Here is a 114,549-nt window from a genome sequence, read left to right as displayed (position 1 = left end):
GTGTGCCTCGTCACAGATGATCATGTCGAAGTCCGGCAGCCCGGCTTCCTTCTGTGCCTTCGCGACGACGTCGATGGATTGGTACGTGGAGAACACCACTGTGATCCGGTTTTGCGCCACGTCCGGATTGGTGACCTGACCGGCAAGCTTCACCGGATCCGTTGTGGCGGGGATGGCGAGGTCTACGACCGAGATCTCGGGGGAGTCATCGTTGCGGCCCACCTTGATGTCTGAACAGACCGCGAAGGTTCGCAGCGATGCTTCTGCCTCCAGCGACCACTCGCGCAGCGTCTGGCTGAGGAGCGCAATGGAGGGGACGAGGAACAGGACGGATCCGCCCAGTGGCACCTGGTCCTCGACGATCTTCAGCGAGGTGAATGTCTTGCCTGTGCCGCAGGCCATGATCAGCTTGCCGCGATTGTGGGCCTCGAATCCCGCGCGCACCTTGCTCAGAGCCTCGCTCTGATGCGGGCGCAGCCGCTTGCGTTCCTTGAGTTCCAGGATTTCTGGGGTGGCGAAGTCGAACTGCTCCCAGTCAATGGAGCTCTCCACCAGGTCGTGCAGTCCGATGCGGTGCACGGGCTTTGACTGGCCCCGGATAGCAGCTTCTGCGTTGGGCCCCCACCGCAACGCCGTCGAGACCACCAGACGTTCCTTGAATGGGTCCTTGCCGGAGTCCGAGAGGAACGAGTCAATGTGCTGCTTCGACAGCACCGTCTCCGGGTCATAGAACTTGCACTGCACCGCTACCAGGTCGCCAGACTCCCGGTAGCGCGCCACGAGGTCGATGCCGGTGTCACGAGTGCCTTCGCGGTCGGGCCACTCCATCCACTCCCACACCGCATCGAACCGCTGATTCCACTCAACGTCATTGAGGAGGAATGCCTTGATGAGCCGTTCAAACTTGGAACCCTGTTCAGCAGTCGACTGTGACTCGAACAGAAACTTGTCTAGAAGCTCTTCAACTGTGGAAGCCATGGCATGTAGTTTGCCTCATAGATGAGCCAACAAAGCCCGGAAGTGACTCATCTGGCACGGTCACAACTGTGACCGTTCGGCGTCGCTAACCCAACGCATCGGCCCCCACCACTGGAATCCCCATGGTGCGTGCTTTGGTTGCTTTCCCTGACGACGAGCCAGGGTCTTGGGCCACTACTGCTGCGACGCCCTTCTTCACACCAGACCACACCACAAGCCCGCGGACCTCGGCGAGTTGTGTCAAGCGTGCCTTCTCTGCGGCGGGAAAGCCGGTGAGCACAATCAGAGACCCTGGTGGTAGTTCCAGGGTGGTGGAGGACGCATCGGCTTGAGTGTGGGCGTGAGCGACGAGTGCTTCCGTTTCAACATCGTCCAACTGAAGCAGGCCCGCCAGGTTGACGATGTGGGCCTTCTCATAGGGCGTCAGCACCTTGTCTTCGCATGCGATGTTGACAATCCCAAGCATGTAGGTGCGGTGAAGCCGGTCGCGATCTGCGGGGGAGATCGACAGCCGGGCTGCCGCATCGTCCAGTTCGCGGCGTTCTTGCGCGGAGATCTTCCGGTCCAACAGCACTCGGTCCAGAAGTTCAAGGTATGTCCGCTCTTCCCCATTCTGAACGGTGGGGTGGAAGGAGGCCACGATGGACTCCAGCAGACCGCTACCGGGCTGAGCCGCTCCGCGGGGGACAGCAGGTGTCTTCAGCGCAGGCATGACGGGCCAGGCGAGTCGCTCGCCGGCAGTCGCCAGTTCCTGCCATGCACGAGCGACCGCTTCGTACTCGCGGTACCGGGTCAACAGTTGGGCGGTCGCTTCCGCATCGTTGAGAGCAGCGTGTGCACCCACAAGCGGAATGCCAAAATAGCCGCACACGTCGCCGAGTTTGGGCGGGAGGCCCAACTGGCGTGCCAACTGCATGGTGCACACCGCGTGACCAGGCTCCAGCGCGACTGGGACGCCTGCCCGGTGATACTCGGCGGCAAGGAAGCGCACATCGAACGCGGCGTTGTGGGCCACCACCGTTCTGCCGGCCAGCAACTCCGTGAGGTCGCCCACCACCCGGTCAAAAGTGGGAGCCACCCGTGAGTCCGTAGCGTCGATGCCGTGGATATGTTGCGCACCCAAGTCACGTTGAGGGTTCACAAGAGTTGAGTAGGAGTGCTCTCGCTGACCGTCGGCGTCGACAAGCACCACGGCAATCTCGCAGATGCGATCAGTGGTCTTGTACGCGAAACCTGTTGTCTCCAGGTCAATAACGGCGTATCCGGACATTCTGTGGCCCCCTTTGGCGCGGTGACTGGTGACTTGAGCCTAGAGTGTCATGCCGTGAATGCTCGGCTTTCCGGGTGCATCGGCTTCCTTCCGCGATGGGAACACCCATGATCAAAGCAGACCCGCTACTGATGCCCAGCCAGGGGCCAGCCTTCATGCCCCCGTGGCGCCGAGCATCGTGCCAACCAAGCAGGCATCCACGTGCCGCACATCGTCGCGTATGGCCGGGTGCGGCGGCCGTTGTCGGGGAGCTGTGTGAGTGCCTGGTGTGCGGCGCGCGCTGACTGCTGCACGCGCGTCAGCACTGGTGTGGAGCGCGCCCAGTTGCGGAACTCTTGGGGTGCCGTGGTGTCGTTCAAGGCATCGCTGAGTGCGTCGGTGACGCGTTCTGCCATCGCGATGAGTTCTTCGATGAGCGTGCTGTCTCCCGTGAGACCAAGCATCGCCAGAAACTGTGCCCAGTCGTCACCCGTGGCGGCACCAAAGTGCCATCGGTTGCCTAGTTGCATAGACGCCTTGGGGAACCGGCGGGTGCCGTTGGCCGTGGAGGCGATCGCGCCGGTCGCGGCATCGAACATGGGAGCCAGCGCTGCCTCACCCGCTGTGGGGTGTAGCAACGCGTAGTTCTTCGCATGTGCGTCCGAGCCTTCGACCATGTAGTTGAACGCGACCATCCTGGCGAACCGCCGCACATCAGTTTCGGCGTCGGTGCGGTCAGCCACAGCATCACGGACAAGATCGGCAACAGCACGAACACCTGGCCCGCCATCGACTTCGTACTTGATGGACGAGTCCACGGCTAAGGCCTGGCACATGTCCTCTTGGTGGATTCTCACCGTCCCGCTGGCGGTCATAAGACGGTCAAAGCGCTCCACAACGATCGCTGGCGTTGCGTCAAACATCGCGAACTCTGTGCGTGCGACGTCAACGCCTACGGCGGCCGCGGCGCGCATCGTGACGTGTTCGGTGAATGCCTGCTGGCCGGGGGAGACCCCTGGGATCGCGCCTACGCCAGGTTTGATGATGTGCGTGGTGGCGGCCGCTCCTGTGGGGAGGAACCATTGGCCTCCGTCGCGGGCGACCGCGATCTTGCGCTGTGCGCCAGAGAGCGACCAGTGCTCCATGTCGTCGCGCAACATCTCCTCGTCTCCGGCCAGGGCTTGAAGCCGGGAACTGATGTCAGCGTCGGTGATGGGTGCTAGTTGTGAGGGGCGTTCAGGCAGCGTGTCTTGGGTGTAGACCTGTAGGGCGCCGGCGCAGTCCAGTCCACCGTGACGCAGCAGCGACACCGTGGAGGTGTCCAAGGAGTCGAACGATTTTGCCATCGTGAGGCGGGCATCGGAGCCGTCCGGGAGCAGGCCGTTAAAGAATGCCGAGGTGGCGTCAGCGGGAGCGCGCTTTCCTGGAACGGTGGGCATGGACATCGACACCACTGCGTTGAGGTCGGCATCCCGGTCGAACCGCAGTTGCACGAGTCGCGGATTTAGTGCGTCGAGAACGCCGATGTGTTGGCCACGCAGGAATACATGTAGCGGCTTCTTCTTTGGCATTGGCTACTCGTCCTCAATGGTCGCGGTGAGGTCCACGTTCAGAGCCACGAGCACTCCCAACACCCGTGACAGTTCCGCACCCCGAGTCTTGCCGGACTCGAACAGCGATAGCCACTGCCTCGACACATTCGCCCGGTCGGCTACCTCTTGCTGCGTCAGGCCTGCCTTGGCGCGTGCCGCCATCACCACCTGTGCCACATCGGCAGTCTTGCGCAGTCGCTTCGTCAGTGCCATGTCAGGAATCCTTTACAAACCTAGATGTAAGAAATACCGTACATCACGGCGCAATGTCAGGGAATGCTGACATTGCGGAATGTAAGGGATTCGTGACATTGGCCGTGTGGGCTCCTGCCAGGCGTGACCCTGAGAAGATATCTCCGTGCCTTCTCAACGCATCTTCGCCACACTCATCAAGGATGACGACGCCGATCTCGACAGCCTGAGCGAGCAGGCCCGGCCGTACGTCGCGGGCAATGCAGTACGGCAGATGGCTGCGCAGGCCCTGCAGTCCACAGGCGACCAAATCGTCAACGCCAAGACGGTGCTGCCGTGGCTGCTCAACGCATTGGGTGCACCTGGAGCGTTTGTCGCGTTCGTGGTGCCCATTCGTGAGTCCGGGTCGATGCTGCCGCAGGCCGCATGGGCTCCGTGGGTGCGCCGCCAGCGTGTGCGCAAGTGGGTGTGGGTGGCTGGCTCTGTGGGGCAGGCGATCGCCGCCGCGGGTTTGGCTCTCGTGGCCGCCACGGCGGAGGGCGTCGTCGCAGGCATCGGTGTTCTGGCGGCGCTGGCCGTCTTCGCCCTGGCCCGCTCGCTGACGTCCATCGCGAGCAAGGACGTCTTAGGCCGCACCGTGCCCAAGGGCGTGCGCGGGCAAATCAAAGGCGTCACCACCGTTGCTTCCGCCGTGGTGGCGCTCACACTCGGGTTGGCGCTGCGCATCTGGGGCGGCGAAAGCGTGGGCGTCGGTGTCCTGGCGGCGCTGCTGGGCGGTGCGGCACTCGCATGGGGAGTGGCCGCCGCGGTCTACGCGACCATCCGTGAACCTGCCGAGGACGTGGAGCCGGAGGCCGCGGACGGCCCCAACTGGGCGGTGCAAGCCTGGGGGCTGTGGCGGGCCGATGCCGTCTTCCGTAAGTTCGTCATCGCACGTGCGCTGCTGCTCGTCAGCGCGCTCAGCCCACCATTCGTGGTGGGCATGGGGATTGCGCAGGGAGCCTCGGGACTGGGCTCCCTGGGCTTGTTCATCCTGGCGCAGGGCGTCGCCGGGATCATTGGTGGTCCGCTGTTCGGGCGGCTGGCGGACCAGTCCTCGCGGCGGCTGATGATCAGCACGTCCCTCGCCAGCTCCGCCGTCATCGTCCTGTTCTTGGGATTGGTGTCGATGCCCGCCATCGGCGAAGCCGCATGGTTGGCCCCTGTTACATACCTGCTGCTGGCACTCGTCCACGTGGGTGCCCGGCTGGCGCGCAAAACCTATGTGGTCGACATTGCCGAGGGCGACCAGCGCACCCAGTACGTCGCCGTCGCCAACACACTGATGGGGGTGCTGCTCCTTATCGCTGGCGCCATCACCGCGGCGCTCGCGGCCCTGGGAAGCGCCTACGCGTTGGGGCTCCTAGCCGTGTTGGGCGTGGCGGGAGCGATCGTGGGACGCAGCCTCCCGGAGGCGCGCGACGCGTAGGACAACGCTCGCCGCGTCCAGCACTGAGCGGGGCGCTTAGCGCGACGCGGCGGTTTGCGCTTTGCGGGGTGGAGGAACCAGGGCGTCGAAGGGGTCTTCTGGCTGAGATTCGATGCGCGCCTTCTCTTCGGCTTCAACGATCTCAACCAGCGCTTTGAGGTCGTGGCGCATTCGCGCAACGTTCACCGCCATCGAGAAGTACGCGATGACTGCCAGGACAGCAACTACTGCCAGGACGGCGATCGCGATCAACGGAATCAGCGTGCTCGCTTGCGTCCAGGTGCCATCTGTCAGCGATGCGGGGTCGGGTACGGCCATCAGTGCTCCCTTGCTTCGATGATGACCAGCACACTACTCGCCGAATCTGAGCGTTTAGCCAGATAACTCCTGCTGCCGAATGCGACTGGTTGCTGGTCCCGCAGTCATGACCCGGCTGGACCCATCGGCAGCCTTCACCACGTCCAGCTTGGCGGGGATCTGCTCCTTCATGGCTTCCACGTGGGAGATCAGCCCGATGGTGCGTCCGCCTGCACGCAGCTCGTCCAGCGTGGACATTGCGATCTCCAACGTGTCGCCGTCGAGCGAACCGAAGCCTTCATCAATGAACAGCGTGTCCAGCCTGACGCCCCCAGCCTCCGCGGAGACCGTCTCTGCGAGCCCCAGTGCCAGTGCCAGGGACGCAAGGAACGTCTCTCCGCCTGACAACGACCGTGTGGAGCGTGAGCTTCCCGTGTGGGCGTCCGCAATGCGCAGTCCTAGACCGGTTTGGGTGTTGCGGTACTGACGGTCGTCGTCATGCTCCAGCGAGTACTGCCCGCCGGACATCGTGCGCAGCCGCTGGTTGGCTGCGCTGACAATGCGCTCCAGCTTCGAGGCCAACACGAACGACTCCAAACGCATGCGCCGCTCATTGGGCGGGTCGCCCGCCACGGAGTCCGCCAACGTCAGCGCCACATCCCGGGCGGCGCGTGCCTCTTTTGTGGCCGCGGCCCGTAGGTCGTAGTCCGCGCGCATCGCCGCGACCTGCGTGACCACGGACTCCGCCGAGGCCTCCGCGGCCACCGCCTGGTCCCGTTCCTGTGAAGCCGCCGCGGAACCGGCAGCCAACGCGTCCAGGTCCGCCACCTCACCGGGCAAGTCCTCGTTCGCCAGTTCGGCGACAACAGCCTGCGCCCCACTCAGTCGAGTGCGGTGCTGGTCGACAGTTTCCGCCAACTCCGCGACAACCGCGGGAGCCAGCGCAGCCTCCAGGGCCTGATCCGCGATCTCGAACCGGCTTTCAGCCAGCGCCTGAGACTCTTGAGCTTCGCGCTCCCGCGCCCCTCGCTCAGCCACGTCCACCGCTCCCGCGGCGCTGCTGACGCGCTGCACCAACGTGCGTGCGTGCGCCAAGGCGTCGGCATACTCGCGCACAGAGCCGTAGCCCTCAGGAACTGAGTCCGTCAGCGACTCCGCATCGGTCACGTCCTTGGTGGCGGCAGCCAGCGCCACCTGCGCGGCGCTCACGCCCTCGGCAGCGGCCGCAACCTCGGCCTCGAGTGCCTCCGCCCGCCCACCGAGCACAGCGAGTTCCTGGTCCAACTGCGCACGTTCCGCCACCGCGTCACTCGCACGGTCGTGGGCTTCGCGCGCCTCCATGAGCGCGGCATGCGCGGCTTCCTCGTCGCCGTCTCCGGCCTGTGCCCGGGCAGCAGACAAGTCGCGGTCCACCGCCTGAGCGGCATCCGTTGCGGCGGCAAGAACGTCACGCGCGGCCTCCATGGACTCGCGGGCGGCCTCGACTTCATCGTCCGTGACGTGGTCCTGCGACGGGCGCGCGGGAGCGGGATGCTCCGTGGCCCCGCATACCTGGCACGGCTCGCCCGGCACCAACGCCTGGGCCAGATGCGCCGCTTGCGACCGGAGCCGCCGTTGCAGGAGCGCGTTGTGGTCGGCAACCGCCCGCGCATGCACGGCGGACGCCTCGCCTTCCGCCGCGCGCGCCTTCGCCAACGCCGCCTCAAGTTCGGCGGCCTTCGCATGTGCGTCGAGTGCGTCGCCGGCTCGCTTCAGTGCGGCGGCAGCGCCATCGAGCCGGGCCGATGCCGCGGTCGCCTTCTCGCGCCGCTCCCGCAAGGCTTCGATCTGGGCGGGCAGTTGCTTGCCTTCAGCAATCAGGTCGCCGTGGCGTGCTTGCGCGTCCGCGAGTGCCGTGGTTGCGGACTCAACCTGCCGCCTTAGCGCGGGGAGCGCGTCTTCCGCTTCCAATGCAACCGTCAGTGCGCCAATGCGTGACGCTACATCCTCCACCGCCACCCGTAAGGAGTCCTCAGAGGCTGCGGCGATCTCGCCGTCCGGCCACGCGAGCGCCAGGGCCGGGTCCGCCTGGGCCGTCTCGCACGCGAGTTGGTGCGTTGACCGTGCCGTCTCGAGTGACTGCCCCGCGTCCCTGGCTGCACGGACTGCGCCCACCAGGGGAGCAGCGGCACGGGCCAGGGCAAGCCGCTCCACATCCGCGGCATGTTCATCGGCAACGGTTTCGAGCTCCGCAAGCGTGCCACGGGCCCTCTCAAGCCTGCTGCGCTTGTCCTCGACCGTCTTCGCCTGGGACAGCGCCTCAGCCGTCGCATCGGCCCGCGTTACCGCGGCCGCGCGCGCTTCCTGGGCATCAGTGAAGGTTCGTTCCACCTGTGCCGTTGCCTCGGCCCACCATGCTGTCGCCTGTGCTGGCTCGGGGGTCTCGCTGCCCACGAGCGCCGCGGCGCGGGCCACGAGGTCACTCAAGCCAGCATCGGCCAGCTCCACGTCGCGGCCGCGCTCGCGTGCCACTTCACGCAGGTGCTGCTCGATCGCTTGGAAACGGTCCGTGCCAAAGAGGCTCCGCAACACGGCCAGGCGTTCTTTGGTGTCTGCCTGCAAGAACTCCTGGAAACGTCCCTGAGCCAGCAACACCACCTGCAGGAACTGATCGGCGCTTAGCCGCATGATTGCGGCAATCTCGGCGCCTACCTCGACGGGACGGACCGCTACCGCTTCCCAGTCCCCGTCACGCTCCACCCACAAATGAGCAGCGGCCGCCTGCTTGGTGAGCCCATCACCGCGTTGCTTGGGGCGCATAAAGTCAGGCGAGCGGGTCACTTTGTAACGCTGCCCGCCGGCCTCAAACACCGACGTCACTTCTGTGGGGTCGGAGGGAGCACAAAAGTGGCTGCGTACCGACTTGTCGGTGCCGTCGTAGCGGGGCACTTTGTCGTACAGCGCGAACACAATCGCGTCCAAGATCGTGGATTTTCCGGCGCCCGTCTTACCTGTCAGCAAGAAGATGTCGTCATCAAACTGTGTGAAGTCGATTGTCTGGCGCGCCAGGTAAGGCCCAAAGCCCTCTACTTCAAGAGTCAGCACCTTCATCGCGAGGCCTCCTTGGACTCCATCGCGTCCAGCGCCGCGTTGAACAAGGCTGTTTCCGCCGCAGTGGGACCGGCGCCGTTGCGTACGTAGGCAAGGAACTCCTCGAACACTTGGGCATCAGTCTTGCCCTCAACGAGCGCCGCGTAGTCGTGCTCGCCGTGATCGTGCACATTTGCAGGACGGTGAGTGAGCGTCACGGCGTGCGGGTAACGCTCCTGGAGAGTGCGCATGGCCTCCCGGGGCAGTTGGTCGTCGGTGAGGACCACCTCCACCCAGGCTTCTCGCGCAGATTCGTGCGCACCGTCCGCCATCAACTCAGCAAGGGTTCCTTCAATCCGCACAGCCTCACGTGGCGTGGGCAAATCCAGCCACCGGCTGGTCGCGGTCCCGTTCGCGTCGATGTCCACCAGCCACACGCCTTTGGTGCTGGAACGTTCCCCAAAACTGAACCTCAATGGAGCGCCGCTGTAGCGAACCGTCTCGCTCAGTTGCTGGCGCGAGTGAATGTGCCCCAACGCCACATACGCAGCACCGTCAAACGTGCTGATATCCACCAAGTTAAGGCCGCCGCGGGTGATGTCACGTTCCTCGGCTCGGCCTGAGTCCTCGGTGGTCTCAGGCGGCCGCTCGCCGCCCAAACCCGCCGCGAAACAGTGCGCCGCGACCACGTACCGGGGTGAGGGGGATGCGGACCGCTCCGCAGCATCGGCCTTCGCTGCGACATCGGCACGCACGTTGTCCATCGCGAAAGTCAGCGCATCCTGGTGCGTGGAGCCGGTGAAGTCCTCGTATGCGCTGCGCATGAACTCGGGGTGCAGATAGGGGATGCCGTAGATCAACACGTCGCCGTGCTCGTCGGTGAGCGTGACGGGGGAGAGGTCCGTGTGGTCTGCCTTGATGTGGACGCCGCCCGCGCTCGCAAAGGCCGCGTTGTGGGCAAGGCGTGCAGGCCCATCGTGATTGCCCGATGTCACCACCACCCGTGCGCCCGCGTCACGCACGCCCTTGACGGCCCGGGCAAACAAGGTAAACGCCTCCGCCTTGGGAGTCGAGGAATCGAACACATCCCCCGCGACCACCACTACGTCAACGCCGTGTTCGCGAACAGCAGCGGCCAGCGCGTCCAACACCAACGCCAGGTGCTCATCCGTGCTGTGACCGTGGAACGTGCGGCCGATGTGCCAGTCGGAGGTGTGAAGGATCCTCATGCCCGAAAGGCTAGTGGCGCCCTCCGACACGACCAACGCCGCCGGTGCGTTCCCCGGGCCTTAAGTCACGGTTCCGCAACGACCCGGCAAACCTGGCCAAACGGTGGGAAAATGGACACCGATGGCGCGCAATCCCCAGACCTTGGAGGAAACGTGACGACCCCGGATCTTCCGGCGTTCGGTTTGAGACCGAACCGACCGCGACGTACCAGGGCACACGCGTACCTTGCGCCCCTGTTGGGACGTGCCTCTCGTGAGGTGGTGCCTGGCTCGGCTCGTGGACACGTGAGTGCGCCCGCTCTCCGGCCCGCGCTCGACCCTGCCGTCGAGCCGCATGTGGCCCATCACGTCCTTGCCCACAGTGAAAGTCCGTCAGCGCATCACGCGAGCGCTGGCGTGGTCGTTTTTGAGTGGGCTGTTCGTGTGATCATGCTGGTGGTGCTCGCGACCGTCCTGTACTTCGCGGTCACGGCGAACTGGCTGGGGTCTGCTGCAACGTCATTTGGCAACTGGTACGGAGAGTCAGTGGCGCCGGCAACAGGTCTGGATCTCGACAACGCTCGCACGGATCCAGCGTCGATCACGACTCCTGACGGCACGGCGGTTCGCACCGGCCAGTGACCCGGCCTGGGCCCTGACTCGCACTCGGGAATCTCCACGGCCGCCCGCCCGTTCTCTCAGCATGACTGAGGTGCTGGACACTCCCGCGTTGCGCGCGATCGCTGACGCGGGCATCGACTATTTTGTGACACGGCACGGACCGGTGCGGTCTTTGGAGGAGGCAGCTCAGGCGCGCGGTCTTGACCCGCGCCAGATCCTCAAGACGTTGGTGGTGCGCCGCGGCGAGGACGACTACCTGTTTGTGCTGGTACCCGGCGACCGGCAGATCAGTTGGCCCAAGTTGCGTGAGCACCTGGGGTTGAGCCGGTTGTCCATGCCGGACAAGGATGTGGCCCGCGACGTCACCGGATATGAACGCGGAACCATCACACCTTTCGGTTCACTTCCAAGCCCCGCTGGGATGCCGTGGCCCGTCATTGCAGATGCGCTGATTGTGTCCCGTGAAGGTCCTGTCTCGATTGGTGGTGGGGACCACGGTGTCGCGTTGACCGTCCATCCCGAACAGTTGGTGGAAGTCCTTGACGCGGCGATTGCCGATGTGACCGAGCCTCTCCTCCCATAATCCCCTGGCCGTAGAAACATGGCGGGGTTTGGGGCCGATGTTGGTGCTGGCTCTAGGTTGATGTCGCTATTTGGAGCGCTCTTGCAGGTAGTCCTCGATTTGGTTGTCGGGGATGGTGTGGTTGTCGGTGCCGTCTGCGTCGGGGTCGGTGATGGTGGGCACTGGTGTGGTGGGGGCGGGTTGTCCTGAGTTGCAGTGGCCGTTGAGGTCGCAGTCCACCAGGCGTGGTTTGGGGTTGTAGATGTGCAGGCTTTGTGGCGCGTTGGTGGTGGTGGCAGTGCCTGGGGCTTGAATCCAGGTGGTGGCGTTGTTAAGGCTGTAGTGCCCCTCCCACGTGGTGGTGAGAGTCAGTTGGGTGCGTCGTTCTGGGCCGCGTGCGAACGCTACCGGTGGGGTGTCTGCGTTGGTGGAGTCGGCACTAGTCATGGGGTGGGTGGTGCCGTCTGTTTGGGTCCATACCCAGCGTGTGGGGGTGGCACGAAGCATCACATCGGTTCCCGCGAGGTTCACGGTCACTGTTTGGGGTGTGTCGTCCACGGTGGGGAACAAACCCCAACTGGTGGTGGTCCATCCGTCCCCGGGCCACCACGTGTAACCCGGTGGGGTGATGGTCATGGACTGCCACGCATTGATCGCTGCCGCATGCAACGGATCCGTCGCACAGGTGTACGTAGTGACGATGGCCCACGGGCCGTACGAGGTGTCCGAGACAGGATCCGATCTCCACAATGGCTCCTGAACAGCCTCACCTTCAGCACACAAGGTTGTGGGGGCAGGAACCTCCGAGCCAGGACACGACGGGACCGAACCATAGAAGCTTGGCGGCGAGTTCAACAACGGATCCTCCGTCTCTGCAAACCAGCCCAAACACATCGGAGCACGCACAAATCGTGGCTGGAGTCCGTTGGTTTCGAACGAAACCGGATCGATGGCACCCACGTCGCCTGAGATCTCGACTGTGACTTCACTGCCGCCCGTTGCTGCGAAGAAGTCGGCTCTTGAATCGGGTTCGTTGTCGTTGCGGCTCAGGTGCATGCCACCGAAAGGTCCGAGGTCCACGACCAGAAGTGCAAAAGGTACCGCCGCTACCCACGTCTTCATGAGTCATCGCGGGTCGAGCCCACCTCGAGCACCCGCCATCGCTCATCGAAGGCGAGGATCACCGCAGCGGACCCTTCGCCTCCGTCTGATGATGCGGTCACCTCGCCGGTGCTCGATGTTTCGGTGATAGGTAGAGTCCTGATGTCGAACTCGATGCCGTAAGTGCCATCAGTCTGCAATCCGCCGCCCCCGTAAGGGCTCATCAGCTCGACATCGCCGCCAGTGATGGTGGTGCCGCTTCGGCGGGCTTCGTCATGTGCGGCGAGGATGTTGGCGCAGAACTTGCAGGACTTGTCGACAAGAGCTACGAAAAGTTCGGGGTCCTCCCGGGCGAGGTCTTGAAAGTTCTCAAGAAAGTAGCCCGCGAACGCGTTTGCGCCGGGATAGTCCTCGGTGAGTGCCTGTTCAGGCAACGCTGCGAGCACGTCTTCCTCGGTGAGCGCGGTGGGCGTGGGTGAGGCACTGGGCGTTTCCGTGACAGCAGCGACTGGCGACTCATCAGGCGTAGGTGTGACAGTCGCGCCACCGCCCCCGGTACACGCGGTCAACGCCAGTAGCGAAAAGACAGCAACGGCACTCGCGCTAGTACGAGCGGCACGGTGCACAGAAGCAACAAGAGTTCGTGGCATGTGAGGTTCCCCCATGCCTTGGCACGCTACCCATGCACGAGCTCAAGCGAAAGCGGAACCGCGCATCTGTGGACAAACAAGACGCCCCAACACGGCTCCCGTGCCCAGCATCGGCTCCCTACACGCTTGCGCGTTGCGGCGCAGCGCGCCCCGCGTCGAGTTGTGCCAGCCAGCCCAGGAGGCGTTCTTCGAAGATGTCTGCGGAGTCTGCGTCGTAGTCGGGCAGCGAGGGGTCCACGAACATGTGGGAACGCCCGGGATAGCGGTAGACCTCTGCGCCGGGGGCGGAGCGATGGAGGGCGTCGACCTCTTCGGTGGTGCACCAGTCGTCGGGGTCTGCCACATGGACTTGCAATGGGACATGAGGGCGCCACTCGGAGCCGAGCCGCTCCGGTGGGGTTGCTCCACCCATGAGCACGCACCCGCGCACGCGGCGCACATGTTGTGCGACCAGTTGGGCTTGCATGGAGCCCATGGAGAACCCAATGGTGACGTCCGCGTCGTGGAACTTGCGCGCAGACCTCATCGCGACGTGGGCGACGGCATCGCGGCCGATGGTTTCGGCAAAGCCGATGCCTTCGTCAAGGTTGGTGAACACGCGCCCTGAATAGGTGTCCGGTGTGTGCACGGTGTGACCGTCTCCGCGCAGGCGATCAGCCATGCTGCAGAGCCCGTCAGTGAGGCCGTGCGCATGATGGAACAGAAGTATCTCCGCCATGCCTTCAGTTTCACCCTGAAAGGAGCGCCCCGCAATGGCGGGCCGACTCTCTCGCCTCAAGTGGCAGTTTTGCCAGGCATTTCTGTGACGCACACCGGTTCGGAGGTGGGGGCGTCAGAGCCGCTGGGGGGTTCCACAGTGACAGCGACGGCTGCGACGTCGGTCATGACACCTTCGGCTACTGCCATGTACTCGCCGTCGTCGTGTGGCACAAAGGTGGGTCCGGCAACCTTGGTTCCGTCTGCCATCACGAGCCACACTTGGTAGGCCATTCCGTCTTCCGGCATGGGCGCATTGGCACCCATCACGGCCAGGGACTCCATGCGTGCGCTCGTGACCACATGCCCGGCCCCGAGCTCAAGGTCCATGGATGTGGCGTCGGGTGCGGAGGTCACCATCATGACGTCCTTCTCGAGCGCCAGATCGGCCGCATGCTGCGCGCGTGCGTCGGCCCACGTCACGCCCACCACGGCAACGACCACAGCGGCCGCGGCTGCACCGGCTGCGGCAAACCACGTACGTCGGGCCCGGTGCGCACGGCCGTGACGTCGGCTAGCGAGTTCGTCGGGGGTGTCACCGCTGGCGGCGGCCCAATCACGAGTAGGGGCCGATGCTGGGGTGGGGCCAGCGTGGGTACTCGCCGTGGCGGGAACAACGGGCGGGAGTTGGGCTGTGCGTGCCACCTCAGCCATGACATCGGCTTTCAAACCCTTGGGGATGGCCGCTGTTTGCGCTGCGCCGAGCTCTTCCACAGCGCTGGCGAGGGACAGCAACTCGGAGCGGCAGTCGCCGCAGTCGTCGAGGTGGAGCTCGAAGTTGCGCCGTTCCGTCTCGTCGACGGCGTCGATAGCGTATGCGGCAACGAGCGAATGCAGGTTTGCGTCCTGCGTGCCGTGGCGTTCGGTGGTCACTGGTCCACCCCCAATGCGTCTCTGAGTTTGATGAGCCCGTCGCGGATGCGAGCTTTTGCAGTTCCCAGCGGAATGTCGAGCGCGGCGGCCGCTTCACGGTGCGTGAAACCTTTGAAGTACGTCAGTTCGAGTGCTTCGCGCTGACGCTCGGTCAAGGCGGTGAGCCCGGATCTCACACGTGCGGCTTGCCATTCACCGTGCATGCGGTCAATGACCTCGTCTTGATCGCCGTGGTCTACAGGCGTTGCCACGCCGTGAGCGTAGAGACGGTCCGTATGGGCTTGCTCGGAACGCACTCGGTCAACTGCACGCCGGTGGGTGATAGTGAGGATCCAGGACCGCGCCGTGCCGCTCTTGGTGTCAAAGCGTGCGGCTTGCCTCCACACTTCGACGAGCGCTTCTTGGGCCACGTCGCGGGCCAGATCACGGTCACGAACAATGCGCAATGCGAGTCCGAACACGGCCCCGGCGACGAGGTCGTGCAAGGCACTAAAGGCTTCCTCGTCGCCGCGGGCAGTGCGTTCCACAAGTGCGGCGAGTGCCGCAGCGGAGTCGGTGTGATCGTGGGAGGCCGGCACCATCGACGACGACACGGCCCGCAGATGCGGTGCCGTGCCCGTCCCGTCCTCGCTACTCATCACACTCATGCCAACGCGCGAACTACGCGTCGTCTTCCTTCTCCATCGAATCGTCTTCCATGGAGTCATCTTCCATGCTGTCGTCCTCCATAGAGTCATCCTCCATCGAGTCGTCGTGGCCCATGGTCGCGTCTTCGCTGGGCTCCATGCTTTCTTCCATCATGGTGTCGTCGCTCATGGAGTCCTCTGGTTCCGTGGAGTCACCACAGGCCGCCAGCAACGTTCCGGACAGCAAGATGACAGCCGGAATGGCGACCACGCGTGTCGCGATAGTGCGGGACGTGTTCATGCTTCCTCCTCAAATGTCACCGGGCCCGGGGCGGTCCGGCACCACGTATTCGGTGCCCGAGCCCGGGTGGATGGGTCCGTAGACAGGCGTCAGGGGCGAACCCGGATGGGCCCGCCCCTGACCTGGAGGGGAAAAACGTGGGGCGGCTAGCCCTCGGAATCCATCGTGGATTCCATGGTGGACTCCATGTCAGTGTCCATCGTCGATCCGTCATCGGAGTCGGACGTAGAGTCGCCGCACGCGGCGAGAAGTGCGCCCGCGAACAGCAGCGTGGCGGGTACTGCAATGGCCTTGCGAAGTTCCATGACGGAGACCTCCCGGGGACTGAAGTACTGGCGTGCCACGGTGACGCGCCTCTACCATTCACGCCCTTTTTGTCCGGTTTCGCATCCGCTAGCAAGCAAAATCTTGGCCAAGCCCTTTACCCGAACGTAAACGCATACACCTCGATACCCGGCGTGAAATCGAGGCTCAGTACATCGTCAGCGGGATCCCCGAGCACCAGGTCATAAAGGTCCGCGATGCCGTCTACCTGGACTGTCGTGGGACTGTCCGGCTGTGAACGCCGGGTCACTGTGACCTCACCCATGCCCGCCATCACCAGGTGGACGTCCGCCGCGTAGTAATGCAAAGTCAACGCCGCATCGTCTCCAGCAAGCGCGTACTCATCGGTGAGGGTCCACTCGCCGGTGTAGGCAAACATGTCCGTCGCCGGCAGGCCATCGAAGCTGTAAAAAGCAGGGCTGTCCTCAACGACTTGGTCGGCGTTCTCGGCGTACTGAAGCCTGCCGTATCCCACGTAGGTTTCCGGTGTGCGGCCTGCCGTGTGGTTCCCAGCATCGGCCTGAACCACGTCACTAGCGTCATCCCCCAGCAACTCCTGGATGAGCCTCTCAGTCTGCTCGTACGCGCCTTCTCCATAGTGAACCTGCACCACCGTGCCATCGGAATCGATCAAATAGTGCGCGGGCCAGAACCGCTGATCCCATTCCCTCCACGTCTCGAAGTCGTTGTCGATCGCGATCGGATACTCGATTCCGTAGCGCTGTGCGGCATCGGCAACATTGTCCACGTCCCTTTCGAACGCAAACTCGGGGGAGTGCACACCAATGATGGTGAGTCCTTCATCCCGGTAGCGCTCGTCCCAAGCGGTCAGGTAGGGGAAGGTGCGTTGGCAGTTGATGCACGAGTACGTCCAGAAGTCGATCAACACAGGGCCATCCAGGGTCTCCAGATCTAGTGCCTCGCCGTCCGGCGTGTTCAACCATTCCTGGATGCCCACCAGATCGCGGGCCGGGCCACAGTTGAGGAGGGAGCCGGGGTCTTGCACCTCGCACTCATCGAACGTCATGGCGCCCTCGGCGGCGGACTGCTCCTCACGGCCAGTCAAGTCATCGAGTTCATCCCGGACGGAGTCGTTGTCCTCGATGGACTTCTGGGCATCGGCGAGCACGCCAGGAACCCAGCGCTGGAGTGGCTCAGCGACATTCGTAGCGATCACGAGCGCCGTCAGCATGAGGACCACACCAGAGCCGATCCGAATCGCACGCAGCCGTTCTCGCACAAAACCAATCCGTGAGCCCATGGCCTGACCGGCAAGCCCGAACGCTAGCAACGGCACAGCGATCCCCACAGAGAACGCCAACGTGAGGGCCACAAGTCCCCAACTGAACCCGTTGGTCGCCGCCAACACGGTGATCGACGCCAGGATGGGGCCAGCGCACGGCACAAACACCAGCCCCAGCGCCAACCCCATGACAAACCCATTGCCGCTGCGATCCATCTTCACAGGACGGATGCGCTCAAACGGCCGCTGCAGCAACTCGCCCAACGGCGGTACAGCCAAACCCAAGCCCACGACCGCCAGCACCACAATGCCTGTCCAGCGCAAGAAGTCGTCAGGTAGCCCCAGAGCGCTCAACAACAACCCGCCCAACAACGTGAAGAACGCAAAACTCGTGACCAGGCCTGCCACCACCACGAGGGGACGGCGCCTCGACCGTGCGCCGTCCTGGATTGAGCTGGTGAGGATGGCAGGCAACACAGGCAGCACGCATGGACTGATGGCTGTGATGACGCCGGAGACAAAACCGACGATGGCGAGGGTGATCATGCCCAGTGTTCGTCGTCAGTGGCAGTGCGGTTGGGTTCGGCATGGAGTCCTGAGGTCCGTCACCCCGGCCCGCTAGCCTGGAAGTATGACTGTGGGATACGTCCTAGGCGGCGGTGGTGTGCGTGGGGCCGTCGAAGTGGGCATGCTGCGAGCCCTGTTCGACGCACACGTGACGCCAGACCTCATTGTGGGGACCAGCATCGGCGCTCTCAACGGTGCCGCGGTCGCGATGAACCCGTCGCCGAGCGTCATCGCCACCTTGGAGCGGGCCTGGAACTCTCCGATTGCAGGGGAGATCTACGGAGAATGGTGGCCACGCCAGTTGCGCCGGCTCGCAAAGTCACGCACCCACCTCAACAACCCCGCGCCGCTACGCACAATGATCGTCGATCTTGTAGGCGAGGGCCGAACCTTCGCTGACACCGCAGTGCCGTTTGCCGTATGTGCCGCGAGCATTGAACGTGCCGCGGAGACGTGGTTTGACGAAGGTCCCATGGCGGACGCAATCCTGGCCTCGGCATCGGTCCCCGCGGCGCTGCCTCCCACCTTGATCGACGGTGAGCATTACATCGATGGCGGCGTGGTCAACTCGATCCCGCTCGGTGAAGCCATCCGGCGTGGCGCCACCGAAATCTACGTCCTGCAAGTGGGGCGCATTGAGGAGCCGCTGAGCGCGCCGGAGAAGCCTTCCGACGTCGCCAAAGTGGCTTTCGAGATCTCCCGCCGGCATCGCTTCGCACGCGATATGGCCGATGTCCCTGCCGGAGTCACCGTGCACGTGTTGCCCTCCGGGGGATCACAGGAAGGCGACGAGAAGCTCACCGCGTTCAAGAACCTCGATACCGTCACCAAGCGTATGGAAACAGCCTACGAAGCCACCGCGGCATACCTGGCTGACCATCTCCCTGGGCACGCCGACGCAGCCTCGCAAGCTCAGGCGGATGACCACGGGCTCCACGATCCAGTAGGCAACTCCTCGCTTGAGGGAGACGCTCGGTGAGCGGGGCTGCAATGACGGCAACGAGGAAGCGCCGTGTTGCCTGGCGTTTGCCGCCGGTATGGGTGCGCCGGTGCCTCATCGCGCCTTTCGTGGTGCTGCTCGCCCTCGTCTGGCTGCCGTCGAGCGTGTGGTGGGGAATCCTCGTCGCGGGCGTCGTGGCGTGGGCATTCCCCGGGCGTTTACGGTTGTTCCGCGTCATCTTCATGGTGGGCCTGTACCTGTTGTGGGACGCCATGGCGCTGGTGTGGATGTTCGGCCTGTGGGTCGCCTCGGGCTTTGGGTGGAAGGTGAGGTCCCCGCGGTTCCAGCGGGAACACTACAAACTCGCTGGGGTGATGCTGAGGTCGCTGTTCCGTGCTGCCAAGTGGATCCTCCGCCTGGAGATCGACATCTCTGACTTCAACGTCGATGAGGTCGCGGTGGGCCGCCCGCTGATTGTGGTGTCACGTCACGCAGGTCCGGGTGACTCGTTCATCATCGTGGAGTCGCTGATCACGCGTTTCAAACGCGAACCCGCCATCGTGTTGAAAGACACCTTGCAGTGGGACCCCGCTGTCGATGTGCTGCTGAACCGAGTCCCCACCCGGTTTGTCGCACCACGCTCGGCACGCAAGAAGGGTGCGCCCAGCGGTGCACTGTCGGTCGGCAAACTCGCCGAGGGCATGGATCCCGAGGATGCCCTGCTGATCTTTCCCGAAGGCGCCAATGCAACACCCAAGCGTCGCTCCAAGCGGATCGCGGCCCTCCGGTCCAGTGGCCACAACGCACTCGCGGACCGCGCCGAGGCCATGCCGCACGTGATGCCCCCGCACGCCGGGGGAGTGTTGGCTGCGATGAACGCCAGACCAGATGCAGCCGTGATGATGGTGGCGCATACCGGTTTGGAGAAGCTCTCGACCGTGCGAGATGTGTGGCGCGAACTACCCGTGGACAAGAAAATCACCCTGCGCGGCTGGACCACACTGCCCGAGGACATTCCCCACGGCCGTGCCGCGCGTGAAGAGTGGCTGTACGACTGGTGGGAGCGCATTGACGACTGGATTGAGACGCAGCAGCCTCCCGTTTCAGAGGCTGCAGCGAAAGCCGCGACGAAGGCCAGCCCGGGTGGCGCTCCATGAGTGACTCTCCTCGCCACCTGAGGGAGTGGCTGATGGTAGGGCTGCAAGGGCTGCTGTTCCTCGCTGTTGCGGTCACCGCAATCGCACCCGTCCCTGGAGGTTCCTGGCCGTCGTCCCTGTGGGGCGGACTCGCGCTGATCGTGGCGGGTTCCCTGGGGGTGTTGTGGACCGGGCGCCTCTTGGGGCGATCCCTGACGCCGCTGCCCGCCCCCAATGGCGAAGGCCTGGTCGTCGACGGCGCCTACCGGTGGGCGCGCCACCCCATGTACTCGGCGCTCGTCGTGATCTGCTTGGGCGTTGCGGTGTCCTCCGGAGCGTGGACGTCGTACACCGCCGTTGCGGCGCTCACGGTGTTCTTCATGGTGAAGTCACGGATGGAAGAGCGGTTCCTTCTGCAGGCGTATGAGGGTTATCGCGACTATGCCTCGCGCACGGGCCGGTTTCTCCCTGGAGTGGGTCGCCTTTAGCAGCATCGGTTTGTGCGGCCGGTGTCACGAGTGGCGCGTGTGACTCCTCGACGTCGGCGTACCCTGGCGCCATGAGCGAGTTGCATGCAGTGGTGACAGGCGCATCCTCCGGCATCGGAGCGGCGGCCGTGCGGCGGTTGACCGCTGAAGGGTGGCGAGTGACGGCGGTTGCTCGGCGCCAGGAGCGGCTCGCTGCCCTGCAGGCCGAGACCGGTTGCGCAGTGATCGTGGCGGACATTACCTCTGCCGCCGATGTGGCCCGGCTTGCTCAGGCCGTCACCGGACCGGTGCACGCACTCGTCAACAATGCGGGTGGAGCTGTGGGGTGGGTCACGATCGCGCAGTCCAGTCCGGACGACTGGCTGTCGCAGTATGCGCTCAACGTGGTCGGTACCGTACGGGTGACCCAGGCGTTGTTGCCACACCTCATTGACTCGGGCCGTGGCGATGTCATCAACCTGACGTCTACCGCTGGACACGAGCCCTACGAGTACGGAGCAGGGTATGTCGCGGCTAAGCATGCGGAAGCGGCGATGACCCGCACGTTGCGGCTCGAACTTACCGGGACGGGAGTGCGAGTCATGGAGATCGCGCCGGGGATGGTGCATACCGAGGAGTTCTCCTTGCACCGCTTCGATGGCGATCAGAGTAAAGCCGACGCCGTGTACCAAGGCATCGAGCCGCTGACCGCGCAGGACATTGCCGATGCAGCGTTCTACGCACTGTCAAGGCCCCATCATGTGTCGATGGACCTCATGGTGATTCGTCCCCGTGAACAAGGCGGCGCCACTAAGACTGTCCGCCGGTAGGGAATGATCGCGTTAACGCGGCGTGGCGCTGGGCGATTTGGCCGGATACTTGGGTGTTCGCACCCTAGACTGGCCGCATGAGTCAGGCCCGTGCCCACCTGCTGATGCATCCCGTGCGCATGCGCATCGTGCTCGCGCTGTTCTCTGAGGCCTTGACGACCAAGGAACTCAGCGAGGTGCTGCCCGATGTCCCGCAGGCGTCGTTGTACCGCGCGGTGGGGGAGCTGAAGAACGCGGGAATCCTTGAAATCGTGAGCGAGGAACGCCGCGGCGGTGCGATTGAACGCACCTACCGAGCGATTCAAGGCAGTGCGCTGATGTCGCACGAAGAGTTCACTTCCGGGCAGCCCGAGGAGTTCATGGCCGCCATCCAGGCGTTCGCGGACCAGATAGTCGCCACTACGTCTCGTTATGTGGGCACAAGTGAGAACAACTCGTGGCGTCAGGGGAAGTTCACCTTCAGGCATGCGTCGATGTGGCTCACTGACCAAGAACGCGAGGATATGCGCGCAGAGTTGTCGCAGGTCCTCGCCAAGTACGAGTCACGGGAGCGAGGCCCCGAAAGCACCTCGTACTCAGTGAACGTTGCCGTGTCGCCCACTGCGGCACGCCGCTCGACGGACTCGCATTCCGCCACCTGATCCATCCGCGTCGGGTTCGCTAGCGGTTCGAACTTGATGGCCCGTAGCCGATGCTGTGCATGGATTGCAGGCCGTCGCCGGGACCTCGCTTATCTTTGCTGGTGCGTGACACTGCCGCACGCTGTTTGGCCTTCAGGCCACGCTTACGACGGCGGATCCCGAGTTCCTTTTCCCGTTGCTCCCATGCTGAACGGCGTTGCTGGAGACGGGCCAAGCGAGTCTGGGCTTCGCGCACCTGACGTGGCACGTTGAGCAAGGCGCGTGTGCGGCGATCCACGGTCACGGTGACCAGGATGGCGAGCGAGAAGATCACGAATGACACGAGCGGCAGTGCCTGTGTGCCCCAGCCGCTCACGATCACGGCACCCACAATGGGGCCGGTTGCTGCGCCCGCGTTGGCGGTGGTGGTGTACATCCCGCCGGCGAGTTCAGTGCGGAATGGTGTGTGGCGCATGGCCCAGTTCAGGAGGGCCGCGATGAGGACCGCCCAGCCGGCGGCCTGCAAGCCCTGGGCCACGATCGCTGACCATGGCTGGCCGATCCACAAGATGAGCCAGGCGACGGCAACCATGGCGGTACCCACCGCGACCGTACGTACGGCATGGCGGATCAGGAAGGTCCCGACTGCCATGGTTGCTGCGACAGCCAGCAGGCCCCCGAAGGCGAAGATGAGCGGCAGGATCTGATCGCGTAGGCCGGCTACCTCAGTGAAGAACGGAACGATGTACGTCCACGTCGCGGCCATACCCATCGAGACTAGGAACGTCACGGCCAGGACGCGGAAGAAGTCTTGCCGGGAGGGAAGGTCTCCCACGGTGTGGGAGGTTGCCCCGCCGGGTGTGGTGGTCGAGGGCAGGACGAGCCCCAAAGCTATCGCGAGCGAGAAGCCCAGGATGGCGAGCGCCGCGAACGGTATCTGCCATCCCAGCGCCGTTCCGGAGGCGGTGACCAGCGGTGTGCCGATGACACCCGCGGCGGCTGCGCCCAGCATTACCCCGGTCACGGTTTTGGGGCGGAGGTGCGGTGCAAAGAGGCTTGCTGCCGTAGGCGCGACCAGTGCCCAGAACAGGGCGTGCGCGAGTCCTGAGGTGACGCGGCCTGCAGCGAGTTGTCCCATCGATGAGGAAGTCGCGGCAATGAGGAGGCCGATGCTCCATACCGTCATTGCTGCGGTGAGGGAGAGTCGCCTGCTCCATCGTTTGGTGAGGAAGGTGAGGGGGATAGCGGTGAGGACCACGGTGAGGGAGAACGCCGTCGCGAGCAGACCCACTTGAGCGACAGGTATGCCCAGGCCGGACGAGATATCGGTGCTGAGAGCGACGATGGTGGCCTCGTTCACGCCCATGGCGAACGCGCCCGCTGCGAGTGTGAAGAGCCCCCACTTTGCACGGCCTGAACTGATGACCAGGGAAGCTTCGGACCATTGGCCGGGTTCGGGGTCGTCGAGCACCACGGCCGAGGAAGCCCCCACGACTGGGATCGACATGGTGGTGGCGTGGGGTTCGGCGTACGCGCCATGGTCACCGTGATCGTGCTCGTCGAGCGCGGCATCGTCGCGCGCGATGATCTCCATCGTGCGCGTGGCGTCGCTTTCTAGGTAGGGCCGCATGTCGAGTTCCAGCGTGTGCGGCACGTCGTTCAAGCGTGGCTCCTTCCCGGGCGTCGGTCCTCGTTACTCCATGGTTAACACCCGAGCGCGCCTTGCGCGATTCGTGCATCGCGGCCGGGTCTGCCTTCTGCCGGGACAACGGGGGACAGGTCCTTCTTGTTCCTGACGGAGGTCCCAGTGGGCTCCCGCTACACTGGTGCCAACAGCTTTGACCCGGATATCACCGGTGAGCTTGCGGAAGAACGGCATGGCGCTCAGTAGAACCGCACGGGCAGCCCGTCACAGCGGCGTCCTCGTGACAGCGAGGGCATGAGTGGTCATCCAACGCCTGCACGGCAGGGGAGGGTGGCAAGCGAGGTGGTACCGCGCTCTTCCAGGCACGTGCTTGTGGTGAGCGTCCTCGCTTAAGGATTGCGACGCCAACACCCAAGGACTGCCACCGTCATGAGTGCCTACCCTCAGCATCGACCTGACTCCTCTGTGCCTGCTTCCCCTAGTTTTCCCTCGATTGAAGAGGATGTGCTGGAGTACTGGAAGCAGGATGGGACGTTCCAGGCGTCGATTGACAACCGCGACGATGCAGAAGAGTTCGTCTTCTACGACGGCCCGCCGTTCGCGAACGGGCTTCCGCACTACGGCCACTTGCTGACGGGATATGTCAAGGACGCGGTGCCGCGTTTCGAGACGATGCGCGGCAAAAAGGTGGAGCGTCGCTTCGGTTGGGACACTCACGGGCTGCCGGCTGAGCTTGAAGCCGAGCGCATCCTGGGCATTACCGACAAGTCTCAGATCGACGAGATGGGCATTGCCGCGTTCAACAAGACGTGCCGCGATGCCGTGCTGAAGTACACCGACGACTGGCAGGAGTACGTCACCCGCCAGGCACGTTGGGTGGACTTCGACAACGACTACAAGACCTTGGACCCCACCTTCATGGAGTCCGTGATCTGGGCGTTCAAGACCCTGTACGACAAGGGCCTGGCTTACGAGGGTCACCGCGTGCTGCCGTACTGCTGGCGCGATGAGACGCCTTTGTCGAACCACGAACTACGCATGGACGACGACGTGTACGCGAACCGTCAGGACCCTGCGTTGACAGTGGCGATGCCGTTGAAGGCCGATGCCGTGGCGGCGTCCGCGCTCGACGCTGACCTGAAGGAGGCGCTCACCGGCGCTGAGGTGCTGATCTGGACCACGACACCCTGGACGCTGCCGAGTAACCTGGCGGTGGCCGTGGGGCCAGAGATCGAGTATGCGGTGGTGGCTGCTGGTGCGGAGTCCGCGTTTGCCGGCCGCAAGGTGCTGATGGCGGCAGCCCGGCAGGGTGCCTATGAGCGCGAGTTGGGCGAGGACGCTGCGGTGGTGGCGACCGTCCACGGTTCCGCATTGGCGGGCCTGCGCTATGAGGCTCCGTTCGCTTATTTCGCGGACATGGACAACGTGCACCAGGTGTTGGTGGCCGACTTTGTCTCCACCGAGGACGGTACGGGAATCGTTCACCTTGCGCCGGGCTTTGGTGAGGACGACGCCCTGGTGTGTGGCGAGGCTGGCATCGAGACGGTGGTGCCGGTTGACTCCAAGGGACGCTTCACTAGTCAGGTCACTGACTATGAGAGTCAGCAGGTCTTTGACGCTAACCCCCACGTGATCCGCGATCTCAAGGAACGTGGCATTGTGCTGCGCCACGAGACCTACGACCACAGCTACCCGCACTGCTGGCGCTGCCGCAACCCTTTGATCTACCGCGCCATCTCCTCGTGGTTCATCAAGGTCACCGACTTCCGCGACCGCATGGTCGAGCTTAACGACCAGATCACCTGGGTTCCCGAGCACATCAAGGAAGGCCAGTTCGGCAAGTGGTTGGAAGGGGCGCGCGACTGGTCCATCAGCCGCAACCGTTACTTCGGCACACCCATCCCTGTGTGGGTTTCCGATGACCCGTCGTACCCGCGCGTCGACGTCTACGGCTCGTTCGCTGAGCTGGAAGCGGACTTTGGAGTCCTGCCGCTTAATGAGGATGGCGAGCCCGACCTGCACCGGCCCTACATCGACGACCTCACCCGTCCCAACCCCGACGACCCCACGGGCCAGTCCACGATGCGCCGCATTCCGGACGTCTTCGATGTGTGGTTCGACTCGGGCTCCATGCCGTTCGCGCAGGTGCACTATCCCTTCGAGAACGAAGAGTGGTTCGACACCCACAACCCGGCGGACTTCATCGTGGAGTACATCGGGCAAACACGCGGCTGGTTCTACGTGATGCACGCGCTCGCCACGGCGCTCTTTGACCGTCCGGCGTTCTCGACGGCCATCAGCCACGGCATTGTCCTGGGCTCGGATGGCCGCAAGATGTCCAAGTCGTTGCGCAACTACCCAGACGTCAACGAGGTGTTCCACCGTGACGGTTCGGACGCGATGCGCTGGTTCCTGCTCGCGTCCCCCATTCTGCGTGGCGGCAACCTTGTCGTGACGGAAGAGGGCATCCGCGAAGGCGTGCGTGAAGTCATGCTGCCGCTGTGGAGCTCGTACTACTTCTTCACGCTGTACGCCGGTGCCGCCAATGGCGGTGACGGTTACCTCGCCAAGCCGGTAGCGGCCGATGCCGTGGCAGACCTGCCGGTCATGGACCGCTACGTTCTGGCTAAGACCGCCGAGCTGGCGGACGCGATGACCGCTCAGCTTGACGTGTACGACGTGCCTGGCGCATCGGACACCTTGCAGTCCTTCATGGACCTGCTCACCAACTGGTACGTGCGTACTCAGCGCGACCGTTTCTGGTCCGAGGACTCCCAGGCGTTTGACACCCTCTACACGGTGTTGACGACTGTCACAGGCTTGGCCGCACCGCTGTTGCCGTTGTTGACCGAGGAGATCTACCGCGGTCTCACGGGTGAGCGTTCGGTACACCTCACGGACTACCCGGCCGTGCCTGGCGCATGGCGTGACGACTCGCTCGGTTCCGTCATGGACCAGGTACGGGAAGTGGTGTCCGCAGCCCACGCCTTGCGTAAGGCTGAGAAGATCCGCGTGCGTCAGCCGCTTCAGCTGCTCAAGGTCGCTGTGGCTGACCCCGCGGCTTTGTCGGACTACGCGGACCTGATTGCCTCCGAGCTCAATGTCAAAGCTGTCGAGGTTGTCACCGAGGACGCATTCACCGTTGACCACCCGGTCGAGCAGCGTCTCAGCGTCAATGCGCGCGCCGCAGGCCCTCGCATCGGCAAGGATGTGCAGGCTGCCATCAAGGGCGCCAAGACCGGTGACTGGTCTGTCTCGAGCGCTGGCGTCGTCTCCGGCGGCATCGCGTTGGTCGAAGGCGAGTACGAGCTCGCTACGGTCATCGGCGACGGCGGAAGTGACGCCGAAGCTGCGTCCGTTTTGGGCTCGGGCGGGTTCGTCCTGCTGAACACGGAACTGACGCCCGAACTCGAAGCAGAGGGATTTGCCCGCGATCTGATCCGTTCCGTCCAGGACACTCGCAAGGCGGAAGGCCTCCAGGTCAGCGACCGCATTGTGCTGTCACTGACGGTGCCCGCCGACAAGGTGGACGCCGTGCAGACCTGGGTTGACCTCATCGCTCGCGAGACTCTGGCGCAGGATCCTGCAACAGGTCACTCCCGCGTGTCGGTCGCGGTAGGTGCGGAGATTGCCATCGCGGTGGAGGTTGCGCCCTAGCGCGCGAGTTTGACCCCTGGTTGACTGGGTGGATGCGAGTCCAACGTCTCCACGATGACACCCGCCGGTCATGGGTCGACCCTGACCAGGCGCGACCTGTGCGTGTCACGGTGTGGGGTGACACGGTGTGGGACGACACGGCGGGCGGTAGCGCTCCTGGCAGCCGTCCGCTGACTGTGCTGTCCCATGGAACTGGGGGACAGGCGCTCGATTTGGCGTGGGTTGCTGAGGCGCTCGCGGCGCGGGGTCATGTCGTGGTGGGCATCGATCATCACGGCAACACCTCGACCGGTCCCTATCTGCCGGAGGGCTTCGCCTTCGTGTGGGAGCGACCGCGCGATGTGTCCTTTGTGCTGGATTGGGCTGTCGAAGCGCTACATGTCGACCCCGCACGCATCTCGGCGGTGGGTTTCTCTCTGGGCGGGTACACGTGTGCGGCGCTGGCGGGTGCGCGGATTGACGCAACGGTGTTGCAGGCGGTGATGGACCGCCATGTCCCCATGCCTCCGCTGCCAGAAATGCCGGACCTGCTGGATCAGTTGTCGCATCGCTATCCAGGTCCGGCCCTCGCCGGTGTCCTGGCGGGTGCGGGGGAGAGCGTGGCGGATGCCCGGGTGAGCCGCATCGTGATGCTGGCGCCCAGCCTGGGTGCGCTCATGACGGATCAGTCGCTGGAGGCAGTGAGCGTTCCTGCTTTGGTGATGTGGGGAGACGCCGATGCTGAGGCTGAACCGGTCTCCAACGCCCAACGCTATGCGTCCCTCATCCCCGGTGCTCAAGGCGCGTCAAGGGGAGCGGACGTGGAGCACTATTGGTGGCTTGCGGACCATCCCTCCGGCGAGTCGCTGCGACACGCCGTTGCGCCAGAAATTGTGGACTTCTTGAACCGCTCTTGACCGTGCATCGTCCCTGGTAAATACGGCGAGTGGGGGCGTTGGAAAATTGGTCTCGAAAACGGTCATCAGCACCCCCTGGCGTGCCGCAAAATATCTTCGTGAACCACCCCCTTTTTGCAGGGTTTGACCCTGCCTCTGCGGAGCGTGCCATCGACTCCGAGATCTTCTCCCGTACCCCCGATGGCGACCACGGCGCCAAGATGCGCCGCGTCGGTGATGCACTTGCCCGCTTGGGAAATCCCCAGCGCCACTTGCGCATCGTGCATGTGACCGGAACCAATGGCAAGACCTCGACGTCGCGCATGATCGAGTCGTTGTTGCGTGCCCATGGCCTGCGCACAGGCCTGTTCACCTCGCCTCACCTGACCACCTTCCGTGAGCGCATCCAGATCGATGGGCAGCCGCTTCCGCAGGAGTCGTTGGCGGCGCTCTGGGAGCGGGTGGCGCCCGTCGTGGCGGCTGTCGATGCGTCGTCGCTGCACCAGGGTGGCTCGCGGATGAGCTTCTTCGAGATCCTGACGGTCCTGGGCTTCGCTGCCTATGCGGATGCTGGCGTTGACGTGGCAGTGATTGAGGTGGGCATTGGCGGTGCGCGCGATGCCACCAACCACGGTAGCGGTGAGGTCGCGGTTCTGACCCCCATGGCGGAGGACCACTCTGACTACTTTGTGGGCGGAGTCGCAGGTGTGGCCGCAGAGAAGTCCGGCATCATCAAGCCTGGCGCCACTGTGGTGTCAGCGCTGCAGCCGGCATTGGCGGAAGACATTATTCGCGCAGCGGTCGCGAAGGCCGATGCCGCGGTGCGGTGGGAGGGCATCCACCATGAGCTGGTGAGTCGCCGTGCGGATGCTGCAGGCCAGTGCGTGACGTTGCGGACCATGGGCGGCTCGCACGCAGAAGTGTTGGTGCCGCTGCACGGTGACTTCCAAGCCCAGAACGCGTTGGTGGCCTTGGCTGCGGTGGAGGCGTTCCTTGAGCGCCTCGCCGGCTCTGATACGCCCGTCGGGGTCCTGGACCCTGCCGCAGTGGCCCGCGGCTTCGCGGGTGCGACGTCGCCGGGCAGGCTTGAAGTCATCTCCGCGGCGCCGACGGTGGTGGTCGATGCTGCGCACAACCCGCACGGCGTGCAGGCGCTTGCCGGGTCCCTCCATGAGAGCTTTGGCTTCGACTCGGTCGTGGGCGTCGTGGCCGTTCTTGCTGACAAGGACTGGGCTGGCATCTTGGATGGCCTTGAGCCGGTCGTGGACCGCGTGGTCGTCACACAGACTGATTCGCCACGTGCCACGCCGGTTGAGGAACTCGCATCGGCAGCGCGTGAAGTCTGGGGTCCGGATCGCGTGACCGTCGCCTCTACAGTCGCGGAGGCGCTGGGCGTCGCGACTGCCATGGCCCGCGCGGCTGGGCCGGAATCCGGAGTGTTGGTCGCGGGATCGATCACCTTGGTGGCGGCGGCACGCAAGGTTGTGGCACGTGAACACGAGGCGCAGGTGCGCGTTGTGCCGCCGCGATTGGCCGATGCCGGCGAAGCGTCGACTGAGGTGGTGCCTGCCTAGTAGTCGGCACCCGAGCCGGGAGTGCTCGTGGGACACTGGTGTCTATGCCTGAGTCTTCTGACCTGGTGCTCGGCGGCTTGACGCCCGATGAGGCTGAGCACGAGATCTACCAGCACATCATTTCCCGCAACCCCGAACACGACTTCGAGCCCACGCTCGATCGTGTGCGTGACGTGTGCGCGCTCCTCGGCGACCCGCAACACGCCTACAAGGTCATTCACCTGACAGGCACCAACGGGAAGACGTCGACAGCGCGCATGGCGGAGTCGCTCGTGCGTGAACACGGCCTGCGCACGGGCCTGTTCACGTCGCCTCACCTGACCTCGGTACGTGAGCGCATCCAGATTGATGGCGAGCCCATTGCGCAAGAGGATTTCATCCGCTTGTGGGGCGAAGTCGCCCCCATCATTCACTTGGTCGACGCCAAGTCCGCTGAGAACGGTGGCCCGCGCCTGAGTTTCTTCGAGGTGCTGGTGGTGCTCGCGTATGCAGCGTTCGCGGACGCTCCCGTGGACGTCGCTGTCATCGAGGTGGGGATGGGTGGCGTGTGGGACGCCACGAATGTCGCCGACGGCGATGTCTCTGTGGTGACTCCTATCTCCATGGATCATGCGCAATGGTTGGGTGACTCGCTGGTGGAGATCGCCACGGAGAAGGCCGGCATCATCAAATCCGGTGCTGCCACAGTTATCTCCGAACAGCCTGAGGTAGTGCTTCCGGTCCTGTACGAGGCACTGGCACAGGCCGATGCTCGCGCACGGTGGGAAGGCCAAGACCTTGAGGTCGTGGAACGCCAGCCCGGGGTGGGCGGCCAGTTGGTGACATTGCGCACGTCGGCCGCGACGTACACCGAGATCTTCGTGCCGCTCTACGGCGAGTATCAAGCGTCGAACGCCTTGCTGGCGCTCGCGGCGGTGGAAGCGTTGCTCGCCGACGGGGGAGAGCCCGCGGCGTTGAGCGCGGAGACTGTGGAAGCGGGCTTTGGCTCGGTGACGTCTCCCGGTCGCCTTGAAGCAGTACGGACGTCGCCCATGGTGCTGGTAGACGCCGCCCACAACCCTGCTGGCATCGACGCCATGGTGGCGGCGCTGGACGAGTCCTTCACGTTTGAGACGCTCGTGGGCATTGTGGGAATCCTGGCGGACAAGGATGCCGAAGGGATCCTGGCGGGACTCGAGCCCGCTTTGGACCACATCGTCCTCACTGCCTCGACCAGTCCCCGTGCGATCCCGGTCGAGGACCTGGAAGCCATCGCATTGCCGCTGTTTGGGGAGGACCGAGTTTCGGTGGCAAGCAACCTTCCCGACGCCATTGACCGCGCGGTGCAGCGCGCCGAACGCGACCACGACATGGGCGCTGGCGTCCTTGCGGTGGGGTCGGTGACACTGATTTCCGAGGTTCGCATTCTGATGCGTGCCGACGAGCGCAAGGGCACGGGCCAAGCGCGATGACCGAACCCGTGTCGACTCCGGACGACGGCGACGCCGAGTACGTCGTCAAAGCCAAGCGCTCGGCCACGCTGGTCTTTACACAAGCTGTACTGATGCTGGAGGCGTTCTGTGCGCTCTTCGCGATGCTGCTGGTGTGGGGGCTGACACGCGGCGGGATGCTTGATGTTCCCGTCGGGTGGACCATTGGTGGTGGGCTGACCCTGGTGGCGCTGATGGCCTGGGCTGCAGGCAAGCAGGAGAAGTCGTGGGGGCGCCCGTTGGGTTGGGCGCTTCAGATTCCGCTCTTGGTGGCCGGCTTTCTCGATACCGCCATCACCATCATCGGAGTCATTTTCCTGGGCATCTGGATCCTGGCGTTGCGCTTGGGCACCAAGATTGACCGCGAGCGCGCTCAGTACGACGACGATCACCCCGGAGAGGTGCCGCCCGTCGACCAAGGCAGGCGAGCGTGAGTGCGGTGAATCCCGTCCGCCCCATGTTGTGGCGTATGGCCGCGGCTTTCGTGGTCGCAACTATCGGGTTGTCGATGGTGTTCTGGGCTCTCGATGAGGTCGTGGCGAAGCGTGCCGCGGGCGATGCCTCGGGCACACCGCTCAGCACCTATGCGCTGATCTTCTCTGGGCTGTTGCTGAGCTTCGCATGCTGGCGCTATGCCCGTTCACGGTGGGCGACTCACCTGGCAGAAAACCCTGACTCGCGTCCCGCGCCCCGCTGGCTGTGGTTTCCCGTGGCCGGTGTGGGAGCCGTGGGGTTTGTGTGGGGAACGGTCCTGCACAGCAGTTGGCTTGCACAGCAAGATCCTGCCCCGTTGGAGCCGAACCTGGGGTTTGTCCTGTTTCAGGTGCTGTGCGTGACGCTCGTCCTGAGCGCCAGCGTGGCCCTCATGAAGCGGCCTTTGCGCTAAGTCGCGCGGCTAGACGCTAACGCAGGCGTGGACGTCGTACCCTGCGAGCCGTTCACGTCCCGGGAGAGCCTCGATCTCCATGAGAAAACTGAACTGAACGCTCGCGGCCCCCGCGCGGTGCAGCATGTCGGCCACGGCGCGAGCGGTTCCGCCGGTGGCGAGCACGTCGTCAATGACAAGGACGCGCTTGCCGGCGACGCCGTTGGGGTTGAGGACGAGTTCCGAGGCACCGTATTCGATGGTGGCGTCAGCTTCCAGCAAGTCGCCGGGCATCTTGCCCTTCTTCCGCACCATCGACATGCCCACATTGAGTGCCTGCGCCACCACTGGCGCGAAGATGAAACCGCGCGCGTCCACGCCCACGACCAGATCCACTGCGGCATCGGCCGGCATGAGGTCGTCGCATGCGGCACGGAAGCGTTCCGGATCCGCAAGGATCGGGGCAATGTCGTAGAACAGGATGCCCTCGACGGGGAAGTCGGGGTAGGTGTCGAAGTCCGCGAGCGTGATCACGTGTTCCATCGTCCCACGGCGAAGTCCTAGGTGACGGTCGTGGTGGTTGCGCCCGGTAGTCTCATCGCCATGACTGTCCCCTCACAGACACCGACCGAACGCACGCTGATCCTGGTGAAGCCCGATGGTGTGGCTCGTGGCCTTGCAGGTGAAGTCCTGCGCCGCATCGAAGGCAAGGGCTACACGCTCGCTGCCGTCGAGTTGCGCACCCCCACGGCCGAACTGCTGGAGCAGCACTACGCCGAACACGTGGGCAAGCCGTTCTATGCGCCGTTGGTGGAGTTCATGCTGTCGGGTCCGTCGCTCGCGATCGTCGCTGAAGGCGACCGCGTGATCGAAGGATTCCGTTCGCTCGCGGGCACCACTGACCCCACCACCGCTGCGCCTGGCACCATCCGTGGAGACCTGGGTCGTCAATGGCCCACTGCGGTGTTGCAGAACTTGGTGCACGGCTCGGATTCACCGGAGTCCGCTGCACGTGAGATTTCGATCTGGTTCCCGGGTCTTGCATGAGTAAGTTCGAGGATGGGCTCGAGCGGGGAATCTTCGCGAGCCGCTGGTTGCTGGCCCCCATGTATGTGGGGCTGTTGGCGGGATTGCTGCTCGTCACCGTGAAGTTCTTTGCGGCACTGTGGAAGATGGTGTCGACGTACACGTTCGCCAAGAGCGCGGAAGACGTGACCGTTGAGATCCTGACCCTGATCGACATTGCGCTCCTGGGCAACCTGATTCTCATCGTGATCTTCGCGGGGTACGAGAACTTCGTCTCGAAGATCAAGGTGGCCGAGGACTCGGAGGACCGCCCGTCGTGGATGGGCACCGTCGACTTCTCAGGTCTCAAGATGAAGCTCATCGGCTCGCTTGTCGCTATCTCTGTGATCTTGCTGCTCAAGGACTTCGTGGATGCGGACGGCAAGGAGATGGACTACGAGGCTGTGGCGTGGCGCATCGGCCTGCACTTCACGTTCGTCATCTCTGGCGTCTTGTTCGCGGTGATGGACTACTGGGGCGCCAAGCGGTCCGCGTTGCTGACGCAGACCAAGGTCGCCGCCATGCAACTGAAGTCGGGCGCCGTTGTCACGGACGACTCTGAGGTCGCGTCCACCGAGTCCCGCTAACTCACCCCACGCCAAAGCTTGAGGGCCGATGCCAGGGTCACCCTGGCATCGGCGCTCGATTTTTGATGAGTGACCACGCTGGAATGGCTCGCATGATCGCGCGCCATCGTGCCCTAGGCTGACATCCGTGCACCTCAAGACGTTGACGCTGCGTGGGTTTAAGTCCTTCGCCTCCGCAACGACCCTCGAGTTCGAGCCTGGTGTGACGTGTGTGGTCGGTCCCAACGGCTCGGGCAAGTCCAACGTGGTCGACGCGCTGTCATGGGTCATGGGTGAACAGGGCGCAAAGACGCTGCGCGGCGGAAAGATGGAGGACGTCATCTTTGCCGGCACCTCGGGGCGTGCCCCCTTGGGCCGTGCCGAGGTTTCCCTCACGATCGACAACACCGACGGTGCGCTCCCGATCGAGTACACGGAAGTGACGATCTCCCGCACGTTGTTCAGGTCCGGCGGCTCCGAGTACGCCATCAATGGTTCGAACTGCCGGTTGATGGATATCCAAGACCTGCTGAGCGACTCCGGCCTGGGCCGCGAAATGCATGTGATCGTGGGTCAGGGGCAACTCGACGCGGTTTTGCGTGCCACGCCAGAAGAGCGCCGTCACTTCATTGAAGAAGCCGCCGGCATCCTCAAGCACCGTCGCCGCAAAGATAAAGCGCTACGCAAGCTTGATTCGATGCAAGCGAACCTGACGCGAGTCCAGGACCTGACCGCAGAGATCCGCCGTCAACTGGGGCCGCTGGGCAAGCAAGCCGAAGTGGCGCGCCGTGCCCAGCACATTCAGATCGATGTCCGTGACGCCCGTGCGCGCCTCCTCGCCGATGACTTGGCGCAGATGCAAGCGCAGATGGATGCTGGCAAGGCTGACGAATCTGCGCTCCAGGAACGGCGCACGCAGGTGGAAAAGGAACTTGCACAGGCACGCGATCAGCTCGCCACGCTGGAACGGGCTGCCGCTGAGGCCACGCCAGCCCTAACCGCTGCCAACGACATCTACTACCGGCTCAGCGCCATTCGAGAGCGCCTGCGCAACCTCGAATCGCTCGCGCAGGAGCGGCTACGGATGCTGGGATCAGCCACCGACAGCGCGCCGCCCACCGACTTGGTGGACCTCGATGAGCAACTGGAACGCGCCCTGGTCGCGGTGTCGGAACTGGACGCTGAGGTCGCGGCTGCCGCAACCGCGCTCGACCAAGCCGAGCAAGCCCGCCGGCAAGCAGAAGAGGTGGCGCAGGGGTCAGAAAAGCACCTGGGGAATCTGATGCGGTCGGTCGCGGACCGCCGTGAAGGGGTCGCCCGGCTCGCCGGCGATGTCGCCGCACGCCGTAGCCGAGTGGAAGCGGCCGAAGCCGAGATTGGCCGCCTGCGCGAAGCCAAGGACGACGCCGACAAGCGTGCCCAAGACGCCACCACCGAGTTCAAGGCCCTGGAGAACACCGTCGCAAGCGTCGAAGGTGACGACGAGGACTTCGAGGCCTTGCATGAGGCCGCGACGGAAGCGTGGGAAGCCGCCAAACTCAAGCGCGACGAGCTCAAGGATGCCCTGCACGTGTCCATGCGTGAACGCGATACCTGTGCCGCCAAAGCGGAGGCGCTCGAACTCTCCCTCGCCCGCAAAGACGGTGCAGGAGAGCTGCTCGCGGCCGGATCCACGGCAGTGCGCGGCACGGTTGCCGCCCTCATCGAGGTGGGCGCAGACGCCGAGGACGCCATCGCAGCAGCCCTGGGGCCGCTGGCCGATGCGTTGGCCGTGGACTCCGTCGAGGACGCCGTCGACGCGATTCGCTGGCTGCGCGACGAAGACGCAGGTCGCGCACGTTTTCTGGTCGCTGACCCCACCGCCACCGTGACCCAGCCCCCCGTGACGCTGCCGTCGGGCGCTGCCTGGGCATCGGACCTTGTCACAGGTGCCGGAGGCATTGCGGAAACCGTGCGCTCGCTCGTGGCGGGGATTGCCGTCGTGGATGACTTGGCGTCGGCTCGCGCGCTGGTCGCTGACCTTCCCGCTGTCACTGCGGTGACGAGGAGAGGGGACGTCCTCGGAGTCAGGTCTGCATCGGGAGGTGCAGGGGATGCCCCCAGCGTGCTGCATATGCAGGCCGCGCTTGATGAAGCGCGCACCAAGCGTGACGAGGCCGCGCGCACGGTGGACACGACTGAGGCTGCGTTGAGTGATGCCCAAGAAGCGGAGTCGGACGCGCGCGCTCACCACGGCTTGACGCTCGAGCGGCTCAACGAGTCCGATGCGCGTATGGCGTCGGTTGCTGAGCAGCTGGGACACTTGGGCGCTTCTGCGCGCGCAGCCCGAGCGGACTCGGAACGACTCGTGGGTCAGATCGAGGCGGCCCAGGCTCGTATGGCAGAACAGTCTGAGGAGCTGGTGGGGCTCACGCAACGACTCGCCGCCGCGCAAGCAGAGCCCGAGCAGACGGAGTCCGACACCCACGATGCGCAGGTCAAGCGCGATGAGGACGAAGCAGCCGCCCGTGCGGCCCGCGCACGGGAAACGGAAGCACGATTGGCGCTGCGCACTGCGGAAGAGCGTGCCCGTGCACTCGCTTCCCGTGCCGAGTCCCTGGAGAAGGCGGTCGTTGCCGAACGCGATGCCCGCGCCCGCGCCGAGGCCGCCGCCAAGCGACGCGAACGACAAGCCGCCGCTGCCCGCGAAGTGATCGCCGGATGCGCCGATGCTCTCGCCGCCATCGACGTCTCCGTGGCACAAGCGGATGACGAGCGCGCTGCCGCTGAGCAGGCCCGAGCCGAGCGGTCAGGACAGTTGGGCGACCTCCGCGCCCTGGTGGAGCAGTTCGCTGATGAACACCGGCGCCTCACCGATGACGCTCACCGTGATGAAGTCATGCGCGCCCAGATGAAGGTGCGGTGGGAGCAACTCGAACAGCGTTCAGTTGACGACCTCAGCATGGACCCCGCGCAGTTGGTGGAGGAGTTCGGACCGCACCTGCCGGTTCCCATCATTGACGGAGAACCCAACGACGACGGGGAGCTCCCCACGGAGCCGTACGTGCGTGAACGCCAGGAGAAGCGACTGCGGGCCGCGGAGCGTGCCATGAACCAGTTGGGTCGCGTCAACCCGCTGGCACTCGAAGAGTTCGCTGCCCTTGAGGAACGCCACACGTTCCTGCAGGACCAACTGACGGACATCAAGAAGTCGCGCGAAGACCTCCTGGAGATTGTGCGGGAGATCGATGAGCGCGTGGAGCGCATCTTTGTTGAGGCGTTCGAGGACACCGCGAAGCAGTTCGACCGCATCTTCCCACGACTGTTCCCGGGAGGCGAGGGCAAGCTCGTTCTGACTGACCCCAAGAACATGCTGACGACCGGTATTGAGGTGGAGGCGCGTCCTGCGGGCAAGAAGGTCAAGCGCCTGTCATTGCTGTCTGGAGGCGAACGTTCGCTCACCGCTGTCGCGATGCTGGTGTCAATCTTCAAGGCCCGCCCGAGCCCGTTCTATGTCATGGACGAGGTCGAGGCCGCGCTCGATGACGTGAACTTGGGGCGACTCTTGGAGATCTTCACCGAGTTGCAGGAAGACAGTCAGTTGATTGTCATCACGCACCAGAAGCGCACCATGGAGATCGCGGACGCGCTGTATGGCGTGACGATGCGCGGTGACGGCGTGACGACGGTGATTTCGCAGCGGCTCAAGGAGGACGCCGCGTAGCGCGGCCGTTTCGCGCGGGTGCCCCCGGCGCAGCTACTGCTGGCTGTCGATCACTCGCAGGTCGTAGTGGTGTCCGGGAATCCCCGCGACGTCGGCCACGGCAATCACCCAGGTTCCCTCAGGGACTATCTGATCGAGTAGTGGGTCAAAATCGGCGAGGCCTGTCGCGTAGGGGTTGGAATCGGTCCAGGCGATCCGGTACGGGCTCCCGCTGTCGTCAAACCCCAGCACTTCCAGCGTGAGATCTTGTCCGTCCAGGCTTGCGGCTTCAATCGTCAGCCGCGCCGCTGAGCCGACGGTCACGCAGATGTAGGGCTCGTCCTCGTCCGCTGTCATCGTCGCTCCGACCTCGATGGTGGACACGGCCTCGCAGATGGAGGGGGAGAGGTCAGCGTGGCTCGTTGCCGGTTCTCCCTGCCTGATGAAGGTGCCGGAGTTGTCGTAGTAGACCTGTACTGCGGTGAACGCTGCGGAGTCCCAGGCGGCGAGTTCCACCACATACGTGCCGGCCTCCAGTGCGGTGTTGACTTCCGGGTCGGTGCCAAAGGTGTCGTCGGTAGTGGCGAGGACCGTGCCGGTGCCGTCAGTGGTGAGGACAGCAAGGCGAAGGTCGGCAGATGCTTGTGGATCCGCGCTGGAGTCCGCGCCGACCTTGACGAAGGACTGTTGTGGCAGTTCCAGGCACGCGTAGGGCTGCGTGGAGTCCACCATCACGGAGACGCCGTTGGCGAGTAGCGGGATGGTGTCACCACAGTCGGCGGGCGCGGGGAGGGCCGATGCGTCGGGCGCGGGGGAGGCTGCTGGGGTGCTCGCGGGTGCGGACTCCGTGACAAGGATGAACGGCGGCGCTGGAACCGCCGAGTCCGCGACGGCCGTGACAGCGATGAGGTAGTCGCCGGCGGGGAGCGTGGCTGTGATCTCTGGATCTGCTGTCGCTGTGGTCGCGGCACTGTCGATGACGGTGGCGTCACCGGTGCTGACGGTGAGGGTAATGGGCGTGTCTGGGTCTAGCGACGCGGCGCCGATCGTGACGCGAGATTCGGTGTCGATGGTGAAGCAAACGCGGGCGGGTGGCTCAGAGATCTGAGAGTTCAGATCGATATAATCGACATCGACGGCGTTGCAGCCGTCGCCCGCCGTGAGATCGGGACTGGGATCCGGAGAATCTGGATCTGAGTCGCCTCGTGTGGCGAGCACCGCGGTCACTGCAGTCACGATGACGATGATTGCCACTGCTGTGATCCACACCCAACGAGAGCGCGCGCTTGGTGCGTTCTTCATGGGGGGAGGCTATCGCTTCCCGTAGGCGGTGCTGTCACGACCACGCCGCGGTTGTGATCTGGAGCGACTCCCGATCCTTCCCCGGCCACCCATGTCCGTTATGTACACATCTGTCGCTTCGGGACCTAGAGTCCTGAGCGACCAGGCTTCGTTGAATGAGGTTCGCCCCATGTTTGAGAACGTAGGTTCCACACTCACCGTTCTGATCGTGCTCGCGCTCGTGGTGTTCGCGGTGGCGGGACTGTCGGAGGGGCGTCTGCAACACCTCATTGGGCTCATTTCGGGGGCGGAGCGCCGCCGGTTGGGTGATCACGTGTATGACGAGATCGAGCGCAGAGACAATGACTGGGACTTGTTGGGTGGTGTCGACTCGATTCCTGACGACGTCAGCGGCGCGGAGCGCGCCAAGGACTGGGCGTTGAACGCATACGGTCAGGCCAAGGAGCAGACGCTGCACGCCGTAGACGTGGGACGCCAGAAGATTGCCGATCACACGGCGCCCGAGGCCGCGACGACGGACTCACCCACGACGGGTGAACTCGCGGTCGGTCGTCGCTGACCCCACCACGGGAGAAGTTGCGTGCACGATGTGATCGCTCGTGGCGAAGGACACGTGCCGAAAGCGGAACCGGCCGCCTGACCTGAGACACTAGGCACATGGACGTGACGTGGATTCCTGGTGACGCTGATCTAGTCGTCATCATCGCAACTGTCGCTGTTGTCGGCATCGGTGGTGCCGCCGCCTTCTTCATGAGGGGCGGAGCCTCCAAGGGCCACGACGCCTCTGCTTCACCTTCTGACGCTCCTGAAGACTCCGCGGCGGTCGCCACCGTCGAGACACCGGAGGCACCTGAGCGTCGGCTCCAGCGCTTGCGAGGGCGCTTGGGCGGTGGTCTTGGTGCGAACTTGTTGGCGATCTTCTCGCGCGGCGCACTGACCCAAGACGACTGGGATGAACTCGAGGAGACTCTGCTCCTGGCCGATGTCGGGGCATCGGCCACTGACGAGATCCTCGCGGGGCTCAAGGCTGCGCTCAAGGACACTCCGGACGCCGATCCACGAGAGACTCTGCGCGCTGTACTTCTCGACATCGTCGACCCCTCACTCGACCGTTCGCTGAAGCTTGCTCCTGCTGGCAGCGGTGCCCACGAAGCCATCCTGATGGTGGGCGTCAATGGCGTGGGCAAGACCACCTCGGCCGGCAAGATCGCTCGGGTCCTCGTCGCAGAAGGCCGCTCTGTCGTGATGGGTGCCGCGGACACCTTCCGCGCGGCAGCGGCAGACCAACTCGAAACCTGGGGAGCCCACGTGGGTGTCCCGGTCGTGCGTTCGGATCGCGACGGTGCAGACCCGGCATCGGTCGCCTTCGAAGCGGCGACGCGGGCCAAGGACGAAGGTCTTGACGTGGTGGTCATCGACACTGCCGGCCGCCTGCAAAACAAATCCGGCCTCATGGACCAGCTGGGCAAGATCATTCGCGTGTCATCGAAGGCCGCCACGCCCGTCGAAGTGCTCCTGGTACTCGACGCGACCACTGGGCAAAACGGAATGACCCAAGCAAAGGTCTTCGCGGAAGCGGCACCCGTCACGGGCATCGTCCTGACAAAGATGGACGGTTCCGCCAAGGGCGGCATCGTGGTCGCGGTTCAGCGCGAACTGGGCGTGCCGGTGAAACTCATCGGACTGGGCGAAGGCGCGGACGACTTGGCGCCGTTCGACGCTGCGCAGTTCGTCGACGGAATCCTGAGCGACTAACACCTCGAGGTAGGGGCGCAGGCCGTCACGCCTGTTCATGCCGCTATGCTGGGCGCGCACGGACGCATCCGCGCGTTCACCGCGCGGACGTCACTTCAGTTATCGAGGGGGGATCGATGTCCACCACGCCTGCAGGTTGGTACGACGACGGGACGGGCTCGAACCGTCTGCGCTACTGGGACGGAAGTGCGTGGACTCACCATTTCCACCCGCCGCTCAACGAGCCGGCAGGTCACGTAGCGCCTGCGGCACAGGACGATGCTGCTCAGGCTCAGGCTCAGGCTCAGGCCCAGGCTCAGGCCCAGGCTCAGGCCCAGGCCCAGCCGGCAGAGCAGTCCAGCTACGCGCAGTCCGTGACCGCCGCACCCGAGCAGACTGCTGCCGCGGCTCAGCCGCACTCACTGCAGCAAGCACAGCCCACATGGGGGCAGCCCGGGGCTGCTCAGCAGGTGCCCGCGCATCAGGGCTACGCCACGGTGGATCAGGATCCTCAGGCGTACGTCAATCAGGGGTACGCGGCCCAGGGGTACGGCGTGGTGTCGTCTCAGAACGAACCTGGGAACGCGCCCGCGAAGCCTGGCTTCCCGGTATGGGCATGGGGCGTGATCGCTGGTGCTGTCGTGCTGATCATCGGCCTAGTGGTGGTGGCGATCGTGCTGCTGGGGGGCGGTGACTCGGATTCCACGGAGTCTGCCGCCACCAACGAGGTCGTGAGCGATCCCGCTGAGACAGAGGTTGTCGAGGCCTCGGGAGACGACGCTGAGGAGGTCGAAGCGACCTACCGCACGTGGCTCGATGCATCGAACGCCCTGGACTGCGAGGGCATGGCCCCGCACATGACCGCCAACTTTGAGGAAGTCATCTTTGGTGTGATCGACTGCGAAACGAGTGCGGAGATCGGCCAGGAGATGATCGACTCCGGTGAGTACGAGGTCACGTCGGACGTAGCGGTCATCAACATTGAGGTGGCGGGCGACACCGCCACGTTTACGGTGGGCGCTCCTGACGGCAACGGTGGAGTCGATGACTTCGGAGCCGCAGACGTGACTGCTGTGCGGGTCGATGGCGTGTGGAAGTTGGACTCGCTGAGCCTGGGTTACTAGTTCGACGCCCGGATCGTTGGCGGGCGGCGATGCGGTCACGAGTGACGGTGTCGCCGCCCGTTTTTTCGTCTGTGTCCTGGAACGCACCGCCCGAGTTTGTTGACGCAACAGAGTTTTTACGTTGAGGGGTTCGTTGTAACCGTCGCGAAACATTGCGGTCGCTCAGGGGCAACAGCGGTGCGGAAGTGTGACTTCTGACTCGCCGAGGGGCGGGAACAAAGGAGAAGCAGAATGGATAGCGGCAACATTGCCTGGCTCCTGACTTCTGCATCGCTCGTGTTGCTGATGACGCCGGGTTTGGCGTTCTTCTACGGTGGCATGTCGCGGGGCAAGTCGGTGCTCAACATGATGATGATGAGCTTCGGCGCAATCGCAGTAGGTGCGGTCGCGTGGGCGCTTGTCGGCAACTCGATCTCGGTGGGCGACTCCATCGGTGGTCTCTTCGGAGACCCGAGCACGGACTTCTTGCTCAGCTCGTCGTTTGTTTCGGGTGACGGTGAGTCCCTGATCGCGACCGGCTTTGGCGCCACCTTCGCCATCATCACGGTGGCCCTGATCTCCGGTTCGGTGGCGGACCGCATGAAGTTCAGCGCGTGGATGGTCTTCGCATTCCTGTGGGTCATCCTGGTGTACTCGCCCGTATCCCACTGGGTATGGGGTGGCGGCATCCTCGCTGAGGGTGGCGGCATCTTCACCGCTGACTGGTTCCCGCAGGACTTCGCTGGTGGAACCGTGGTTCACATCAACGCCGGTGTTGCCGGTCTGGTGATGGCGCTCCTGCTGGGTGTGCGTAAGGGCTTCGGCAAGGAGCCGATGCGTCCGCACAACCTGCCGTTCGTGATGCTCGGTGCCGCACTGCTGTGGTTCGGCTGGTTCGGCTTCAACGCCGGTTCCGCCTTCGCTGCCGATGACGCCGCTGCAGCCGCATGGGTCAACACGACCACTGCAACCGCAGCCGCCATCCTGGGCTGGCTGCTGGTGGAGAAGCTGCGCGATGGCAAGGCGACTTCGCTGGGTGCCGCTTCTGGTGTGGTTGCTGGTTTGGTTGCCATCACGCCGGCCGCTGTGGCTGTCGACCCCTGGGGCGCGCTGCTCATCGGTGTCTTCGCCGGTGTGCTGTCCTCGCTCGCAGTGGGCCTGAAGTACAAGTTCGGCTACGACGACTCGCTTGACGTCGTGGGTGTTCACCTGGTCGCCGGTCTGTGGGGAACGGTCGCCATCGGCCTGTTCGGAACCACCACCTTCGGTGCTTGGGACGGTGTCTTCACCGGGGGCGACCTTGGTGGACTGTGGGCACAGATTGTGGCCGCTGGCGTCACGATCGCTTACTCCGCGGTTGCTACGCTGATTATTGGACTGGTTCTCAAGTTCACCATCGGACTGCGCGTGAGCGAAGAGGTCGAGGTTTCCGGCATCGACCTTGCCGAACACGGTGAGACTGCCTACGAGGAGGCGAAGTAGTCATGAAGCTGGTCACTGCAATCATTCAGCCACACCGCACGGACGAGGTCCGCGCCGCTTTGGAAGCTGCTGGCGTCAAGGGCGTCACGATTTCTGAGGCTGCAGGGTATGGACGTCAGAAGGGCCACACCGAGGTTTACCGCGGTGCCGAGTACACCGTTGACTTGGTGCCTAAGGCTCGTATCGAGGTCCTCGTGGACGACGCTGACGCTGTCACCGTGACTGAGGCCATCGTTGCCGCAGCACAGACAGGCAAGATCGGCGACGGCAAGGTCTGGACGGTTCCCGTGGAAGACGTAGCCCGCGTTCGCACCGGCGAACACGGTACCGACGCTCTCTAAGGGGACAGAAGTACTCCATGGAGAACTCCTTCAGCACTGCTGAGGGCTCCGACGCTGAGGTCCCGCACCCATCAGGGGTGCGGGACCTCAAGCGCGTCCGAGCCGAACGAGCGGCAGCACTCATGGAGCGTGCGGTGCCCGGTCCGCAGCGACGCCGCGAGCTCGCCGCGCTCGTGCAAGAGCGGTTGCAGCAGCTGTGGGCTGAGGCAGGCGGTCCCACACAGGGAGCTGCGCTTGCCGCGGTCGGTTCGCTGGGGCGCGGCGAAATGGGGCCGGCCTCTGATCTTGATCTGGTGCTCCTTCACGATGGACGGTCGCTGACGAAGGACGCGTTGGGGGAGCTGGCGCAGGCCCTGTGGTACCCCATTTGGGATGCCGGGTTGGAACTTGACCATTCGACTCGGTCGATCACCGAGTGCAGGCAAGTGGCCTCGAAGGATCTTGCGGCGGCCGCGGGTCTGCTGGACGTGCAGGCGGTCGCAGGCGATGAAGCGCTGGTGACGCAGGCGCGTGCGGCGATCTATCAAGACTGGCGGGCGGCTGCGCGCAAGCGGCTTCCCGAGCTCCTGGGCGCGTCACGTGCTCGCGCCGAGCGTCACGGCGAGTTGGCGTATCTCATTGAGCCTCATCTCAAGGAGGCACGTGGCGGATTGCGTGACTACGCCAGTTTGTCTGCGTTGAGCGCCACATGGCTCACGGACCGGCCTCACGGTGCGGTGGACGATGCCGCAGAACACCTTCGGGATGTCCGGGATGCCGTTCATGTGGTGAGCGGACGACCGGTGAACATTGTGGGCAGGCACCTAGCCGACGACGTGGCGGCTCTGTTGGGCTTTACCCATGCGGACGACATGCTGGCGTCCATCTCTGAAGCGGGCCGCACGATCGCGTTCGCCCTGGATGCTACTGAGCGCGGGGCACGTCGCTCGCTGGAAAGGGCGGGGATCGGGTCCAGGGCGTGGCGTGCGCGCCGGATGGGGGCGGCGCCCCGGCACACCACCGTCGCGGAAGGATTGATCGACGTCGATGGCGAGCTTGCGATAGCTCCGTCCCATGACGTGACGTCCGATGCGTTGCTTCCGCTGCGCGCCGCCGCCACGGCTGCGACCACCGGGCTTGCCTTCACTCCTGGGTTGCTCGAATCGCTCACGCTCGCGCCAAGCCTTCCCCAGCCATGGCCAGCCCAGGCGCGGGCCTCCTTGGCTGAGCTGTTGCGCGGGAGTGCCCACCTGGTCAGTGTGTGGGAAGCGATCGACCTTCATGGACTTGCCGTGCAGTGGGTCCCTGAATGGGCTGCGGTGAGGAACCGCCCGCAACGCAGTCACGTTCATCGCTTCACCGTTGATCGTCACATGATTGAGGCGACGGTGATCGCCGGAAAACTGCGTCGTCACGTCCCGCAGCCGGACCTCTTGCTGTTCACGTGCTGGCTTCACGACATCGGCAAGCGCGCCGATGCCACCGACCACTCGCGTGACGGCGCTCGCCTGATCCCAGGTATCGCGGAACGGATTGGACTCCCCGCAGATATGGGGGCAGACATCGAACTGTTGGTGAGAGAACACCTCACCTTGGCCGAGTTCGCCACGAAACGCGACCCCGACGACCCGGCCACCGCATCGGCCCTCCTGGAACGTGTGGACGGTAGGGAAGACCTCCTCCTGACCTTGCGTGCCTTGACGGAGGCCGATGCTCGTGCGGCGGGTCCGCAAGCATGGACCACGTGGCGAGCGGCGCTTGTCGACACGCTCACCGCGACTGCGCGCGCCCAGCTCGACACCGCCCGTTGAGGTCGCCGGTACGCTAGTGCCCTACGTGTTTTCGAAGGGACAGGTACGTGTTCGCCAATCTTTCTGATCGTTTGACATCGACCTTCCGCAACCTGCGGGGCAAGGGCCGGTTGTCCGAGGCGGACATTGATGCCACCATCCGCGAGATCCGCCGTGCCCTGCTCGATGCTGACGTCGCCGTACCCGTGGTGCGCACCTTTACGGGCAACATTCGTGAGCGTGCCCTCGGCTCCGAGGTATCGGAGGCGCTGAACCCGGGCCAACAGGTCGTCAAGATTGTGAACGAGGAACTCGTCGCAATATTGGGCGGGGAAGCACGTCCACTGACGTTTGCCAAGACCGGACCTACGGTCATCATGCTCGCGGGTCTGCAGGGTGCCGGTAAGACAACCCTCGCAGGAAAGCTGGCGCACTACCTCAAGGGGCAGGGCCACACGCCGTTGCTGGTGGCGGCTGACCTGCAGCGTCCCAACGCCGTCAACCAGCTTCAGGTGGTGGGTGAGCGAGCCGGTGTGCCGGTGTTCGCTCCCGAACCAGGCGTGACGCGCGAAGGTGAGCGCGTGAAGGGCAACCCCGTCAAGGTTGCCAAAAAGGGACTCAAGGAAGCCGAATCCAAGCAGCACTCGGTCGTCATTGTTGACACCGCAGGTCGCCTGGGTGTCGATGCCGAACTGATGAAGCAGGCTGCGGACATCCGCAAGGCGATCGACCCCGACGAAGTGCTGTTCGTCATCGACGCCATGATCGGTCAGGATGCCGTGGCGACCGCTACTGCATTCGACCAGGGCGTCAGCCTGACCGGTGTGGTCCTCACCAAGTTGGACGGTGACACCCGCGGTGGTGCGGCGCTGTCGGTCCGTGAAGTCACTGGTAAGCCCATTCTGTTTGCGTCCACCGGTGAGAAGCTCGACGAGTTCGAAGTCTTCCACCCGGACCGCATGGCCAGCCGCATTCTCGACATGGGTGACATCCTCACGCTGATTGAGCAGGCGGAGAAGGCGTTCGACCAGGCCGAGGCCGAGCGGATGGCCGAGAAGGTCACGAAGGGCGAGGACTTCACCTTCACGGACTTCCTGTCGCAGATGCAGCAGCTCAAAAACATGGGCTCCATGAAGAAGATGCTGACCATGCTTCCGGGTATGGGTCAGGTGCGCGATCAGATCGAGAACTTCGATGAGCGTGAACTGGTGCGGACAGAAGCGATCGTGCAGTCCATGACGCCGCTGGAACGCGACAACCCCAAGGTCCTCAACGGGTCGCGCCGCTCCCGTATCGCTGCCGGTGCTGGCACCACGGTCGCCGAGGTCAACTCGCTCGTGAAGCGGTTTGAGCAGGCGCAGCAGATGATGCGCGCCATGGCCAAGGGTGGCGGGATGCCGCAACTGCCCGGTCAGGGCGGCGGTGCTCCAGGTGCCTGGGGCGGAATGCCGGGCGGCAAAAAGTCCAAGGGCAAGCAGGCCCCGCAGAAGAAGGTCAAGGGCAAGTCTGGTAACCCGGCAAAGCGTGCCCAGCAGGAGGCCGCGGCCCGCAACAAGGCCGCTGGACAGTCTCCCTCCGGAAGTGCGTTTGGCTTGGGCCAACAGCAGCCGCAGTTTGACCCCAAGGACCTTGACACGGACCTCGGCAAGTACCTGGGCCGCTAGGTAGCCGCATGGAGGCTCTCCACCTGACTGGGCCCGTGATCGTCGACGACACCACGGTCCACGATCAAGCCTGGGTGGTGGGTGGACGGATCACCTTTGAGCGGCCGCGTCAGCGGGTCGCCGTGACCACGGTGTCCGGTGTGGTGATCCCGGGTCTCGTGGACGTTCACTGTCACGTGGGCCTGGATGCGGGCGGTGGCACCGATGAGGCTCTCGCTGCGAAGCAAGCGACAGTGGACCGGGACGCGGGAACGCTGCTGATCCGCGATGCCGGGAGCCCCCTCGACACCTCATTTGTTCACGACCGCGATGACCTGCCGCGCCTCATTCGGTCTGCGCGCTTCATCGCCCGCCCCAAGCGCTACCTGCGCTACTACGCTCGCGAGATCGAGCCGCACCAGCTGCCCCAGGTGGCTGAGGAGGAAGCTCACAAGGGTGACGGCTGGATCAAACTGATCGCCGACTGGATCGACCGTGACGCGGGGGACCTCACCCCGTTGTGGACCACCGCAGAGTTAACCGAAGCGCTCGGACGCGTGCACGCCGCGGGCGCACGAGCCACCGCGCACACGTTCTCTACTGAGGCCATCGATGGCCTCCTCGACGCGGGGATCGACTGCATCGAACACGGCACAGGGATGACGGATGCGCAGATCGCGGTCGCCGCCCAGAAGCGCATCCCGGTTGTCCCAACCTTGCTGCAGGTCGCGAACTTCGAGGGATTCGCTGATCAGGGGCAGGAAAAGTTCCCCGCGTACTCCACCCGTATGCGGCGCATGTACGAACGTCGCTACGACCACGTCCGCGACCTCTATGACGCGGGCGTCCCGCTCTTGGTGGGGACCGATGCTGGCGGCACGCTCGGGCATGGGCTCCTTCCGCAGGAGGCTCGCGAGATGGCCACGGCGATCCCAGCATCGGCCGTCGTGGCTGCCGCAAGTTGGCAGGCCCGCGCGTTCCTGGGCGTCGATACCCTGACCGAGGGCGCTTCAGCGGACCTCGTGATCTACGACCGTGATCCGCGCCAGGACATCTCCGTGCTCGCCACACCCCACGCGGTGGTCCTGCGCGGGCGGCGCGTCCGTTGACGCGAGCGCGCCTGTTGAGACAATGGGGTCCATGACCCCGGTAGAAGCGCAGCGTCAGCGTTCCTTCGCGCGTCGAGGCCTCTGGGTCGACGGGCTCGAAGCACTGGTCTGGTTGTCCGCTGTCACGGGCATCGCACTGATGGTGGCTTCCGGCGGCCTGGCATACGTGTCCAGCCCCGCGGACTGGTTCTATGCGCTCGGACGTGCACTCGGCATCGTGGCCGCCGTCTTGATGATGACGCAGGTGCTGCTCGCGTCGCGCGCGCCGTGGGTGGAACGCGCGATCGGCCACGACCGAGCGATCGCTCTTCACGCCAAGTGGGGCAAGATCGCCGTTGTACTGATGCTGACCCACGCGCTGCTGATCACCAGCATCACCGCCAGCTATGACGACCGCAACGCCGTCAGCCAGTTCCTTGCCTGGTCCGACTATGGGTGGTTCATGTTGGCCGCGCAGGTGGCGCTTGGCGCGTTTGTGGTGGTGCTACTCACGTCCGTGGCGCTCGTACGGGTGCGGTGGCCATATGAGCGATGGCACGCCGTTCACATGCTCGTGTACGTGGGCGTGGCGTTCGCGGTGCCACACCAGTTCCTCGAAGGATCCACGTTCCGCACAGGAGGAATCGCATGGTGGTTCTGGGCGGTGTGGTGGACGGTGACGCTCGGATCGTTCGTGGTGTTCCGGCTGATCCGACCTTTGGTGTTGATGCGGCGCCACGGCCTGACCGTCTCATCGGTCGTGGGTCACACCGACGGCAGTGCCACCGTGACCATGACTGGTCGCAATCTTGAACGTTTGAAGGCTCAGCCTGGCCAGTTCTTCCTCTGGCGCTTTCTCAGTCCCGAACTGCGCATGCAACAGCACCCCTATTCGTTGTCGGCCGCGCCGGGGGAGAGCTTGCGTATTACCGTCAAGAACTCCGGTGACGGTTCCGGGGCGGTTGCGCGCCTGCAACCAGGGACACGGGTCCTCATGGAGGGGCCGCTTGGAGTGTTCACGCCTGCGACCCGCTCCGGGTCAAGCCTGATCCTGATCGCTGCGGGCATCGGTGTCACGCCGATCCGCGCCATGGTGGAGGCCTGTGCGCCAGGTGACGACGTCACAGTCGTGCTGCGGGCGCGTTCGCGCGCCGAAGCACCGCTGATCGAGGAAGTGGAGGCACTTGCGGCTGCCCGCGGCGTTCACGTCCACGTGGTGCTCGGCCCGCGCGGTAGCGGTTGGGGCAGTGTGGACCAACCAGTGTCGATCGCGCGGCTCGTGCAAGACCCCAGCCGGGCGGATGTCTATGTCTGTGGGCCCCGTCCGTGGGCGTTGGCCGTGGAAGCCGATGCTCTCGCAAGCGGCGTTCCTCAGGCTGGGATCCATCGGGAGGAGTTCGGATGGTGACGCGTCGGAGGGAGAAGGAACGATGAAAGCAACGAATGCTGTGGTGGTGACAGGAGCATCGGCTGTCATCTTGACCGCTGGCTTCATCGCGGCACCCAACCCAGGTGGCAACGACACCGACGAGTCGGCGATGCCGTCGCCGACCCCCGAGGGCAATCTCACTTCCGCTACGAGTGCAGACGATGGTGCTGCCTCGGAGTCGCCGGCAGACTCCGGCGCTGACGAGACATCAGACCTGGTGTCGGGCACCTTCGATGGTCCGGTCGTCAACAACATTCGTGGTGACTACCAGGTGCGCCTGACGTTTGACCAGGGTGTGCTGGTAGAAGTCGAGTTCCCGGTTGCGGGCACCGAGGCACCCGAGTCACGCTTCATCAATGAAGATGCCCTGCCTCAACTAGCAGAGCGCTTTGTGGAGGCGCAAGACTGGGATGTCGACTACGTCTCGGGCGCGAGTTTCACGTCCCCTGCCATGGTGGAGTCCGCCCAGGGCGCCTTCGAAGACGCAGGCGTGTGACGAGCTCGGACCGCTCCACCATCGGGGTCACGGTGACTGCGATGGCGATGGACTTCACTGTCACCGTCGCCACGGACGCGCATCATCGTGACGCAACGCAGGGTGCCCTCGACACGCTGGCGGGCTACCTTGCTAGCGATCTTGAATGGGTTGACGCCGTCTTCAGTACCTATCGCGAGGACTCGTGGATCAGTCGGCTGAACCGTGGCGAAGTCCGCGTCAGTGACGCGCCAGCGGCTGTCGCGGAAGTGCTGGACCTGTGCGAGCGGTTTCGTGACGAGACTGACGGCTGGTTCGACGCACGGACTCCGGACGGCGGTGTTGACCCCACCGGAATCGTGAAGACATGGGCCATGGATCGAGTGCGGTGGCGCTTGGCGTTGCTCGGGGTCGAGTGCGGCATGTTCGCGTGTGCTGGGGATATCGAGGTCTTCGGCGCTGTACCCGCAGGCAGTCCTTGGCGCATCGGAATTGCTGATCCTCGGGTTCCGTCCACCGGGAAGGGCGCTTCGGTCGACTCGGTCAGCATGGGAGGTCGTGGGCGCCCGCGCGCCCTGGCGACGTCCGGGCTTGCCCATGACGCTAACCACATCTGGGCTCCCGTAGCGAAGGGCAACTCACGCACCCCGTCGACCGTGATGCAGGCGAGTGTGGTTGGTCCCGACCTGGTTCAATGCGATGCGTGGGCTACCGCCATCGTTGCCGGTGGTGATCAGGTGGCCCGGCTGGCACCCCGGTTCGGCATGCAGGCGCTGGCGCTCCGTCGCAGTGGTGGCCGCGTGAAGTCCCTTTCCACGCCCCATTGGCCGAGCGATCATGGGTGATGCGCGGGGGTTCACCCCTACGCTACATTTGTCGAAATGATCCGACCAAGGAGCGCAATGGCGACTCGACCACTCACGGCAGTGGTGCTAGCAGTGGCGGCGAGCCTCTCGCTTGCGAACTGCTCGCCCGCGTTCCTTGGAGGAGTGTCCTCGTCGAACTCACGCGATGCCAGTGTGGCTTCCGCCCAGGCCTCGCACGCGAACTTGGCTCCCGCGACGGTGTCGCCTGAGGATTCGGTGTTGCTGCGCAAGCAGTCACTGATCGAACTCTCTGGTCCTGCTAACAATGACGGCACGTTGGGCTCCGGCTGTGACGTGCAAGAGGAGTCCGAACTGCCGGACGGGGTCTGGTTCTCGTTCGTTCAGGGAGTGGACCTGGATGCGGAACTCGCAAGCATCGACGTGGCATGTCTGTTTGGCACTGATTCTGATCAGTGGGAGATCTACCGGGATGGCCTGGAGCCAGAACTGACGCCTGCACGGTTCGTCATCACCAACGACGTCTCCCTCACCATCGATGTGCCGATCGCTGCAGACATGGAAGTGTTTCTTGCTGCACACGACTGGGCACCGGTCACGCCTGCCGAAGCACTCGCAGACGGCGAGGTCTCCCTGGAGCGCAGGGCTGCAGGTTTGTGGGTGATCATCGGCGAGGGCGAGATCGTCGCTGTCGTCGAACCCCAACTCGACGGTGCCTCCTAGCGTTACGCACAGCGCTCAAGATCTGGCACAATAGTGCGTTGGTTGGTGTGGCCCTCTACCCATGCCAGCTATTCGTCTTGCCAGCAAGGCTCGTTCGTGATTCCCCGAACGGCGCGTTGCAGGCTCACACCGAATGAAAAAGGAGTACAGCCATGGCTGTGAAGATTCGCCTCAAGCGCTTCGGCAAGAAGAAGGCACCGTTCTACCGCGTCATCGTCATCGATGGCCGCGCCAAGCGTGATGGTCGCGCGATCGAAGAGATCGGCAAGTACCACCCGCTGTCCAACCCCTCGTTCATCGAGATCGACTCGGACCGTGCCCAGTACTGGCTGTCCGTGGGCGCTCAGCCTTCCGACCAGGTCCGCAAGCTGCTGGAACTGACCGGCGACTGGGGCACCTACAAGGGTGACAAGAACGCCAAGTCGACCGTCGAGGTCCCCGCTGGCAAGGTCAGCGCTGAAGAGCAGATCAAGGCAACTGCCGATGCTGCCGAGAAGTTGAAGGCCGAGAAGGCTGCCGAGGCTGAGAAGGCCAAGAAGGAAGCCGAAGAAGCCGCTAAGGCTGAGGCTCCTGCCGAGGAGGCCGCTGACGAGGCCGCCGAGGCCGAGGAGAAGTAATCGTGGTCGTCGACGTTCTGGAGTTTCTGGTGCGTAGCATCGTCCGTCACCCGGACGACGTCACCGTCTCTGAGCGCTCTGGCCGTCGCGGCACCACCCTGAACGTGGTGGTGCACCCCGAGGACCTCCCGCGTGTGATCGGCCGTCGTGGCCGCACCGCAACCTCGCTGCGTACCGTCATCGACGCAGTTTCGCGCGATGACGTCCGCGTCAACATCGTGGACGTGGCTTAACGCCGACGTCACCCACGAAGCCCCCGGCACCACACGGTGCCGGGGGCTTCGTCGTTGTGTCGCGCTGGGGGATGGCGGCGGCTACGTGCGAAGGAACCACAACGAGGCACGGCGATTGTGCAGCAGCGCCACAATGACGACGGCCCAGGCGATAGAGATTCCCGCCTGCCACCCGGGGTATCCCGAAATGCTGAGCAATCCGAACACGTCGACCGCGATCCGAAGCGTCATGACGGCGGTGATGATGAAACGGGCGAGCCGCGAGCCGCGCCCGAGCGCCGCCGCCGTGAGCATGGTCACGACACCAAAAACTATGAACGTCCAGCCGTAGATCGTGACCGTGCTCGCGTTGACGTCGAGTTCGGCTACAGCTGAGTCGTTCCCCGCAGCAAAGAGCCACAATGCCCCACCCAGGAGCATGCCGATGGCGTATAGCCAGGTCAGCACCACCACGACGGTGACGGATCCTGGGCGACTAGGACTTTCGGTCACGGTTCACTCCTGAATAGTTGATAGCTGGCTGCACGGTCAGATTAGTGGAGCGTGACTGCGTATGCGCGTCCCCTACGCTTGTACGCATGAAGGTGACTGTTGCGCGCATCGGCCGTGCTCACGGGTTGAAGGGTGAGGTGAGCGTTGAGCTGCGCACCGATATCCCTGACGAGCGTCTCGTTCCAGGGACGGAGTTTGAGACGGAACCTGCATCGGCAGGGCCGCTGACCCTCACCGCCGCGCGCACCCAATCGGGCCGCTGGTATGTGAAGTTCGCAGAGATCACGGATCGCAACCAGGCGGAGTCTGCCAGGGGCGTCGAACTGGTCATCGATGGTGACGAGTCTGACGAGGACGACGCCTGGTACGTTCACGAACTCGTCGGCCTTACCGTGCAGCGCCCCAACGGCGACGTCGTCGGGTCCGTCGTGGACCTGCTGAGCATGCCAGCTCAGGACCTCTTGGTGGTGAAGCAGCCGTCGGGGGAGCGGGCCATGATTCCATTCGTTGCGGAGTTCGTGCCTGATGTCGACCTCGACGCAGGAACTGTGACCGTGACTCCGCCATACGGGCTTTTGGCCGGGGAGACTCCGGAGGAGACGGGGGAGACGCACTAATGCGCATCGACGTACTGACGATCTTCCCTGAGTTCTTTTCCGTGCTCGATGTATCGCTGCTGGGCAAAGCCCGAGCGAAGGAACTGGTCTCGGCAGAAGTGCACAACCTGCGAGACTGGACGAGCGACGTCCATGGCACAGTCGACGACGCTCCGTTTGGTGGGGGCGCCGGCATGGTGATGAAGGCCGATGTCTGGGGTGCGGCGCTGGACGACGTCATGCAGCCCGGTGCGCACCTGATCCTGCCCACGCCCGCAGGGATCCCCTTCACCCAAGCGAAAGCTGCGGAGCTGGCAACGGAAGACCAACTGGTGTTCGCCTGTGGGAGGTACGAGGGCATTGACGCGCGGGTGCCGCAACACTACGCGGATGCCGGTTTCCGTGTCAGCGAGGTCTCCTTGGGGGACTACGTGCTGAACGGCGGCGAAGTGGCGGTGGTCGCGATGGTGGAGGCCATCACCCGACTCATCCCCGGGTTCATGGGCAACGCCCAGTCGATCGTGGAGGAGTCCCATTCGGACGGCCTCTTGGAGTATCCCAGCTATACCCGGCCTGCCACCTGGCGAGGACTCGATGTCCCCGAGGTGCTTCTGAGCGGACACCACGGCAAAGTCGCGCGATGGCGGCACGAGCAGCAAGTGCAACGCACCAGGGAACGGCGGCCCGACCTGCTGCCAGACCTGCCCGACCATATGGCACAATAGATCTTCGGTGCGAGCAGGGCTCCATGCCTGCCACAGGGGGTTCGAGCACATCCTGCCTCGCACAGATCACAAACGAAGCCGTAAGGCAGAGCACGTGCAGGACCTGTGGCGTGTGCGTGGGAGTGAAAGTCATGCAGAAGCTTGACCACGTCACCGCGGGTAGCCTCCGCGACGACGTCCCCGACTTCCGTCCGGGTGACAACGTTAAGGTCCACGTGAAGGTTATTGAAGGTAACCGCTCGCGTATCCAGGTGTTCCAGGGCTTCGTCCTGCGTCGCCAGGGCCAGGGCATCGGTGAAACCTTCACCGTCCGCAAGATCTCGTTCGGCGTGGGCGTCGAGCGCACCTTCCCGGTGCACGCCCCCACGATCGACCACATCGAGCTGGTCAGCCGCGGAGATGTCCGCCGCGCCAAGCTGTACTACATGCGCAACCTGCGCGGTAAGGCAGCTCGCATTCGCGAGAAGCGCGAGAACTGATCATCAGCGACACGTCGCAAGCGCCGGCGGAGGGCCAATCGCCCTCCGCCGGTCGCCGTATGTGGGGGTATGTCCGGGAGTTCCTGGTCATCGTGCTGTGTGCTTTGGCGCTGTCGCTCCTGATCAAGACTTTCTTTTTTCAGTCGTTCTGGATCCCGTCCGCCTCGATGGATCCCACGTTGCAAGAGAACGACCGCATCCTGGTCACCAAATGGCGCCCGGACCCCCTGGACCTGCGACGCGGCGACATTGTCGTGTTCAAGGATCCGGGCGGATGGTTGCCCGCGCCTGACAACGGTGCGGATGACACCGCCCTTGAGGCATTCGGCAAGGATGTCTTGACGTTCACTGGACTCCTTCCAGAAGATGCCGGAACACACCTCGTGAAACGCGTCGTGGGACTGCCCGGCGAGACAGTGGTGTGCTGCGATGCAGACGGTGCCATCACGATCGACGGTGAACCCCTTGACGAGACGTACTTGCAGGACGGTGTGGAGCCGTCCCTGACGACCTTCGAGGTAACGGTGCCCGAGGGATACCTGTGGGTCATGGGGGACAACCGACCCCACAGCGCCGACTCTCGTTCGCACATGGGCCAGCCTGGCGGCGGAGCCGTTCCCATCGACTCCGTCGTAGGAACCGCTTTCGCGACGGTATGGCCGCTGTCTAACTTCCACGGCATCGGCAACCCCTACGACGATCCCGACGTCGTCACCGAGTAACTCGTGGCCGTCTCACTCGAGCGGGAGCTCAGCCTGTGGGATGCCGGCGCACGCGTGATCGTCGGTATCGACGAGGTTGGCCGTGGTGCGCTTGCCGGTCCCGTGACCGTGGGTCTGTGTGCAGTGGCCCGTTGCTCGACCTGGCCCGCTGGACTCGCCGACTCGAAAAAGCTGTCACACTCACGCCGTCTGTCCATGGTTGACGCTCTAGCTGAGCATGACGGGGTCGGATTTGGACTGGCACGTGTCGTCGCCCACGCCACCGCAGCGGAGATCGACACCTACGGAATCGTTGCCGCGCTCAGGCTCGCTGGCATGCGGGGCCTCCACGACCTTGAGTTGCTCGGCATCCACGCGGATGCAGTGCTCCTTGACGGCAAACACGACTGGCTCACCCCTCCGCAACTCGATCTCTTCGCCGGGGTCGAGGACCCAGGCTCTCCAGCATCGGCCCCTTACCCGGACGTCACCACGCCTCCGGTGACGATGGTGATCAAGGGAGACGACCTCTGCGCGTCGATCGCGGCGGCCTCGATCGGGGCGAAGGTCGAGCGTGACGCCATCATGGCCGAGGCCCATCTCGCACACCCTCAGTACGGGTGGGAGGGCAACAAGGGGTACGGCGCAGCGGTGCACCTTGACGCGCTTCGCACCCACGGCCCCACGGCGTTGCACCGACAGTCGTGGTCACTACCCGGGCGGGCGTAGCAGTACGGCGGCGCGCCGCCGCCTGGTGCGCCAGGCGTGCGCGAAGATGGTCACTGTGAGTAGTGACGACCTTGAGAACTATGAGACCGCGGCCGAGTTGGCGTTGTACCGCGAGTACCGCGATGTAGTGGGGCTCTTCCAGTACGTCGTGGAGACCGAGCGTCGGTTCTACCTGTGTAACAAGGTCGATCTTGAGGTGCGCTCGTCGGGGAGTGACGTGTACTTCGACGTCCACATGACCGATGCCTGGGTGTGGGACGTGTACCGCTCGGCCCGGCTGGTGAAGAACGTGCGGGTAGTGACGTTTAAGGACGTCAACATCGAAGAGCTGGCACAGGACGACGCCATGCCCGACATCCGGCAGTTGCGAGGCCGTTGACGGCTCCGCGCTAGCGCGCCGAACTGAACCGTGCAGTGCTTTCTTGGCCTGCTGCGGCACGAATGCAAAGAAACTGTTGCAAAGAAACCTTTGTAGTCGTACCGTGGTGGTGTGATCAACCCTCAACGCAAGATTGACGCCGCTTCATTGAAGGCTCTCGCACATCCGCTCCGCGTCGACCTCTTCGACGCACTCGTGGTGGGCGGGTCAGCCACGGCAAGTCAGTTGGCAGAACAACTCGGCGAGTCCTCCGGTGCCACGAGTTATCACCTAAGGCAACTGGCTCGTCACGGGTACATCGAGGACGACCCGGAACAGTCCGGCGGTCGAGAGCGCTGGTGGCGGGTTGTGCCCGGCGGGCTCACGCTTGACTCACCCGAGCTCCACGAGGGGAGCGCGACGCGTGAGGCAGCGCTCTTGGTCTCTCGCCAGTTCCTCGATCAGCGTGCGCGGCGCGTCGATGCCTTCGTCCGCCAAGGTGAGGCAGAACTAGGCACGGACTGGATGGGCGCCGCGATGCTGATGGCGACCACGGCATCCCTGACTCCGGAAGAGACACGGACTCTTGGCGACACACTTGCCACAGTGGTACAGGAGTTCCTCGAGCCCCTGCAGGGCCGTCAAGACCCGCCGGAGGCGCGCAGGGTGGCGACCCATGTGAACGTGTTCCCGGTGACGGGGCTTGAAGGGGGTCAATGATGGCGCGCGAGTCTCTGGGCGGCGGGTTTGGTCGTCTGTTCACTGCTGCGGTGAGTTCCAACCTTGCAGACGGAGTGGGTCGGCTGGCAATCCCGCTGACCGCGGTTTCACTGACGACGGATCCTCTCGCGATTGGTCTGCTGTCCGCGCTCGTGTACGTGCCGTGGCTGTTTTTTGGTGTGCCAGCGGGCATGCTCGTGGATCGCATCGACCGCCGGGTGGCGATGGCGGTCGCCAATGTGGTGCGCATGGTGACCGCCGCTGCGGTCGCAGTCTCCATCGCAACGGGGACGGTGTCCATCGCCGTGTTGGCAGTCGCCACCGTGCTGTTTGGCATTGGCGAGACGCTGTTCGACAACGCGACCAACGCGGTGGTGCCGTCGTTGGTGAAGCGGAGGCAGCTGGGGTCCGCCAACGGCAGAATCCAGGGCGCTCAAGTGGGCGTCGACATGTTTGTCGCGACGCCGGTCTCGGGTGTGCTGTACGCCATTGCGGTGGCGTTGCCCATGGTCGTGTCCGGAGCGGGCTATGTGATCGCGGCGCTGCTCGTGCTCGCACTGCCCACGGCGGCGGCGCGTCCAGCGCCGGTGCCTGGCGACGACAACGCCCCGGTTCCGCTCAAGGAGGCGTTGATGTTCTTGTGGCGTCACCGCTACCTCCGCGCGATGGTGCTGTTCACGTCCGTCGTCGGCTCTGCTTTTGCTCTCGCACAGTCCGTCACGGTGTTGCTGTTCGTCGATCGCTTTGGCGTGACGGAAGCTGCGCTGGGCTTTGTGACGGCGGGCATCGGCGTAGGTGGTCTCGCGGGGTCGCTGACGGCGGGAGCGCTGATGAGGCGCTTTGGTACCGGCAGGGTCTTGGTTCTGGGGTCCTTGTTGGGAGGAGTGGGGCTCGTCATCACGGGACTCGCGCCGAACCTGTGGATTGCGATGGCCGGGTATGCCGTGGGTGCGTATGGCGTGTCGGCGTGGAACGTGCCCTGGGCTACGTTGCGGCAGATGCTGACTCCCGGGCGCATCCTGGGGCGGGTTATTGGTGCCGCGCGGACCGTGTCGTGGTCAATGATGCCGGTCGCGACGTTGCTGGGTGCGTGGCTGGCGCGGAGTGGACTTCAGTTGCCGTTCATTGTGGGTGGCGCGATTGCGGCGATCGCGACGGTGGTGGGGATTCCGTTGCTGTTGAAGGCCGATGCGCAGGTGCCCGTGGACGTCGAGGACGATCGCGATGAAGAGGCGCCGATGCCGGTACAGGCAGTCCCGCTTCCTGGGGCGGTCACCACCACACAGGAGTGATGTCCCCAGGCTCATCGAGCGTGAGGGGCCGTCCACGGCTTTGATCGTGCCGCTCGTTTCTGAGCGCCCATTCCGTGACTCTTGGTCGCGGAGGTGAGTCGTGACAACAGCACAACTCGTGGGACGTTACGGAGAAGACGTCGCATGCCGGTGGATGGAGAAGCAGGGCTGGACGGTCCTGGAGCGCAACTGGCGATGTGCGCGTGGGGAGATCGACGCCATCGCGCTGGATCGTGACACTGTCGTCATCGCGGAGGTGAAGACGCGGCGTTCCACCACGGCTGGAACGCCGCAGGAGGCCGTGACAGTCCGCAAGGTGCAACGACTCCGTGCGCTTGCCGGAATGTGGTTGCAGCACTCCGGCCGGACCTGGCGTGAAGTCCGTATCGACGTGATTGCGGTCACCGTGGCTAGGGCGGGTGCCGCCCGCATCGAGCACTTCAAGGGCGTCGAATGATCGGCCGCACTACCTGCGTTGTCCTGACCGGCCTTGCGGGGCATGTGATTGAGGTGGAGGCTCACGTCGCCTCGGGCTTGCCTGCGTTCACGATGGTGGGGTTGCCCGATGCTGGCGTCAGCGAGGCACGCGACCGTGTCAAGGCTGCCTGCGCATCGTCCGGGATCACGTGGCCCTCCCGCAGGGTGACCGTCAACCTCACCCCGGCGTCGCTGCCTAAGTCCGGAACCGGTACCGATCTCGCGATTGCGGTCGCCATTCTCGCTGCAGCGGGGGAGATTGACTCGAGTGCCGCGGCTCGCCGCGCCCACCTGGGGGAGTTGGGGCTGGACGGGCGCGTGCGTGCGGTGCGAGGGATTCTGCCGGCAGTCGCTGCCGCGGCGGAAGCGGGGGTCAAGGCGATGGTGGTGCCGCGGGAGAACGTTGCCGAGGCTTCCCTGGTCCCTGGCATCGAGGTCGTGGGTGCTGATCATCTTGCGGATCTTGCTCGGGCCTATGGCAACACCACGGAAGCGGAGCCCATGGCGCCAGCAGGCGTAGTAGCGCCAGCGCCCGTTCCGCCCCCGCTCGGAGCAGTCCCTGACCTCTCCGATGTTCGCGGCCAACCTGAGGCGCGAGCAGCACTCGAGGTGGCGGCGGCAGGAGGACACCATCTGCTGATGGTGGGGCCACCTGGCGCAGGCAAGACCATGCTGGCAACGCGACTCCCTGGCCTGCTGCCCCAACTCCGAGACCGCGACGCGATCGCGGTGACATCGGTGCACTCGTTGTCCGGAACCTTTGACCCTCGTGGCGGATTGATTCGGAGCGCGCCGTTCGAGGCGCCCCACCACTCTGCGACGGCGGCATCGATCGTGGGTGGGGGCAGTGCGTGGGCACGGCCCGGCGCGATCTCACGCGCGCACGGAGGGGTGCTGTTCCTGGACGAGGCACCCGAGTTCGCGACGCGAGTCCTGCAAACGTTGCGCCAGCCCTTGGAGCACGGCGAGGTAGTGCTCCACCGTGCCCTGGGGGCCACGCGATACCCCGCACGCTTCCAGCTTGTACTCGCAGCCAATCCCTGTCCGTGCGGCAAGTTCAGCGGGACTGGGGACAAGTGCGAGTGCGCGCCTATCGCACGACGACGCTATTTCTCCCGTCTGTCGGGTCCGTTGCTTGACCGCATCGACCTGCAAGTCGAGGTGCGGCCCGTGCGACGGGGGTTCGATGACGCCGGTGAGGACACCGCCACCGTCGCGAAGCGGGTCCACGCGGCACGTGAGGCGGCTACTCAGCGACTCTCCGAGTGGGGGTGGTCCACCAATGCGGAAGTGTCGGGGCGGTGGTTGCGCGACCATACTCCCCGGCATGCCACGCACGACCTGTTGGCCGCGATGGACAAAGGCCTGATTACCGCGAGGGGAGCCGACCGCACCCTACGAGTGGCGTGGACCCTTGCGGACCTTGCACACGCGGACCAGCCCACTGCCGACCATGTGGCTGCCGCATTGGTCCTCAGGACAAGGAGCGCAGCATGACGGACAAAGAAGAGCGCGCGGCCCTCATCGCATGGTCGGCGATCGCTGAACCAGGCGATGCTACGGCCGGCCCCTTGGTCGACATGCTGGGGCCCGCGGCTGCCTTGAGGTGGTGGACTCGCGACCACGCGGCATTGGATGCGTTGCCCGCGCCCGTGCGCGACTCGCTGACCGCTCGTGACGTGCAGGAGCTGGTGCAAGGCGTGGAGAGATGGCAACGACGCCTGCCCCATGCCGATGCCGGGGTTCTTGAAGCCAGGGCGGCCGCATGCGGAGCGAGGGTTGTGGTCCGGGGAAGTGCGGAATGGCCCGATGCGCTTGACGCCTTGGGCCCGCGTACGCCGTTCGCGCTGTGGGTGCGAGGTGACGGTGACATTCACGCGGCACTCGCAGCAGGAGTCGCCGTAGTGGGGTCCCGATCCGCCACCGCGTATGGAGAGCACATGGCGGCAGACCTCGCGAGCGGGATAGCCGATGCGCGGCGCGCCGTGATCTCCGGCGGCGCCTACGGCATCGATGCTCGTGCACATCGTGCCGCGCTCGCGGCCGGGGGAGTGACCGTTGCCGTGCTCGCTGGGGGAGTCGATCGGCTTTACCCGGCGGGAAACGCCGACCTCTTGACTCAGATCGTGCGAGACGGAGCAGTCATGTCGGAGGTGCCGCCTGGCTTTGCGCCGCATCGTTCACGGTTCCTGCAACGCAATCGAATCATCGCCGCGGCGAGTGCCACGGTGGTGGTGGAGGCTGCACTGAGGTCGGGTGCGCTCTCGACTGCGCGGCATGCGCTCGATCTGGCCCGCCCGGTCGCCGCGGTGCCGGGCCCCGTGACGTCGCCGGCCTCTGGAGGCTGCCACCGGATGATTCGCAACCAGGAAGCGGTGCTGGTCACGTCCGCATCGGATGTCCTGGAACTGGTGGAACCGGTCCGTGATCCATGCGAGCAAGGCGAGTTGAGCCTGGACAATGTCTGCGGGGTCCCGGATTTTGCGCATCCGAATGACCGTGCAGCCTACGACGCTTGTGGTGGCCGAGGATCGGACACTGATCGCGTTGCGAAGGACGCAGGCCTGACGGCCGTGGACGTGCTCGTGAGCATGGGCAGGCTTGAGATGAGTGGGCTGGTAGAGCGGGTGAGTGGCCAGTGGAGACACGTCCGTAGGTGACTCCCGGAGAGACGGTCCGCGACCCCTAGAGCGCCTCCAAAGACGATTAAAAGCCATCTAACGCCATCAAAAGCCAGTGAAGAAATGAGTCCGATGTGACAAATGTGACTGAAGGGGTTGATTTGACACGTGTGACAGTGCCACGATGTCGACATGTCCCGCACCGACGTATCCGACGCGAGTGAGTTGCTCGCGCGTTTCGACAGATACCTGCGCCATCAGCGCGGTCTGTCGGACAACACGGTGCGCGCCTACAGGGGAGACCTTGTTCACTTGACGCAGTTCATCGCGGGCGAACCCGGTGATCCCGACACGGTCCTACCGCGCCTGGGTCTCGCCGACTTGCGAGCGTGGCTCGCTTCCATGTCGAGCCACGGGCTTTCGCGAACGACGATGGCCCGGCGCGGTGCCGCTGCACGGACCTTCTACACCTGGGCCAGCGATGCGGAACTGGTCCCCAGCAATCCGGCGGCTCGGCTGGCCTCCGCTCGAGCGTCGAGCACCCTTCCTGAAGTCGTGAGTCCCAGTGACATCGTGTCAATGCTCGAACTCGCGCGCACCCGTTGCGACGACGGTGACCTTCTCCACCTGCGCGACTGGGCCGTTGCTGAACTTCTCTACGCCACAGGTATGCGCGTGGGGGAACTCGCCGCCGCCAACACCTCAGACCTTGACTTTGACGAGCGCCTGATCCGCGTCAGGGGCAAGGGCAACAAAGAGCGCATCGTGCCCTTTGGCCTACCTGCCGCTCGGGCGCTCCAACACTGGCTCGCTGACGGACGCCCCGCCCTGGTGTGTCCAGCGACTGATGACGCACTCATGCTGGGCCGTCGCGGCCAGCGTGCGGACCAACGCCAACTCCGCGACGCCATCCACCGACTGTGCCGCGCCGCTGGCATCCCTGACGTCGCTCCGCACGCGCTTCGTCACAGCGTCGCGACCCACCTCCTGACGGAGGGGTCTGATCTGCGTTCAGTGCAAGAAGTGTTGGGGCATGCGAGCCTCAACACCACTCAGCGCTATACGCATGTGTCCGCCGACCGGCTTCGCGCCGCCTACCAACTCGCGCATCCGCGCGCCTGAGGGGAATACATGTCCGAGCTGAGGGAAGACACGATGAACACGGCTGCAGTGGCCCGTGTGACGCCGGAAGTGGCCCACCTATCGCAGTGGTGGCTCGACCTTCGCGGGAGCGACGGCGCCGCCGCCAAGGTTGCGCGTGACGGGCTCATCACCCACTTTTCGCCGCTTGTTTCTCAGGTTGCGTCGCGCATGATTGGGCGGCTGCCCGACACCGTGGAGCTTGCGGACCTCGTGTCCTACGGCTTCTTCGGCTTGATCGATGCCGTCGAGAAGTTTGAGCCCGAGCGCGGCTACAAGTTCGAGACCTATGCGTCGCAACGCATTCGCGGCGCCATCATCGACGAGTTGCGGGCGGCCGACTGGGTGCCACGGTCGGTGCGTTCGAAGGCCCGCACGGTTGAGCAGGCCACGCGTGCGCTAGAGCAGACGTTGATGCGTCCCGTCACTGACGAGGATGTGGCTGCACAGCTTGGCTGGGCGACGGGCGAGGTCCGCACCGTCAGGGCTCAGGTGGCACTCTCTCACGTGGCAGCGCTGGACGGCATGATCGCTGGGGGCGACAACAGCACGCTCGACGCCTCGATGGATGTCGCGCTGCCGGAAGCCAGCATTCCGGTCGAAGACAGGGAGACGCGTAGCCTTCTTGCCCACGCGATTCAAGGGGTGCGCGACCGTGAACAGGAAGTGTTGCGCCTGTACTACTTCGACAACCTGACGCTGGCCCAGATTGGCCAAATCCTGGGGGTCACAGAGTCACGTGTCTCCCAGATCCATTCAGGTGCAGTGAAGAAGTTGCGCGAGTCACTGCTCAAGACGGGCGCGTTCTAGCCTCGGATTGTCCGGACGGCCGTCGGTCACTAGCACCGGCCAAGAGTCGAATGGGGCCGAAGCCGTCAAGGTAGTCAAGCGGGTCCAGGTAGCGATCTCCATCCCTGAGCCCCCAATGGACACACGTGTCGGGACGGCAATGGCTAGGCGCATCGGCCACGGTGCCGATCGCGTCTCCCCGTGCGACACGAGTGCCTACCTCCAGGTCGCCTGACACGGGTTCTACGCTGCTGCGCAACCCGTTGTCGAGTGTCACGGTGAGGACTGGCCGGTCCACGACGAACCCAGAGAAGGTGATCGTCCCCGGACCAGGCGAGTACACGGTGTCGCCTTGTGCCGCGGCGAGGTCGATTCCCCGGTGTCCAGGGAGCCACGGCTGCACAGGCAGGTGTGCCAAAGTGGCGACGGAGATCGGTACCACAGGCGAGTGCAAGGGGAGTGTTGGAGCCGTGCTGTCGGCGCTCGATGATGGCGCGTGGCTGAGGGAAGCAACCGTGAGTGCTGCAAGGCTGATAGCGACTGCGACGATGGTGCGAGTGCGGGGGAACGGCATGATTGACGTTCTCGCGACCGCATATGGCGGCGAAAGGTCGCGTGTGGGCATTGTGGAGGGTAGGCGCGGTGGGCGTGGCTTGTGGAAGCCGCCACCGGTGCTGACTGGAGCGGGCCTGCCGCGTAGCACCAGGCCCACCGCGTCAGGTATCATCGTTCCTGCGTTCGGCATGCCCGAATGACATCGCGCATCATTCGCAATCCTCTCGGTTCGCCGGGGAGTTTGCGCCGGGAAAGGCGAGGTCCGAGTCCGCTCGGTGCCCAACCCGCGTTGATGCCAGGGATGTGGACTCAGCAGTCCTCATCGACAACCGCAATGCGGGTCAGCCACCCGCCCTAAGCAAGGCACACAGAAATGTGTGCGGATAAGGACCAGCCATGGCCGTTGTGACCATGCGCCAGCTGCTCGACTCGGGTGTCCACTTCGGACACCAGACCAGCCGCTGGAACCCCAAGATGAAGCGCTTCATTTTCACCGAGCGCAATGGCATCTACATCATTGACCTCCAGCAGTCGCTCGCCAAGATTGACGCTGCTTACTCCTTCGTGCGCGACACCGTCGCTCACGGCGGCACCGTGCTCTTCGTGGGTACCAAGCGCCAGGCACAGGAGCCCATCGCTGAGCAGGCCGCTCGCGTAGGTATGCCCTACGTGAACGAGCGCTGGCTGGGTGGAATGCTCACCAACTTCCAGACCGTCTCCAAGCGCATCGCGCGTTTGAAGGAACTCGAAGAGATCGACTTCGACGACGTTGCTGGTTCCGGCCGCACCAAGAAGGAGCTGCTGGGCCTGCGCCGCGAGAAGGAGAAGCTCGACAAGGTCCTCGGTGGAATCCGTGACATGGGCAAGGTTCCGTCCGTGGTGTGGGTTGTTGACACCAACAAGGAACACCTTGCTGTTGACGAGGCTCGCAAGCTTGGTGTGCCCGTCGTCGGCATCCTCGACTCCAACTGTGACCCCGACCAGGTCCAGTACGGCATCCCCGGCAACGACGACGCGATCCGCGCCGTGTCGCTGCTGACCCGCGTGATCGCTGACGCGTGTGCTGAGGGTCTGAAGATCCGCCACACCCCCAAGGGTGACGAGGCTAACGCTGAGGGCGAGTCCGAGCCGCTGGCCGAGTGGGAGAACGAGCTGCTCGAGGGCAAGTCGGAAGAAGCCGCAGAGGCTCCTGCTGACGAGAAGCCCGCAAAGAAGGCTCCCGCCAAGAAGGCCGCCAAGGCCGACGAGACCGAGGCTGCTGAAGCCCCGGCCGCTTCCGACGACAAGTAAGGAACGCTTCCATGGCGAACTACACCGTTGCTGACATTCAGGCGCTCCGTGAGCGCACCGGCGCTGGCATGCTCGACGTTAAGAAGGCTCTCGACGAGGCAGAAGGCGACCTGGACAAGGCCGTTGACATCCTGCGCGTCAAGGGACTGAAGGGCGTTGCCAAGCGTGAAGGCCGCTCCGCTTCCGAAGGCCTTGTCGTGGCGTCCATTGCTGACGTCGATGGCGGCCAGGTGGGCACCCTGATCGAGCTCAACTCGGAGACCGACTTCGTCGCAAAGAACGACAAGTTCATCTCTCTTGCCAACGACGTGCTTGCCGCTGTCGTTGCCTCCGGTGCCGCTGACGCTGAGGCCGCGCTGGAGGCCTCGATCGAGGACACCACCGTGGGTGCGTACATCGACGCTGCAGCAGGCACGCTGGGCGAGAAGGTCGTCCTGCGCCGCGTTGCTCGCATCGAGGCTCCCGTGGTCACCGAGTACCTGCACCGCACCAACAAGGACCTGCCCGCACAGGTGGGCGTTCTCGTGGGTTCGGACGCGAAGGGTGGCGAGGTCGCACGCGACATCGCCATGCACATCGCTGCATACTCGCCCGTCTACCTGGTTCGTGACGACGTCCCCGCTGACGTCGTTGAGAACGAGCGCCGCGTGGCAGAGGAGACCGCCAAGGGTGAAGGCAAGCCTGAGGCTGCCCTTCCCAAGATCGTTGAAGGCCGCCTCAATGGCTTCTTCAAGGAGAACACCCTGGTAGACCAGGCTTTCGCTAAGGACCCCAAGACTACGGTTGGTAAGGTCATTGAGAACGTGGGCGGCGAGGTAACAGCCTTCGCCCGCTTCCGTGTGGGAGCCTAACTCCACAAGTTTTTCTACTCAACGCGCCGCTACGCCTAGGAGGTACTCCATGCCCGACGACAGTGACATGACGACGGGCACGGAGGAGCCCCAGGTGCAGCGGCGCGTTTTGTTGAAGCTCTCTGGAGAAATGTTCGGTGGTGGCCGACTCGGCCTTGATCCGGACGTGGTTTCTCGTGTCGCTCGCGAGATCGGCGCAGCCGTCGACCAGGGCGTACAGGTCGCCATCGTCGTCGGTGGGGGCAACTTCTTCCGTGGCGCAGAGCTGTCGGAGCGCGGCATGGAACGTGCCCGCGCTGACTACATGGGCATGCTTGGCACCGTCATGAACGCCTTGGCACTGCAAGACTTCCTTGAACAGGCCGGGGTCGACACCCGAGTCCAGACGGCCATCACGATGGGGCAGGTCGCGGAGGCATACATCCCGCGCCGCGCCATGCGTCACATGGAGAAGGGCCGCGTTGTCATCTTCGGCGCAGGCGCAGGAATGCCGTACTTCTCTACTGACACGGTCTCCGTTCAGCGTGCGCTCGAAGTGCGGTGCGACGAGGTCATCATGGGCAAGAACGGCGTGGATGCCGTCTACAGCGCTGACCCTCGCACAGACCCGAACGCTCAACGCTTGGAGCACGTGACCTATCGGGACGCTCTTCAGCAGGGTCTGAAAGTCATGGACGCTGCAGCGTTCTCCTTGTGCATGGAGAACAGCATGCCCATGGTTGTCTTTGGTCTTGAAGCACCTGGAAATGTGACCCGAGCGCTGCTCGGTGAGAGAATTGGCACCCTGGTCACGGCGTAATGCCTGACCTTTAAGGAGACTGAAGTGACTGACGAGATCCTCCTCGAAGCAGAGGAAAGCATGGACAAGGCCGTCGACGTGGCGAAGGACAACTTCGCGTCGATTCGCTCCGGCCAGGCTTCGGCCGCAATGTTCGCCAACATCACGGTCGACTACTACGGTGCGCCCACCCCTCTTCAGCAGTTGGCTTCGATCAGCGTGCCAGAGGCCCGCATGGTGATGATCGCTCCCTACGACACGAGTGCCAAGAAGGATATCGAGACCGCGTTGCGCAACTCGGACCTGGGCGTGAACCCATCGGACGACGGCAACGTCCTGCGCATTGTCATGCCGCAGCTCACCGAAGAACGTCGCCGTGACTACGTGAAGTTGGCGAAGACCCGCGCCGAAGAAGCCCGCGTCACGATCCGCAACATGCGCCGCAAGGCAAAGGACCAGATCGACAGCGCTGTGAAGGACGGCGAGGTTGGCGAGGACGATGGTGCACGCGCCGAGAAGGAACTCGACGGCCTTACCAAGAAGCACGTCGAGGCGGTTGACGCGCTGCTTGCTGCGAAGGAAGGCGAACTGCTCGAGGTCTGACCTCGTGTGGAATCCGGCGTAGCGCCAGATGAGTATTTTTCGACGGCGTGACAAGCATGTGGAGCCTGCTCCGGCATCGGCTCCTCAACAGTTCACCCCGCAGCGTGTGACGGGTACTGGGATGCCTGCTCTCCACGGAGAGCCAGTATTCGCGCCCGTGTATGACCCCGCAGGCCAGATGAGCGTTGCCGAGGCGCGCGAGCGCGCCCGAGCTGAGGCCGATGTCCCTGATGAGGGCGTCGACGGCGATGCAATCGACCCCGTCGTCACCGCAGTCGAGACGCCTGTGGAGCAGGACGCACCGGTCCAGCGCGGCGGGCGCAATATGCCCATCGCGACGCTGGTGGGTCTCACCATTCTGATCGGCGCGCTCGCTATCGCGTGGTGGAACCCCCTGGTCTTCGCCATCGCACTGGTGTTCGTGTGCATGGGTGCGACCTACGAGTGGAAGGTGGCGCTGGCCAAGAGCTCGCGTCACATTTCGATCATCCCCATCATGCTGGCGACAGCCGGGATGGGCGTCGCGACCTGGACCGGAGGCCCCGAGGGGCTCGTGGTGGCGCTGCTCGTTGGTTGCGCCGGTGTGGTGGCATGGCGCGTCGCGGACGAGCGAGTAGAGAACACCATGGCGGATGCCATGGCGTCGATCGTCACCCTGATGTGGATTCCCTTCCTCGCCAGCTTCCTCATCCTCCTCGAGATCGCCGACCACGGGTGGATCCGCGTCCTCATTGTGGTGATCGCGGTGGTCGGAAACGACACCGGCGGTCTGTTTGCCGGAATGATTGCCGGCAAACACCCGATGGCGCCCCGCGTGAGCCCCAAGAAGACGTGGGAGGGATTTGCAGGCGGTGTCGTGCTGGGAACCGTGGCAGCATCAGTCGCCGCACACTACTTCTATGACGGACGCTGGTGGATTGGGGCAGCCGTCGGTGCCGTCTGCACCATCGCTGCTGTGATGGGTGACTTGGCCGAGTCCGCGATTAAGCGCGACATCCAAATCAAAGACATGAGCGGACTGATCCCGGGGCACGGTGGGATCATGGACCGTCTGGACTCAATCGTCGTGGCCGCCCCCGCGGGCTACGTCGTCTTCGCACTGTTCCTGGGAGCGTGATGACACAACGACCTTTGCTGCAGATGGCAGCTCCACGGCGCGGCAAGCCGCCGCGTCACTTCGCCGACTTGACTCGCGAGGAGCGGCAGGAAGCCGTGCGTGAGCTCGGGCAACCGGCGTTCAGGGCCAAGCAAATGGCTCACCACTACTACTCGCACCTCACGGCTACCGCTGAGGACATGACGGACCTTCCTGCTGGTGCGCGGGACGGCCTCGTCGAGGCGTTGTTCCCGCCGTTGTTGTCCAAGGTCACGTCCCTTGAAGCAGATGGCGGCGCGACCAAGAAGACGCTGTGGAGCTTGCACGACAACGTCAAGGTCGAGTCCGTGCTGATGAAGTACCCCGGTCGCGCAACGCTGTGCGTCACCAGTCAGGCGGGCTGCGGAATGGCGTGCCCCTTCTGTGCCACGGGACAGATGGGCCTGACACGCAACCTGTCGGCGGCAGAGATCATCGAACAGGTGCGGATGGCGGCCCTTGCTGCGCGCGATGGCGACTTGGGCGGAGACCCCGTGCGTTTGTCGAACGTGGTGTTCATGGGCATGGGTGAACCGCTTGCGAACTACAAGGCCGTCATGGCGACGGTGCGTGCGCTGACGACGCCGGAGCCCGAAGGCTTCGGTTTGTCGGCGCGTCACGTCACTGTGTCGACCGTGGGCCTGGTCCCGGCGATCGACAAGCTGGCGAAGGAGGGCATCCCTGTCACTCTCGCGCTTAGCCTCCATGCGCCCGACGATGAGTTGCGCAACGAACTGGTGCCGATCAACACGCGTTGGTCTGTGGACGAAGCACTTGATGCTGCGCGCCGCTACTTCGACGCCACCGGCCGTCGAGTCTCGATCGAATACGCCCTGATTCGCGACATGAACGACCACGCCCATCGCGCTGACTTGCTCGGCGAGAAGCTCAACGCCAGGGGAGAAGGCTGGGTACATGTCAACCCGATTCCCCTGAACCCCACGCCGGGCTCCATTTGGACTGCATCGGACCCAGCAGTCGAGCGTGAGTTCGTGAACCGCCTCCGTTCTCATGGAATTCCCACAACTATCCGCGATACTCGTGGTAGCGACATCGATGGAGCCTGCGGACAGCTGGCGATCAAGGAGGCGTGAGTGGCGAAGAACGGGTTGTTCCCCCGAGTAAGCGTGTTCAAACTGGGCTACGAGCGAGAAGACGTCGAGGAGTTCTTCGACTATGCGCGCGCGGCATACGAGGACCCGTCCGGCTCGAGAGAACTTGATCCGTTCGACGTCAGACGCGCAAGCTTTGACCTCTCCCATGGCGGCTACGCTCCCGCAGCGGTCGACGCCGCACTGGACCGTCTCGAAGTGGCGTTTGCCATGCGTGGGCGTGAGCGGTATGTCAAGAGTTACGGCCAAGACGCGTGGATGCGTGATCTGGCCGACAAGGCTCAGAGCCTGTATCCACGGCTGCGCCGTCCCGTTGGCGAGCGCTTTGCACACCCAGGTGCGCTGAGCGCGGGGTATGACGCAGCAGATGTGGACGCTTTGCTCGATCGGTTGATCACGTTCTTTGATCGCGGTGAGCCTGTCACTCCGGACGAGATCCGCAACATGACTTTCGGGCGCCGCCACGGCAAGAAGGCGTACGAGGAGCGTGTTGTTGACGCATACCTCGCTCGTGCCGTGGACATTCTGCTCGGTGCTTCGTGAGTGCTGCCGCCTCGTTGGCCCACGATAGTTCGACCACCATGCGCAGCGTTGCCCTCCTCGGCTCGACTGGGTCGATTGGTACCCAGGCTCTTGACGTCATCGCTCGCAACCCCGAGCAGTTTCACGTCACAGCCCTCGCTGCGGGAGGCTCCGATGTCGAGGCCGTCGTCACGCAAGCGCTCACGTTCCGGCCTCAGTTCGTCGCGGTCGCACGAGCGGAGGCGGCTCGCGAGGTGGCTGCCCGTCTTCCAGGCGTAGAGGTCGCTGGCGGCGCGGACGCAGTGGTGGAAGCAGCATCGAGGGGCGCGGACGTCGTGTTGAACGGCATCACTGGCTCCGTGGGGTTGCGCCCCACACTCGCTGCTTTGAACGCAGGCAGCACCTTGGCGCTTGCCAACAAAGAGTCGCTCGTTGCGGGTGGTGCACTGGTGAAGGCCGCGGTACAAAGGCCCGACCAGATTGTGCCGGTGGACTCCGAACATTCTGCGCTGGCCCAGGCACTGCGGGGCGGGCGTGCAGAGGAAGTCCGTCGCCTCGTCGTCACGGCCTCGGGCGGAGCCTTCCGTGGCCGCTCCCGGGCAGAGCTTGCGGATGTCACTGCTGCTGACGCTCTACGACACCCCACGTGGGACATGGGGGCAGTCGTCACGATCAACTCGGCATCGATGGTGAACAAGGCGCTTGAAGTGATCGAGGCACACCTGCTCTTCGATATCCCGATGGGCCGGATCGACGTCGTGGTCCATGCGCAGTCGATCGTCCACTCCATGGTGGAGTTCATCGATGGATCAACACTTGCGCAGGTCTCACCACCGGACATGCGCTTGCCCATCGCGCTCGGCCTGAGCTGGCCCGAGCGCGTGGCGGATGCGGCTCCGGGCATGGACTGGACCCAGGCGAGCACATGGACCTTCGCTCCGCTCGATGAAGACGCCTTCCCTGCGGTGAGTTTGGCTCGCCAGGCCGTCGAAGCATCGGCTCTCCACCCCGCTGTTTTCAACGCCGCCAACGAAGAGTGCGTCCAAGCTTTTATCGACGGAGAACTTCCATTCCTGGGGATCGTTGACACGGTTCGGCGCGTTGTGGAGGAGTACCAAGCGCCGACGGAACTCACGCTCGAGGCGGTCGATGAGGCCGAGGCGTGGGCCCGTGTCCGTGCCGCAGAAGTGATGACGTCGTAGCGGATGCGCGGGCCAGATCACGCTGGCGTTCGGTGTCTGGAGGACGTGCCCAACGGCTGGGTAGAGAAACGTAAGGTAGGGACATGGCAACCGTCATAGGCGTCGTGGTGCTCATTGTGGGCCTTCTGGTGTCGATCGCTTTGCACGAGGTGGGGCATATGGTCCCCGCCAAGAAGTTTGGTGTGCGAGTGAGCGAGTACTTCGTGGGCTTTGGGCCAACCTTGTGGTCGCGCCAGGGCAAAGAGACCGAATACGGCCTGAAGGCGATTCCACTTGGTGGTTACGTCAAGCTGGTGGGAATGATCCCGCCCGAGGACCGCGTCAAGCCCGTGAAGGTCAAAGGCTGGCCCGGTCGGTTGATCGCCGATGCTCGTGACGTTGCGGTGGAAGATATCCAACCTGGGGAGGACCACCGGGCTTTTTATCACCTGGCCTGGTGGAAAAAAGTCATCGTCATGGCAGGGGGACCGTTCGTCAATCTCGCGTTGGCGATCGTGATGTTCACCTTGACGTTGTCGCTCATTGGAGCGCCGACCACAACGTTGACGGTGGACGAAGTGGTGCCATGTGTGCCGGCGCAGGGATCCGTGGAGTGTAGTTCCGGTGATCCTGCATCCCCCGCTGTCGAGGCAGGTCTCCAGCCGGGCGACACCATTGTTGCGGTGGACGGTGAGGACGTCACCGAATGGGATCAGGCCACCGCCATCATCGCCGATGCCGCGGGTGAGACGATCCCGGTAGTCGTGGACCGCAACGGAGAAACCGTCACGCTCGATGTGTCTCCTGCGGAACGCGAACGCACGGCCACTGACAGCAACGGTCAACCCCTGACGGACAGCGACGGGAATCCACAGACCGAGGTCGTGGGTTACATGGGCATGTACTCCGACGTCCAGGTACTCCAGCAGCCCCTCACCGCTGGCACCGTGCTGGCGTGGGACTACCTGGGTCAGACGATGAAGGTCATTGCCACGTTGCCTGAGCAGCTGTATCACACCACCCGTGCCGCCTTCGGACTCGAAGAACGTGACGCGAGCTCCGTCATCGGCGTGGTGGGCGTGGGGCAGGTCGCCGGTGAGATCGCTTCCGCGGACGTCGAAGGTTACGGAATCGTGCAGAAGATCGGCGACATGCTGATGCTGCTCGGTGGCCTGAACCTTGCCTTGTTTGCCTTCAACATGATTCCGCTCGTGCCACTTGACGGCGGCCATATTGCTTCCGCGTTGTGGCAAGCCATCAAGAATGGGTGGGCGCGCGTTCGGGGCCTGGCCAAGCCGGCCCCCGTGGATGTTGCCCGCATGATGCCCTTTGCCTACGGCATGTTCGGGTTCCTCATGCTGATGGGCGTGATTTTGATCTATGCGGATATCGTGGCGCCCGTTTCTGTGACCTAGCGGCGGCAGCCGCGGCCCTATTGCCACGCCTGCACACGTAACCTGAAGCTCGACGTACAAGGAGATAATGAGACCGTGACTATTGGACTCGGAATGCCTGCCATGCCCGCCCCGACGATTGCGCCACGCCGCAAGACGCGCAAGATCAAGGTGGGCGACGTGTACGTCGGTGGGGATGCACCTGTGAGCGTGCAGTCCATGACGACGACCAAGACCCATGACGTCAACGCCACGCTTCAGCAGATCGCCGAGCTCACGGCGGCTGGGTGCGACATCGTGCGTGTGGCGTGCCCCACGCAGGACGATGCCGACGCTCTTCCTGCGATTGCGCGCAAGTCTCAGATTCCGGTCATCGCTGACATTCACTTCCAACCCAAGTATGTGTATGCGGCGATCGAGGCCGGCTGTGCGGCGGTGCGAGTGAACCCTGGCAACATCAAGAAGTTTGACGATCAGGTCAAGGAGATCGCGCAGGCCGCGAAGGATCACGGCACGTCGATCCGTATTGGTGTCAACGCCGGCAGCCTCGACAAGCGCCTACTGGAGAAGTACGGCAAGCCCACGCCTGAGGCGCTGGTGGAATCCGCCGTGTGGGAGGCCAGCCTGTTCGAGGAGCATGACTTCCACGACTTCAAGATCTCGGTCAAGCACAACGATCCCGTGGTCATGGTCGAGGCCTACAAGCAGCTCTCCGAGCGCGGCGACTGGCCCCTGCACCTGGGTGTGACCGAGGCCGGGCCCGCGTTCCAGGGCACCATCAAGTCCGCCACCGCATTCGGTGCGCTGCTGAGCCAGGGCATCGGTGACACCATCCGCGTGTCCCTGTCCGCGCCTCCCGTCGAGGAGGTCAAGGTCGGCATCCAGATTCTCCAGGCCCTGAACCTGCGCGAGCGCAAGCTCGAGATTGTGTCCTGCCCTTCATGCGGACGCGCACAGGTTGACGTGTATGAGCTCGCAGAGAAGGTCACAGCCGGGCTTGAAGGTATGGAAGTGCCGTTGCGCGTCGCGGTGATGGGCTGTGTCGTCAACGGCCCCGGTGAGGCGCGTGAAGCTGATCTGGGCGTGGCGTCGGGTAACGGCAAGGGGCAGATCTTCGTTAAGGGTGAGGTCATTAAGACTGTGCCGGAGTCCCAGATCGTGGAGACTCTCATCGAAGAGGCCATGCGTATCGCGGAGACGATGGAGCCCGTCGAGGGTGCGTCGCCTGAGGTCGTCGCTTCGTCATGACCGATTCGCTGCTCCGGAGGGCCCAGCATGTGCTGGCCCCGGCGCAGCGGCGCGACTTGGAGGACATGACGGCGATGTGTGCCGTTGATCCGGTGGCGTATGTGGTGCCTGCCATGTACCTAGAGGCAGCCCAAGGCTCAGGCGTGGTGCCTGCTGGATTGTGGGGCGTGCGGCGTCGTACTGGCTGGTCCAAGGAGTTGGTAGGCCTGGTGTGGGCTGGCGCGAACTTGAGTGCAGTCCTCCCTTCTACTGGCGATGTTGACGACGACGATGCCGTACGGGCCGATGTTGCTGCGGCCATAGTCGGCAGGCTCAACCGACCAGCGGCTTTGGTGGGGGATGCTGCGGTGACTTTGGATTTGTGGGGGAGAGTCGAGCCGTGGTGGGGCCCCGCGCGGGAGGTGCGTTCCCGCCAGGAGTCGCTTGCTATTGCGAGCGACCCTGAGCCTGGTGTCGTGACTGCGGCAGATGCGCTTCAACTGGAACCCCTCAGGCAGGCAACCGAGGACGACTACGAGAAGTTGCTTCCGGCGTGCGTTCATATGTTCATCGGGGAGGTGGGGTACGACCCGATGCGTCATGGACGCGCCGCCTATGAGGACCGGCTTCACTACCTGATTCGAGCGGGTCGCGCGTATGTCCAGTTCGGTGTCGTGGGTGGACGCCGTGAAGTGGTGTTTAAGGCGGAGGTTGGTGCGTTGGGCGGGGGAGTCGCACAACTGCAGGGAGTGTGGGTTCATCCCTCGGCGCGCGGTCGTGGGCTTGCGCGGGTGGGGATCGCTCAGGTCATTGCGGCTGTGCGTGCCGATCATGCTCCCACCGTGTCGCTGTACGTGAATGACTTCAACGCCGCGGCTCTTGCGGCGTATGACGCGGTGGGGTTCCGGCGGGTGGGCACGTTCGCGACCATCATGTTCTAGCCCTGGCCGTAGAACCACGGCGGGGCTTCAGGTCTTTCTTCATCGTGGCCGTGGCTTCCAGGCGGTGAACTAGGCTTAGCCCATGCTTCGCATGTCCACACTTTTTCTGCGTACCCTTCGTGAAGATCCGGCCGATGCCGAGGTCGCCTCGCACAAGCTTCTGATCCGGGCGGGCTACATTCGTCGTGCCGCGCCAGGCATCTACTCGTGGTTGCCTCTGGGCCTGAAGGTGCTGGCAAAGGTTGAGGCAGTGGTGCGCGAGGAGATGGAGCGCGCAGGATCCCAGGAAGTGCACTTCCCGGCCTTGTTGCCGCGAGAGCCGTACGAGGCCACCGGTCGGTGGACGGAGTATGGACCCAACCTCTTCCGTCTGCAGGACCGCAAGGGCACCGACATGCTCCTGGCGCCCACACATGAAGAGATGTTTGCCTTGCTGGTGAAGGACTTGTACTCCTCCTACAAGGACTTGCCGCTCTCGATCTACCAGATTCAGACCAAGTACCGCGATGAGGCGCGTCCCCGTGCCGGACTGTTGCGCGGCCGCGAGTTCATCATGAAGGACGCCTATTCCTTCGATATTGACGACGAGGCCCTTGAGGCGTCGTACCAAGCCCAACGTGCCGCTTACATCCGCATCTTTGACCGTTTGGGACTGGACTACGTGATCGTGTCCGCGATGTCGGGTGCCATGGGTGGGTCCAAGTCCGAAGAGTTCCTTGCCTCCACCGAGGTCGGCGAAGACACTTACGTGCGCTCGCCCGGAGGCTACGCCGCCAACGTCGAGGCCGTGACGACGCCGGTACCTGCCGACATCGACTTCACCGATGCCCCCGCCGCTCACGTGGAAGATACGCCGGACACGCCCACCATTGACACGCTCGTGGCGATGGCCAACGCGGATCACCCGCGTCCCGATCGCGAGTGGACCGCTGCTGACACTCTGAAGAACGTTGTCCTCGCCGTGACCTCTCCGGCAGGGGAGCGCTCCCTGCTGGTCGTGGGAGTTCCCGGTGACCGCGATGTCGATATGGCTCGTGTGGAGGCAGTGCTTGCTCCGAACGAGGTTGAGGCTGCAACCGAGGCCGACTTCGCCAAGCACCCTGAGCTGGTGAAGGGCTACATCGGGCCGGGCGTCTTGGGACCGCAGGCACGGCCAGAAGGTGTCTCGGCGGGGGACGAGGACGACACTGCTGTTCGGTACTTGCTGGACCCGCGCATCGTCTCCGGAACCCGATGGATCACCGGGGCCAACGAAGCCGGCCGCCACGTGTTCGAACTCACCGCTGGCCGTGATTTCACGGCCGACGGCACGATTGAAGCAGCGGAAGTACGGGCGGGCGACCCTGCCCCGGACGGCTCCGGTCCACTCGAACTCGCGCGCGGCGTCGAGATCGGGCACATCTTCCAGCTGGGACGCAAGTACGCCGAGGCTCTTGAACTCAAGGTGCTTGACGTCAACGGCAAGCAGCAGGTCGTGACGATGGGCTCGTATGGCATCGGCGTCACTCGTGTGCTCGCTCTGCTCGCGGAACTCAACCACGACGAGCTGGGCCTGACCTGGCCCATCAACGTGGCACCGTTCCACGTCCACGTGGTCGCCACGGGCAAGGACGATGCGGTGTTTGAGGCCGCTGCCGAACTCGCAGCCAGCCTTGAGAACGCTGGCGTTGAGGTCCTGTACGACGACCGTCCCAAGGTGTCGCCCGGCGTCAAGTTCAAGGACGCCGAGCTGCTAGGTGCGCCGTTCATTGTGGTCGTGGGCCGTGGGCTCGCAGCCGGCGAGGTGGAACTGAAGACGCGCGCTACTGGCGCATCGGAGAGCCTCGTGGTAGCCGATGCCGCCGCTGAGGTGACGCGGCGGTTGAAGGACGCCCTGGCTTAAGCTTCCGAGTCGCTGCTGGGGCTGGGCAAGGGTTCGAGCCCCGGCAGCGCCGGAATCACGGCAGAGTCTGCAGTGGCATCACCGTAGGCCGCGGCCTGGGCGTAGGCATCGAACGCTGCAGACAGAAGCCACGCCACATCGCCGGTCGCGGCATCGGACACCAACGTGGCGTAGGTGTCTCCGATCATGGACTCGTGCGCCTGTGCCACCGACACCCGCGCTGCAGCATCGGCGATGTCCCGAGTGGGCGTGACGTACACAGACTCCCGTAGGTCTTCCGTGCCGGGAAGGGTGAGGAGAGCGGCGGCGCGTGCGCGTTGCAACGCGCTGCGTGTGAGCCACTGTTCACGTTCGGTGTCGGTGGACCTGGCCCCGAGTACCTCATACAGGTATCCCGCGCGGTCGTGCGTCAACGCGAGTTGGCTCACCACTGCAGGATCCAACTGGGTGGCGGCAGGGACCAGGGTCTCGCCATCGAGCGCGGGTGTGTCGAGCACACGCTCGGCGGAGACCACGGCTTCTGTCCCTGTCACGACTTGGTCGACCCATGCGGCGTACCAGAGCGTCAACGCATGCGACAGGCCTGCCGACAGCAGTACACCTGCCAGGTTGCGGTCGGACGTCGACATCGCCACGGTGAAGTGGCTGTCACGCGCTTCAATGATGGATGCCACCAGGCCAGGGGCCGGGGCGGCCGTGCCGTCTGGGGTTGGCGTGACGTCTGGGTAGGCCTCGTAGACGCCCCCAAGAGCATCGAGACGGACCGGAGCGGAGGCCTCTTCTTGTGCGCGCAGCACCGTTCCTGAGGTCGAATCGTCCGCATCCGACGTTGTGGCATCGAGGATGGCCTGTTCCAGGTCGGCTGCCGCGTCCCTTTCTAGGGTGGTGGCGTCCGGCGACGGATACGTGGGAGTGTCAGATTCGAGCCGCCATGAGCACCCTGACACGAGAGCCACAGCGGTCAGGACGGCGGTGACACGCACAAAGCCAGAAGACAATCCCATGGCGGACATGATTCCACGGCTCACCGTTAGAATGGTGCCTGACCAACTACAGCAACGGACAGCGTGCTCTCGGCACGCGAGGAGGCGAATGGCCCATGGAACTTGACAGCCGGATTGCCGACCTCGCAGGACCGGCCGCTGAGCAGGCCGGATTGGTGCTCGACAGCGTGAAGGTGTCGCCCGCAGGGAAACGCACCAAGGTGCTGGTCACCGTGGACCTACCGGAGACGGAAACAGGATCTGCCGACCTCGATGCTGTGGCTGAAGCCTCTCGCGCCATCGGCGCGGCGCTCGACGAAGCGAACGTCCCCTCGACCCCGTACCTTCTCGAGGTCTCGACCCCGGGAACGGACCGCCCGCTCACCACACGCTCACACTTCATGCGCGCACGCACGCGCCTTGTTGAGGTCGTGGCAGGTGACCGTCGCTTCGTCGGCAGGCTGACCGACGTGGATGGCGACACCGTCGTGTTCGACGTGGACGGCCAGCAACAGACCGTGCAGTTGGCGGAGATCACTCGCGCCACCATTCAGGTGGAGCTCAAGCGGCTCGACTAGATCGTCCACGTCCCGTGCTTGGCGCGAGACGTGAGGACTGGCCAAGGTGGACATCAAGGTCCACAGTATTGACGTGGAAGTCGGCGCAATCGCCGCACAGCAGGAGGACGCAATGGACATCGATATGGCAGCCCTGAAGGGCTTGGAGCGAGAACGAGAGATCTCTCTCAACGTCTTGTTGGACGCGATTGAGCAGGCACTGGTCTCCGCGTATCACAAGACTCCGGGGTCATACGCGAATGCCCGCGCGCACGTGGACCGTGACACGGGCCGTGTGACGATTTACGCCCGCGAAGACATCGACCCGGAGACCGGGATCGACATCAACGAAATGCCAGAGTTCGATGACACCCCGGACAACTTTGGTCGGATTGCGACGGCGACGGCACGCCAGGTGATCGTGCAGCGCATGCGTCAGGCTGGCGACGAGCAGGTCTTGGGTGCCTACTCCGATAAGGCCGGACACCTGGTGTCTGGTGTGATCCAGCAGGCAGCGGACCCACGTAACGTCCACGTCGACATCGGCGATGTGGAAGCAGTGCTACCGCAGCATGAGCAGGTCCCCACTGAGACGTATGTCCACGGTGAGCGTTTGCGCGGCTACGTGTTGGATGTGACCCGCGGAAACAAAGGTCCCTCGATCACACTGTCCCGAACACACCCCAACTTGGTTCGCCGACTATTCGAACTTGAAGTCCCCGAGATCGCGGACGGCACCGTCGAGATCATGTCGCTCGCGCGTGAAGCCGGGCACCGTACCAAGATGGCGGTGCGCGCCACCGTCTCCGGAGTAAACGCCAAGGGCGCCTGCATTGGTCCGATGGGGTCACGAGTGCGGGCCGTCATGAGTGAGCTGCGGGGCGAAAAGATCGACATCGTGGACTGGGACGAAGACCCCGCGGTGTTTGTCGGGAATGCGCTTTCGCCGTCACGAGTGGTGTCCGTGACAGTGGTCGATGAGGAAGAGCGCGCCGCGCGTGTCGTGGTGCCGGACTTCCACCTGTCGTTGGCGATCGGTAAGGAAGGGCAGAACGCCCGGCTCGCGGCGCGACTTACAGGCTGGCGCATCGATATTCGCTCTGACGAGGACCCTGACGCCCCGGTCGCACGACGGTAAGACACGCTGCGGTCGGGCCTATGGTCGTGACCCGCTAGACTAGGAAGGCCGAGAAACCATGTCCGGTCACTCCCGCGCGCCTGACGCAAGCTCTCACGAGCCCCAGCGCACGTGTGTGGGGTGCCGAAACACGGCTCCTCGGTCAGTCCTGATGCGACTGGTCCTTGACGGTCACCACGTGGTGGTTGACGAGGCCGGTACCAGGCCGGGAAGGGGAGCGTGGCTGCACCCCGAACCGGACTGTTGGGAGAAGGCGCTCAAGCGTCGCAGCATCGGTCGCGCACTGCGCGTTCCGGCTGCGGATGTCTCACAGTTGCCGCTTCCATGACGCACCAGTGCTGTTCCATGAACCGCTTACAAGATGGGATGAAAGCCCATGGTCGTTCGATGAGTACCTCACGATGAGTACCCACCTTTAACGACGGTTCGACCCCTGCCTCGGTCGGACCGAGACAGGAGTATTGTGGCAAAGCCCCGCGTTCACGAGATCGCGAAAGAACTAGGAGTTCCCAGCAAGGAACTCATCGCCAAGCTCAATGAGATGGGCGAGTACGTCAAGGGCGCTTCCTCGACATTGGAAGCTCCCGTGGTGCGCAAGGCTCGCGAAGCCTTCCCCGTTGGCGGCAAGGCTGACAAGAAGGCCGATGCGCCTGCTAAGTCTGCACCCGCTAAGAAGGCTGCAGCACCCAAGCCTGGCCCCAAGCCGGCACCCAAGCCCGCGCCCAAGACAGAAGAGCCCGCCGCCGCTGCCCCCGAAGCCCCGAAGCCTGGCCCCAAGCCCGCGCCCAAGGCCGAGAAGAAGGCAGCTCCCAAGCCTGCCGCCGCCAAGCCTGGTGCTGCGGCGAAGCCCGGTGCCCCCACGCCCGCGGACATGCCAAAGCCGCGCCCGCGCCCGGGTGGAAACAACCCGTTCTCTGACCGTTCGGCAGGGCCGCGCCCGCGTCCCCGTCCGGGCGGCAACAACCCCTTCCAGACCAACCGTCCCGGACCTCGTCCTGGTGGCGGTCAGGGTGGCCCCGGTGGTCGTCCTGGTGGCGGTCAGGGTGGACCCGGCGGTGCAGGCCGTGGGCCTCGCCCCACTCCCGGACAGATGCCTCAGCGCGCGCCCGGCGGCTTTGGTGGTCGTCCTGGTGGCGGTCAGGGTGGCCCCGGTGGCCGTCCTGGCGGCGGTCAGGGTGGACCCGGTGGTCGTCCCGGTTTCGGTGGTCCCGGTGGCCGTCCGGCTCCTGGTGGCCGCGGCCGCGGTGGCGGCACGGCAGGAGCCTTCGGACGCCAGGGCGGTAAGCCTGCGCGCTCGCGTAAGAGCAAGCGCGCCAAGCGGGCCGAGTACGAGCAGCAGCAAGCACCGGCCATCGGTGGCGTCCAGATCCCTCGGGGTGACGGCAACACGCTGATCCGCTTGCGTCGTGGTGCAACGCTGACTGACTTCGCCGAGAAGATTGAGGTCAACCCCGCGTCGCTCGTGACGGTGCTGTTCCACCTGGGTGAGATGGCAACTGCCACTCAGTCACTGGACCAGGACACCTTCGAGACCCTGGGTGCCGAGCTGGGTTACAAGATCCAGATCGTGTCGCCCGAGGACGAGGACAAGGAACTCCTCGAGGACTTCGGTCTTGACCTTGAAGCGGAACTTGAGGCTGAGACCGACGAGGACCTCGAGGCTCGTCCTCCGGTCGTCACCGTCATGGGTCACGTCGACCACGGTAAGACTCGCTTGCTCGACGCCATCCGTAACGCGGACGTCATCTCGGGCGAAGCCGGTGGTATCACCCAGCACATCGGTGCTTACCAGGTGCACCACCAGCACGAGGGCGTCACCCGCGCCATCACCTTCATTGACACCCCGGGTCACGAGGCGTTTACGGCCATGCGTGCCCGTGGTGCTCAGGTCACCGACATCGCCATCCTGGTGGTCGCCGCTGACGACGGTGTGATGCCGCAGACCATTGAAGCGTTGAACCACGCTCAGGCTGCGAACGTCCCCATCGTGGTCGCGATCAACAAGATCGATAAGGAAGGCGCGAACGCGGACAAGATTCGCCAGCAGCTGACCGAGTACAACTTGGTTTCTGAAGAGTGGGGCGGCGACACAATGTTCGTCGAGGTCTCTGCTCGCGAGAACCTGAACATCGACAAGCTGCTCGAGGCCGTACTGCTGACCGCGGACGCTGGCCTGGACCTGCGTGCTAACCCCAACAAGGATGCTCGCGGTGTTGCCGTCGAAGCACACCTTGACAAGGGTCGTGGTGCAGTCGCGACGGTGCTGGTGAACTCCGGAACTCTGCGTGTCGGCGACTCGATCGTGGCAGGTACGGCTCATGGCCGTGTGCGTGCCATGTTTGACGAGCACGACAACCAGGTCGAGGAAGCCACCCCCGCACGTCCGGTGCTGGTGATCGGTTTGACCTCGGTGCCTGGCGCCGGTGACACGTTCCTGGTGGCAGACGACGACCGTACGGCACGTCAGATCGCTGAGAAGCGTGAAGCAGCCGCACGTGCCGCTCAGCTCGCCAAGCGTCGCAAGCGCATCAGCCTGGAGGACCTCAACAAGGCACTCGAGGAAGGCAAGATCGACACTCTTAACCTCATCATCAAGGGTGACGTCTCCGGTGCTGTGGAAGCACTCGAGGACGCCTTGCTCCAGATCGATGTGGGCGACGAGGTCGACCTGCGCATCATCCACCGTGGCGTGGGTGCTGTGACGCAGAACGACGTGAACCTCGCGACGGTCGACAACGCGATCATCCTGGGCTTCAACGTGCGTCCCGCAGAGCGTGTGCAGGAACTCGCAGACCGCGAGGGTGTCGACATGCGCTTCTACTCGGTGATCTACCGCGCCATCGAAGACGTCGAGGCATCGCTGAAGGGCATGCTGAAGCCGGAGTTCGAGGAGCGCCAGGTGGGTGCTGCCGAGATCCAGGAGATCTTCCGCTCGTCCAAGTTCGGCAACATTGCCGGTTGCTTGGTGCGCTCGGGCAAGATCGTTCGTAACGCCAAGGCCAAGGTGGTGCGTGAGGGCGTCGTCATCGGCGAACCTACGATCGACACCCTGCGTCGTTTCAAGGACGACGCAACTGAGGTCAAGGATGGCTACGAGTGCGGTATCGGTCTCGGTAAGTTCAACGACATTCAGGTCGGCGACATCATCGAGACGTTCGAGATGGTCGAGATCCCGAGGAACTAATGGCTGACAACGCACGGGCACTGCGGCTCGCGGGCACCATCAAGAAGTTGGTGGCCCGCGCGCTGGAGACCGAGATCAAGGATCCACGTCTGGGGTTCGTGACCGTCACCGATGTGCGAGTGACGGGCGACCTCCAGCAGGCATCCGTGTTCTACACCGTGTTTGGCGGGGAAGAGGAGCGTGCGGCTACGGCCGCCGCCCTCTCCTCCGCCAAGGGGCGGTTGCGATCACTAGTGGGCAAGGAGCTGGGTATCCGGCTCACGCCCACGCTGGAGTTCCACCTCGATGCGGTGCCGGAGACAGCGGCCACGTTGGATAAGGCCCTCCACGAGGCGCACGTGCGTGACGAGGAACTGCGCAAGTTGCGTGAGAACGCCACCTACGCTGGCGATGAAGACCCGTACCGTCACCGTGATGAGGCCGGCGAGGATGGCGAAGAACGCTAAGGACGAGCCCACCCCGGGCATCGTCCTCGTTGACAAGCCTGCCGGTTGGACGTCTCATGACGTGGTCGGGCGCATGCGGCGTCTTGCCGGCACGCGCAAGGTTGGCCACGCCGGCACTCTGGACCCCATGGCAACTGGCTTGCTGGTCATTGGCGTGGGCAAGGCCACGAAGCTCCTGACGTACGTGGTGGGCCACGACAAGGTGTACGAGGCCACGATTCGCTTAGGTCAGGCGACCGTCACCGACGACGCCGAAGGTGACATCACCTCCGAGGCGGACGCTACCGGTGTGACGGCGGACCAGATCGGTGCCGCGATCGCCGACCTCACTGGGGACATCATGCAGGTGCCCAGCGCGGTGAGCGCCATCAAGATCAACGGCGAGCGTGCGTACAAGCGCGTGCGCGACGGCGAAGACGTCGAGATTCCTGCCCGGCCGGTCACTGTCACGGAGTTCAAAGTCCTGGGGGCCCGCAGGGTCGGCGCGGTCATCGACCTCGACGTGCGTGTGGACGTATCGTCGGGGACTTATGTACGCGCCCTGGCGCGTGATCTTGGGGCGGCTCTGGGCGTGGGCGGCCACCTCACTGCACTGCGGCGCTTGAGCGTTGGAGACTTTGAAGTGGCCGATGCGATGACGCTGGACACTCTGGGCGCCATGGTGGAGGCCGGGGGAGAGGTGCCGCGGCTATCGCTGGGTGATGCGGCTGCAGACATTCTCCCGGTGCGCGCACTCACCCCGCGTGAAGCGACCACCTTAGGGTTTGGGCAGTCACTTGAGGGGGAAGAAGCCCTTGTTGAAGGCGGGCTGTTGGCGGGCCTGACTGCGGACAGTGAACTCGTGGCGATCGTGAAGCAGGTTGACGGGCGACTCAAGCCGGAGATCGTGTTCAAACCGTCACAGGCGTAGCGGCGTTGCCGGGTCCGGGCCATTCGTCCCTCACGGCCCGCCATCGACGTCCGTAGTCTGCTAGGTACCGTCACTGACTGGAGGCCTAGATGTCCGCGGATGTCCCCACGAATCGTCCCTCAATGCTGGGTGCGTCGACATCCACGGACGGCGCGATGACCACAGTCGCTGATCTGGCTGACTTGGTAACAGTGCAACCTGAGTCGACGGTGTCTCGCACCGTGCTGAAAGCGGAAGGATCCCGCATAGTCCTGTTCGCGTTCGATCAAGGTCAAGTGCTGACCGAACACACCGCCGCCATGCCGGTCTTGTTGGTGGTCCTCGAAGGCCGCTTGGCCATTACTGCCGACGGACGTACGGATGAACTCCTCCCGGGCGGCGTCATCCACCTGACGACGAGGCTCCCGCACGCCGTCGAGGCGCGTGAGCCCAGCAAACTCGCACTGATCATGCTCGACCCCCGCTAGGTCAGACTTCTGCTTTCGGGCACAATGGGCGCCATGCACATTTGGCGCTCGCTTGAGGAGATTCCTGCTGACCTGGGGCCCACCGCGGTCACGGTCGGGAACTTTGACGGCGTGCATCGGGGACACCAGGCGGTCTTGGAACGGATGGTGGCGGATGCATCCGAGCGTGGCCAGTCCGCCGTCGCGATCACCTTCGATCCGCACCCCAAGGTCGTTCACGATCCTGCGCACCCGCCGGAACTCATCACTGGTATCGAAGACAAACTTGATCGACTTGCGCAGACCGGTCTTGCGGGAGTGTTGGTGATCGATTACACGATGGAGTTTGCTCAGCAGACGCCTCAGGAGTTTGTTCGCACCTGGCTGGTGAATGGTCTGGGCGCGCAAACCGTGGTGTTGGGACAGGACACCAAGTTTGGTCGGGGCAACGCCGGGGATGTCGAGACGATGCGCGCGTTGGGCGCCACGATGGGTTTTGAGACCGACGTGATCGCCGATGCGTGCGCGGTTTCGGAGTCAGGGCGGCGCTGGTCGTCAACATGGGTACGGGAGTTGTTGGACAACGGCCGCATGGCTGAGGCGGCGGAAGTGTTGGGCCGTCCGCACCGTTTGCGCGGTGTGGTCGAGCACGGCGACAAGCTGGGGCGTGAGATCGGTTTTCCCACGGCGAACCTTGGCGTTACCGGGGGCATGATTCCACGCCATGGCGTGTATGCCGGATGGCTGACCGTGCTCGATGCCCGTGACAACCCGGCGGCAGCACAGTGGCGCGGGCAACCCATGGAGACGGCTATCAGCATCGGTATCAACTACACGGTTGGCGGGGCTGCGTTGCGGGTCGAGGGGTTTGCGATCGATCGTTCCGGACTTGACCTGTATGGCGCCGAGGTGGCCTTTGACTTGGTGCAGTGGCACCGTCCGATGCTTGATTTCGGGTCAGTTGAAGCGCTGACCGACGCGCTTGCCGCGGATGTGGCCTGGTGTCGCACCGTGTTACATCTTGGTTAAGTCCGTTCGCTACGTCGGGACATTTGTTTGACCTTCCCGCTATGGTCAGAAAATGGGAGATGCCTTTGAAGGGTCGGACACCGGAGCACAGCCGCTCGTCCGCCTAGAGCACGTCAACAAGCATTTTGGGGATTTGCACGTCCTCAACGACATCAATCTGGACGTCGCTCGCGGCGAGGTTGTGGTGGTGATTGGGCCGTCGGGCTCCGGAAAGTCCACCTTGTGTCGCGCCATCAACCGACTCGAAACCATCGACGACGGCCTGATCGCCATCGATGGCGAACCGATCCCGGCGGAGGGACGTTCCCTGGCGCGTTTGCGTGCGGATGTCGGCATGGTGTTTCAGTCGTTCAATCTGTTCGCGCACAAGACCATTCTCGAGAACGTCACGCTTGGCCCGGTGAAGGTGCGCAAGACGTCCAAGAAGGAAGCGGAACGTCACGCGATGGAGTTGCTTGACCGCGTCGGAGTGGGAAATCAGGCCCAGAAGTACCCGGCGCAACTGTCCGGTGGGCAGCAGCAGCGTGTCGCCATCGCTCGTTCCTTGGCGATGCAGCCCAAGGTCATGCTGTTTGACGAGCCTACGTCGGCACTTGACCCGGAGATGATTAACGAAGTCCTCGACGTCATGACGGACCTTGCCAAAGAAGGCATGACCATGATCGTCGTCACCCACGAGATGGGGTTTGCCCGCAAGGCAGCCAACCGCGTGGTGTTTATGGCCGATGGCCTGATCCAGGAGCAGGCCACGCCAGAGGAGTTCTTTACGAACCCGCAGACGGACCGGGCCAAGGACTTCCTATCCAAGATCTTGACGCACTAGTGGCGTCCAAGTGCCGGGGGAGGGGTTCTCACCGGCAGATGAGAGGAGAACAACGCATGTTCACTAAGACCAAGGTGGCGGCCCTCGGGGCCGTCGCGGCGATTGCCCTCACCGCATGTTCCTCAGACGATGGAGGTGACACCGCTGACGTTGCGGCCTCCGACTTCCCTGAGGGTTCGACCATGGCGGCGTTGGCGGAAGCCGGCAGCATCACCATCGGTACCAAGTTTGACCAGCCGCTGTTCGGGCTCGTGGGACCTGACGGCGTACCCGTCGGATTTGACGTGAACATCGGCACGATCATCGCCGGAGAGCTGGGAATCGCTCCGGAGGACATCACGTGGACGGAGACGGTTTCCGCCAACCGCGAACCCTTCATTGAGGGTGGGCAAGTGGACATTGTGGTGGCTACCTACACCATCAATGACGACCGTAAGGAGAAGGTTTCCTTCGCGGGGCCGTACTACAACGCCGGCCAATCTCTGATGGTGCTGGCGGACAACACAGACATCACGGGACCTGACGATCTCGCTGGAATGAATGTGTGCTCCGTCGAGGGCTCTACTCCTGCTGCCAACATCATGGAGAACTATCCGGACGCCAACCTGGAGCTCTTCGGTGCCTACACGGACTGCCTTGAGCCGTTGCGTAACGGTCAGGTCGATGTGGTGACCACGGACAACGTCATTCTGGCTGGCTATGTCGATGACTCTGACGGTGAGTTCGCCATTGCTGGCGAGCCATTTACCGAGGAGCCCTACGGCATCGGCCTGGCGCGTGAGGATGACGAGTTCCGCGACTGGATTAACGATGTCCTCGAGGAGATCTTCGAGGACGGACGCTGGCTTGAAGCGTGGAACGCGGACGGATCCGCTGGCACAGTCCTCCCGGAGCCTGAGGTTCCCAGCGTGGACCGCTACGAGAACTAAGCGATAGCGACGGCGTGGGCCTTGCCGGAGACGGCGGGGCCCACGCCTGACATCAGGGGAGTGGGGCAATGGGAGCGCTGATCGAGAACTCCGATCTGCTGTGGCGGGCATTCACGACGACGTTGTGGATCGCGGTTGCCGCGGGCGTGTTGGCATTCGTGTGGGGCGTGACGCTTGCGGCGTTTCGGGCATCGCCTGTGGCCCCGCTGCGAACTTTCGCCACCGCCTATGTCACGGTGGTGCGTAACACCCCGCTGACTCTGATCTTCCTCTTCATGCTGAACGCGGCACCTCAGTTGTTCGGGCTGGTGGTGCCGCTCGGTGTTCCTATGGCGATCCTGTCAATGACGCTGTACACGGCCACCTTCGTGTGTGAAGCGATCCGGTCCGGAATCAACTCTGTAGGAGTGGGACAGGCGGAGGCCGCTCGCAGTGTGGGCCTCACTTTCGTTCAGACGTTGTCGCTGGTGGTGTTGCCACAAGCCTTCCGCTCAGTGATCCCGCCCTTGATCAACGTCTACATCGCCCACATCAAGAACACCTCCGTTGCGGCTGGCTTCGCGACCACCGAGTTGGTGGCGGTGGCCAACCGGCTTGCCAACGGCAATCCGGGGGATGTGGTGGGGATCTTCGCGGGCGTGGGGTTGGCGTTCCTGGTGATGACGCTGCCGTTGTCGATCACGGCTGAGAGCTTTGAGTCGAAGGTGGCGGTGGCGCGATGAGCGAGAAGCAGCAGGTCCTGTACGACGTCCCTGGTCCCAAGGCCATCGTGAGGGACAAGATCTACACGGTCGTGTTCTCAGTAGTCATCCTGGGCGGTCTGGCCTGGTTTGCCATCGATGCCTATCAGCGTGGGCTCTTTGATGACCGTTGGCAAGTCCTGTGGGACGGGGCCAAAGGGTTCTCTGGACTAGAGGTATGGAACCGTCTGCTCTGGGATGGGCTTGTGCTTGGCACGCTCAAGGCGGTCGCGATAGCGGTTCCGATCGTCGCAGTGTTGGCGCTGGTCTTGACGATTGCGCGACAGGCACCGTCACGGTGGGTGAAGTGGCCCGCGTACGGGTTCACCCACGTGTTTCGTGGCATTCCCGTGCTGTTGATCATTTACTTTGGCGTGATCGCGTTGAACCTGAAGCCCCTGTGGGCCGTGGTCTTGGGCCTCGTGGTCTACAACACCGCGGTGGTGGCCGAGATCCTACGAGCGGGCATCGCCGCACTGCCGCGAGGACAGAAGGAAGCCGGTCTGAGTGTAGGACTGTCGCCGCTGGCGACCATGATGCGCATTCAACTTCCGCAAGCGATTCGGATCATGCTGCCGGCACTGATTAGCCAGATCGTGGTGCTGTTGAAGGACACCTCGCTGGGTTTCATCATCGGCTATGTCGAGCTCTTGACGGTGACCAAGACGCTGTACAACTTCTTCGGAAACTCGTATGTCGTGCCACTGATCCTCGCCGCTGCCGTGATCTACATCACCGTCAACATGGCAGTCTCATCGCTTGCGACATGGCTCGAGGGCAGGCTGCGCCGGGCCCGCCGCCAGGTCACGGCTGGCGAGCAGGATGACCCGCTGGTTGCGGGCACGCCTGCGGGCCAGGGCCCGCTCTAGACACGTGGGTGGTGCGCACTCTCCCATGCCGGAGAGACCAGGACATGTGTGTCCGGTTGGCCCGTGCCGTGTACCCTCAGGGCGCAGAGGGGAGTGACGATGTCACATCTGAGAACGACTAGCCGCATTGTTGCGGCCGGTATTGCGGCGCTGCTTGTGGCGTCGCTGTCCGCATGTGCAACTGATGGCTTTGAGACTGGCTCGACCATGGCGGCCGCTCAGGAAAGCGGCTCCTTGCGCATTGGAATCAAACACGACCAACCGCTTTTTGGAGAGCTCGACTCATCCGGAACTCCGCAAGGCTTTGACGTGGAAGTTGCGCGCATCATCGCTGATGAACTTGACGTGAAAGAGTCCGGGATCACCTGGGTGGAAGCGACCTCCGAGGACCGTGAGCAGCTCCTTCAAGACGGTGCCGTGGACTTCGTCGTGGCGACTTACACCATCTCGCCTGAACGCAAGGACCAGGTGGCCTTCGCTGGTCCGTATTACGTCGCCGGGCAGTCGCTGATGACCCGCAAGGACGATGTCGATATCGCTTCCGTGCGTGACCTTGCGGACAAGCATGTGTGCTCGGTGGAGGGGTCGACCGCCGCGGACACCATCGTGACGCTTGCACCGGAGGCTTCCCTGGCCCTGTTTGATGACTACTCCGACTGCTTGGAGCCGTTGCGGACCGGGCAAGTCGATGTGGTGACAACGGACGATGTCATTCTTGCGGGCTACGCGGACCAGTCGAACGGCCAGTTCCGGATCGTGGGTGCACCGTTCACTGCCGAGCCGTATGGCATTGGCGTGGCCTTGGAGAACACCACGTTCCGCATGTGGATCAACGATGTCCTCGAAGAAGCCATGGAAGACGGGCGCTGGGAAGAGGCGTGGGACTCGACAGCGGGGCGTGTACTTCCGGCGCCTCAGCGGCCCATCATCGACCGCTATGAGGTCGCCGACCTGTCGTAGGTGACAGATCGCTGAACGTCCGGTGACGGTTGCCTCTCTGAGGCGCGCAGCCGCTGGAGTATCAGCCCAGGGTGCGGCAGGGTGCGAGGCATGGCCGTTATCCGTCCCCGCGTGGCCCCCCGTACCCCCCATGGCGACAACCCCGTCGCGGCGCAGACGCGCGCGCTCGTCGCGTATGGCGGCGCCACGCAGGTGGTCTCTGTCGATCTTCCGGCCCTGTCGCCAGGTGACGTGTTGGTGCGCGTCTCGGTTGCCGGCGTGTGCGGTTGTGTGCGAGACGCCGCACAGGGAAGTCGTGACGGAACGGCCACGATGGTGCTGGGGCATGAAGGTGTGGGCACCGTCGAGGCCGTTGGGCGCGGGATGGAAGCGCTGACCGTCGACGGCGTGTCACTCGCGCCTGGGATGCGAGTGACGTGGGGCCGTGAAGTGGCGTGTGGGGAGTGCCACGCGTGTGTGCGCACGAGGCCCTGTAGAACGCCGCGCGTTGTGGGCCAGCAGTCGCTCCATGGCCCGTGGACGCTCTCGGGATCGCTCGCGCAGGCGATGGTGCTGCCTGCCGGGGCACTCATCGCGCTCGTGCCCACGGCGGTGCCGGACGTGATCGCTTCTCTCACTGGGTGCGCCGTGGCATCGGTGGCCTCGGCGTTTGCTGCTGCGGGTGACGTCGAGGCGAAGCGGCTTGTCGTGTTGGGTGCCGGCGTCCAGGGGCTTGTCGCCGTCGCGATGGCGGCTGAGCTGGGAGCGCGTTCGGTCACCATCGTGGACCCTCGCGCTGTGCGGCGGCAACGTGCTCTCGAGTTTGGTGCGGACGCTGCGCTTGCCCCTGCGCCTGGCTATCCCCGCCACGACGTTGTTCTGGACGTCTCTGGTGGCGCAGGCGCTCTTGGTCCAGCGGTCGAGGCGCTCGATCCTGGCGGCATCGCTGTCGTGGGACGCACCTCACACCAGCGACTTACTTTGGACATCGATGTCGCGCGCCTTTCCCGGGAACGGATCACGCTGACGGGAGTAGGGCCGATGCGGGGCGCTCACCTACAGAAGGCCGTAGATTTTCTCGCGACCTCCTACGCGACGCGGCCATGGGGATCAGTCGTCTGCCCGCCCGTGCCGTGGAGCGCTGTCACGGCGCTGCCACCGCTACCGGATGAGCTCGGGAGTCGGGTCACTGTCGCGATGGAGCGCAAGGTCGCCGCAGACCGCGCCCTGCTGTATAGTTGAACGTCGCCGTGAAACGGCCGCGGATTCCATGCCCTCGGAGAACATGCCCGGGGGCACCGCGCAACGAGACAAGAAGGAGTGAGCCGTGCCTCTGGACGCAGCCACCAAGAAGTCCATCATGACCGAGTACGCAACCGTCGAGGGTGACACTGGTTCACCCGAGGTTCAGGTTGCACTCCTGACCCAGCGCATCAACGACCTCACCGGTCACCTCAAGGAGCACAAGCACGACCACCACTCGCGTCGTGGCCTCCTGCTGCTGGTCGGTAAGCGCCGCAACCTGCTGAACTACCTCCAGCGCGTCGACATCGAGCGTTACCGCTCGCTGATTGAGCGCCTGGGCCTGCGCCGCTAAGGCTCAAGACCCGGTCGCGCTCGGCCCGGTCGCTCCCTCCGCCAGGAGGTAGAGCGGCCGGGTCTTTCGCATATCTGGCGTGCCACGGCCATGATCGCGCCGGTTCTCCGTGGTTTCCCACGCCACCGGAACGACACCGTGCCCCTGCATCGGCCTCACAGGGAGTACTGCTGATAGCATGGGTAAGGCCCGCCGGTTCCGGCGGAGCCCAATTTCATACACCTGGCAGGCCAGCTGGACGCTGATCCTCGGTGGAGATGGGCAGAATCCCCGCGCATGTGACGCGGGTGCACGTCTGACTATGTCGACTGACGATCAGTGAGGTTCTACGAGCCCCTTAAGTTCGCCTGGCCTGCTCCACAACGATTGGAGCGACTTCCCCCATGGAAGGTCCCGAAATCCAGTTCGCCGAGGCAACCATTGACAATGGTTCGTTCGGCACCCGAACTGTCCGTTTTGAAACCGGTCGCCTCGCCAAGCAGGCCGCTGGTTCCGCAGCCGCTTACCTTGACGGTGACACGATGCTGCTGTCGGCTACCACTGCCGGCAAGTCCCCCCGCGAGGGCTTCGACTTCTTCCCGCTGACCGTCGACGTTGAAGAGCGTTCGTACGCCGCAGGTAAGATTCCCGGCTCGTTCTTCCGCCGTGAAGGCCGTCCCACGACCGACGCGATCCTGACCTGCCGTCTGATCGACCGTCCGCTGCGCCCTTCCTTCGTGTCGGGCCTGCGTAACGAGGTCCAGGTCGTCGTTAACGTCCTCGCGATCGACCCCGACGACGCTTACGACACCCTGGCCATCAACGCGGCCTCGATGTCGACTCAGCTGTCTGGTCTGCCGTTCTCCGGCCCCATCGGTGGTGTCCGCATCGCCCTGATCGACGGCCAGTGGGTCGCATTCCCGCGTTACTCAGAGAAGCAGCGCGCCGTGTTCGACATGGTTGTCGCGGGTCGCATCGTCGGCGACGACGTCGCCATCATGATGGTGGAAGCCGAAGCCACTGATGACGCATTCAACCTAATCTCCGAGGGTGCAGTCGCACCCACCGAAGAGGTTGTCGCCGAAGGTCTCGAAGCCGCCAAGCCCTTCATCCGCGCCCTGTGCGTGGCACAGCAGGAGCTTGCCGACAAGGCCGCCAAGGAGACCGTGGAGTTCCCGCGCTTCCTGGACTACCAGGACGACGTCTTCGCGGCAGTGCAGCCCTTCGTTGCCGGTGACCTGTCCGAGGCACTGCAGATCGCTGACAAGCAGACCCGCGAGAACCGCCTTGACGAGATCAAGGCCGCCGCGCTGGAGAACTTCGCCGAGCAGTTCGAAGGCCGTGAGAAGGAAGTCTCCGCGGTGGTGCGTTCGGTCACCAAGCAGACGATCCGTCAGCGCATCCTCACCGACGGTTTCCGTATCGACGGTCGTGGCCTGAAGGACATCCGCCCGCTGTCCGCAGAGGTCGGTCCCATCCCGCGCGTCCACGGTTCCGCCATCTTCGAGCGCGGCGAGACCCAGATCATGGGTATCACCACGCTGAACATGCTCAAGATGGAACAGCAGATCGACTCGTTCTCTCCTGAGACGCACAAGCGCTACATGCACCACTACAACTTCCCGCCGTTCTCGACGGGTGAGACTGGTCGTGTGGGAAGCCCCAAGCGCCGCGAAATTGGCCACGGTGCACTCGCCGAACGTGCGCTCGTTCCCGTGCTGCCCTCGCGTGAGGACTTCCCGTACGCGATTCGTCAGGTCTCCGAGGCACTGGGATCGAACGGTTCCACCTCGATGGGTTCGGTCTGTGCATCGACCCTGGCCATGCTCAACGCCGGTGTGCCGCTGAAGGCCCCTGTGGCCGGTATCGCCATGGGCCTGGTGTCCGACACCGTTGACGGTGAGACCCGCTACGCGGCTCTGACCGACATCCTGGGCGCCGAAGATGCCTTCGGTGACATGGACTTCAAGGTTGCCGGTACCTCCGAGTTCGTGACCGCGATCCAGCTCGACACCAAGTTGGACGGCATTCCTGCCTCCGTGCTTGCTGGCGCACTGGGTCAGGCCAAGGACGCACGTCTGCACATCCTGGGGGTCATGGCGCAGGCCATCTCCGAGCCCGACGAGATGAGCCAGTACGCACCGCGCATCATCACCGTCAAGGTGCCCGTGGACAAGATCGGTGAGGTCATTGGCCCTAAGGGCAAGATGATCAACCAGATCCAGGACGACACCGGTGCAGACATCAGCATCGAGGACGACGGCACGGTGTTTATCGGCGCCGACAACGGCGAGTCCGCAGAGGCCGCACGTTCCGCCATTAACGCCATCGCGAACCCTCACGTTCCTGAGGTTGGCGAGCGCTTCGTCGGTACGGTCGTGAAGACCGTTGCCTTTGGCGCGTTCATCTCGCTGAGCCCCGGCAAGGACGGACTGCTGCACATCTCGCAGATCCGCAAGCTCGTCGGTGGCAAGCGCGTGGAGAACGTCGAGGACGTGCTCTCGATTGGCCAGAAGATTCAGGTCGAGATCAACGAGGTCGACCCGCGCGGCAAGCTGTCGCTCGGTGTCGTCGAAGAAGGCACGGACGAGGGCGAGGCCGCAGAGGCCGGCGAGTAATCGCCACCGATCGTCTGACTCACACGAGGGCGGTTTCGCCAGGCCTGCGGGCCCGGTGGACCGCCCTCGTGGCATGTCCGGCGCCCCTCAGGGCGCTGGGTTCCAGCGGGTAGTGTGGCGGAATGGAGACTTTCCTGACATATGTCGTTCCCGCGCTCGTCGCGGTCGCTGGAACCGTGTCGATCGTGATTGCGCACCGTGCGGCCACGGGCGTGCTCGGACGCAACGACTTTGTGGGTCTCCGGACGCAGGCCACCCTCGCCTCGGACGAAGCTTGGGTGGCGGGGCATCGGGCTGGCTACTCCCTCGCGGTACTGTCGGGCCTCGCTTTGGCGCTCTCCGGTGTGGCGGCCTTGGTGTGGCCAGCGACAGTCACGTGGGCGATCTTCTTGTGCGGTGGTGCCGTGGTGTCGATGGTGTTGCTGATTGCTGCGAACTCGCGCGCAGCCAAAGCGGCCCGCGCCGTGACCCCGGATGGCCGCACGGCACCGTAGGCTCGCACCTATGCCTCATGCACTTCCTCTTGTTGCCGCCCAGTTCCCTGGCTCACGTCTGAGCTTTGAGCAGGACCACGGTGCCGTGATCTCGCGCTCAGTCTTGCCAGGCGGAGTCCGAGTTCTCACGGAGCACATTCCCGGAATGCGCTCCGCAACCGTGGGTGCCTGGGTGGGTGTCGGAAGTCGTGACGAGATCCCCGAACAAGCCGGTTCCACCCATTTCCTTGAGCACCTGCTGTTCAAGGGCACGCGGCGGCGTTCGGCGCAAGACATCGCGGTGGCCTTTGACCGGGTGGGTGGCGAGTCGAACGCAATGACAGGCAAAGAGTTCACCTGCTACTACGCACGCGTGCTGGATCAGGACGTCCCCCTCGCGATCGATGTGATCTGCGACATGGTGACTTCCGCGCGCCTTGACGAAGCTGACTTCGACATGGAGCGGGGCGTCATCTTGGAGGAACTCGCGATGGCCGAGGATGATCCCGGCGACGTTGCGCATGAACGGTTCACCGAGGCTGTCCTTGCTGGGCACCCGCTGGGCCGTCCCATCGGCGGCACGCCGGAGATTATCCGTGCGGTGAGCCGCGACGCAGTTGAGGCGCATTACCGGGAGCACTATGTTCCGGAGGGCTTGATCGTGACGGCCGCCGGGGGAGTGGACCATGACACGGTGTGCGCGCTCGTGACCGAAGCGTTGGTTCACGGCGGCTGGAACCTCACCGACGAGTCCCGCGCACCCTTGGCGCGCCGCGACACGAATGCCGCAGTGGAGGCGTCGTCGGTACCTCACGTGCGGGTCAACCGCGACCTGGAGCAGACCCACGTCTTGTTGGGGATGAGGGGCTTCAAGGCCACTGAGGAGCGCCGCTCTACGGTCGCGGTCGCGAACGCAATCCTGGGCGGCGGCATGTCCTCCCGGTTGTTCCAGGAGATCAGGGAGAAGCGGGGACTGACGTACGGCGTGTACTCGTTCGGCGCACCGAGTGCAGAAACGGGGGTGTGGGGCATGTATGCGGCCTGCAACCCGGCGAACGCCGATGAGGTTGAGGGGCTCCTGGGCAGCGAACTGGAGCGCCTGGCACAAGGAATCACGGCGGAGGAGTTGGAGCGAGCCCAAGGGCAGATTGCGGGCACGACGGTGCTGCGGCTCGAAGACAGCTACTCACGCATGTCCAGGCTCGGCAAGGCAGAACTCGTCCAGGGTGAACTGTGGAGCATCGGGGAGTCCTTGGATCGTGTCCGTGCTGTCACAGCCGAGGATGTCGCTGCATTGGCCGCGGACTTGGCTGGCAGGCAACGGGTCTCGGTGCGGGTCGGGCCGGAACGGTAGGCTCGTTCACCATGATTAACGTCGCAGTGTTGGGCGCCTCCGGGCGCATGGGTGCTCAGACCGTTCAGGCCGTGACCGGTGCCTCGGACCTCGAACTGGTGGCTGAACTCGATGCGGGTGATGACCTTGCTGCCGCAGCGCGGGCGGGCGCCCAGGTCGCGGTGGACTTCACCGTGCCTGACGCCACTGAAGCGAATGTGCATGCCTTGATTGACGCGGGGATCCACGCGGTGGTCGGCACTACGGGCTGGACGCACGATTCGTTGGCACGTGTCGCAGAACACCTGAAGGAACGCCCCGAGCTCGGTGTCTTGATTGCACCGAACTTCGCTATCGGGGCCGTGTTGGCAATGCGGTTCGCTGCTATGGCTGCCCCGTACTTTGAGTCCGCAGAAGTCGTGGAGTTGCACCACCCCAACAAGGTGGATGCCCCTTCGGGAACCGCTGTTCACACCGCGCAGGGCATTGCGGCTGCACGTGCCGCAGCGGGCCTGGGTGCGTCGCCGGACGCCACCACGCATGACCCACATGGCGCTCGCGGTGCTTCGATTGACGGCGTCAATGTGCATGCGGTCCGGCTCCGGGGAATGGTGGCTCACGAGGAAGTCTTGTTCGGAAACGAGGGCGAAGCCTTCACCATCCGCACCGACAGTTTTGACCGCGTGTCGTTTATGCCCGGAGTTCTGTTGGGCATCCGCGAAGTCGGTCGTCACACCGGCCTGACCGTCGGCCTTGACCAGTACATGAGCCTGTAAATGACGCTGATGCGGTCTCCCGCCTTCTTGGGCGCGGTTGCGATGACGGCGATTCTTGCCGTCTACGTGGCGTTCGTCGCCCAGTACGCGTTCATCTTGGTGAGGTCCGATGAGTGGGTGTCGCAGGTGTTCGGCGCCGCGATGTTCGTGTTGCCCGCCATCGGCGTGTGGTACCTCATCGTCGAATGGCGGCTGGGGTTCACGGTGCAGCGCATGGGCCGCCAGCTCGAGGAGCAGGGGCGCTTGCCAGCGTTCGTCGGGGAGCAGACCCCGCAGGGGCGACTCACGGAGGAAGCCGCGGAAGCAGCATTCGCTAACGCGAAGGCTCTGGTCGATGCCAACCCCGAGGACTGGGAAGCGTGGTTTACCGTGGCCTACGCTTACGACGAGGCGCGGGACCGTTCCATGGCGCGCAGATCACTCAAGCACGCGGCGCAGTTGTATCGCAAGGCGTCGCGGTAGACGGACGGCGGTTGTCTCTCAGGTGAGTTGAGCTCGCCAGAGCCGTTCGTGAAGTTCCTGGTCCGGACCGTCAATGCCTCGGCGAACGCCGCCTTCTCCTAGACCCGCGGTGGTCAGGAACGCCTCCCGGTCCGCATCGCCTTCGAGAGCCCAGGCGCGGACCTCGGTGGCGCCAAAGAGACGCATGGTGTCGACGCAGGCGGACAGCAAGCGCGAACCATGGCCGCGGCGCCGATGTTCGGGCGCCACTTCAAGCGCGACGATGTCGTTGACCGCGAGCGCCGCGAACCCCACCACATGTGGGCCATCGGTGGCGACGAACACGCGGTGCTCACGTGACGGCGGTGCCTCGATCGCCGCACCCCACGTCGCCAGGATCTGATCGCGGGGGAGCCCGGCCACAGCATCGGCCCCAAGGGTTTCTGCCCAGGCCGCCAACTGAATCGCTGCAATGGCTTCTTCGTCCCCGGGGACGGCGGGACGGGCGGAGACGTCTGCGGTAGGCATGCGCACCAGGGTACGCGGCTAAGGGCCGATGCTGTGGCGTTCTTCCCGCTTGCCAAAGACCGGCTCGCGGCGTGACACGAGGCGGCTGGCTAAGGTCGTCATCATGGACCTTGGGATAGCCGCTGGTGCAGCAGCAGTCGGAATCGGCACGTTGCTCCTGGGCGCGGCATGGGGCTGGTTCTGGAATGTTCCGCGCCGGGTCGTTGCCGGGGTGATGGCGTTTGGTGCGGGAGTCATGGTGGCGACGTTGGCGCTTGAGCTGGTGGCGGAGGCGGCCGATGGTGGGGGAGTGTGGCCCGTCGTCGCGGGGTTTGCGGGTGGTGCAGTGCTGTATGTGGCCGGGGACCGCGTGATTGCGATGCGAGCGAGACGGCGAGCGCGCCGTGCGGCTGTTGATGACGGCTCGCGCAACATTACGGCGAGGCGCGGAGGGGATACTCCTGGCAATGGTGGTGCTATCGCGGTCGGTGCACTTCTTGATGGCGTGCCTGAGGCAATGGTGATTGGGCTCAGCGCCGCGTCTGGGTTCCCCGTTGCGATTGTGGCCGCGATCGGACTGAGCAACGTCCCTGAGGGCTTGGCGGGGACGGTGGCGCTCAAACGTTCTGGTCGGCCGGGCTGGCAGATCTTTGTGTTGTGGGGCGGGATCACCGCAATCGCTACTGTTGCCGCTGTTGTGGGGGCGGCTGCGCTCGCGGATGCGCGTCCAGAGATGCTCGCAGCAATGGTGGCGCTCGCGGCCGGCGCGCTGATGGCGATGGTGTGCAACGCCATGATTCCTGAAGCGTTTGAGGAAGACCACTGGGCCACGGGGCTCCTGGCGGCGGCGGGATTTCTCGTGGCGTTCGTACTCAACGAACTCACCTGACGGGGAACGGTCTCAGCGGCAACTACGATGAGTGACCATGGCATCTGAAGACAAGAGACAACGTCGCGTTCGCATTGTTGCCCTCGTGACTGTGATCGCGGTGACGCTGTCGGTCACTGGTGGTGTGGTCCTGAGCACGATCTTTAGCTGACCCGCAGACCGGTTCCTGGCAGTACCTGGGTGCCACATTTCAAGCGAAAGTGGCCCTAAGTGACTGCTGGCGCGCAGCCGTCAAGAGTCAGCGGCGCACGTAGCGCACAAAGCGGTGGCGTGGTCCCGTGGCGGAGTCCAGCAAGCCCGAGTCTGAGTCAACTGTCCACACTGCTGGATCGATAGCAGGGGCATAGGTGTCGCCGTCGACCTCAAGATCGATGTGCGTCACTTCAAGCGCATCCACGATGCCCATCGCGGCCGAGTACACCTGACCGCCTCCCATCACCCACAGGCGTGCCTCCGGTGCCAGCCGGGTCGCAACTTCCCCTGCCTCCGCTAGTGACCCCACCACGGCATCGGCCCCCTGCAGGGAGGGGGCGGACGTGATCACGATGTTGACTCTGCCGGGCATGGGGCGGAACCGCTCGGGCAACGACTCCCACGTGCGGCGGCCCATGATCACCACTCCACCGGTGGTGAGTTCCTTGAAATGGCGCAGATCCTCGGGAAGGTGCCAGGGCATGTCCCCGTCCCTGCCGATGACGGGACGGCCTTGGGCATCGCGTGCCTGCGCCCAGATCGATGTCAGCATCCGTCAGACCGCAATGGGGGCTTTGATGCCCGGGTGGTGCTGATAATTCTCGATTGCGACATCGTCGATGTCGTAATCAAACAGAGAGTCCTTGCTGTTGAGTTTCAGTGTGGGATACGGGAAGGGGTCCCGTGACAGTTGGAGCTCGGTCTGCTCCAGGTGATTGGAGTAGAGGTGGACGTCCCCGCCGGTCCACACGAACTCGCCTACCTCAAGGCCTGTCTGCGCGGCAATCATGTGCGTGAGGAGGGCGTAGGAGGCGATGTTGAACGGAACTCCAAGGAAGAGATCCGCGCTGCGTTGGTACAGCTGGCATGAGAGCTTGCCGTCGGCAACATAGAACTGGAAGAGGGCGTGACAGGGCGGCAACGCCATGTTGTCCACCTCTGCGGGGTTCCACGCACTGACGATGTGCCGGCGAGAGTCGGGGTTGGTGCGGATCGACTCGATGACGTTCGCGATCTGGTCAATGTGTGAACCGTCGGGGGCGGGCCAGGACCGCCACTGGGCTCCGTACACCGGACCCAGATCTCCGTTGTCGTCGGCCCACTCATCCCAGATGGTGATACCGCGCTCCTGCAGCCATTTCACGTTGGTCTCTCCGCGTAGGAACCACAGCAGTTCCCCCACCACCGACTTCACGTGGACACGCTTGGTGGTGATCAGGGGGAAACCCTCAGAGAGGTCGAAACGCAGCTGGCGTCCAAACACGGAGACAGTTCCCGTCCCGGTGCGATCCCCCTTGTGCGTACCGTTCGCAGCGACGTCGGCAAGCAGGTCCTCGTAGGGCGTAGGGATCGCACTCATGCGCCCACTTTAGGTCACGAGCCGATGCCCGCGTGAAGCACGCCTCGCGGTGCAGTCACGAATGCGAGTGATGGGCGATAGACGCCGGGCGCGATAGGTTTAGCCCTATGACTGACCAGCGCCCGTTGGGAACCGTGCTCACCGCCATGGTGACGCCCATGCATGATGACGGCTCGATCGATATCGATGGCGCGGTCAAGGTAGCGGAGTATCTGCTTGCACACGGCTCCGACGGATTGGTGATCTCTGGTACCACGGGAGAAGCGCCGACGACCCACGCGCCAGAGAAGGTCGAACTCACCACTGCATTGGTGGAGGCCGTGGGGGACCGCGCGACGATCATCGCTGGTGCCGGCTCGAACGACACCGCACACGCGATCATGATGGCCCAGCAGGCACAAGAGTGTGGAGCTCACGGAGTTCTTGCTCTGACGCCCTACTACTCCAAGCCTTCAGACGTGGGTGTCCTCGCACACTTCGAGGCGATCGCTGGTGCGACCGATCTGCCCATCATGCTGTACGACATTCCCGGCCGCACCGCCAAGCCCATCAGTGATCGAGTCCTCGACGCCATCGCCGAGCGCGAGAACGTCGTTGCAGTCAAGGACGCGACCGGTGATATCGCGCAGGCACGCGACCGCATCGCACGCACCGGTCTCGCTTGGTACTCCGGAGACGACCCGCTGACTCTAGATTTTCTGCGTGCAGGCGCCGTAGGCGTCGTGTCTGTCGCTAGCCACGCCATCGGCGAATCCATCGCGCGCATGATTGCGGCGCACGATGCTGGCGACGATGCCGCCGCTCAAGCGGAGCTCGACAGCCAACAAGCGGCTATTGAGGCGATCATGGGCGGAGGACTGGGAGCAGTCACCGCCAAGGCCGCCATGGAAGCGCTCGGTGTGATTGCCAGCCGCCACATGCGCCTTCCCCACGTGACTTTTGATGATGCTGAGTACACCTCGTTTGTGGCGCTCCTGCGCCAGGCGGGTGTGCCAGTCGAACACTAGGAGAGAAGTGACCTTCCACCCTGAACTGTCCACCCCGCCCGCGCTCGAGCCGGGCACCCTTCGCATCGTTCCTCTGGGAGGACTCGGCGAAGTAGGACGGAACATGACCGTCTTCGAGATTGACGGACGCCTGCTGATCGTTGACTGCGGCGTGCTGTTCCCGGAGGACACCCAGCCTGGCGTTGACCTGATCCTTCCGGACTTCGCCTACATCGAAGACCGCGTCGACGACATCGAAGCAATCGTTCTGACTCACGGCCACGAAGACCACATCGGCGCCGTTCCGTACCTGCTGCGACTGCGCGAAGACATCCCCATCATCGGTTCACAACTGACGTTGGCCTTCATCGAAGCCAAGCTCAAGGAACACCGGATGTCCCCGGTGACGCTCGCCGTCAAGGAAGGCCAAGAAGAGCAACTGGGCAAGTTCGGTCTCGAGTTCGTGGCCGTCAACCACTCCATCCCCGATGCGCTCGCGGTGTTCATCACTACCTCCGCGGGAACGGTGCTGGGCACCGGCGACTTCAAGATGGACCAGCTGCCGCTGGACGGCCGCATCACAGACCTGCGGGCTTTTGCGGCGCTAGGCGAACGTGGCGTCGACCTGTTCATGGTGGACTCCACCAACGCGGAAGCCCCCGGCTTCACGGCATCCGAGGTCGAGATCACGCCCGTACTCGATCAGACCTTCGCCCAGGCGACCGGCCGCATCGTTGTCGCGAGCTTTTCTTCCCACGTGCACCGAGTCCAGCAGGTCATCAACGCCGCACACGCCCATGGGCGCCGCGTGGCATTCGTGGGACGTTCCATGGTGCGCAACATGAACATTGCGGCAGAACTCGGATACCTCGAGGTTCCGCCGAACATTCTGGTGGACGCCAAGAAGGCTGACGATTTGCCCGCGGACCAGGTGGTGTACATGTGCACCGGCTCGCAAGGCGAGCCCATGGCCGCGCTGAGCCGGATCGCCTCGCTCGACCACAAGTTGAGCGTAGGCCCCGGAGACCTGGTGATCCTCGCATCGTCCCTGATCCCCGGCAACGAGAACGCTGTCTTCCGCGTCATCAACGGCCTGATGCGCTTGGGCGCCACCGTTGTTCACCAGGGAAGCGCGCGAGTCCACGTTTCTGGACACGCCAGCGCGGGTGAACTGCTGTACTGCTACAACATCGTTCGCCCCAAGAACGTGATGCCCATCCACGGCGAGGTCCGCCACCTGCTGGCAAACGGACGCCTCGCGATGAAGACCGGCGTTCCGGAAGAGAACGTGATGTTCGCGGAGAACGGCGTTGCCGTCGATTTGAAGGATGGCGTCGCCAAGATCGTGGGCGCGGTCGAGGTCCACAACGTCTATGTCGACGGCTCATCGGTGGGCGAGATCACCGACACCGAACTGAAGGACCGCCGCATCATGTCGGAGGAAGGGTTTGTTTCGGTTTTCGCCGTCGTGGACTCCTCCAATGGCACCGTGGTGTCGGGCCCCGAGGTCCACGCCAGGGGACTGGCGGAAGATGACTCAGTCTTCGACGCGATCTTGCCCAAGATCAAGGATGCCCTCGAAGAGGCTGCCTCAGGCGGTACCGCTGACAACCACCAGTTGCAGCAGGTGATGCGTCGCGTGCTCGGCCGCTACGTCGGCACTAAGTTGCGTCGCCGTCCCATGATCATCCCCATTGTGATCGAGGCTTGAGACGCGATTCGGTCCCGATCCGCGTACTCGCGGGGTGGCAACACGCCGTTTCTGATTGCCGCAGGTAGCCTGCGGAACCATGGCACAGTCACGCCCCGCGAGCACGCGCAACAAGCCCGCGACCAAGCGACCCCCGGCGAAGGGGGCAGCGAAAAACGCGCCCAACCGACCCCCAGCGGTCCTGCGCGGCATTGCCGCTATGGGGCGCGGCATCTCTCACGGTGTCGGCACAGGTGTGCGGAGCATCGGCCATGGAGCACGTGAAGTGAGTCCCGAAGTACGCCGCGACGGCCAAGCGATTCTGCTGGTCATCATCGCGATCCTCATCGCCGCGCGCGAGTGGTTCGGCATGCCCAGTTGGGCCGGTACCGCGATTCACTTCGTCGTGGGTGGTGCCGTCGGTGTAGTGGCAGTGACGCTGCCCATCGTGCTGATCGCCTTTGCCGTGCGTCTGTTCCGGGCGCCGCAAGAAGAACAAGCCAACCACCGGCTGTCGTTGGGGGCCTTCGTTCTCCTATTGACGACGACGGGCCTGATCGCCATCGCTGAGGGGCGGCCGTCCCCCACCGATGGACTCGAGGGACTGCAGGAGGCCGGGGGCCTGGTGGGCTGGGCCATCGGTAATGGGTTGGCGAACCTGTTGTCGACGCCGCTGGCTGTGATCGTCCTGATCCTCGTGACGTTGCTCGGTGTACTCATCGTGGTGGGGCTGCCGATGCGCGAACTCGTGGCGCTCATCCGTGAACGGTTCGCACCTCGTGTGGGCGTAGACGACGATGCGGAGTTCCCCGAGCATCGAACCCTCGAGCGGGGCAAGCGTCCCGCCAAGACGTCAGGCGTGAAGAAGAAGTTGCTCGGTCGAGGCAAGGGGCGTCCTGCTCCAGAGCCCGCGATCGATGAGTATGAGGCTGACGAGGCTTTCGCTTCAGCTGCGTCCATTGAGCATGCCACCGAGGCTGAGTACACGCCGGGGGGCACGGAAGTGTTGTCGACGTCGCCGGGGAAGGTCTCGCCCTACCTCGACCCGACCGGGGTGGATCTCGACGACGACGAGGGAGCGGAATACGAGGAGCTTCCGGACGTGGACGTCGAGCATGCTGCCCCTGCCACGACGCGCCTGGTGCCTCGTGGTGAACAAGGCGAACTGGAGAACTCCCGCCCTTACATCCTCCCCAGCAACGACATCTTGGCTCACGGTGCGCCGCACAAGACGCGCTCCGCCGCGAATGACCGTGTGGTCGATGCCCTCAAGCAGGTGTTGGAAGACTTTGGCGTCAACGCTGAGGTCACGGGCTTCACGCGTGGCCCGACTGTCACGCGTTATGAGCTTGAACTTGGGCAGGGCGTGAAGGTGGAGCGCATCACCAACCTGTCGAAGAACATCGCGTATGCAGTGGCAAGCCCCGATGTCCGCATCCTGTCGCCCATTCCGGGAAAGAGCGCGATCGGTATCGAGATCCCTAATGTTGACCGCGAGACGGTGGCATTGGGCGATGTGTTGCGGTCGTCGACTGCGATGAAGAACGACCACCCCATGGCGATCGGTATCGGCAAGGATGTCGAGGGCGGTTACGTCATGGCGAACCTTGCGAAGATGCCCCACATGCTTGTCGCAGGTGCGACCGGTGCCGGTAAGTCGTCCTTCGTGAACTCCATGATTACGTCGATCTTGATGCGTGCCACACCAGATGAGGTGCGCATGGTGCTCGTCGACCCCAAGCGCGTGGAACTGACGATCTATGAGGGCATTCCGCACCTCATCACACCCATCATCACGGACCCCAAGAAGGCGGCACAGGCGCTCGAATGGGTCGTGAAAGAGATGGACATGCGTTACGACGACCTAGCGCTGTTCGGCTTCAAGCACATCGATGACTTCAACAAGGCTGTTCGCTCCGGCAAGGTGAAGCCGCTCCCAGGTTCAGAACGCACGCTCACCACCTACCCCTACCTCTTGGTCATCGTCGATGAGCTTGCGGACCTCATGATGGTTGCCCCGCGCGACGTCGACGAGTCGATTCAGCGCATCACCCAGCTCGCGCGTGCGGCAGGCATCCACTTGGTGCTTGCGACTCAGCGACCCTCCGTCGACATCATCACGGGAACCATTAAGGCGAACGTTCCTTCCCGTTTGGCGTTTGCTACCTCGTCGCTGGCGGACTCTCGCGTCGTGCTGGACATGCCTGGTGCGGAAAAGCTCATTGGCCAGGGTGACGCGTTGTTCCTGCCGATGGGGGAGTCGAAGCCGATGCGTGTGCAGGGCTCGTGGGTATCGGAGACGGAGATCCACGCCGCCGTGGACCACGCCAAGGAACAGGCGAACCCTGAGTATCGCGAGGATGTGACTCAGGCTCAGAGCAGTGCAGTCGTGGCGGAAGACATCGGGGATGATCTTGACGACCTGATCGCGGCCGCGGAACTCGTCATCACGACTCAACTGGGGTCGACGTCGATGCTGCAGCGCAAGCTGAAGATGGGCTTCGCGAAGGCTGGACGCCTGATGGATCTGCTGGAGAGCCGCGAAATTGTGGGCCCTTCGCAGGGATCGAAAGCGCGTGATGTTCTGGTGAGTCCGGACGAACTTGCGTCAACCCTCGCTATTCTGCGTGGAGAGAGTCCCGCACCTGCGGCGACTGTCAGCACGGACGAGGAAGCCGAGGGAGCGCCATGGGAGGAGTCGTAGGACTCTTCAATGACCCAGTAGTGGCCTGGACTGCAACGATCGCAGTCCTCTTGCTTGCGTGCCTTGCGTTGTTCTTTTTCGCACGCTCTCGCAGGGCACGAATTGCGCGAGATCAGGTCCTGGCTCGGGAGAGACGTCTGCGCCGTCAGTTTGAGGCCGTCATGTCGTCGACCCGCGACGGGGTGTTGATTGTCACCCGCACCGATGAGATTGCCCTGCTGTCCGATGTCGCGGCATCGGTCCTGGGTGTGTCTCGGGACGATGCGGTGGGACGGCCCTTAGCCAGGCTTGGCTTGCGGGTGGTCGACGATCGGATGCGGCCCCTGCTGTTGCGTGAGGCCTTCGGTGTCGACACCAATGACGTGAAGCCCCGCATTATTGGTGTTCCCGGGCGGCGCGGTCCTGAGGACGTGCGGTGGGTTCAGGTTCGTGCACGCGTCGTACCGGACGGGCTTGACGAAGGCCCCGTGACCATCGTGACCATCATGGACACCTCCGGACTGCGGGAGGCCGCGGAGGCCATCAGCCGGTCCGATGCACAGTTCCGCAAGGCGATGGAGAACGCCCCCATCGGCATGGCTTTGGTGGACCTTGAGTGGCGACTCATGGAAGTCAACCGTGCTTTCGCAGAGATGATGGGGTCGACGGTTGCGGCGTTGCGAGGCGTGCCGTTCTCGTCGCTGTCACACCCGCAAGACTTGCACGCTGAGCGCGACCAGCTGGGCCGGCTGTATGAAGGACATTCCAGCCGCTTCAACATCGAGAAGCGGTACGTCCGCACCGATGGCAACGTGGTGTGGGCCGTGCTCGACGTAGGCCTGGTGAGACATGCAGGAGGTGCGCCCGACCACTATGTGGTGCAGGTGCGGGACTCCACAGATGACCGTATGCACTCCGAGATCATGGCTCACCGAGCCATGCACGACCCTTTGACGGGGCTCGCCAATAGGACCTTGATGCAAGAAGTTCTGCAAGAACTCTTGGACCAGCCGGATCCTGAGTTTCGTGTGGGGGTGCTCGCGATTGACCTTGATGGGTTCAAGGGACTGAACGACCGCTTTGGCCACGCGACCGGCGACAACGCCTTGGTGCACGTCGCAGGAATCCTGCGTGCTGCCACTGGTGGGCGCGGAACGGTGTCCCGCATCGGCGGTGACGAGTTTGTCATCGTCGTTCAGGACCCTGACTGTTCGAAGGCGATGTACGACATTGCGGGTGCCATCCATGACGGGTTGCGCAGGCCCATTCAGGTGAAGCGCCACCAGATCACGCTGCATGCGTCCGTGGGCATTGCTATGGCGGACGCGGAGACTATCCACGGTGGGGCTCCTGCGCTGCTGAGCGCCGCGGATGCAGCGATGTACCGGGCAAAGTCACTCGGAAAGTCGCGGACTGAAGTCTTCGACACGTCGATGCAGCACACCAGTGACCGTCATTCTGTGTTGGCGGCAGAGCTCGCTCAAGCGATCGAGCGTGGCGAGCTGGTCCTGCACTTCCAGCCCATTCTCGAACTGCGTACCCGGACTGTGGTCGGGTATGAGGCGCTGGTCCGCTGGCAGCACCCCACACGGGGTCTTCTTCTGCCGGCGAGTTTCTTGCCGTTGATCGACGACCGCAACCTGTCGGTCGCCTTGGGACTGTCGCTCGTGGATCAGGCCGCACACTTCTTGGCGAACGGACCATCTCAGTCCACGTGGGTGTCGTTGAATGTCTCGGCGGATCAGCTGGGTGATTCGGAGTTCGCGGACCGCGTGTTGAGCGCGATTGGTCGCTACCACCTCAGTCCACAACGCTTGGTGGTGGAGTTGACTGAGGTTTCTCTTGTGGCACCGAACACGCGGATCAGGCACGAACTGACTGAGTTGCGTAATGCAGGCGTTCCTATCCTCCTTGACGACTTCGGCACCGGGGTGTCGCCGCTGAGCTATCTGAGGGATTTGCCCGTCTCCGGTGTGAAACTGGATATGTCGTTCGTCGCGGGTATCCCGGAAGACCCCGCAGGCGCGCGCGTGTCGCGTGCCCTCGGTGCGCTTGCCCGCGAGTTGGGGCTCGCCACGATTGCTGAGGGGATCGAGACCGAGGACCAGGCACAGTTCCTCGCGGAGTGCGGCTGGCGATACGGGCAGGGCTGGCTCTTCGGTGTGGCACAGCCGGCCGCGGCAGTGCGGGAAACGACGCCCGAGTATGCCGCGAGCCTGATCGACCCGCGACCGACTGATGGAGACCTGGGGTCTCACATCTTGCGCTTCGACAACGACCGCTAGTTGTCCTGCTGGCTTGAGGGCGTGCGCGGCACTACTGTCACGTCGTCTGCCAGCGCGACCACTGGCTCACTCAGCTCGGGAGCTTGAGGGCCGACCGCATCGGCGACAACCTGCCAGCGTTCCTGGACTTGCGCTGTCGTCAGGGTGTCCGTCCCGGTGCTCATGATGTCTCGTAGAGCGTGCATCGTGTGAGAGTCGCGCCGGTCGACGGTCGTGGCTGTCCAGGCGACGTCCACGGTGGCGGGCCCTTCGGGCGGCACGGAGAAGGTCGCAGACAGGAGCACTCCCACGCCGGTGGCGATTCCGCAACAGGCTTCGTCCTGGTTGGACAGGAAGTTGCCGAGCCCGAAAGCAGCCCACATTCCTTGACCGCTGGGGCCGCCCTCGATCAGTTCGATGGGTTGGGGCACGTGAGCATGATGGCCCACGTAGAGGTCAACAGTGCCCGATGCTGCAATCGCCTCCACGATGGCGCGTTGGGCATCGGTGGGTGCCACTTGGTACTCGACGCAGCAGTGGGTAGAAGCAATCACGATGTCGGCGCCGAGCTCACGTGCGCTCCGAGCTGCGTCGATGATGGGGGTTGCGTCTGCCGAGTCGGCATCGAAGGTGGTCACTGCCCAGGGTTTGCCGTCTGGCTGCGGGAGACCATTGAGCCCGTAGGTCGCAGAGATTGACGCGACGGTGAGCGTGCGTCCTTGGGTGGTCACGCTGTACATCTGCGGGACGAGCGATTCCGCTTCTGTGCGGGCCGTCCCTGCGAAGCCCATGCCCTCGGCGTCGAGCGCGGCAATGGTTGCTTCAACCCCGGAGTAGCCCCGGTCCACCGAATGGTTAGAGGCCGTGGAGCATCCGTCCCAGCCTTCACCCCGCAGGTCAGTGATCATCTCCGCCGGTCCTCCGAACATCGGATATCCGGTGTAGTTCCCGGACGTGTCGACGGGAAACTCCAGGTGGCACAGCGCCAGGTCGGCGCCTTCAACGTAGGGGCGTAGCGGTGACAACAAGGGAGTGAAGTCAAGCCCTGCGTCGGTTTGTGCGGACCAGATCACCGGCATGTGCGTGAGGATGTCCCCTGCGGCTACGACGGTGAAGTCGACAGTGGGAGGGGCTGCAGTCGGTGTTGGCGACGGTGGTGCGCTGGGCGACGGGGATCCGGATGTCGTGGTGGGCGCGGTGGGTGTGGCTGCGGATCCGTGGTCGGCGCTGCCCGTGATGAGCATGGCTACGCCGATCCCAAGCATGGCTCCCACGACGGCAGTGATGGCGCTGACGGCAATCACCGTGCGTCGACTCCAAGCGCTGGGATGGAGCGATCCTGCAGACATGGCGCCCATTATCGCCTGAGAACACTGAGCGGACTTGCATTCCACGGACGCTAGGCTGAGGGGGTGACGGCGACGCTCCCCAACCTCCTTACTGGCCTACGACTGGTCATGGTTCCCGTGGCTGTTGTCTTGTTGGTAGTTGACGGTGGCGCGGATGGTGCCGCGAGGTGGTGGGCGCTGGTACTCGTGGTGCTTGCCTCGGCCACCGATTGGCTCGACGGCTACTTGGCTCGCCGGTGGAACGTGGTGTCGTCCTTTGGGAAACTTGCGGACCCTATTGCGGACAAGGTGCTGGTCCTGGGAGTGCTCGCGGGGCTGGTGCTCGTCGATGGAGTTCCGTGGTGGCCGCTGGCCGTGCTGATCGTCCGCGAGGTGGGCGTGACGCTTGGTCGCCTCGCCGTCGCCAGGGATGTGGTGATCCCAGCCTCTCGCGGCGGCAAGCTCAAGACATTCCTCCAGTTGAGTTCACTGATCGCCTACCTCATTCCCGGCATGCCTGGGTGGATTGATGGCGTGGCCTGGTGGCTGCTGGTCGCGGCGACAGTTGTCGCTGTCGTCACGGGCATTGACTATGCCCGCATGATTGTCCGCGCGTCTCGTGACTACAGGGAGGCGCAGCAGCGGCGCCAGGACGATGCTGCGCGCTAGGGGCGTCAGCGCCCAACAGATCGTTGACCTCGCACTGCGGCGCGGCCTGACGCTCGCCGCAGCTGAGTCGTTGACCGGCGGGCTGGTGAGCGACGCTATTGTCGCGATCCCGGGTGCCTCTCGGGTGTTTCGTGGCGGGATTGTGGCGTACACCATCGAAGCTAAGGCCTCACTCTTGGGTGTTCCGCTTGACCTGATCGAGCGCAGTGGGGTGGTGTCGGAGGACGTGGCGTGCGCCATGGCCCGTGGGGCCGTGCGTGTGTGCGATGCCAGCATTGCCGTGGCAACCACCGGAGCCGCCGGGCCGGAGCCGCACGGTGGGCAGAAACCTGGAACGGTGTGTGTGGCGGTGGCTAGCGCCACCGGTGTGACATCTGCGACACATCTCATTCAGGGTGGGCGAGAGGCCGTGCGAGTGGGGGCCACAGAGCAGGCATTGGCGCTGTGCGCAACAGCCTTGAGTGAACCCGACTCAATTTTGCTATAGATTCCGGGAACACAACTGAGGTAGTCTGCGTTAGACAGTGCGTGACCATCACGACCGGGAGGAGAGGGTACATGCCCGTGCTTCGCAACGAAATTGGCGATGTCCTTCGTGACGCGCGACTGACCCAGGGCAAGACCCTGCGCGACATCTCTTCGGGTGCGCGTGTGTCCCTTGGCTATCTCTCCGAGGTGGAACGCGGCCAGAAGGAAGCGTCGTCTGAACTGCTCGCGTCCATCTGCGAAGCCCTTGACGTGCCCATGTCGACAGTCCTGCGTGAAGTGTCTGATCGGTTCGCCACGGCTGAAGCGCTTGAGTCGGTGGACGTCATGCCTCGGATCCCCGACACCGTGCCAGAACTCCTCAGCGGTGTCCGCGCTCGCTAGTGCGTCTTTCGGAGTTTTGGTCACTCGCTGACGCAGTGTTTGGCCCCGGATACTCGCGTACCCTGGCGCGCGAACTTGCACTCGATGCCGCGGGCTCGATGACGTGCGAACAAGCGCTCGCCGGCGGTGTTGCGGCACGTGATGTGTGGCATGCGCTGTGTGACCAGATGGATGTGCCCATGGACCAGCGCGATGGTGGATTGCGCGAGAACCTCGTGCCTCCCCGGCGCCCCTAGCGCGGCATTCCGCGACACGCCCATCCACACATCTCGCAATCGAACATGCGTTCGATTACCCTAGTTCTCAGGACACGGTCCCGCCGCGCGTTTTGCACAGTGTGCGTGGGCAAGGGACCCAATGTCACAGGCGCGTCGTAGCGTCGTAGTCAGTAGGGACGACACGGCAGCGATGCCTAGAGACAGGGAAGTGACATGGCACAAGCAGCAGACCGCTCCAAGGCGTTGGAGGCGGCACTCGGACAGATCGATCGCCAGTTCGGCAAAGGCTCCGCGATGCGCCTGGGCGAATCCAAGAAGGTCGCGGTTGAGGCGATTCCTACGGGCTCGCTCTCGCTTGACATCGCGCTCGGCATTGGCGGATTGCCCCGCGGCCGCATTGTTGAGGTCTACGGACCAGAATCATCCGGTAAGACCACCGTTGCACTACACGCGGTCGCTAACATGCAACGTCAGGGCGGAACCGCCGCCTTCATCGATGCCGAACACGCCCTCGACCCCGAGTACGCCAAGAAGCTTGGAGTCGACACCGACAACCTCATCGTCTCGCAGCCAGACACGGGAGAGCAGGCACTTGAGATCGCGGACATCCTGGTGCGTTCAGGTGGCGTCGACATCCTGGTGATCGACTCGGTCGCAGCGCTGGTACCCAAGGCGGAAATCGAGGGCGAGATGGGGGACAGCCACGTGGGCCTGCAGGCCCGGCTGATGTCTCAAGCGTTGCGCAAGATCACCGGTGCCTTGAACAGCACGGGCACGACCGCGATCTTCATCAACCAGTTGCGCGAGAAGATCGGTGTGTTCTTTGGCTCGCCTGAGACGACCACGGGCGGAAAGGCGCTGAAGTTCTACGCTTCAGTGCGCCTCGACGTCCGTCGCATTGAGACTCTCAAAGAAGGCACTGAGCCCGTGGGCAACCGTACCCGTGTCAAGGTCGTCAAGAACAAGATGGCACCGCCCTTCAAGCAGGCCGAGTTCGACATTCTCTATGGCCAGGGAATCTCCAAGGAAGGCGGCATCATCGACCTCGGTGTGGAGCACGGCTTCATCAAGAAGTCTGGTGCGTGGTACACCTACGAAGGCGATCAGCTCGGCCAGGGCAAGGAGAATGCCCGCAACTTCCTGAAAGACAACCCGGAACTTGCCAATGAGGTCGAGCTCAAGGTGAAGCGCAAGCTCGGGGTCGGTGGACTCTCTGAAGACGAGGCATCGGAAGGTAAGCCCGACGACAAGGAGAGCGCCACCTTTTGATGGGTGACGACTCGACTCGCGGCCGCGCTCGCCAGGAACCGATGTCCTCGGATCCCGGCGAGCGCGCGCGAGAGATCGCGCTCCGTATCCTCACGAACGCGCCCAAGTCCTCCGGGCAACTGCGTGATGCGCTCGTCTCCAGAGATGTACCCGCCCACGTGGCGGAAGAAGTGATTGCGCGGTATCAGGAGGTTGGTCTCCTCGACGATGAGGCCCTCGCGGGTGCGCTGGCACGCACCCGGCATCGTGAACGAGGCAAGGCGCGCAGGGTGATCGCCCAGGAGTTGGCGCGCAAAGGTTTTGAGGCCGAGCAGATTCAGGCCGCAGTCGATCAGATCTCCGACGACGACGAACGTGAAGCCGCCGCGCACCTGGCGGAGAAGAGATGGAACCAACTCTCCGGTATCGACGTTGACGCGCGTGTGCGGCGCACCGTAGGAATGCTCGGACGCAAAGGGTATTCACCATCTTTGGCATACGCCCTCGTGAAAGACTTGCAACGTGCCGATGAAGAGGGCGTGTAGTCCGTCACGAGTTCAACTCGAGGCCGGCATTCAGCGCTGTTGTGAGAGACTTCGGCCGGCACGCGGCCGCTGAGACAGAGGAGGAGCCACGTGGGGCAGTTGATCGCTACCGTCGCAACGCTTGTCTTGTTGCTGGCCTCCCTGTTGGTCGTGAGTTATGCGCGCCGGGAAGCGTCTGAGATCCGCCGTTCGAGCGCGGATGAGGTCCAGGCGCTTCGGTCTGAAGCCAAGGACCTGCTGTCCGAGGCACAGCGCCGTGAAGAACGCGTGTCGAGTAGGGAAAAGGAACTTGCTGCCGATCAGCGCGCTGCGCAGAAGTACGCGCGTGTGCTCGACGAGCGTGCGGCGGTCGTCGCCCGTGACGAGCGTCGCGTCGAAGCGGAGCGTGAGGCTCGAGAAGCGGAGCAGCTCGCAGCCCTAGCTGACGCCGCACACATGGATGTCGCGGACGCCAAAGCTGAGCTTGAGCGACGGCTGGTCGCGCAAGTCAAAGAAGACGCTCGTGCACAGGTGCGGCGCATCGAAAGGCAATCCGCCAGCCAAGCAAAGCGTCGTTCGCGCGAGATTCTCGTCACCGCGATGCAACGCCAAGCGGCCGCGACATCGGCTGAGACTTCTAGCCTGTGGTTCGACCTGCCGAACGAGGAGATGAAGGGCCGGATCATCGGGCGTGAAGGGCGCAATATTCGTGCGTTTGAGTCCCTGACCGGTGTCAACGTCATCGTCGAAGAAGGTGTGAACGCGGTCCAACTGTCGAGCTTTGATGTGGAGCGACGCGAAATCGCGGAAGTAACGTTGCGCACGCTGGTCGAAGATGGACGTATCCATCCTCAACGGGTGGAGACGGTGTACGCCAAGGTCCACGCAGAGACAGAGCAGCGGCACCTAGACGCGGGCTTCGACGCAATTGAGGACGCGGGTGTGCGCGGTTTCGACGAGGAAGTCGTGGCGGCGCTGGGTCGTCTCCGGTTGCGCACGTCCTACGGTCAGAACGTCCTCGCACACCTGGTCGAGTGTGCGCAGATCGCGGCTGACATCGCCCGCGAGGTAGGTGCGGATGAAGACCTTGCGCGACGCGCCGCTTTTCTCCACGACATCGGTAAGGCCTTCACCCACGAGAAGTCAGGCACGCACGCCGCGATCGGCGCGGAGTTCGCAGCGGCCCATGGCGAGAGTAAGGCCGTTGTCAACGCCATCGCTGCGCACCACGACGAGGTTGCGCAGGAGACTGTCGAAGCGGTGATTGTGCAGGTTGCTGACGCCGTCTCCGCGAGTCGCACCGGGGCACGGCGCGATGATGCTGACTCATACACGGAGCGGCTGGAGAATCTTGAGCACCTCGTTGCCGAGCACACGGGTGTCAGTCGCGTGTTGGCGATGTCTGCTGGGCGAGACGTGCGCGTCATGGTGCAGCCTGACGAGGTCTCGGACGAGGCGCTGCCTGAACTGGCACGTACAATTGCTGAGCACATCAGCAATGACCTCAGTTTCCCTGGGGAGATTAAAGTCACCGTCATCCGCGAACTTCGCGCTGACGCTGTCGCAGGGTAGGAATGACAGACACCGCACTCGCACCCACGTACTTGGTAAAGACGCTTGGGTGCCAAATGAATGTCCATGACTCTGAGCACATGGCGGGGTTGCTCGAGGGGGCAGGCTATGTCGCCGCACCGCTGGGGGACGACGAAGCAGATGTCATCGTCATCAACACATGCGCAGTGCGCGAGAATGCCGCTAACAAGCTCTACGGGAACTTGGGGCAACTCGCGTCCGTGAAGGAACGGCGCCCGGGCATGCAAATCGCCGTGGGCGGATGCCTTGCTCAAAAGGACCGGGGCGACATCGTCGCGAAGGCTCCCTGGGTAGATGTGGTGTTCGGCACTCACAATCTTGACGTGCTCCCGGTGCTGCTTGAACGCGCCCGCCACAATGCCAAGGCGCAGGTAGAGATTGAAGAGTCTCTGCAAGTGTTTCCCTCGACCCTTCCCAGTCGGCGGGACGCGATCGCGAGCGGGTGGGTGTCGATCTCGGTCGGTTGCAACAACACTTGTACTTTCTGCATCGTGCCGTCCCTGCGCGGAAAGGAGCGTGATCGACGTCCGGGGGAGATCCTCGCTGAGGTAGAAGCACTCGTCTCCCAAGGTGTTGTTGAGGTCACTCTGCTGGGGCAGAACGTGAACTCTTACGGCGTGGAGTTCGGCGACCGAGGCGCCTTCGCCAAGTTGCTGCGCGCGTGCGGACAAATCGAAGGCTTGGAACGAGTGAGGTTCACGTCCCCTCACCCCGCGGCATTCACGGACGACGTGATCGAGGCCATGGCGGAGACCCCCAACGTGATGCCCAGTCTTCACATGCCGCTCCAGTCGGGTTCAGATGCGGTCCTGCGAGCCATGCGGCGCTCATACCGGTCGTCAAAGTTCTTGGGAATCCTTGACAAGGTGCGTGCCGCGATGCCGGACGCTGCCATCA

At 64.1% G+C, this 114,549-nt stretch carries 115 protein-coding genes (2 of these 115 only partly in view); 90 read left to right on the top strand and 25 right to left on the bottom strand.

Features of this window, described 5'->3' with window-relative positions:
• The 4 genes from ON058_RS08585 to ON058_RS08570 form a co-directional block, all read right to left on the bottom strand.
• Positions 1-978 carry the beginning of a type ISP restriction/modification enzyme gene (locus ON058_RS08585; RefSeq protein ID WP_274668637.1) on the bottom strand. It extends 3,861 nt beyond the left edge of the window, so only the first 978 of its 4,839 coding nucleotides appear in the window; its start codon is at positions 976-978; its stop codon lies off the left edge, out of view.
• 85 nt (positions 979-1,063) lie between these two features.
• Positions 1,064-2,248, bottom strand: a complete 1,185-nt coding sequence (locus ON058_RS08580) for an exonuclease domain-containing protein (protein WP_274668636.1) — start codon at positions 2,246-2,248, stop codon at positions 1,064-1,066.
• Between the two features lie 125 nt (positions 2,249-2,373).
• Positions 2,374-3,798, bottom strand: coding sequence for a HipA domain-containing protein (locus tag ON058_RS08575; protein ID WP_274668635.1), 1,425 nt, complete (start codon positions 3,796-3,798; stop codon positions 2,374-2,376).
• Positions 3,799-3,801: 3 nt separating this feature from the next.
• Positions 3,802-4,032, bottom strand: a complete 231-nt coding sequence (locus ON058_RS08570) for a helix-turn-helix domain-containing protein (protein WP_274668634.1) — start codon at positions 4,030-4,032, stop codon at positions 3,802-3,804.
• 145 nt (positions 4,033-4,177) lie between these two features.
• Here ON058_RS08570 and ON058_RS08565 point away from each other — a divergent pair, with 145 nt between their 5' ends.
• A complete protein-coding gene (locus ON058_RS08565; protein ID WP_274668633.1) occupies positions 4,178-5,479 on the top strand; it encodes an MFS transporter in 1,302 nt (433 codons plus the stop codon).
• Between the two features lie 36 nt (positions 5,480-5,515).
• On the opposite strand, the gene ON058_RS08560 is transcribed toward ON058_RS08565, so the two are convergent.
• From ON058_RS08560 to ON058_RS08550, 3 genes are read right to left on the bottom strand one after another with little or no spacing between them, the layout of a single operon-like run.
• Positions 5,516-5,797, bottom strand: a complete 282-nt coding sequence (locus tag ON058_RS08560) for a hypothetical protein (RefSeq protein ID WP_274668632.1) — start codon at positions 5,795-5,797, stop codon at positions 5,516-5,518.
• Between the two features lie 54 nt (positions 5,798-5,851).
• Positions 5,852-8,866, bottom strand: a complete 3,015-nt coding sequence (locus ON058_RS08555; RefSeq protein ID WP_274668631.1) for an SMC family ATPase — start codon at positions 8,864-8,866, stop codon at positions 5,852-5,854.
• Entirely contained in the window at positions 8,863-10,074 is a 1,212-nt protein-coding gene (locus ON058_RS08550) for an exonuclease SbcCD subunit D (protein WP_274668630.1), read from the bottom strand. Before ON058_RS08550 ends, ON058_RS08555 begins: the two co-directional genes overlap by 4 nt.
• A gap of 285 nt (positions 10,075-10,359) precedes the next feature.
• Between ON058_RS08550 and ON058_RS08545 the strand changes: the two genes are divergently transcribed.
• Both ON058_RS08545 and ON058_RS08540 read left to right on the top strand, forming a co-directional pair.
• On the top strand, positions 10,360-10,695 hold the full coding sequence (locus ON058_RS08545; RefSeq protein WP_274668629.1) for a hypothetical protein: 336 nt from the start codon (positions 10,360-10,362) through the stop codon (positions 10,693-10,695).
• Positions 10,696-10,756: 61 nt separating this feature from the next.
• Positions 10,757-11,257, top strand: coding sequence for an aminoacyl-tRNA deacylase (locus ON058_RS08540; protein ID WP_274668628.1), 501 nt, complete (start codon positions 10,757-10,759; stop codon positions 11,255-11,257).
• A gap of 66 nt (positions 11,258-11,323) precedes the next feature.
• On the opposite strand, the gene ON058_RS08535 is transcribed toward ON058_RS08540, so the two are convergent.
• The 8 genes from ON058_RS08535 to ON058_RS08500 form a co-directional block, all read right to left on the bottom strand.
• The gene (locus ON058_RS08535; RefSeq protein WP_274668627.1) at positions 11,324-12,316 is read right to left on the bottom strand and encodes a hypothetical protein; all 993 of its coding nucleotides are present in this window, start codon (positions 12,314-12,316) and stop codon (positions 11,324-11,326) included.
• A gap of 38 nt (positions 12,317-12,354) precedes the next feature.
• Entirely contained in the window at positions 12,355-12,987 is a 633-nt protein-coding gene (locus ON058_RS08530; protein WP_274668626.1) for a hypothetical protein, read from the bottom strand.
• Between the two features lie 118 nt (positions 12,988-13,105).
• Positions 13,106-13,705 carry a dienelactone hydrolase family protein gene (locus ON058_RS08525; protein ID WP_274668625.1) on the bottom strand — a complete coding sequence of 200 codons (600 nt, stop codon included), beginning with the start codon at positions 13,703-13,705 and terminating at the stop codon, positions 13,106-13,108.
• Between the two features lie 56 nt (positions 13,706-13,761).
• On the bottom strand, positions 13,762-14,616 hold the full coding sequence (locus ON058_RS08520) for an anti-sigma factor (protein WP_274668624.1): 855 nt from the start codon (positions 14,614-14,616) through the stop codon (positions 13,762-13,764).
• Complete coding sequence (locus ON058_RS08515; RefSeq protein WP_274668623.1) at positions 14,613-15,254, bottom strand: sigma-70 family RNA polymerase sigma factor; 642 nt, start codon at positions 15,252-15,254, stop codon at positions 14,613-14,615. The genes ON058_RS08520 and ON058_RS08515 overlap by 4 nt, the downstream gene beginning before the upstream one ends.
• Positions 15,255-15,276: 22 nt before the next feature.
• A complete protein-coding gene (locus ON058_RS08510; protein ID WP_274668622.1) occupies positions 15,277-15,543 on the bottom strand; it encodes a hypothetical protein in 267 nt (88 codons plus the stop codon).
• Positions 15,544-15,689: 146 nt separating this feature from the next.
• Positions 15,690-15,848, bottom strand: a complete 159-nt coding sequence (locus ON058_RS08505; protein ID WP_274668621.1) for a hypothetical protein — start codon at positions 15,846-15,848, stop codon at positions 15,690-15,692.
• A gap of 116 nt (positions 15,849-15,964) precedes the next feature.
• Complete coding sequence (locus tag ON058_RS08500; RefSeq protein WP_274668620.1) at positions 15,965-17,656, bottom strand: cytochrome c biogenesis protein CcdA; 1,692 nt, start codon at positions 17,654-17,656, stop codon at positions 15,965-15,967.
• Between the two features lie 85 nt (positions 17,657-17,741).
• Between ON058_RS08500 and ON058_RS08495 the strand changes: the two genes are divergently transcribed.
• From ON058_RS08495 to ON058_RS08475, 5 genes are all read left to right on the top strand, one after another.
• Complete coding sequence (locus ON058_RS08495) at positions 17,742-18,656, top strand: patatin-like phospholipase family protein (RefSeq protein ID WP_274668619.1); 915 nt, start codon at positions 17,742-17,744, stop codon at positions 18,654-18,656.
• The gene (locus ON058_RS08490; RefSeq protein ID WP_274668618.1) at positions 18,653-19,774 is read left to right on the top strand and encodes a 1-acyl-sn-glycerol-3-phosphate acyltransferase; all 1,122 of its coding nucleotides are present in this window, start codon (positions 18,653-18,655) and stop codon (positions 19,772-19,774) included. The genes ON058_RS08495 and ON058_RS08490 overlap by 4 nt, the downstream gene beginning before the upstream one ends.
• Positions 19,771-20,241, top strand: a complete 471-nt coding sequence (locus tag ON058_RS08485; protein ID WP_274668617.1) for an isoprenylcysteine carboxylmethyltransferase family protein — start codon at positions 19,771-19,773, stop codon at positions 20,239-20,241. The genes ON058_RS08490 and ON058_RS08485 overlap by 4 nt, the downstream gene beginning before the upstream one ends.
• 71 nt (positions 20,242-20,312) lie before the next feature.
• Positions 20,313-21,050, top strand: coding sequence for an SDR family oxidoreductase (locus tag ON058_RS08480; protein ID WP_274668616.1), 738 nt, complete (start codon positions 20,313-20,315; stop codon positions 21,048-21,050).
• Between the two features lie 77 nt (positions 21,051-21,127).
• Positions 21,128-21,691, top strand: a complete 564-nt coding sequence (locus tag ON058_RS08475) for a helix-turn-helix domain-containing protein (RefSeq protein WP_274668615.1) — start codon at positions 21,128-21,130, stop codon at positions 21,689-21,691.
• Positions 21,692-21,710: 19 nt separating this feature from the next.
• Here ON058_RS08475 and ON058_RS08470 read toward each other — a convergent pair whose 3' ends face one another.
• The gene (locus ON058_RS08470) at positions 21,711-23,324 is read right to left on the bottom strand and encodes an MFS transporter (protein WP_274668789.1); all 1,614 of its coding nucleotides are present in this window, start codon (positions 23,322-23,324) and stop codon (positions 21,711-21,713) included.
• A gap of 420 nt (positions 23,325-23,744) precedes the next feature.
• Here ON058_RS08470 and ileS point away from each other — a divergent pair, with 420 nt between their 5' ends.
• The 6 genes from ileS to ON058_RS08440 all read left to right on the top strand — a co-directional run bounded on the left by ileS (position 23,745) and on the right by ON058_RS08440 (position 31,776).
• Positions 23,745-26,972 (top strand): isoleucine--tRNA ligase, encoded by a 3,228-nt coding sequence (ileS, locus tag ON058_RS08465; RefSeq protein WP_274668614.1) that lies wholly within the window; start codon positions 23,745-23,747, stop codon positions 26,970-26,972.
• Between the two features lie 32 nt (positions 26,973-27,004).
• Positions 27,005-27,868, top strand: a complete 864-nt coding sequence (locus ON058_RS08460; RefSeq protein ID WP_274668613.1) for an alpha/beta fold hydrolase — start codon at positions 27,005-27,007, stop codon at positions 27,866-27,868.
• 98 nt (positions 27,869-27,966) lie between these two features.
• Positions 27,967-29,421, top strand: a complete 1,455-nt coding sequence (locus ON058_RS08455) for a folylpolyglutamate synthase/dihydrofolate synthase family protein (RefSeq protein ID WP_274668612.1) — start codon at positions 27,967-27,969, stop codon at positions 29,419-29,421.
• 44 nt (positions 29,422-29,465) lie between these two features.
• The gene (locus ON058_RS08450; protein WP_274668611.1) at positions 29,466-30,872 is read left to right on the top strand and encodes a folylpolyglutamate synthase/dihydrofolate synthase family protein; all 1,407 of its coding nucleotides are present in this window, start codon (positions 29,466-29,468) and stop codon (positions 30,870-30,872) included.
• Positions 30,869-31,324 (top strand): DUF4233 domain-containing protein, encoded by a 456-nt coding sequence (locus ON058_RS08445; RefSeq protein WP_274668610.1) that lies wholly within the window; start codon positions 30,869-30,871, stop codon positions 31,322-31,324. The genes ON058_RS08450 and ON058_RS08445 overlap by 4 nt, the downstream gene beginning before the upstream one ends.
• Entirely contained in the window at positions 31,321-31,776 is a 456-nt protein-coding gene (locus tag ON058_RS08440) for a hypothetical protein (RefSeq protein WP_274668609.1), read from the top strand. Before ON058_RS08445 ends, ON058_RS08440 begins: the two co-directional genes overlap by 4 nt.
• A gap of 9 nt (positions 31,777-31,785) precedes the next feature.
• Here the strand turns inward: ON058_RS08440 and ON058_RS08435 are convergent, their stop codons facing one another.
• Complete coding sequence (locus ON058_RS08435) at positions 31,786-32,298, bottom strand: adenine phosphoribosyltransferase (RefSeq protein WP_274668608.1); 513 nt, start codon at positions 32,296-32,298, stop codon at positions 31,786-31,788.
• A 60-nt stretch (positions 32,299-32,358) separates the two neighbouring features.
• On the opposite strand from ON058_RS08435, the gene ndk reads away from it, so the two are divergent.
• The 3 genes from ndk to smc all read left to right on the top strand — a co-directional run bounded on the left by ndk (position 32,359) and on the right by smc (position 37,089).
• A complete protein-coding gene (gene ndk / locus ON058_RS08430) occupies positions 32,359-32,802 on the top strand; it encodes a nucleoside-diphosphate kinase (RefSeq protein ID WP_274668607.1) in 444 nt (147 codons plus the stop codon).
• Positions 32,799-33,407: a TIGR00645 family protein gene (locus tag ON058_RS08425; protein ID WP_274668606.1), complete on the top strand. Its 609-nt coding sequence runs from the start codon at positions 32,799-32,801 to the stop codon at positions 33,405-33,407. Before ndk ends, ON058_RS08425 begins: the two co-directional genes overlap by 4 nt.
• A gap of 127 nt (positions 33,408-33,534) precedes the next feature.
• The gene (gene smc / locus ON058_RS08420) at positions 33,535-37,089 is read left to right on the top strand and encodes a chromosome segregation protein SMC (protein ID WP_274668605.1); all 3,555 of its coding nucleotides are present in this window, start codon (positions 33,535-33,537) and stop codon (positions 37,087-37,089) included.
• Between the two features lie 33 nt (positions 37,090-37,122).
• On the opposite strand, the gene ON058_RS08415 is transcribed toward smc, so the two are convergent.
• A complete protein-coding gene (locus ON058_RS08415; protein ID WP_274668604.1) occupies positions 37,123-38,370 on the bottom strand; it encodes a hypothetical protein in 1,248 nt (415 codons plus the stop codon).
• A gap of 169 nt (positions 38,371-38,539) precedes the next feature.
• Between ON058_RS08415 and ON058_RS08410 the strand changes: the two genes are divergently transcribed.
• From ON058_RS08410 to ON058_RS08345, 14 genes are all read left to right on the top strand, one after another.
• Positions 38,540-38,929: a hypothetical protein gene (locus tag ON058_RS08410; RefSeq protein ID WP_274668603.1), complete on the top strand. Its 390-nt coding sequence runs from the start codon at positions 38,540-38,542 to the stop codon at positions 38,927-38,929.
• A 98-nt stretch (positions 38,930-39,027) separates the two neighbouring features.
• Complete coding sequence (gene ftsY, locus ON058_RS08405; RefSeq protein ID WP_274668602.1) at positions 39,028-40,125, top strand: signal recognition particle-docking protein FtsY; 1,098 nt, start codon at positions 39,028-39,030, stop codon at positions 40,123-40,125.
• Between the two features lie 116 nt (positions 40,126-40,241).
• Positions 40,242-41,228 (top strand): DUF2510 domain-containing protein, encoded by a 987-nt coding sequence (locus ON058_RS08400; protein WP_274668601.1) that lies wholly within the window; start codon positions 40,242-40,244, stop codon positions 41,226-41,228.
• Between the two features lie 231 nt (positions 41,229-41,459).
• A complete protein-coding gene (locus ON058_RS08395; RefSeq protein ID WP_274668600.1) occupies positions 41,460-42,689 on the top strand; it encodes an ammonium transporter in 1,230 nt (409 codons plus the stop codon).
• 2 nt (positions 42,690-42,691) lie between these two features.
• A complete protein-coding gene (locus ON058_RS08390; RefSeq protein WP_274668599.1) occupies positions 42,692-43,030 on the top strand; it encodes a P-II family nitrogen regulator in 339 nt (112 codons plus the stop codon).
• Positions 43,031-43,047: 17 nt separating this feature from the next.
• Positions 43,048-44,820, top strand: a complete 1,773-nt coding sequence (locus ON058_RS08385) for an HD domain-containing protein (protein WP_274668598.1) — start codon at positions 43,048-43,050, stop codon at positions 44,818-44,820.
• A gap of 47 nt (positions 44,821-44,867) precedes the next feature.
• A complete protein-coding gene (ffh, locus tag ON058_RS08380; protein WP_274668597.1) occupies positions 44,868-46,463 on the top strand; it encodes a signal recognition particle protein in 1,596 nt (531 codons plus the stop codon).
• Between the two features lie 8 nt (positions 46,464-46,471).
• Complete coding sequence (locus ON058_RS08375; RefSeq protein WP_274668596.1) at positions 46,472-47,551, top strand: amidohydrolase family protein; 1,080 nt, start codon at positions 46,472-46,474, stop codon at positions 47,549-47,551.
• Between the two features lie 31 nt (positions 47,552-47,582).
• Positions 47,583-48,938 (top strand): ferredoxin reductase family protein, encoded by a 1,356-nt coding sequence (locus ON058_RS08370; RefSeq protein ID WP_274668595.1) that lies wholly within the window; start codon positions 47,583-47,585, stop codon positions 48,936-48,938.
• A gap of 22 nt (positions 48,939-48,960) precedes the next feature.
• A complete protein-coding gene (locus ON058_RS08365) occupies positions 48,961-49,455 on the top strand; it encodes an FMN-binding protein (protein ID WP_274668594.1) in 495 nt (164 codons plus the stop codon).
• A complete protein-coding gene (locus ON058_RS08360) occupies positions 49,452-50,279 on the top strand; it encodes an FAD:protein FMN transferase (RefSeq protein WP_274668593.1) in 828 nt (275 codons plus the stop codon). Before ON058_RS08365 ends, ON058_RS08360 begins: the two co-directional genes overlap by 4 nt.
• A 57-nt stretch (positions 50,280-50,336) precedes the next feature.
• Positions 50,337-50,981, top strand: coding sequence for a hypothetical protein (locus tag ON058_RS08355; RefSeq protein WP_274668592.1), 645 nt, complete (start codon positions 50,337-50,339; stop codon positions 50,979-50,981).
• A 152-nt stretch (positions 50,982-51,133) separates the two neighbouring features.
• On the top strand, positions 51,134-51,598 hold the full coding sequence (gene rpsP, locus ON058_RS08350) for a 30S ribosomal protein S16 (protein WP_274668591.1): 465 nt from the start codon (positions 51,134-51,136) through the stop codon (positions 51,596-51,598).
• Between the two features lie 2 nt (positions 51,599-51,600).
• The gene (locus ON058_RS08345) at positions 51,601-51,831 is read left to right on the top strand and encodes a KH domain-containing protein (RefSeq protein ID WP_274668590.1); all 231 of its coding nucleotides are present in this window, start codon (positions 51,601-51,603) and stop codon (positions 51,829-51,831) included.
• A gap of 81 nt (positions 51,832-51,912) precedes the next feature.
• Here the strand turns inward: ON058_RS08345 and ON058_RS08340 are convergent, their stop codons facing one another.
• A complete protein-coding gene (locus ON058_RS08340) occupies positions 51,913-52,323 on the bottom strand; it encodes a hypothetical protein (protein WP_274668589.1) in 411 nt (136 codons plus the stop codon).
• An 86-nt stretch (positions 52,324-52,409) separates the two neighbouring features.
• On the opposite strand from ON058_RS08340, the gene rimM reads away from it, so the two are divergent.
• The 13 genes from rimM to ON058_RS08275 all read left to right on the top strand — a co-directional run bounded on the left by rimM (position 52,410) and on the right by ON058_RS08275 (position 62,971).
• Positions 52,410-52,940, top strand: a complete 531-nt coding sequence (rimM, locus tag ON058_RS08335) for a ribosome maturation factor RimM (RefSeq protein WP_274668588.1) — start codon at positions 52,410-52,412, stop codon at positions 52,938-52,940.
• Complete coding sequence (trmD, locus tag ON058_RS08330; protein WP_274668587.1) at positions 52,940-53,644, top strand: tRNA (guanosine(37)-N1)-methyltransferase TrmD; 705 nt, start codon at positions 52,940-52,942, stop codon at positions 53,642-53,644. The genes rimM and trmD overlap by 1 nt, the downstream gene beginning before the upstream one ends.
• A gap of 131 nt (positions 53,645-53,775) precedes the next feature.
• Positions 53,776-54,123, top strand: a complete 348-nt coding sequence (rplS, locus tag ON058_RS08325; protein ID WP_274668586.1) for a 50S ribosomal protein L19 — start codon at positions 53,776-53,778, stop codon at positions 54,121-54,123.
• Positions 54,124-54,182: 59 nt separating this feature from the next.
• The gene (gene lepB, locus ON058_RS08320; protein ID WP_274668585.1) at positions 54,183-54,845 is read left to right on the top strand and encodes a signal peptidase I; all 663 of its coding nucleotides are present in this window, start codon (positions 54,183-54,185) and stop codon (positions 54,843-54,845) included.
• Positions 54,846-54,848: 3 nt separating this feature from the next.
• Positions 54,849-55,553 carry a ribonuclease HII gene (locus tag ON058_RS08315; protein ID WP_274668584.1) on the top strand — a complete coding sequence of 235 codons (705 nt, stop codon included), beginning with the start codon at positions 54,849-54,851 and terminating at the stop codon, positions 55,551-55,553.
• 55 nt (positions 55,554-55,608) lie between these two features.
• Positions 55,609-55,932, top strand: coding sequence for a DUF2469 domain-containing protein (locus ON058_RS08310; protein ID WP_274668583.1), 324 nt, complete (start codon positions 55,609-55,611; stop codon positions 55,930-55,932).
• A gap of 111 nt (positions 55,933-56,043) precedes the next feature.
• Complete coding sequence (locus tag ON058_RS08305) at positions 56,044-56,631, top strand: helix-turn-helix transcriptional regulator (RefSeq protein WP_274668582.1); 588 nt, start codon at positions 56,044-56,046, stop codon at positions 56,629-56,631.
• On the top strand, positions 56,631-57,923 hold the full coding sequence (locus ON058_RS08300; RefSeq protein ID WP_274668581.1) for an MFS transporter: 1,293 nt from the start codon (positions 56,631-56,633) through the stop codon (positions 57,921-57,923). The genes ON058_RS08305 and ON058_RS08300 overlap by 1 nt, the downstream gene beginning before the upstream one ends.
• A gap of 100 nt (positions 57,924-58,023) precedes the next feature.
• Positions 58,024-58,380, top strand: a complete 357-nt coding sequence (locus tag ON058_RS08295) for a YraN family protein (RefSeq protein WP_274668580.1) — start codon at positions 58,024-58,026, stop codon at positions 58,378-58,380.
• Positions 58,377-59,897 (top strand): YifB family Mg chelatase-like AAA ATPase, encoded by a 1,521-nt coding sequence (locus ON058_RS08290; protein WP_274668579.1) that lies wholly within the window; start codon positions 58,377-58,379, stop codon positions 59,895-59,897. The genes ON058_RS08295 and ON058_RS08290 overlap by 4 nt, the downstream gene beginning before the upstream one ends.
• Complete coding sequence (gene dprA, locus ON058_RS08285) at positions 59,894-61,060, top strand: DNA-processing protein DprA (protein WP_274668578.1); 1,167 nt, start codon at positions 59,894-59,896, stop codon at positions 61,058-61,060. The genes ON058_RS08290 and dprA overlap by 4 nt, the downstream gene beginning before the upstream one ends.
• 153 nt (positions 61,061-61,213) lie before the next feature.
• Entirely contained in the window at positions 61,214-62,143 is a 930-nt protein-coding gene (locus ON058_RS08280; RefSeq protein ID WP_274668577.1) for a tyrosine-type recombinase/integrase, read from the top strand.
• A 9-nt stretch (positions 62,144-62,152) separates the two neighbouring features.
• Positions 62,153-62,971 (top strand): FliA/WhiG family RNA polymerase sigma factor, encoded by an 819-nt coding sequence (locus tag ON058_RS08275; RefSeq protein WP_274668576.1) that lies wholly within the window; start codon positions 62,153-62,155, stop codon positions 62,969-62,971.
• Here ON058_RS08275 and ON058_RS08270 read toward each other — a convergent pair.
• Positions 62,952-63,524, bottom strand: a complete 573-nt coding sequence (locus tag ON058_RS08270) for a M23 family metallopeptidase (RefSeq protein WP_274668575.1) — start codon at positions 63,522-63,524, stop codon at positions 62,952-62,954. The two genes, ON058_RS08275 and ON058_RS08270, sit on opposite strands and share 20 nt — an antisense overlap.
• Here ON058_RS08270 and ON058_RS08265 point away from each other — a divergent pair.
• The 13 genes from ON058_RS08265 to ON058_RS08205 all read left to right on the top strand — a co-directional run bounded on the left by ON058_RS08265 (position 63,523) and on the right by ON058_RS08205 (position 76,421).
• Positions 63,523-63,705: a hypothetical protein gene (locus ON058_RS08265; RefSeq protein ID WP_274668574.1), complete on the top strand. Its 183-nt coding sequence runs from the start codon at positions 63,523-63,525 to the stop codon at positions 63,703-63,705. The genes ON058_RS08270 and ON058_RS08265 overlap by 2 nt on opposite strands.
• Before the next feature lie 196 nt (positions 63,706-63,901).
• A complete protein-coding gene (rpsB, locus tag ON058_RS08260; RefSeq protein ID WP_274668573.1) occupies positions 63,902-64,795 on the top strand; it encodes a 30S ribosomal protein S2 in 894 nt (297 codons plus the stop codon).
• 11 nt (positions 64,796-64,806) lie between these two features.
• Positions 64,807-65,646 (top strand): translation elongation factor Ts, encoded by an 840-nt coding sequence (gene tsf / locus ON058_RS08255; protein WP_274668572.1) that lies wholly within the window; start codon positions 64,807-64,809, stop codon positions 65,644-65,646.
• A 49-nt stretch (positions 65,647-65,695) separates the two neighbouring features.
• Entirely contained in the window at positions 65,696-66,445 is a 750-nt protein-coding gene (gene pyrH / locus ON058_RS08250) for a UMP kinase (protein WP_274668571.1), read from the top strand.
• A gap of 24 nt (positions 66,446-66,469) precedes the next feature.
• A complete protein-coding gene (gene frr, locus ON058_RS08245; RefSeq protein ID WP_274668570.1) occupies positions 66,470-67,027 on the top strand; it encodes a ribosome recycling factor in 558 nt (185 codons plus the stop codon).
• A gap of 28 nt (positions 67,028-67,055) precedes the next feature.
• Positions 67,056-68,144 (top strand): phosphatidate cytidylyltransferase, encoded by a 1,089-nt coding sequence (locus ON058_RS08240; protein WP_274668569.1) that lies wholly within the window; start codon positions 67,056-67,058, stop codon positions 68,142-68,144.
• Positions 68,144-69,256, top strand: a complete 1,113-nt coding sequence (gene rlmN / locus ON058_RS08235; RefSeq protein ID WP_274668568.1) for a 23S rRNA (adenine(2503)-C(2))-methyltransferase RlmN — start codon at positions 68,144-68,146, stop codon at positions 69,254-69,256. The genes ON058_RS08240 and rlmN overlap by 1 nt, the downstream gene beginning before the upstream one ends.
• Complete coding sequence (locus tag ON058_RS08230) at positions 69,257-69,817, top strand: DivIVA domain-containing protein (protein ID WP_274668567.1); 561 nt, start codon at positions 69,257-69,259, stop codon at positions 69,815-69,817. It abuts the gene before it with no gap.
• A 38-nt stretch (positions 69,818-69,855) separates the two neighbouring features.
• The gene (gene dxr / locus ON058_RS08225) at positions 69,856-70,998 is read left to right on the top strand and encodes a 1-deoxy-D-xylulose-5-phosphate reductoisomerase (RefSeq protein WP_274668566.1); all 1,143 of its coding nucleotides are present in this window, start codon (positions 69,856-69,858) and stop codon (positions 70,996-70,998) included.
• 83 nt (positions 70,999-71,081) lie between these two features.
• The gene (locus tag ON058_RS08220; RefSeq protein WP_274668565.1) at positions 71,082-72,392 is read left to right on the top strand and encodes an RIP metalloprotease; all 1,311 of its coding nucleotides are present in this window, start codon (positions 71,082-71,084) and stop codon (positions 72,390-72,392) included.
• A 93-nt stretch (positions 72,393-72,485) separates the two neighbouring features.
• Positions 72,486-73,619 carry a flavodoxin-dependent (E)-4-hydroxy-3-methylbut-2-enyl-diphosphate synthase gene (gene ispG / locus ON058_RS08215; protein ID WP_274668788.1) on the top strand — a complete coding sequence of 378 codons (1,134 nt, stop codon included), beginning with the start codon at positions 72,486-72,488 and terminating at the stop codon, positions 73,617-73,619.
• The gene (locus tag ON058_RS08210) at positions 73,616-74,539 is read left to right on the top strand and encodes a GNAT family N-acetyltransferase (RefSeq protein ID WP_274668564.1); all 924 of its coding nucleotides are present in this window, start codon (positions 73,616-73,618) and stop codon (positions 74,537-74,539) included. The genes ispG and ON058_RS08210 overlap by 4 nt, the downstream gene beginning before the upstream one ends.
• A gap of 91 nt (positions 74,540-74,630) precedes the next feature.
• Positions 74,631-76,421: a proline--tRNA ligase gene (locus ON058_RS08205; RefSeq protein WP_274668563.1), complete on the top strand. Its 1,791-nt coding sequence runs from the start codon at positions 74,631-74,633 to the stop codon at positions 76,419-76,421.
• Here the strand turns inward: ON058_RS08205 and ON058_RS08200 are convergent.
• Positions 76,418-77,425, bottom strand: a complete 1,008-nt coding sequence (locus ON058_RS08200) for a hypothetical protein (protein WP_274668562.1) — start codon at positions 77,423-77,425, stop codon at positions 76,418-76,420. The two genes, ON058_RS08205 and ON058_RS08200, sit on opposite strands and share 4 nt — an antisense overlap.
• A 95-nt stretch (positions 77,426-77,520) precedes the next feature.
• Between ON058_RS08200 and rimP the strand changes: the two genes are divergently transcribed.
• The 20 genes from rimP (at position 77,521) to ON058_RS08100 (ending at position 96,652) form a co-directional block, all read left to right on the top strand.
• Complete coding sequence (rimP, locus tag ON058_RS08195; RefSeq protein ID WP_274668561.1) at positions 77,521-77,982, top strand: ribosome maturation factor RimP; 462 nt, start codon at positions 77,521-77,523, stop codon at positions 77,980-77,982.
• A 112-nt stretch (positions 77,983-78,094) separates the two neighbouring features.
• Positions 78,095-79,099 carry a transcription termination factor NusA gene (gene nusA / locus ON058_RS08190; protein ID WP_274668787.1) on the top strand — a complete coding sequence of 335 codons (1,005 nt, stop codon included), beginning with the start codon at positions 78,095-78,097 and terminating at the stop codon, positions 79,097-79,099.
• A 58-nt stretch (positions 79,100-79,157) separates the two neighbouring features.
• Complete coding sequence (locus tag ON058_RS08185; protein WP_274668560.1) at positions 79,158-79,427, top strand: YlxR family protein; 270 nt, start codon at positions 79,158-79,160, stop codon at positions 79,425-79,427.
• A gap of 135 nt (positions 79,428-79,562) precedes the next feature.
• Entirely contained in the window at positions 79,563-82,283 is a 2,721-nt protein-coding gene (gene infB, locus ON058_RS08180) for a translation initiation factor IF-2 (RefSeq protein ID WP_274668559.1), read from the top strand.
• Entirely contained in the window at positions 82,283-82,729 is a 447-nt protein-coding gene (gene rbfA / locus ON058_RS08175) for a 30S ribosome-binding factor RbfA (RefSeq protein WP_274668558.1), read from the top strand. Before infB ends, rbfA begins: the two co-directional genes overlap by 1 nt.
• Complete coding sequence (gene truB / locus ON058_RS08170; protein WP_274668557.1) at positions 82,713-83,639, top strand: tRNA pseudouridine(55) synthase TruB; 927 nt, start codon at positions 82,713-82,715, stop codon at positions 83,637-83,639. The genes rbfA and truB overlap by 17 nt, the downstream gene beginning before the upstream one ends.
• Before the next feature lie 89 nt (positions 83,640-83,728).
• Entirely contained in the window at positions 83,729-84,106 is a 378-nt protein-coding gene (locus ON058_RS08165; protein WP_274668556.1) for a cupin domain-containing protein, read from the top strand.
• A gap of 33 nt (positions 84,107-84,139) precedes the next feature.
• Entirely contained in the window at positions 84,140-85,114 is a 975-nt protein-coding gene (locus ON058_RS08160) for a bifunctional riboflavin kinase/FAD synthetase (RefSeq protein WP_274668555.1), read from the top strand.
• Between the two features lie 52 nt (positions 85,115-85,166).
• Positions 85,167-85,937: an amino acid ABC transporter ATP-binding protein gene (locus tag ON058_RS08155; protein ID WP_274668554.1), complete on the top strand. Its 771-nt coding sequence runs from the start codon at positions 85,167-85,169 to the stop codon at positions 85,935-85,937.
• Between the two features lie 56 nt (positions 85,938-85,993).
• On the top strand, positions 85,994-86,866 hold the full coding sequence (locus ON058_RS08150) for a glutamate ABC transporter substrate-binding protein (protein WP_274668553.1): 873 nt from the start codon (positions 85,994-85,996) through the stop codon (positions 86,864-86,866).
• A gap of 68 nt (positions 86,867-86,934) precedes the next feature.
• Positions 86,935-87,588 carry an amino acid ABC transporter permease gene (locus ON058_RS08145; protein WP_274668552.1) on the top strand — a complete coding sequence of 218 codons (654 nt, stop codon included), beginning with the start codon at positions 86,935-86,937 and terminating at the stop codon, positions 87,586-87,588.
• Positions 87,585-88,475: an amino acid ABC transporter permease gene (locus tag ON058_RS08140; RefSeq protein ID WP_274668551.1), complete on the top strand. Its 891-nt coding sequence runs from the start codon at positions 87,585-87,587 to the stop codon at positions 88,473-88,475. The genes ON058_RS08145 and ON058_RS08140 overlap by 4 nt, the downstream gene beginning before the upstream one ends.
• A gap of 99 nt (positions 88,476-88,574) precedes the next feature.
• Complete coding sequence (locus tag ON058_RS08135; protein WP_274668550.1) at positions 88,575-89,435, top strand: glutamate ABC transporter substrate-binding protein; 861 nt, start codon at positions 88,575-88,577, stop codon at positions 89,433-89,435.
• 90 nt (positions 89,436-89,525) lie between these two features.
• Complete coding sequence (locus tag ON058_RS08130; RefSeq protein ID WP_274668549.1) at positions 89,526-90,656, top strand: alcohol dehydrogenase catalytic domain-containing protein; 1,131 nt, start codon at positions 89,526-89,528, stop codon at positions 90,654-90,656.
• An 85-nt stretch (positions 90,657-90,741) separates the two neighbouring features.
• On the top strand, positions 90,742-91,011 hold the full coding sequence (gene rpsO / locus ON058_RS08125; protein ID WP_062076478.1) for a 30S ribosomal protein S15: 270 nt from the start codon (positions 90,742-90,744) through the stop codon (positions 91,009-91,011).
• Between the two features lie 383 nt (positions 91,012-91,394).
• Positions 91,395-93,608, top strand: a complete 2,214-nt coding sequence (locus ON058_RS08120; protein WP_274668548.1) for a polyribonucleotide nucleotidyltransferase — start codon at positions 91,395-91,397, stop codon at positions 93,606-93,608.
• 122 nt (positions 93,609-93,730) lie between these two features.
• The gene (locus tag ON058_RS08115) at positions 93,731-94,102 is read left to right on the top strand and encodes an SdpI family protein (protein ID WP_274668547.1); all 372 of its coding nucleotides are present in this window, start codon (positions 93,731-93,733) and stop codon (positions 94,100-94,102) included.
• A gap of 10 nt (positions 94,103-94,112) precedes the next feature.
• The gene (locus ON058_RS08110) at positions 94,113-95,435 is read left to right on the top strand and encodes a pitrilysin family protein (protein WP_274668546.1); all 1,323 of its coding nucleotides are present in this window, start codon (positions 94,113-94,115) and stop codon (positions 95,433-95,435) included.
• Positions 95,436-95,446: 11 nt separating this feature from the next.
• Positions 95,447-96,190, top strand: coding sequence for a 4-hydroxy-tetrahydrodipicolinate reductase (gene dapB, locus ON058_RS08105; RefSeq protein WP_274668545.1), 744 nt, complete (start codon positions 95,447-95,449; stop codon positions 96,188-96,190).
• Positions 96,191-96,652, top strand: coding sequence for a hypothetical protein (locus ON058_RS08100; RefSeq protein WP_274668544.1), 462 nt, complete (start codon positions 96,191-96,193; stop codon positions 96,650-96,652).
• Between the two features lie 18 nt (positions 96,653-96,670).
• Here ON058_RS08100 and ON058_RS08095 read toward each other — a convergent pair whose 3' ends face one another.
• Positions 96,671-97,159, bottom strand: a complete 489-nt coding sequence (locus ON058_RS08095) for a GNAT family N-acetyltransferase (protein ID WP_274668543.1) — start codon at positions 97,157-97,159, stop codon at positions 96,671-96,673.
• A 103-nt stretch (positions 97,160-97,262) separates the two neighbouring features.
• Here ON058_RS08095 and ON058_RS08090 point away from each other — a divergent pair, with 103 nt between their 5' ends.
• Positions 97,263-98,027, top strand: a complete 765-nt coding sequence (locus tag ON058_RS08090; RefSeq protein WP_274668542.1) for a ZIP family metal transporter — start codon at positions 97,263-97,265, stop codon at positions 98,025-98,027.
• Positions 98,028-98,265: 238 nt separating this feature from the next.
• Here the strand turns inward: ON058_RS08090 and ON058_RS08085 are convergent, their stop codons facing one another.
• Both ON058_RS08085 and ON058_RS08080 read right to left on the bottom strand, forming a co-directional pair.
• A complete protein-coding gene (locus ON058_RS08085; RefSeq protein ID WP_274668541.1) occupies positions 98,266-98,772 on the bottom strand; it encodes a dihydrofolate reductase in 507 nt (168 codons plus the stop codon).
• 3 nt (positions 98,773-98,775) lie between these two features.
• The gene (locus ON058_RS08080) at positions 98,776-99,579 is read right to left on the bottom strand and encodes a thymidylate synthase (RefSeq protein WP_274668540.1); all 804 of its coding nucleotides are present in this window, start codon (positions 99,577-99,579) and stop codon (positions 98,776-98,778) included.
• 107 nt (positions 99,580-99,686) lie between these two features.
• Between ON058_RS08080 and dapA the strand changes: the two genes are divergently transcribed.
• The 4 genes from dapA to ON058_RS08060 all read left to right on the top strand — a co-directional run bounded on the left by dapA (position 99,687) and on the right by ON058_RS08060 (position 107,223).
• Positions 99,687-100,586: a 4-hydroxy-tetrahydrodipicolinate synthase gene (dapA, locus tag ON058_RS08075; RefSeq protein ID WP_274668539.1), complete on the top strand. Its 900-nt coding sequence runs from the start codon at positions 99,687-99,689 to the stop codon at positions 100,584-100,586.
• 7 nt (positions 100,587-100,593) lie between these two features.
• Positions 100,594-102,276: a ribonuclease J gene (locus ON058_RS08070; RefSeq protein ID WP_274668538.1), complete on the top strand. Its 1,683-nt coding sequence runs from the start codon at positions 100,594-100,596 to the stop codon at positions 102,274-102,276.
• 79 nt (positions 102,277-102,355) lie between these two features.
• Positions 102,356-104,959 (top strand): DNA translocase FtsK 4TM domain-containing protein, encoded by a 2,604-nt coding sequence (locus ON058_RS08065; protein WP_342453021.1) that lies wholly within the window; start codon positions 102,356-102,358, stop codon positions 104,957-104,959.
• Between the two features lie 161 nt (positions 104,960-105,120).
• Positions 105,121-107,223, top strand: coding sequence for a bifunctional diguanylate cyclase/phosphodiesterase (locus ON058_RS08060; RefSeq protein WP_274668537.1), 2,103 nt, complete (start codon positions 105,121-105,123; stop codon positions 107,221-107,223).
• Here ON058_RS08060 and ON058_RS08055 read toward each other — a convergent pair.
• Positions 107,220-108,551, bottom strand: a complete 1,332-nt coding sequence (locus ON058_RS08055) for a CapA family protein (RefSeq protein WP_274668536.1) — start codon at positions 108,549-108,551, stop codon at positions 107,220-107,222. The genes ON058_RS08060 and ON058_RS08055 overlap by 4 nt on opposite strands.
• Before the next feature lie 63 nt (positions 108,552-108,614).
• On the opposite strand from ON058_RS08055, the gene pgsA reads away from it, so the two are divergent.
• The 8 genes from pgsA to miaB all read left to right on the top strand — a co-directional run.
• Positions 108,615-109,199: a CDP-diacylglycerol--glycerol-3-phosphate 3-phosphatidyltransferase gene (pgsA, locus tag ON058_RS08050; RefSeq protein WP_274668535.1), complete on the top strand. Its 585-nt coding sequence runs from the start codon at positions 108,615-108,617 to the stop codon at positions 109,197-109,199.
• Positions 109,186-109,686 (top strand): CinA family protein, encoded by a 501-nt coding sequence (locus ON058_RS08045; protein WP_274668534.1) that lies wholly within the window; start codon positions 109,186-109,188, stop codon positions 109,684-109,686. The genes pgsA and ON058_RS08045 overlap by 14 nt, the downstream gene beginning before the upstream one ends.
• A gap of 71 nt (positions 109,687-109,757) precedes the next feature.
• On the top strand, positions 109,758-110,069 hold the full coding sequence (locus ON058_RS08040; RefSeq protein WP_274668533.1) for a helix-turn-helix domain-containing protein: 312 nt from the start codon (positions 109,758-109,760) through the stop codon (positions 110,067-110,069).
• On the top strand, positions 110,069-110,305 hold the full coding sequence (locus ON058_RS08035; protein WP_274668532.1) for a DUF3046 domain-containing protein: 237 nt from the start codon (positions 110,069-110,071) through the stop codon (positions 110,303-110,305). Before ON058_RS08040 ends, ON058_RS08035 begins: the two co-directional genes overlap by 1 nt.
• Before the next feature lie 195 nt (positions 110,306-110,500).
• Entirely contained in the window at positions 110,501-111,556 is a 1,056-nt protein-coding gene (gene recA, locus ON058_RS08030; protein WP_274668531.1) for a recombinase RecA, read from the top strand.
• On the top strand, positions 111,556-112,080 hold the full coding sequence (locus tag ON058_RS08025; protein ID WP_274668530.1) for a regulatory protein RecX: 525 nt from the start codon (positions 111,556-111,558) through the stop codon (positions 112,078-112,080). Before recA ends, ON058_RS08025 begins: the two co-directional genes overlap by 1 nt.
• Before the next feature lie 90 nt (positions 112,081-112,170).
• Complete coding sequence (gene rny / locus ON058_RS08020; RefSeq protein ID WP_274668529.1) at positions 112,171-113,631, top strand: ribonuclease Y; 1,461 nt, start codon at positions 112,171-112,173, stop codon at positions 113,629-113,631.
• A 2-nt stretch (positions 113,632-113,633) separates the two neighbouring features.
• A protein-coding gene (gene miaB, locus ON058_RS08015; RefSeq protein WP_274668528.1) for a tRNA (N6-isopentenyl adenosine(37)-C2)-methylthiotransferase MiaB crosses the window boundary here: on the top strand, positions 113,634-114,549 show its 5' portion. It continues 632 nt past the right edge of the window; 916 of the gene's 1,548 nt are visible here — the first part of the coding sequence; it begins with the start codon at positions 113,634-113,636; its stop codon lies off the right edge, out of view.

Source organism: Demequina sp. B12 (assembly GCF_028823635.1).
Taxonomy (GTDB): Bacteria; Actinomycetota; Actinomycetes; order Actinomycetales; family Demequinaceae; genus Demequina.
This window is presented reverse-complemented; position numbering and strand designations above follow the sequence as displayed.

Coding starts and splice junctions, on each gene's coding strand:
- ON058_RS08580 (WP_274668636.1), bottom strand. CDS start 2,248: ATGTCCGGATACGCCGTTATTGACCTGGAGACAACAGGTTTCGCGTAC.
- ON058_RS08575 (WP_274668635.1), bottom strand. CDS start 3,798: ATGCCAAAGAAGAAGCCGCTACATGTATTCCTGCGTGGCCAACACATC.
- ON058_RS08570 (WP_274668634.1), bottom strand. CDS start 4,032: ATGGCACTGACGAAGCGACTGCGCAAGACTGCCGATGTGGCACAGGTG.
- ON058_RS08560 (WP_274668632.1), bottom strand. CDS start 5,797: ATGGCCGTACCCGACCCCGCATCGCTGACAGATGGCACCTGGACGCAA.
- ON058_RS08555 (WP_274668631.1), bottom strand. CDS start 8,866: ATGAAGGTGCTGACTCTTGAAGTAGAGGGCTTTGGGCCTTACCTGGCG.
- ON058_RS08550 (WP_274668630.1), bottom strand. CDS start 10,074: ATGAGGATCCTTCACACCTCCGACTGGCACATCGGCCGCACGTTCCAC.
- ON058_RS08540 (WP_274668628.1), top strand. CDS start 10,757: ATGACTGAGGTGCTGGACACTCCCGCGTTGCGCGCGATCGCTGACGCG.
- ON058_RS08530 (WP_274668626.1), bottom strand. CDS start 12,987: ATGCCACGAACTCTTGTTGCTTCTGTGCACCGTGCCGCTCGTACTAGC.
- ON058_RS08525 (WP_274668625.1), bottom strand. CDS start 13,705: ATGGCGGAGATACTTCTGTTCCATCATGCGCACGGCCTCACTGACGGG.
- ON058_RS08515 (WP_274668623.1), bottom strand. CDS start 15,254: ATGAGTAGCGAGGACGGGACGGGCACGGCACCGCATCTGCGGGCCGTG.
- ON058_RS08510 (WP_274668622.1), bottom strand. CDS start 15,543: ATGAACACGTCCCGCACTATCGCGACACGCGTGGTCGCCATTCCGGCT.
- ON058_RS08505 (WP_274668621.1), bottom strand. CDS start 15,848: ATGGAACTTCGCAAGGCCATTGCAGTACCCGCCACGCTGCTGTTCGCG.
- ON058_RS08500 (WP_274668620.1), bottom strand. CDS start 17,656: ATGATCACCCTCGCCATCGTCGGTTTTGTCTCCGGCGTCATCACAGCC.
- ON058_RS08495 (WP_274668619.1), top strand. CDS start 17,742: ATGACTGTGGGATACGTCCTAGGCGGCGGTGGTGTGCGTGGGGCCGTC.
- ON058_RS08485 (WP_274668617.1), top strand. CDS start 19,771: ATGAGTGACTCTCCTCGCCACCTGAGGGAGTGGCTGATGGTAGGGCTG.
- ON058_RS08480 (WP_274668616.1), top strand. CDS start 20,313: ATGAGCGAGTTGCATGCAGTGGTGACAGGCGCATCCTCCGGCATCGGA.
- ON058_RS08475 (WP_274668615.1), top strand. CDS start 21,128: ATGAGTCAGGCCCGTGCCCACCTGCTGATGCATCCCGTGCGCATGCGC.
- ileS (WP_274668614.1), top strand. CDS start 23,745: ATGAGTGCCTACCCTCAGCATCGACCTGACTCCTCTGTGCCTGCTTCC.
- ON058_RS08460 (WP_274668613.1), top strand. CDS start 27,005: ATGCGAGTCCAACGTCTCCACGATGACACCCGCCGGTCATGGGTCGAC.
- ON058_RS08450 (WP_274668611.1), top strand. CDS start 29,466: ATGCCTGAGTCTTCTGACCTGGTGCTCGGCGGCTTGACGCCCGATGAG.
- ON058_RS08445 (WP_274668610.1), top strand. CDS start 30,869: ATGACCGAACCCGTGTCGACTCCGGACGACGGCGACGCCGAGTACGTC.
- ON058_RS08435 (WP_274668608.1), bottom strand. CDS start 32,298: ATGGAACACGTGATCACGCTCGCGGACTTCGACACCTACCCCGACTTC.
- ndk (WP_274668607.1), top strand. CDS start 32,359: ATGACTGTCCCCTCACAGACACCGACCGAACGCACGCTGATCCTGGTG.
- ON058_RS08425 (WP_274668606.1), top strand. CDS start 32,799: ATGAGTAAGTTCGAGGATGGGCTCGAGCGGGGAATCTTCGCGAGCCGC.
- ON058_RS08415 (WP_274668604.1), bottom strand. CDS start 38,370: ATGAAGAACGCACCAAGCGCGCGCTCTCGTTGGGTGTGGATCACAGCA.
- ON058_RS08410 (WP_274668603.1), top strand. CDS start 38,540: ATGTTTGAGAACGTAGGTTCCACACTCACCGTTCTGATCGTGCTCGCG.
- ftsY (WP_274668602.1), top strand. CDS start 39,028: ATGGACGTGACGTGGATTCCTGGTGACGCTGATCTAGTCGTCATCATC.
- ON058_RS08400 (WP_274668601.1), top strand. CDS start 40,242: ATGTCCACCACGCCTGCAGGTTGGTACGACGACGGGACGGGCTCGAAC.
- ON058_RS08395 (WP_274668600.1), top strand. CDS start 41,460: ATGGATAGCGGCAACATTGCCTGGCTCCTGACTTCTGCATCGCTCGTG.
- ON058_RS08390 (WP_274668599.1), top strand. CDS start 42,692: ATGAAGCTGGTCACTGCAATCATTCAGCCACACCGCACGGACGAGGTC.
- ON058_RS08385 (WP_274668598.1), top strand. CDS start 43,048: ATGGAGAACTCCTTCAGCACTGCTGAGGGCTCCGACGCTGAGGTCCCG.
- ON058_RS08375 (WP_274668596.1), top strand. CDS start 46,472: ATGGAGGCTCTCCACCTGACTGGGCCCGTGATCGTCGACGACACCACG.
- ON058_RS08370 (WP_274668595.1), top strand. CDS start 47,583: ATGACCCCGGTAGAAGCGCAGCGTCAGCGTTCCTTCGCGCGTCGAGGC.
- ON058_RS08365 (WP_274668594.1), top strand. CDS start 48,961: ATGAAAGCAACGAATGCTGTGGTGGTGACAGGAGCATCGGCTGTCATC.
- ON058_RS08355 (WP_274668592.1), top strand. CDS start 50,337: ATGGCGACTCGACCACTCACGGCAGTGGTGCTAGCAGTGGCGGCGAGC.
- rpsP (WP_274668591.1), top strand. CDS start 51,134: ATGGCTGTGAAGATTCGCCTCAAGCGCTTCGGCAAGAAGAAGGCACCG.
- rimM (WP_274668588.1), top strand. CDS start 52,410: ATGAAGGTGACTGTTGCGCGCATCGGCCGTGCTCACGGGTTGAAGGGT.
- trmD (WP_274668587.1), top strand. CDS start 52,940: ATGCGCATCGACGTACTGACGATCTTCCCTGAGTTCTTTTCCGTGCTC.
- rplS (WP_274668586.1), top strand. CDS start 53,776: ATGCAGAAGCTTGACCACGTCACCGCGGGTAGCCTCCGCGACGACGTC.
- lepB (WP_274668585.1), top strand. CDS start 54,183: ATGTGGGGGTATGTCCGGGAGTTCCTGGTCATCGTGCTGTGTGCTTTG.
- ON058_RS08300 (WP_274668581.1), top strand. CDS start 56,631: ATGGCGCGCGAGTCTCTGGGCGGCGGGTTTGGTCGTCTGTTCACTGCT.
- ON058_RS08290 (WP_274668579.1), top strand. CDS start 58,377: ATGATCGGCCGCACTACCTGCGTTGTCCTGACCGGCCTTGCGGGGCAT.
- dprA (WP_274668578.1), top strand. CDS start 59,894: ATGACGGACAAAGAAGAGCGCGCGGCCCTCATCGCATGGTCGGCGATC.
- ON058_RS08280 (WP_274668577.1), top strand. CDS start 61,214: ATGTCCCGCACCGACGTATCCGACGCGAGTGAGTTGCTCGCGCGTTTC.
- ON058_RS08275 (WP_274668576.1), top strand. CDS start 62,153: ATGTCCGAGCTGAGGGAAGACACGATGAACACGGCTGCAGTGGCCCGT.
- ON058_RS08265 (WP_274668574.1), top strand. CDS start 63,523: ATGATTGACGTTCTCGCGACCGCATATGGCGGCGAAAGGTCGCGTGTG.
- ON058_RS08270 (WP_274668575.1), bottom strand. CDS start 63,524: ATGCCGTTCCCCCGCACTCGCACCATCGTCGCAGTCGCTATCAGCCTT.
- rpsB (WP_274668573.1), top strand. CDS start 63,902: ATGGCCGTTGTGACCATGCGCCAGCTGCTCGACTCGGGTGTCCACTTC.
- tsf (WP_274668572.1), top strand. CDS start 64,807: ATGGCGAACTACACCGTTGCTGACATTCAGGCGCTCCGTGAGCGCACC.
- pyrH (WP_274668571.1), top strand. CDS start 65,696: ATGCCCGACGACAGTGACATGACGACGGGCACGGAGGAGCCCCAGGTG.
- ON058_RS08240 (WP_274668569.1), top strand. CDS start 67,056: ATGAGTATTTTTCGACGGCGTGACAAGCATGTGGAGCCTGCTCCGGCA.
- rlmN (WP_274668568.1), top strand. CDS start 68,144: ATGACACAACGACCTTTGCTGCAGATGGCAGCTCCACGGCGCGGCAAG.
- dxr (WP_274668566.1), top strand. CDS start 69,856: ATGCGCAGCGTTGCCCTCCTCGGCTCGACTGGGTCGATTGGTACCCAG.
- ON058_RS08220 (WP_274668565.1), top strand. CDS start 71,082: ATGGCAACCGTCATAGGCGTCGTGGTGCTCATTGTGGGCCTTCTGGTG.
- ispG (WP_274668788.1), top strand. CDS start 72,486: ATGCCTGCCATGCCCGCCCCGACGATTGCGCCACGCCGCAAGACGCGC.
- ON058_RS08210 (WP_274668564.1), top strand. CDS start 73,616: ATGACCGATTCGCTGCTCCGGAGGGCCCAGCATGTGCTGGCCCCGGCG.
- ON058_RS08205 (WP_274668563.1), top strand. CDS start 74,631: ATGTCCACACTTTTTCTGCGTACCCTTCGTGAAGATCCGGCCGATGCC.
- ON058_RS08200 (WP_274668562.1), bottom strand. CDS start 77,425: ATGGGATTGTCTTCTGGCTTTGTGCGTGTCACCGCCGTCCTGACCGCT.
- rimP (WP_274668561.1), top strand. CDS start 77,521: ATGGAACTTGACAGCCGGATTGCCGACCTCGCAGGACCGGCCGCTGAG.
- nusA (WP_274668787.1), top strand. CDS start 78,095: ATGGACATCGATATGGCAGCCCTGAAGGGCTTGGAGCGAGAACGAGAG.
- ON058_RS08185 (WP_274668560.1), top strand. CDS start 79,158: ATGTCCGGTCACTCCCGCGCGCCTGACGCAAGCTCTCACGAGCCCCAG.
- rbfA (WP_274668558.1), top strand. CDS start 82,283: ATGGCTGACAACGCACGGGCACTGCGGCTCGCGGGCACCATCAAGAAG.
- truB (WP_274668557.1), top strand. CDS start 82,713: ATGGCGAAGAACGCTAAGGACGAGCCCACCCCGGGCATCGTCCTCGTT.
- ON058_RS08165 (WP_274668556.1), top strand. CDS start 83,729: ATGTCCGCGGATGTCCCCACGAATCGTCCCTCAATGCTGGGTGCGTCG.
- ON058_RS08160 (WP_274668555.1), top strand. CDS start 84,140: ATGCACATTTGGCGCTCGCTTGAGGAGATTCCTGCTGACCTGGGGCCC.
- ON058_RS08155 (WP_274668554.1), top strand. CDS start 85,167: ATGGGAGATGCCTTTGAAGGGTCGGACACCGGAGCACAGCCGCTCGTC.
- ON058_RS08150 (WP_274668553.1), top strand. CDS start 85,994: ATGTTCACTAAGACCAAGGTGGCGGCCCTCGGGGCCGTCGCGGCGATT.
- ON058_RS08145 (WP_274668552.1), top strand. CDS start 86,935: ATGGGAGCGCTGATCGAGAACTCCGATCTGCTGTGGCGGGCATTCACG.
- ON058_RS08140 (WP_274668551.1), top strand. CDS start 87,585: ATGAGCGAGAAGCAGCAGGTCCTGTACGACGTCCCTGGTCCCAAGGCC.
- ON058_RS08135 (WP_274668550.1), top strand. CDS start 88,575: ATGTCACATCTGAGAACGACTAGCCGCATTGTTGCGGCCGGTATTGCG.
- ON058_RS08130 (WP_274668549.1), top strand. CDS start 89,526: ATGGCCGTTATCCGTCCCCGCGTGGCCCCCCGTACCCCCCATGGCGAC.
- ON058_RS08120 (WP_274668548.1), top strand. CDS start 91,395: ATGGAAGGTCCCGAAATCCAGTTCGCCGAGGCAACCATTGACAATGGT.
- ON058_RS08115 (WP_274668547.1), top strand. CDS start 93,731: ATGGAGACTTTCCTGACATATGTCGTTCCCGCGCTCGTCGCGGTCGCT.
- ON058_RS08110 (WP_274668546.1), top strand. CDS start 94,113: ATGCCTCATGCACTTCCTCTTGTTGCCGCCCAGTTCCCTGGCTCACGT.
- dapB (WP_274668545.1), top strand. CDS start 95,447: ATGATTAACGTCGCAGTGTTGGGCGCCTCCGGGCGCATGGGTGCTCAG.
- ON058_RS08100 (WP_274668544.1), top strand. CDS start 96,191: ATGACGCTGATGCGGTCTCCCGCCTTCTTGGGCGCGGTTGCGATGACG.
- ON058_RS08095 (WP_274668543.1), bottom strand. CDS start 97,159: ATGCCTACCGCAGACGTCTCCGCCCGTCCCGCCGTCCCCGGGGACGAA.
- ON058_RS08090 (WP_274668542.1), top strand. CDS start 97,263: ATGGACCTTGGGATAGCCGCTGGTGCAGCAGCAGTCGGAATCGGCACG.
- ON058_RS08085 (WP_274668541.1), bottom strand. CDS start 98,772: ATGCTGACATCGATCTGGGCGCAGGCACGCGATGCCCAAGGCCGTCCC.
- ON058_RS08080 (WP_274668540.1), bottom strand. CDS start 99,579: ATGAGTGCGATCCCTACGCCCTACGAGGACCTGCTTGCCGACGTCGCT.
- dapA (WP_274668539.1), top strand. CDS start 99,687: ATGACTGACCAGCGCCCGTTGGGAACCGTGCTCACCGCCATGGTGACG.
- ON058_RS08065 (WP_342453021.1), top strand. CDS start 102,356: ATGGCACAGTCACGCCCCGCGAGCACGCGCAACAAGCCCGCGACCAAG.
- ON058_RS08060 (WP_274668537.1), top strand. CDS start 105,121: ATGTCGTCGACCCGCGACGGGGTGTTGATTGTCACCCGCACCGATGAG.
- ON058_RS08055 (WP_274668536.1), bottom strand. CDS start 108,551: ATGTCTGCAGGATCGCTCCATCCCAGCGCTTGGAGTCGACGCACGGTG.
- ON058_RS08045 (WP_274668534.1), top strand. CDS start 109,186: ATGCTGCGCGCTAGGGGCGTCAGCGCCCAACAGATCGTTGACCTCGCA.
- ON058_RS08040 (WP_274668533.1), top strand. CDS start 109,758: ATGCCCGTGCTTCGCAACGAAATTGGCGATGTCCTTCGTGACGCGCGA.
- recA (WP_274668531.1), top strand. CDS start 110,501: ATGGCACAAGCAGCAGACCGCTCCAAGGCGTTGGAGGCGGCACTCGGA.
- ON058_RS08025 (WP_274668530.1), top strand. CDS start 111,556: ATGGGTGACGACTCGACTCGCGGCCGCGCTCGCCAGGAACCGATGTCC.